This is a genomic window from Jiulongibacter sediminis, assembly GCF_001306455.1.
Classification (GTDB): domain Bacteria; phylum Bacteroidota; class Bacteroidia; order Cytophagales; family Spirosomataceae; genus Jiulongibacter; species Jiulongibacter sediminis.
In genome coordinates this window covers 806,644-921,986 of sequence record NZ_LGTQ01000006.1, presented here as the reverse complement: position 1 = coordinate 921,986, position 115,343 = coordinate 806,644, and the positions used below count along the sequence as shown (strand labels likewise).

89 protein-coding genes and 1 tRNA gene (2 of these 90 only partly in view) are annotated in these 115,343 nt (G+C 41.3%); 48 read left to right on the top strand and 42 right to left on the bottom strand.

Annotated elements, in window-relative coordinates; translation table 11 throughout:
* The 4 genes from AFM12_RS09870 to AFM12_RS09850 form a co-directional block, all read right to left on the bottom strand.
* Nucleotides 1-1,331, bottom strand: the 5' portion of a protein-coding gene (locus AFM12_RS09870; protein WP_055147367.1) for an HTTM domain-containing protein. 70 nt of this gene lie to the left of the window's left edge; 1,331 of the gene's 1,401 nt are visible here — the first part of the coding sequence; its start codon is at nt 1,329-1,331; its stop codon lies beyond the left edge, outside the window.
* A 3-nt stretch (nt 1,332-1,334) separates the two neighbouring features.
* Nucleotides 1,335-2,354 carry an imelysin family protein gene (locus AFM12_RS09865; RefSeq protein WP_055147364.1) on the bottom strand — a complete coding sequence of 340 codons (1,020 nt, stop codon included), beginning with the start codon at nt 2,352-2,354 and terminating at the stop codon, nt 1,335-1,337.
* A 34-nt stretch (nt 2,355-2,388) separates the two neighbouring features.
* The gene (locus AFM12_RS09860) at nt 2,389-3,465 is read right to left on the bottom strand and encodes a hypothetical protein (protein ID WP_055147351.1); all 1,077 of its coding nucleotides are present in this window, start codon (nt 3,463-3,465) and stop codon (nt 2,389-2,391) included.
* A gap of 425 nt (nt 3,466-3,890) precedes the next feature.
* Complete coding sequence (locus tag AFM12_RS09850) at nt 3,891-4,394, bottom strand: ferritin (RefSeq protein WP_055147345.1); 504 nt, start codon at nt 4,392-4,394, stop codon at nt 3,891-3,893.
* 216 nt (nt 4,395-4,610) lie between these two features.
* On the opposite strand from AFM12_RS09850, the gene AFM12_RS09845 reads away from it, so the two are divergent.
* The gene (locus AFM12_RS09845) at nt 4,611-4,925 is read left to right on the top strand and encodes a hypothetical protein (protein ID WP_055147342.1); all 315 of its coding nucleotides are present in this window, start codon (nt 4,611-4,613) and stop codon (nt 4,923-4,925) included.
* On the opposite strand, the gene AFM12_RS09840 is transcribed toward AFM12_RS09845, so the two are convergent.
* Nucleotides 4,922-6,598, bottom strand: a complete 1,677-nt coding sequence (locus AFM12_RS09840) for a capsule assembly Wzi family protein (RefSeq protein ID WP_055147339.1) — start codon at nt 6,596-6,598, stop codon at nt 4,922-4,924. The genes AFM12_RS09845 and AFM12_RS09840 overlap by 4 nt on opposite strands.
* Nucleotides 6,599-6,718: 120 nt before the next feature.
* Between AFM12_RS09840 and AFM12_RS09835 the strand changes: the two genes are divergently transcribed.
* On the top strand, nt 6,719-7,966 hold the full coding sequence (locus tag AFM12_RS09835) for a 4-hydroxy-3-methylbut-2-enyl diphosphate reductase (protein ID WP_055147336.1): 1,248 nt from the start codon (nt 6,719-6,721) through the stop codon (nt 7,964-7,966).
* A 333-nt stretch (nt 7,967-8,299) separates the two neighbouring features.
* On the opposite strand, the gene AFM12_RS09825 is transcribed toward AFM12_RS09835, so the two are convergent.
* The 3 genes from AFM12_RS09825 to AFM12_RS19990 form a co-directional block, all read right to left on the bottom strand.
* A complete protein-coding gene (locus tag AFM12_RS09825; protein WP_055147333.1) occupies nt 8,300-9,643 on the bottom strand; it encodes a dihydroorotase in 1,344 nt (447 codons plus the stop codon).
* Complete coding sequence (locus AFM12_RS09820; RefSeq protein ID WP_157687353.1) at nt 9,644-10,693, bottom strand: tetratricopeptide repeat protein; 1,050 nt, start codon at nt 10,691-10,693, stop codon at nt 9,644-9,646.
* A gap of 128 nt (nt 10,694-10,821) precedes the next feature.
* Complete coding sequence (locus AFM12_RS19990; protein WP_131458286.1) at nt 10,822-11,463, bottom strand: hypothetical protein; 642 nt, start codon at nt 11,461-11,463, stop codon at nt 10,822-10,824.
* A gap of 134 nt (nt 11,464-11,597) precedes the next feature.
* Between AFM12_RS19990 and AFM12_RS09810 the strand changes: the two genes are divergently transcribed.
* From AFM12_RS09810 to AFM12_RS09800, 3 genes are read left to right on the top strand one after another with little or no spacing between them, the layout of a single operon-like run.
* On the top strand, nt 11,598-12,065 hold the full coding sequence (locus AFM12_RS09810; RefSeq protein ID WP_055147324.1) for a pyrophosphohydrolase domain-containing protein: 468 nt from the start codon (nt 11,598-11,600) through the stop codon (nt 12,063-12,065).
* The gene (locus AFM12_RS09805; protein WP_055147321.1) at nt 12,062-12,721 is read left to right on the top strand and encodes a YggS family pyridoxal phosphate-dependent enzyme; all 660 of its coding nucleotides are present in this window, start codon (nt 12,062-12,064) and stop codon (nt 12,719-12,721) included. The genes AFM12_RS09810 and AFM12_RS09805 overlap by 4 nt, the downstream gene beginning before the upstream one ends.
* A complete protein-coding gene (locus AFM12_RS09800; RefSeq protein ID WP_310586864.1) occupies nt 12,718-13,095 on the top strand; it encodes a DUF423 domain-containing protein in 378 nt (125 codons plus the stop codon). The genes AFM12_RS09805 and AFM12_RS09800 overlap by 4 nt, the downstream gene beginning before the upstream one ends.
* On the opposite strand, the gene AFM12_RS09795 is transcribed toward AFM12_RS09800, so the two are convergent.
* Nucleotides 13,096-14,115 carry a hypothetical protein gene (locus AFM12_RS09795; RefSeq protein ID WP_055147315.1) on the bottom strand — a complete coding sequence of 340 codons (1,020 nt, stop codon included), beginning with the start codon at nt 14,113-14,115 and terminating at the stop codon, nt 13,096-13,098.
* A gap of 238 nt (nt 14,116-14,353) precedes the next feature.
* On the opposite strand from AFM12_RS09795, the gene AFM12_RS09790 reads away from it, so the two are divergent.
* Complete coding sequence (locus AFM12_RS09790; protein ID WP_055147312.1) at nt 14,354-15,304, top strand: DUF8428 domain-containing protein; 951 nt, start codon at nt 14,354-14,356, stop codon at nt 15,302-15,304.
* Nucleotides 15,305-15,384: 80 nt separating this feature from the next.
* Here the strand turns inward: AFM12_RS09790 and AFM12_RS09785 are convergent, their stop codons facing one another.
* Nucleotides 15,385-16,401 carry a M28 family peptidase gene (locus AFM12_RS09785; RefSeq protein WP_082391286.1) on the bottom strand — a complete coding sequence of 339 codons (1,017 nt, stop codon included), beginning with the start codon at nt 16,399-16,401 and terminating at the stop codon, nt 15,385-15,387.
* Between the two features lie 92 nt (nt 16,402-16,493).
* Between AFM12_RS09785 and AFM12_RS09780 the strand changes: the two genes are divergently transcribed.
* Both AFM12_RS09780 and AFM12_RS09775 read left to right on the top strand, forming a co-directional pair.
* The gene (locus AFM12_RS09780; RefSeq protein ID WP_082391264.1) at nt 16,494-17,318 is read left to right on the top strand and encodes an N-acetylmuramoyl-L-alanine amidase family protein; all 825 of its coding nucleotides are present in this window, start codon (nt 16,494-16,496) and stop codon (nt 17,316-17,318) included.
* A gap of 62 nt (nt 17,319-17,380) precedes the next feature.
* A complete protein-coding gene (locus tag AFM12_RS09775; protein ID WP_055147306.1) occupies nt 17,381-18,382 on the top strand; it encodes a hypothetical protein in 1,002 nt (333 codons plus the stop codon).
* Between the two features lie 2 nt (nt 18,383-18,384).
* Here AFM12_RS09775 and cysS read toward each other — a convergent pair whose 3' ends face one another.
* Complete coding sequence (gene cysS, locus AFM12_RS09770) at nt 18,385-19,872, bottom strand: cysteine--tRNA ligase (RefSeq protein WP_055147303.1); 1,488 nt, start codon at nt 19,870-19,872, stop codon at nt 18,385-18,387.
* Between the two features lie 204 nt (nt 19,873-20,076).
* Between cysS and AFM12_RS09765 the strand changes: the two genes are divergently transcribed.
* The 3 genes from AFM12_RS09765 (at nt 20,077) to porV (ending at nt 25,204) form a co-directional block, all read left to right on the top strand.
* Nucleotides 20,077-20,685: a SprT-like domain-containing protein gene (locus tag AFM12_RS09765; RefSeq protein ID WP_229308484.1), complete on the top strand. Its 609-nt coding sequence runs from the start codon at nt 20,077-20,079 to the stop codon at nt 20,683-20,685.
* 9 nt (nt 20,686-20,694) lie between these two features.
* Complete coding sequence (gene porU, locus AFM12_RS09760; protein WP_055147297.1) at nt 20,695-23,991, top strand: type IX secretion system sortase PorU; 3,297 nt, start codon at nt 20,695-20,697, stop codon at nt 23,989-23,991.
* 64 nt (nt 23,992-24,055) lie between these two features.
* The gene (gene porV, locus AFM12_RS09755) at nt 24,056-25,204 is read left to right on the top strand and encodes a type IX secretion system outer membrane channel protein PorV (RefSeq protein ID WP_055147918.1); all 1,149 of its coding nucleotides are present in this window, start codon (nt 24,056-24,058) and stop codon (nt 25,202-25,204) included.
* Nucleotides 25,205-25,251: 47 nt separating this feature from the next.
* Here porV and AFM12_RS09750 read toward each other — a convergent pair whose 3' ends face one another.
* Complete coding sequence (locus AFM12_RS09750; RefSeq protein ID WP_095533221.1) at nt 25,252-25,734, bottom strand: rhodanese-like domain-containing protein; 483 nt, start codon at nt 25,732-25,734, stop codon at nt 25,252-25,254.
* 119 nt (nt 25,735-25,853) lie between these two features.
* Between AFM12_RS09750 and AFM12_RS09745 the strand changes: the two genes are divergently transcribed.
* Together AFM12_RS09745 and AFM12_RS09740 are read left to right on the top strand one after the other, a co-directional pair.
* A complete protein-coding gene (locus tag AFM12_RS09745) occupies nt 25,854-28,280 on the top strand; it encodes a penicillin acylase family protein (protein WP_055147291.1) in 2,427 nt (808 codons plus the stop codon).
* Nucleotides 28,277-28,627: a hypothetical protein gene (locus AFM12_RS09740; protein ID WP_055147288.1), complete on the top strand. Its 351-nt coding sequence runs from the start codon at nt 28,277-28,279 to the stop codon at nt 28,625-28,627. Before AFM12_RS09745 ends, AFM12_RS09740 begins: the two co-directional genes overlap by 4 nt.
* Before the next feature lie 531 nt (nt 28,628-29,158).
* Here AFM12_RS09740 and AFM12_RS09735 read toward each other — a convergent pair.
* Nucleotides 29,159-29,749 (bottom strand): Crp/Fnr family transcriptional regulator, encoded by a 591-nt coding sequence (locus tag AFM12_RS09735; protein ID WP_131458282.1) that lies wholly within the window; start codon nt 29,747-29,749, stop codon nt 29,159-29,161.
* A 227-nt stretch (nt 29,750-29,976) separates the two neighbouring features.
* Here AFM12_RS09735 and AFM12_RS09730 point away from each other — a divergent pair, with 227 nt between their 5' ends.
* Nucleotides 29,977-30,573, top strand: coding sequence for an OmpH/Skp family outer membrane protein (locus AFM12_RS09730; RefSeq protein WP_055147282.1), 597 nt, complete (start codon nt 29,977-29,979; stop codon nt 30,571-30,573).
* Between the two features lie 179 nt (nt 30,574-30,752).
* Nucleotides 30,753-33,047, top strand: a complete 2,295-nt coding sequence (locus tag AFM12_RS09725; protein ID WP_055147279.1) for a glycoside hydrolase family 3 protein — start codon at nt 30,753-30,755, stop codon at nt 33,045-33,047.
* A gap of 52 nt (nt 33,048-33,099) precedes the next feature.
* On the opposite strand, the gene AFM12_RS09720 is transcribed toward AFM12_RS09725, so the two are convergent.
* On the bottom strand, nt 33,100-33,801 hold the full coding sequence (locus AFM12_RS09720) for an NUDIX hydrolase (RefSeq protein ID WP_082391285.1): 702 nt from the start codon (nt 33,799-33,801) through the stop codon (nt 33,100-33,102).
* An 87-nt stretch (nt 33,802-33,888) separates the two neighbouring features.
* On the opposite strand from AFM12_RS09720, the gene AFM12_RS09715 reads away from it, so the two are divergent.
* From AFM12_RS09715 to AFM12_RS09670, 10 genes are all read left to right on the top strand, one after another.
* The gene (locus AFM12_RS09715; RefSeq protein ID WP_055147276.1) at nt 33,889-35,532 is read left to right on the top strand and encodes a carboxylesterase/lipase family protein; all 1,644 of its coding nucleotides are present in this window, start codon (nt 33,889-33,891) and stop codon (nt 35,530-35,532) included.
* Between the two features lie 26 nt (nt 35,533-35,558).
* Nucleotides 35,559-37,172, top strand: a complete 1,614-nt coding sequence (locus AFM12_RS09710; RefSeq protein WP_055147273.1) for a carboxylesterase/lipase family protein — start codon at nt 35,559-35,561, stop codon at nt 37,170-37,172.
* Between the two features lie 207 nt (nt 37,173-37,379).
* A complete protein-coding gene (gene typA, locus AFM12_RS09705; RefSeq protein WP_055147270.1) occupies nt 37,380-39,194 on the top strand; it encodes a translational GTPase TypA in 1,815 nt (604 codons plus the stop codon).
* Nucleotides 39,195-39,341: 147 nt separating this feature from the next.
* Nucleotides 39,342-40,595: a glycosyltransferase family 4 protein gene (locus AFM12_RS09700; protein WP_055147267.1), complete on the top strand. Its 1,254-nt coding sequence runs from the start codon at nt 39,342-39,344 to the stop codon at nt 40,593-40,595.
* Nucleotides 40,588-41,475, top strand: coding sequence for a glycosyltransferase family 2 protein (locus tag AFM12_RS09695; protein WP_055147264.1), 888 nt, complete (start codon nt 40,588-40,590; stop codon nt 41,473-41,475). The genes AFM12_RS09700 and AFM12_RS09695 overlap by 8 nt, the downstream gene beginning before the upstream one ends.
* 11 nt (nt 41,476-41,486) lie before the next feature.
* Entirely contained in the window at nt 41,487-42,488 is a 1,002-nt protein-coding gene (locus tag AFM12_RS09690; protein ID WP_055147261.1) for a glycosyltransferase, read from the top strand.
* A gap of 1 nt (nt 42,489) precedes the next feature.
* Nucleotides 42,490-42,780, top strand: coding sequence for a YciI family protein (locus AFM12_RS09685; protein ID WP_055147258.1), 291 nt, complete (start codon nt 42,490-42,492; stop codon nt 42,778-42,780).
* Complete coding sequence (ribD, locus tag AFM12_RS09680; protein WP_055147255.1) at nt 42,781-43,812, top strand: bifunctional diaminohydroxyphosphoribosylaminopyrimidine deaminase/5-amino-6-(5-phosphoribosylamino)uracil reductase RibD; 1,032 nt, start codon at nt 42,781-42,783, stop codon at nt 43,810-43,812.
* 107 nt (nt 43,813-43,919) lie between these two features.
* Nucleotides 43,920-44,483: an RNA polymerase sigma factor gene (locus AFM12_RS09675; protein WP_055147252.1), complete on the top strand. Its 564-nt coding sequence runs from the start codon at nt 43,920-43,922 to the stop codon at nt 44,481-44,483.
* 9 nt (nt 44,484-44,492) lie between these two features.
* The gene (locus AFM12_RS09670) at nt 44,493-46,022 is read left to right on the top strand and encodes a hypothetical protein (protein WP_055147249.1); all 1,530 of its coding nucleotides are present in this window, start codon (nt 44,493-44,495) and stop codon (nt 46,020-46,022) included.
* Between the two features lie 107 nt (nt 46,023-46,129).
* Here the strand turns inward: AFM12_RS09670 and AFM12_RS09665 are convergent, their stop codons facing one another.
* The 3 genes from AFM12_RS09665 to gyrB all read right to left on the bottom strand — a co-directional run bounded on the left by AFM12_RS09665 (nt 46,130) and on the right by gyrB (nt 50,581).
* Nucleotides 46,130-47,827, bottom strand: a complete 1,698-nt coding sequence (locus AFM12_RS09665; protein WP_055147247.1) for an AMP-binding protein — start codon at nt 47,825-47,827, stop codon at nt 46,130-46,132.
* Between the two features lie 63 nt (nt 47,828-47,890).
* Nucleotides 47,891-48,499 carry a hypothetical protein gene (locus tag AFM12_RS09660; protein WP_055147244.1) on the bottom strand — a complete coding sequence of 203 codons (609 nt, stop codon included), beginning with the start codon at nt 48,497-48,499 and terminating at the stop codon, nt 47,891-47,893.
* A 126-nt stretch (nt 48,500-48,625) separates the two neighbouring features.
* Nucleotides 48,626-50,581: a DNA topoisomerase (ATP-hydrolyzing) subunit B gene (gene gyrB / locus AFM12_RS09655; protein ID WP_055147241.1), complete on the bottom strand. Its 1,956-nt coding sequence runs from the start codon at nt 50,579-50,581 to the stop codon at nt 48,626-48,628.
* Nucleotides 50,582-50,743: 162 nt separating this feature from the next.
* On the opposite strand from gyrB, the gene AFM12_RS09650 reads away from it, so the two are divergent.
* Complete coding sequence (locus AFM12_RS09650) at nt 50,744-51,919, top strand: acyltransferase family protein (RefSeq protein WP_310586863.1); 1,176 nt, start codon at nt 50,744-50,746, stop codon at nt 51,917-51,919.
* Nucleotides 51,920-51,922: 3 nt separating this feature from the next.
* Here the strand turns inward: AFM12_RS09650 and AFM12_RS09645 are convergent, their stop codons facing one another.
* The 10 genes from AFM12_RS09645 to sppA all read right to left on the bottom strand — a co-directional run bounded on the left by AFM12_RS09645 (nt 51,923) and on the right by sppA (nt 65,296).
* Complete coding sequence (locus AFM12_RS09645; RefSeq protein WP_165492340.1) at nt 51,923-54,115, bottom strand: metallophosphoesterase; 2,193 nt, start codon at nt 54,113-54,115, stop codon at nt 51,923-51,925.
* A 376-nt stretch (nt 54,116-54,491) separates the two neighbouring features.
* Nucleotides 54,492-57,752, bottom strand: a complete 3,261-nt coding sequence (locus AFM12_RS09640; protein ID WP_055147235.1) for a 3-coathanger stack domain-containing protein — start codon at nt 57,750-57,752, stop codon at nt 54,492-54,494.
* Between the two features lie 18 nt (nt 57,753-57,770).
* Entirely contained in the window at nt 57,771-58,148 is a 378-nt protein-coding gene (locus tag AFM12_RS09635) for a DUF6916 family protein (RefSeq protein WP_055147232.1), read from the bottom strand.
* Nucleotides 58,149-58,178: 30 nt separating this feature from the next.
* On the bottom strand, nt 58,179-58,448 hold the full coding sequence (locus AFM12_RS09630) for a DUF6916 family protein (protein ID WP_055147229.1): 270 nt from the start codon (nt 58,446-58,448) through the stop codon (nt 58,179-58,181).
* 6 nt (nt 58,449-58,454) lie between these two features.
* Nucleotides 58,455-58,931 (bottom strand): GNAT family N-acetyltransferase, encoded by a 477-nt coding sequence (locus AFM12_RS09625; protein ID WP_055147226.1) that lies wholly within the window; start codon nt 58,929-58,931, stop codon nt 58,455-58,457.
* Nucleotides 58,931-59,452, bottom strand: coding sequence for a phage tail protein (locus tag AFM12_RS09620; RefSeq protein ID WP_055147223.1), 522 nt, complete (start codon nt 59,450-59,452; stop codon nt 58,931-58,933). The genes AFM12_RS09625 and AFM12_RS09620 overlap by 1 nt, the downstream gene beginning before the upstream one ends.
* Nucleotides 59,453-59,463: 11 nt before the next feature.
* On the bottom strand, nt 59,464-59,988 hold the full coding sequence (locus tag AFM12_RS09615; RefSeq protein ID WP_055147220.1) for a phage tail protein: 525 nt from the start codon (nt 59,986-59,988) through the stop codon (nt 59,464-59,466).
* Between the two features lie 4 nt (nt 59,989-59,992).
* Nucleotides 59,993-60,493, bottom strand: a complete 501-nt coding sequence (locus tag AFM12_RS09610; protein ID WP_055147217.1) for a phage tail protein — start codon at nt 60,491-60,493, stop codon at nt 59,993-59,995.
* A gap of 10 nt (nt 60,494-60,503) precedes the next feature.
* On the bottom strand, nt 60,504-63,392 hold the full coding sequence (locus tag AFM12_RS09605; RefSeq protein WP_055147214.1) for an Ig-like domain-containing protein: 2,889 nt from the start codon (nt 63,390-63,392) through the stop codon (nt 60,504-60,506).
* A gap of 149 nt (nt 63,393-63,541) precedes the next feature.
* Nucleotides 63,542-65,296 (bottom strand): signal peptide peptidase SppA, encoded by a 1,755-nt coding sequence (gene sppA, locus AFM12_RS09600; RefSeq protein WP_055147211.1) that lies wholly within the window; start codon nt 65,294-65,296, stop codon nt 63,542-63,544.
* A 121-nt stretch (nt 65,297-65,417) separates the two neighbouring features.
* Here sppA and AFM12_RS09595 point away from each other — a divergent pair, with 121 nt between their 5' ends.
* A complete protein-coding gene (locus AFM12_RS09595) occupies nt 65,418-65,867 on the top strand; it encodes a regulatory protein RecX (protein WP_055147208.1) in 450 nt (149 codons plus the stop codon).
* Between the two features lie 88 nt (nt 65,868-65,955).
* Here the strand turns inward: AFM12_RS09595 and AFM12_RS09590 are convergent, their stop codons facing one another.
* The 5 genes from AFM12_RS09590 to AFM12_RS09570 all read right to left on the bottom strand — a co-directional run bounded on the left by AFM12_RS09590 (nt 65,956) and on the right by AFM12_RS09570 (nt 71,201).
* On the bottom strand, nt 65,956-66,831 hold the full coding sequence (locus AFM12_RS09590; protein ID WP_055147205.1) for an SUMF1/EgtB/PvdO family nonheme iron enzyme: 876 nt from the start codon (nt 66,829-66,831) through the stop codon (nt 65,956-65,958).
* Between the two features lie 76 nt (nt 66,832-66,907).
* Nucleotides 66,908-68,542: a sodium/sugar symporter gene (locus AFM12_RS09585; protein ID WP_055147202.1), complete on the bottom strand. Its 1,635-nt coding sequence runs from the start codon at nt 68,540-68,542 to the stop codon at nt 66,908-66,910.
* An 80-nt stretch (nt 68,543-68,622) separates the two neighbouring features.
* On the bottom strand, nt 68,623-69,357 hold the full coding sequence (gene madM, locus AFM12_RS09580) for a malonate transporter subunit MadM (protein ID WP_055147199.1): 735 nt from the start codon (nt 69,355-69,357) through the stop codon (nt 68,623-68,625).
* Nucleotides 69,354-69,722: a malonate transporter subunit MadL gene (gene madL / locus AFM12_RS09575; protein WP_055147196.1), complete on the bottom strand. Its 369-nt coding sequence runs from the start codon at nt 69,720-69,722 to the stop codon at nt 69,354-69,356. The genes madM and madL overlap by 4 nt, the downstream gene beginning before the upstream one ends.
* A 3-nt stretch (nt 69,723-69,725) precedes the next feature.
* Complete coding sequence (locus AFM12_RS09570; protein WP_055147193.1) at nt 69,726-71,201, bottom strand: acyl-CoA synthetase; 1,476 nt, start codon at nt 71,199-71,201, stop codon at nt 69,726-69,728.
* 163 nt (nt 71,202-71,364) lie between these two features.
* On the opposite strand from AFM12_RS09570, the gene AFM12_RS09565 reads away from it, so the two are divergent.
* The 5 genes from AFM12_RS09565 to der all read left to right on the top strand — a co-directional run bounded on the left by AFM12_RS09565 (nt 71,365) and on the right by der (nt 75,471).
* Nucleotides 71,365-71,437: transfer RNA gene (locus tag AFM12_RS09565), tRNA-Met, on the top strand.
* A gap of 232 nt (nt 71,438-71,669) precedes the next feature.
* Entirely contained in the window at nt 71,670-72,116 is a 447-nt protein-coding gene (locus AFM12_RS09560; RefSeq protein ID WP_055147190.1) for a cold-shock protein, read from the top strand.
* A 106-nt stretch (nt 72,117-72,222) separates the two neighbouring features.
* Nucleotides 72,223-73,113 (top strand): GTPase Era, encoded by an 891-nt coding sequence (gene era / locus AFM12_RS09555; RefSeq protein WP_055147187.1) that lies wholly within the window; start codon nt 72,223-72,225, stop codon nt 73,111-73,113.
* Between the two features lie 42 nt (nt 73,114-73,155).
* Nucleotides 73,156-74,049 carry a hypothetical protein gene (locus AFM12_RS09550; RefSeq protein ID WP_055147184.1) on the top strand — a complete coding sequence of 298 codons (894 nt, stop codon included), beginning with the start codon at nt 73,156-73,158 and terminating at the stop codon, nt 74,047-74,049.
* A 108-nt stretch (nt 74,050-74,157) separates the two neighbouring features.
* Nucleotides 74,158-75,471 carry a ribosome biogenesis GTPase Der gene (der, locus tag AFM12_RS09545; protein ID WP_055147180.1) on the top strand — a complete coding sequence of 438 codons (1,314 nt, stop codon included), beginning with the start codon at nt 74,158-74,160 and terminating at the stop codon, nt 75,469-75,471.
* 6 nt (nt 75,472-75,477) lie between these two features.
* On the opposite strand, the gene AFM12_RS09540 is transcribed toward der, so the two are convergent.
* The 4 genes from AFM12_RS09540 to AFM12_RS09525 form a co-directional block, all read right to left on the bottom strand.
* Nucleotides 75,478-77,553 carry a PQQ-dependent dehydrogenase, methanol/ethanol family gene (locus tag AFM12_RS09540; protein ID WP_055147177.1) on the bottom strand — a complete coding sequence of 692 codons (2,076 nt, stop codon included), beginning with the start codon at nt 77,551-77,553 and terminating at the stop codon, nt 75,478-75,480.
* Between the two features lie 53 nt (nt 77,554-77,606).
* On the bottom strand, nt 77,607-80,837 hold the full coding sequence (locus tag AFM12_RS09535; RefSeq protein ID WP_055147174.1) for a DUF8578 domain-containing protein: 3,231 nt from the start codon (nt 80,835-80,837) through the stop codon (nt 77,607-77,609).
* Between the two features lie 135 nt (nt 80,838-80,972).
* Complete coding sequence (locus AFM12_RS09530) at nt 80,973-83,708, bottom strand: glycoside hydrolase family 2 protein (protein WP_055147171.1); 2,736 nt, start codon at nt 83,706-83,708, stop codon at nt 80,973-80,975.
* Between the two features lie 117 nt (nt 83,709-83,825).
* Nucleotides 83,826-85,385 carry a sulfatase gene (locus AFM12_RS09525; RefSeq protein ID WP_055147168.1) on the bottom strand — a complete coding sequence of 520 codons (1,560 nt, stop codon included), beginning with the start codon at nt 85,383-85,385 and terminating at the stop codon, nt 83,826-83,828.
* 92 nt (nt 85,386-85,477) lie between these two features.
* On the opposite strand from AFM12_RS09525, the gene AFM12_RS09520 reads away from it, so the two are divergent.
* The 5 genes from AFM12_RS09520 to rlmF all read left to right on the top strand — a co-directional run bounded on the left by AFM12_RS09520 (nt 85,478) and on the right by rlmF (nt 90,727).
* Nucleotides 85,478-86,473, top strand: coding sequence for a nucleoside hydrolase (locus tag AFM12_RS09520; protein WP_055147165.1), 996 nt, complete (start codon nt 85,478-85,480; stop codon nt 86,471-86,473).
* Between the two features lie 19 nt (nt 86,474-86,492).
* Nucleotides 86,493-88,328: an ABC transporter ATP-binding protein gene (locus AFM12_RS09515; protein ID WP_055147162.1), complete on the top strand. Its 1,836-nt coding sequence runs from the start codon at nt 86,493-86,495 to the stop codon at nt 88,326-88,328.
* Between the two features lie 62 nt (nt 88,329-88,390).
* On the top strand, nt 88,391-88,879 hold the full coding sequence (locus tag AFM12_RS09510) for an META domain-containing protein (RefSeq protein WP_055147159.1): 489 nt from the start codon (nt 88,391-88,393) through the stop codon (nt 88,877-88,879).
* 110 nt (nt 88,880-88,989) lie between these two features.
* Nucleotides 88,990-89,814 (top strand): DUF2911 domain-containing protein, encoded by an 825-nt coding sequence (locus AFM12_RS09505; RefSeq protein WP_055147156.1) that lies wholly within the window; start codon nt 88,990-88,992, stop codon nt 89,812-89,814.
* A 64-nt stretch (nt 89,815-89,878) separates the two neighbouring features.
* The gene (gene rlmF, locus AFM12_RS09500) at nt 89,879-90,727 is read left to right on the top strand and encodes a 23S rRNA (adenine(1618)-N(6))-methyltransferase RlmF (protein WP_055147153.1); all 849 of its coding nucleotides are present in this window, start codon (nt 89,879-89,881) and stop codon (nt 90,725-90,727) included.
* A gap of 19 nt (nt 90,728-90,746) precedes the next feature.
* On the opposite strand, the gene AFM12_RS09495 is transcribed toward rlmF, so the two are convergent.
* Nucleotides 90,747-91,433, bottom strand: coding sequence for a response regulator transcription factor (locus AFM12_RS09495; RefSeq protein ID WP_055147150.1), 687 nt, complete (start codon nt 91,431-91,433; stop codon nt 90,747-90,749).
* Entirely contained in the window at nt 91,426-92,946 is a 1,521-nt protein-coding gene (locus tag AFM12_RS09490) for a sensor histidine kinase (protein ID WP_055147147.1), read from the bottom strand. Before AFM12_RS09490 ends, AFM12_RS09495 begins: the two co-directional genes overlap by 8 nt.
* Nucleotides 92,947-93,109: 163 nt before the next feature.
* Here AFM12_RS09490 and AFM12_RS09485 point away from each other — a divergent pair, with 163 nt between their 5' ends.
* Both AFM12_RS09485 and AFM12_RS09480 read left to right on the top strand, forming a co-directional pair.
* Nucleotides 93,110-93,850 (top strand): GLPGLI family protein, encoded by a 741-nt coding sequence (locus AFM12_RS09485; protein WP_055147144.1) that lies wholly within the window; start codon nt 93,110-93,112, stop codon nt 93,848-93,850.
* A 25-nt stretch (nt 93,851-93,875) separates the two neighbouring features.
* A complete protein-coding gene (locus tag AFM12_RS09480) occupies nt 93,876-96,608 on the top strand; it encodes an outer membrane beta-barrel protein (protein ID WP_165492339.1) in 2,733 nt (910 codons plus the stop codon).
* A gap of 42 nt (nt 96,609-96,650) precedes the next feature.
* Here the strand turns inward: AFM12_RS09480 and AFM12_RS09475 are convergent, their stop codons facing one another.
* Nucleotides 96,651-98,474: an ABC transporter ATP-binding protein gene (locus AFM12_RS09475; RefSeq protein ID WP_055147138.1), complete on the bottom strand. Its 1,824-nt coding sequence runs from the start codon at nt 98,472-98,474 to the stop codon at nt 96,651-96,653.
* A gap of 96 nt (nt 98,475-98,570) precedes the next feature.
* On the opposite strand from AFM12_RS09475, the gene AFM12_RS09470 reads away from it, so the two are divergent.
* From AFM12_RS09470 to AFM12_RS09450, 5 genes are all read left to right on the top strand, one after another.
* A complete protein-coding gene (locus AFM12_RS09470) occupies nt 98,571-99,590 on the top strand; it encodes a hypothetical protein (protein ID WP_055147135.1) in 1,020 nt (339 codons plus the stop codon).
* A 35-nt stretch (nt 99,591-99,625) separates the two neighbouring features.
* Entirely contained in the window at nt 99,626-101,965 is a 2,340-nt protein-coding gene (locus tag AFM12_RS09465) for a hypothetical protein (RefSeq protein WP_131458278.1), read from the top strand.
* Nucleotides 101,966-102,096: 131 nt separating this feature from the next.
* Complete coding sequence (locus tag AFM12_RS09460; RefSeq protein ID WP_082391262.1) at nt 102,097-103,908, top strand: 3-keto-alpha-glucoside-1,2-lyase-like domain-containing protein; 1,812 nt, start codon at nt 102,097-102,099, stop codon at nt 103,906-103,908.
* Nucleotides 103,909-103,910: 2 nt separating this feature from the next.
* Nucleotides 103,911-105,839: a hypothetical protein gene (locus AFM12_RS09455; protein ID WP_055147129.1), complete on the top strand. Its 1,929-nt coding sequence runs from the start codon at nt 103,911-103,913 to the stop codon at nt 105,837-105,839.
* Between the two features lie 16 nt (nt 105,840-105,855).
* Nucleotides 105,856-106,776: a hydroxypyruvate isomerase family protein gene (locus AFM12_RS09450; protein ID WP_055147126.1), complete on the top strand. Its 921-nt coding sequence runs from the start codon at nt 105,856-105,858 to the stop codon at nt 106,774-106,776.
* A 47-nt stretch (nt 106,777-106,823) separates the two neighbouring features.
* On the opposite strand, the gene AFM12_RS09445 is transcribed toward AFM12_RS09450, so the two are convergent.
* From AFM12_RS09445 to AFM12_RS09435, 3 genes are all read right to left on the bottom strand, one after another.
* The gene (locus AFM12_RS09445) at nt 106,824-108,041 is read right to left on the bottom strand and encodes an OmpA family protein (RefSeq protein ID WP_131458276.1); all 1,218 of its coding nucleotides are present in this window, start codon (nt 108,039-108,041) and stop codon (nt 106,824-106,826) included.
* A 38-nt stretch (nt 108,042-108,079) separates the two neighbouring features.
* Entirely contained in the window at nt 108,080-108,649 is a 570-nt protein-coding gene (locus AFM12_RS09440; protein WP_082391284.1) for a hypothetical protein, read from the bottom strand.
* A gap of 81 nt (nt 108,650-108,730) precedes the next feature.
* Complete coding sequence (locus AFM12_RS09435) at nt 108,731-109,576, bottom strand: cupin-like domain-containing protein (RefSeq protein WP_055147906.1); 846 nt, start codon at nt 109,574-109,576, stop codon at nt 108,731-108,733.
* A 176-nt stretch (nt 109,577-109,752) separates the two neighbouring features.
* Here AFM12_RS09435 and AFM12_RS09430 point away from each other — a divergent pair, with 176 nt between their 5' ends.
* The 4 genes from AFM12_RS09430 to AFM12_RS09415 form a co-directional block, all read left to right on the top strand.
* Complete coding sequence (locus AFM12_RS09430; RefSeq protein WP_055147118.1) at nt 109,753-110,337, top strand: DUF4230 domain-containing protein; 585 nt, start codon at nt 109,753-109,755, stop codon at nt 110,335-110,337.
* A 151-nt stretch (nt 110,338-110,488) separates the two neighbouring features.
* Nucleotides 110,489-113,803, top strand: coding sequence for a preprotein translocase subunit SecA (secA, locus tag AFM12_RS09425; RefSeq protein WP_055147115.1), 3,315 nt, complete (start codon nt 110,489-110,491; stop codon nt 113,801-113,803).
* Between the two features lies 1 nt (nt 113,804).
* Nucleotides 113,805-114,599, top strand: coding sequence for an SDR family oxidoreductase (locus AFM12_RS09420; protein WP_055147113.1), 795 nt, complete (start codon nt 113,805-113,807; stop codon nt 114,597-114,599).
* A gap of 179 nt (nt 114,600-114,778) precedes the next feature.
* Nucleotides 114,779-115,343, top strand: the 5' end (the start) of a protein-coding gene (locus AFM12_RS09415; RefSeq protein ID WP_131458274.1) for a SusC/RagA family TonB-linked outer membrane protein. Its footprint extends 2,636 nt past the window's final position; the window shows 565 of its 3,201 coding nt (coding positions 1-565); its start codon is at nt 114,779-114,781; its stop codon lies off the right edge, out of view.

The following is a 115,343-nucleotide window of genomic DNA, read 5'->3' as shown; positions in this document are numbered from 1 at the left end:
AAATCCACCGAAGGGTCAATCAGCAACTGACTAGGCTTGGCATTTAGAGTGACATAGGCCTCTACTCTTACCTCAGGATTCTCCACACCTTTTTGATGATAGTAATTACCGAGAAAATGAGCATATTGAAGTATCATATCGGGCTGAAATGCCATTTGCTTTTCCTGATGAGGATTCAGAAATTCCCGATTATCAACTACACCCTCTCTACCCGTTTTGCCGTCTTTAACAAAAAAAGTGGCTGTTCCGGCCTTTTCCATGAGCATCACACGCCAACTAAAGCGATAACCCTCTTCACGCCAGAACAAACTTCCGGGGTGCAATAGATAACGCCAAGGGAAAAGAAGCTGAAAAGCAATGTAGAAAAGTAGGAGTCCGGTGGCCAGCTTCCTTGATAGCGGAGAGATGGAAGATGGAAGATGGAAATGTTCTTTTGAGAAGTTCTCCTTACTATTCAATTTATCTTCTACTTCTACCTGACTTGAGCCAAAAGACCTTACCAAATTCTGCCATCGCAGATGCCAACTATCTGAAAAGAAGATCAGTGTTATGCCCATCATCACAACAGGAAATACACCGATTTGGAATAAAATCCCTACAACTGAATGAAAAACAATTACAGCGAAATAAGCAACCAACCGGGTTGGCCGATACATTAGAAAGAAAACAATAAACGTATCATATAACATACCTGTCCAGCTAAAGACATATGGAGTCATAGGATGGGCGAAAAAAGAACCAAGTAGCGGAATTTTATCACTGGCTGGTAACCAAATTTTTAGAGGTAATGCCTCAAGAAGCCAAGGTTCATTGATCTTCGCGAGACCAGCATAGCAGTAAAGGATGAGTATTTGAAATTTGAGGATATTGATATGCCATGCATTGGTGGTTTGTGATTTTACCTTGAGCCCTCGCAGAACATCCAAACTAAACCAGCGGTTTGCAGGAATAAACATCATCAACCCAGCCACCAGACTCATAAAATAGTAATGATTCAGATAATAGGTGCTGTCGATGAGCTCCAGGTAAGTAAAAACGAAAAAAAGAATTACAATAGCCACCCTGTAAAACAAGCCCAGAGCTACAAGAATAGCAGACACCAGAAGCACCCAATGCAAAAAATGCATCCAGAAGGGTGGCAAAAGCTTAACCCACTCAAAACCAAAGTATTTGAACTGAAATTTTGTGTCAACAAAATGAAGATCAATCCAACCCAGATACATAAACCGGGCCGTAGAGACCGCCATCAACAGGCCAAAAACAACCCTGAAAGTTGCTAAAGGATAAATGGCCTTTTCAGCCCAAAGAAACCTGTCGATAAAAGTCTTCATGTCTTAATCTCCATCACCACTACTGTAGGTAATGGCGATTCCAAGTAAAGAGGACATATCACTTTTAAAGAATCGTGTTAGTTTCTGAAGTTCAGTATGAAGAATAATCAGATTTGGATTCTGATCAAGATTTGACTCCGAAAAGTCTGATGAATCGCAAGCTTGAAAAGCTCCCTGCACAGCTTGAATTTGCTCCTCAGCAGAAAGAATTAAGGCCTCACCACCTTCTACAGAGTTTAAATAAGCCTTAAATCCTTTCTGCGGAGATCCATTCCAAATGGAGACAAGGGTTTCAAAATGTTGTTTTGCAAAATCCAAAGAATAACCCGAAAACCGAGCCTCTACATTCGATTGAACAGCCGAAGTCTGTCCCGGTCTTAATCCTAATGGCAATCCAATTTTAAAATTTTTCAAACCTTCAAAGCTTTTGACAAATTCATTGTATAAAGCTGATGTAGAGCTACCCGCTGAAGTGCCGTCATTGAGGATAAATTCATTCTTATAATTCTCCCAGCGGCTATCTACTTCAGATACTCGTTCAAGAATATCCTCAAGACACTTCTGAGCATATTCTTCACGGCCATTCAGATTCCAAGCTTCATCATTGAATAGCAAATATTCCAGGGTCAAAAGACCTCGAGAATCTCTCCTGAAATCCTCAAATTGAAAGTTATTCTTCTGTATCTTCTCCTGAATTAGTGTAATATCCACAGGGAAAGTAGCTATTTCCTCAGTTAGAGACTTCACCAGAACATCTTCCTCTGCCGGACCAAAATTATAGGGTGTCACCTTTAAAAAGGCAAAATAAACCTCTTTCCACTGAGCTTGGGCCTCCTTACGATTAGAAATAGCATTGCTGAGTTCAACCAACTCTTCTTTTAAGCTTTGATAAGCAGGCCTTATGAAATCATCAGCATACGATTGAAGAAAAACCGTACGGTCAAAGTCAACCTGATTCTCGGGAGTTTTATCAGGCTGACACGCCATTATAAAAATCAGAACAAGCGGTAATAACTTTTTCATAGTTTGCCGAAGAGTTTTTATTGCCACGATTTTCCTATCTGTTTTGCTCACTCACCCAGTTCTTTCTGAACTCCTCCATTTGCTGATCACTGAAGCCATATATTGTTTGAAGACGATCCAAAACCTGAACAATTTTGGCTAACTCGGTAGATGGAGATGAAAGAATATTCAAGGTGGTTGGTGTTTGACCTACAGGAACATTAAGAAGTTCCAGAATTTCATCAATTTCCGTATCCGTAATGATTTTTCGATCTACTGTTCTAAAACCATGAATAAAACCCAGAACCTCAGAGTAAGAGTGCAAGGCCGATGAAATGGCATCATCGTTTGGGTTCGTTGCTGAAAGTTTCGACAGAACAGAGTAGATATAATTGATCGCCGTAGCGGCACTACCCTTCTCCCAATTTTCAAAAATTTCTTGTATCGCTTCATCTCTCTCTTTCTCAAAATCACCCTCAGCCTTTTGAGCCGCCTGAAATTTAATCAAACCATTCTTGACACCAGAGTAGAAACCGTTACCATCATTTTTATCTCTACGGGCTATATAACCTGCAATAAACCTATCAGGGTTTGTATGTAAACTACCGTTATTACTGCTTGAAAAATCAGGATGTGCTCCAAAAAGTGCAAGAATCTGATCTGCAGTTTTCTCATCAGGGTTAGCAGCCAACTGCGAAGCTTTGTTGTAAAAAGCCGCCGCATAAAGCCCTTTTTCTATCAACTGCTCATTTTCAATTCCGTAATAAGTAAACAAATAGGAGCCGTACACACCACCTTGAGCACCAGGACTAAACTGCTGCCCGCCACTGTTGCTTATCAATGATCCAAGAAGATCATTAGTGATTAAACTGTTAAAATATGTTGTAGAAAAAGGCGAAACAATCCCTAAAAATGCATTGGCAACGTTTTGATCTACTTTCTCTCCTACTCTACCTCTTTTCATTTCGGTTGATAAACCACCCAAAGCTTCCAAAGCCGCCAACTCCGAGGAGGCATTCAGCTCAAAAGAAGAACCATCATAGTTTTCAGGAATTTCTAGCTGACGTTCCACATCTACTGTTTCACATGATAATATACCGAACGTCAGAGCCAACAGAATAACTAATCTCATACTATTTTTATTTAGAACAAATTTAAATTGGGTCGCAAACTTAGCCTGAAGAGGGCTATCAGGTCAAGTCTATTTAGAATTATTTTAAATTATATTAGGGAATTACTCTCACAACTTGAAAATCTTCAATTGGTAGTTTAAAGGGCAAGTGAGAGGTTTTGAAAACTTTAAGCTTTGGACAGCTTTTACAATGCTTCCCTTTCTTTTTGAATTTCTTGCAGCATTTTTTCAATACACCGCAGTGATTATCCCAAGGTTCTGAATAAAAAGGATTTCGACCTTGTTCTTCCTGCAAATCATCTATTGAAGTCACCTCTACAATCATCTTGAAGTCAATTTGATATGCAAAGTTAATTTTTATTTAGATTAATTATAAACAATGCCGAAAAAATTTGGAGAACGGCGTTCTCCAAAAAAGAAATTCTCTAAGCTGCCGGACCCAATTGACGTTTCAGCAGTTCGTCATTTAACAAATACAGAGCCGATGAGTTGTCTCCGATCATTTTGAGCTTCATTAGCAGATTCTTTACGGTGGCCTCTTCTTCTACCTGCTCCGTAACAAACCATTGCAAAAAGGTATGTGTGGCAAAATCCCCTTCATCCAGAGCCTGCTTTACGAGTGTATAAATGCTTTTGGTGACCAACTTCTCATGAGCCAGAGTCTGCTCAAAACAATCTTCTATAGAAGCAAATTCACTGGGGGGAGCGTCTATAGCCATCATGGTAATTTTGGCATCAACCTCATGAAGATAATCAAACTGTTTCTCGGCATGCTGAAGTTCTTCCTGAGCCTGAACCTTAAAATAATTGGCGAATCCATCAAGATCTCTGTCCAGAAAATACGAACACATTGAGAGGTATAAGTGAGCAGAATAAACTTCTTTGTTGTATTGCTCATTAAGCATTTGCTCCATTTTTTTGCTGATCATAGCTGACTGTTAGATTTACAAATCATCAGGTTGAAGTAGTGTCTTGACTGATAATTTGAAAGTATGGTTTATTTTATAAACAAAAAATCCTGCTTCAAGGGCAGGAGGCTTGTTGAAACGGTTCCCCGTAAATATTATGCTCTTAAAACGCCAAGACTTACCTTTTTGTTTCATCGTTGAAAAATAATTTAATTATTTTTCAATTTATTTGTCACAATGACGACATCTGAGATAATTAAGGTTGAAATCAATTTTAATGAGGAAAAACTTGCCTTTCGCGGAAGCTCCTCCTCCATCTCCTTATATACGAACTTAAGTCAGGCCTTTAAGGCTTTGGAAGCGGCTCTATTACTAAATCAATGGGAAGTAGAAAACTTCAATTACACTGCAATCTATCGGGAGTTAAGACTGAAAGAAAGTTACGTGAAGGTAGTTCGATTAAAAGGAACAAACTTCTTTGTGATTAAAATCTCGAAAGTCACCCTGAACCCGAAACTGAATAACTTTGATTTAATGCGAGCTCCAGATTAGAAAAGGTAATCCTCCTTCCAGGCATTATAACGTATACCAAACTTGAAAAGATTTTCATTTTGATCCCCGGAAATTCCAAAAAACCGTCTCTTCTGATAAGAAACATCAATCCAGAGGTTATGGTATAACATATATGAAGACGAAAGCCTTAAAAGTCTGATAGTTCCTTTGGCTCCCTGTCCTATCGAATTTCCAAATTCCAAAGGCCGGTTTACTCTGTAGTTTTTTGAGAGATCTCCACCCCAATTTAGCGTATCGCTATCGTACCCTTTTTGATTCCAGAGGTAAGTCAAAGTCATGTTCAATCGGTCAACGGGCTGATATCTACTCCTTAGAATAGTTTCTTTGAAATTGGCACCAAGCGGGTGAGCCATCGGCAAATTATAATTCAGCAGATTACTGTAGGTCGTAAAATGGCTGAAGGTATAAGGTCTGGCATAATTATATTCGAATTGGAAATCGAGATTACGAGCTCCCAGAAAATCAAAGTACTTCATCCCCAGCTGCCCGGCATTTTTTTGTCCATACCAGCCATCCTCGTCATTTTGAGATCGGTTAAACTCATCTAGAACTAACTGACCATAAAGAGAAACCCTTTTGGCCAGATTTAACTTAAAATCTGCCCCAACTAAAGCATTGTCTGAACTACCAATTAGACCTTCTACGAAACGGTAAAAGATAACAGGGTTAAGGTAATTCATGTCAAACTTACGATCACCAAACATTACCATTTCAAACAATCCCAAATTGAAATTTTTAGTAACATTGAGATTTAAATGATGAAAAACCATGAATTTGGGTGGAATCACCTCCAAGTCCGCCACGTCAAAATCCTCCTGAACATTATTCATTTTGGCGAGTAAGTTCTGATACTCTAATCGACCAAGTTTGACATTTGCGGCAAAATTGAAATATGGCGAACTGAAATCGCTGAGAATCATTGATCGAATACCCGAGCCAATGAAGTTTTTTGAATGCCCGAGTCGCAGCATAATGTTTTTACTCGGATAAAACATCAGATAGCCCTCCGCCTGAAAATAATCCCGTACCATATTCAGACTATCACCATTGACCACTTTGGTATAACCATTATAAGGGTATCCATCCGTATTGAGCACAAAGTCACGCACATAAAAAGGGGTGCCAGCCTGATTTTCACTGAAGTAAGTATAGAAACCCAACTTGTTATTTACTGAGCCTCTAATTCTAATCCCACGAGTGTTTATGAATGTATTTTGCTTTTCTCCTTCTAAACTGCTACTTCCTCCTCCAAAATGAAAAACAGGATTTACATGAATATCAAATTCATCATTCTTAAAATGATAGAAGTCTGATCTTTGCTGAAAAAACAGATTCCAAAGTCCTTTTTCTTGTTCAGGCTCATCGCTCAACCATTCCCAACTATCCTGCTTTAAATACCTAAGATTAAAAGAGTCAACTTTTGAGAGGCCCATGCTATCCGTTTCCATGGCCTCCAGATAGCTCGCAACCCGACGCCTTTCAAAAGGCTTCACATTCACGTGATATTCAATCGCTAATTGCCCGGATTTTACCTCATATCTCTCCAGCAAGTAATAATAATCTGTTGAATAAGGAATATTTCCACTCTGCCCAAAAAGAGAAAGGCTAATGAAGAAAAAAGCGATGAAGGTTCTCAGTGGCTGAAAAGGCATATTTTTCTAAAGCGAGGCCAAATTTAAGGAATAATCAAATGGGCTTCTCAGAGAAAACGTACTTTTGCAACCAACTCCGCCCGGCTCTTGTTTAGTTAGTGCTGCATCGTAAAAAACCGTATGAAGAAATTTAATATTCCTGAGTTTTACCGAAGCCCCATTATTGGTGGTATCAAAGAGCATAGAAGATCATTGGATAAACTCAAAAAAGACTTCAGCCCTACCATCCTTGATTTTGGAGACTCAACAATTCATCTGGCAAGGCATTTTGGTTTTTGCTATGGAGTAGAAAACGCGGTAGAAATAGCTTATCAAACACTGGATGAAAATCCGGACAAAAGGGTTTTTCTACTCAGCGAGATGATTCATAACCCTGAGGTAAATGCCGACTTACTTTCAAGGGGTGTTAAATTTCTTATGGACACTTCAGGCAATGATCTTATCGACTGGACAAAGTTAAAGCCTGGTGATATAGTGATAGTGCCCGCATTCGGCACCACTTTGGAGATTCAGGAAAAGCTCAATAAAATCGGCATTGATCCTTATAAATTTGATACCACCTGCCCTTTCGTAGAAAAAGTATGGAATAGAGCAGCTCAGATTGGTGAGAGAGGATATACAATTATTGTTCATGGTAAACCAAAGCATGAAGAAACCAGAGCTACCTTTTCTCATAGTAAAGAAAAAACACCAACTCTGGTCTTAAAAAACATTGAAGAGGCTCAAAAACTTTCAAAGTTTATCAAAGGCGAGAGTAGCAAGGAGTTATTCTTTGAAGAATTCAAAAATCAATTTTCAGAGGGTTTTGACCCTGAACTCCATTTAAAGAGAATTGGGGTGGTGAATCAAACAACGATGCTTGCCTCTGAAACTCAAGAGATCTCCGATTATTTAAAATCGGTAATCCAGCAACATTATCAGCTGAATGAAGATGATCTTCAAACACATTTTGCAAATACCAGAGATACACTTTGCTACGCAACTAATGACAATCAGGAAGCCACGTATGAGCTACTCAAAACGGATGCAGATCTGGCCATAGTGGTTGGAGGATATAACAGCTCAAACACCAGTCACCTTGTAGAGCTTTGTGAACAAAAGCTTCCTACTTACTTTATACGCTCTGCAGAAAGCCTGATTTCTGGTCAAACCATAAAACATTTTGACCTTCATAAAAAAGAGGAAATCACCACCCATAACTATCTCAAACCTCAAAAAAAGCTTAATATCCTTTTAACATGTGGAGCCTCTTGCCCCGATGCTATTATGGAGGGTGTTTTGGTGAAACTTCATTCATTTTTTCAAAATAATGTTTCGATAAAAGGCGTTATTGAAGGGATGAATATTGAGATAAGTCATATTGACTAAGCCCTCTTTATTTCATATATTTACAATACAGTTTATATTAATTATTGAGTTGTTCATTAAACCTTTAGTACTAATGAGTATGTCTATGCTTGAGTACGTGAAATTAATTTTGGAGAAGGTTAGTTTTGACAAAAAGTTGTTTGAAAAAGAATTAAAAAAAGGCCTGCTTACACTAGTGCCTGACGAGGTCAAACAACTAAAAGAATGGTGTTATACCAAGTTTGGTAATATCTATAGGACTATCCTGAACAAAATTTTCAACCGACCTCAATTCACTTGAATAAAAAAGCCTCCGTTTTAAGCGGAGGCTTTTTTATGTTTCAGAGGCCATTGTTATTTCCTATCAAAAAGAATTCTCTTTCCTTTTACAGACTCATCAAAACTGCCGTTACTGTATACATGATGCCCGGAAACTATGGTATCCGTCACCTGACTTCCAAAGGTATGCCCCTCAAAAGGTGACCAACCGCACTTAAATAAGACGTTCTCCTTTTCGACCGTAGTAGAATTGTTCAGATCCACTATTGCGATATCAGCCCAATAACCTTCTCTCAAATACCCTCTTTCTTTTATTTCAAAACAAATAGCCGGAGCATGAGCCATTTTCTCTACTATTCGTTCCAGACTGATTTTGCCTTGCTTATAAAAATCAAGCATAGCTAAAAGGCTATGTTGAATCAATGGAAGACCCGAAGGAGCCTCCCAATACGCCTTTTGCTTTTCTTCCCATTGGTGCGGAGCATGATCGGTAGCAATAACGTCAAAATGGTCATCAAGCAAGGCTTGAAACAGGTTTTCACGATGATCATGCTTAATGGCCGGATTACACTTGATCAAGTTGCCCTTTTCCCTATAATCCTCAGCATCAAACCAAAGGTGATGAACACAAACCTCAGCCGTAATCCTTTTTTGCTCCAGAGGCATTTTGTTATCAAAAAGGCTTATCTCTCCTGAAGAGGAAATATGCAAAATGTGCAGTCTGGCATTGTACTTCTTAGCCAGAGAAACAGCCATATCTGAAGAAATAAGGCAGCCTTCTTCGTTTCTAATAATGGCATGAATATCATAAGGAACATCCTTCCCATCATATATGGCTTTATATTTCTCAAAATTATTCCTCACTGTTGCCTCATCCTCACAATGCGTGGCAATAAGACCCGGGAAGGCTGAGAAAAGCTTTGACAAAACAGTTTCATTATCAACGAGCATATTCCCCGTAGAGCTTCCCATAAAGATTTTCAGACCACAGATCTTTGAAAGGTCAGTCTTCATGGCTTCTTCATAATTGTCATTAGAAGCTCCCATATAAAACGAATAGTTTGCTAATGCACTAGTAGCGGCTATATCATACTTGTCTTGCAGAAGCTCCTGAGTAAGTGCATTAGGTACTGTGTTCGGCATTTCCATAAAGGTAGTAGTACCTCCGGCCACACCCGCCCGGGCCTCTGTGTAAATATTTGCTTTGTGTGTTAAACCAGGCTCTCTGAAATGAACCTGATCATCAATTACTCCCGGCAGAACATGCTTACCTTCCGCGTTAATTTCCTTAACCTCAAAATCCACATTTATTGAGGGGGCAATTCGATCAATTCTTCCATTTCTAATAAGAATATCCGATACCTCAATTTTACCCTCATTGACAATCTGGCCACCTTTGATCAGTAAATCTTTACTCATTTATAATTCGTCTAGTAGTTTTTTTGCTTCACTTCTTACCCAGTTATACTCTGCCATAGCCAAGGCATCTTCTAAAAGCTCTTCAGCCTCTGATTTATTCCCGTTTGCCAACTTAATTCGACCTGAACCCAGTTTAGCCATACTCACAAAATCATCTGTATGGCCTCCGTTGGCCTTAAGTAACAAAACCTTTTCGTAAAAGCCTTCTGCCGTTTTAAAGTCTCCGCTTCTATCGGCAATAAGGCCTTTGAAAAGCAAATATCCCAATTTTTGATCAGTCCCAGAGAAGAGCCGTAGTTTTTCTACAGCTTTTTGAGCACCCGCCAACTCATTATTAGCCACTAAACTTTGGACATATCTCAAATAAAAATCAGGGTTTTTGGGGTACTTCTGAACAAGAGATTGATAAATCCGTAAGGCTTCAGCATTTCGGTTTTCATATTTCAGGTAAATCCCTCCAAGGTAATTCTTTGCCTCTACTTTAGAAAAAAGAGCTTTTTGACCAGCCTGATTCAAGGCTATTAACCCATTGGCTTTGCTACCACCTTTAAAGAAATAAATGATTGGCTTTATCTGAGGATGCGTTTCAGGATACTGTTCTCTGTAAAACAAATACATCCCGTTAGTAAATAAGAAATCAGGATTTTGTTCAACCAAATCAAAACCATCTTTTAAGAATGAATAAGCCACTTTTGCTTCCAGACCAGCTTTGATATAATCATGATTATGATGATGTACTCTGGCTATAAAACCATGGGAAGAAAGTAAATAAAAGGTAGCCTCCGCCTTATAATTCTCAATTTTAACCAGCTTTTGAGCCTCCCTTTTACATTGTTCTAATAAGCCTAGATATTCTTTAGCCTTTGCCGGATTGGCCTCTATAGGCTGGTACCTCCAAAAAAGGTTTGTTGCCTTTAACAAATAACTCACCGGATGCCCTGAATACTTTTCATAAACCGGTTGAAGAGTTTTTGAAGCTTTATCAAACTCCTGATTATAAATAGCATCTAATCCATCAATGACAAATTGATGGCTGTCTCTATCATTCAAAAATTGTGCTTTTGCACTACAGAAAAATGTTCCTAGAAAGAGAATTGAGAGAAATATTTTTGAAATCATGTATACAAAAAAAGCCCCTCCTTAAACGGAGAGGCTATTTATATTATTTTCAGAAGAAATTACAATTGCGTTGGCACTGTAACAGTTCTGTTCAGGTAATTTACAACTTGCTCATAGTCTGAAAGATCAACACCAGAAGATTTCAAAGCAGCCGCCTGAGTTTCTTCAATCACTACGAATTTGAAACTTAAGTCAGAACCTGGAGCATAAGATTTACTTCCGCCAAATAATTGAGTCTGACTCTTGTAATATAAATTGACAACACCTGTTCCATAAGAAAACTGCAAAGATTCAACAGATGAGTCGATTTCTTTAGATAATGAGATCGGAAGGCTGTACTTGAAATCTCCACTCACCAAGTAGGCCAAAACAGCCATGTCAGAGGTCACCATATCGTTACTAACCTGAGCAGCACCCCATTGACTTGTAGAACCTGTTCCAATTCCAGGAACTTCGGTGGTAACCCAGTCAGCTACAGCTACAGTGTGAGTAAAGCTATTTACGTTTGAGTTTCCGGTATCGCCTTTCTCACCGGCAGGACCAGTTGGACCAGTTGGACCAGTAGGACCGGCAGGGCCAGTAGGACCAGCAGGACCTTGAGGACCTGGATCACCCTGAGGACCAGTATCTCCTGTACATGATGTAAAAGCTACCGTGGATGCTAGGGCCAGCACGCTAAACAACCTAACTAATTTCTTCATAATTTTCAATTTAAGAATATTTGACTTGTAAGTTCTTAGCAATATTACTCGAATTATGAGAACTTTGCAAACCATCCAAAATGATAATTTATTTTACGGCAGGCTAATTTTGCCGACTATAAAAACCATAAAAAATGCAGTCACCAGATTCTCTTTCACAAGTAGCTGATTTTCACAGAACTTTCCATCATCCAATTCTTGAAAAGCCCGAAATACCTTCAAAACAAAGGTGCGATTTGCGGGTAGAATTGATATCAGAAGAGCTTAAAGAATTGCAGGAAGCAATCGATGACAAAGACATCGTGGAGATTGCAGATGCTCTTTGCGATATTCAATACGTTTTATCCGGTGCAATTCTGGAATTTGGGCTTGGTGATAAATTCAAAGAACTCTTTGATGAAGTACAACGCTCTAACATGAGTAAAGCCTGTAAAAACGAAGAAGAAGCTCAGGCCACAGTTAAGCATTATGAGGCAAAAGGCACCACCTGCTTCTACAAAAAAGATGGCGACAAATATCTGGTTTTCAGAGAAGGGGATCACAAAACCTTGAAAAGTGTGAATTACTCGCCTGCTAATCTTAAAGGTATTCTTGAAAAATGAGCATAGCCAAAAGCATTGCGGAGATTGAGGAGAAAATTGAGGGCAAAGCCAAGTTGATTGCAGTCTCAAAAAAGCAGCCAAATGAAAAATTGCTGGAGGCATACAAGGCCGGTTTTAAAAGACTGGGTGAAAATTATGTTCAGGAGCTTTGTGCCAAACAGGAGGAGTTACCAAAAGACATTGAGTGGCACATGATCGGGCATTTACAGAGCAATAAGGTCAAATACATTGCTCCATTTGTTCACATGATTCATTCTGTAGATTCATTCAAACTCCTCAAAGAGATTAATAAACAGGCACGGAAAAATGAGCGTACTATTGATTGCCTGTTACAAATTTTCATCGCCGAAGAAGACTCAAAAACAGGTATGGAAGAGCAGGAACTTTGGGATCTTTTGGCTAATCCCGCATTAAGAGATTTGGAAAATGTTCGAATCTGCGGGCTCATGGGTATGAGTACTTTCACAGAAAATACTGCCCAGGTTGAGAAGGAATTCAGAAACCTGAAAAGAATTTTTGACAAACTCAATGAAAAACACCCGGAACTACCAGCCACTGAAATTTCAATGGGCATGAGTGGCGACTGGCCGCTTGCAATCAACTGTGGCAGTACGATGATCAGAGTAGGAAGTGCAATTTTTGGAGCAAGACAATGATGATAAACAAGAATTTCTTAAAAACAGGAGCAATTTTCGGTCTTTTGGCCGTAGCTCTCGGGGCTTTCGGAGCTCACGCTTTAGAGCCGCATCTTATTGCGACAGGACACCTGGACACCTATGAAAAGGCTGTGAGTTATCAGTTTTATCATTCATTAGCCTTAATCCTTGTTGCCATGCTTTTTGAAGTATTGAAAAATAAGTGGATTAAATACTCCGGTATCGCATTTATCATAGGGGTAATCTTTTTTTCAGGATCGCTATATTTAATCTGCTTTACGGGTATCACCACTTTTGGTGCTGTAGCACCAGTGGGAGGTACAGCTTTTATTGCAGGTTGGCTGTTCCTGTTTTTGGCAACATTCAAATCCTGATTACTGGGTAAGGCGATTAAGATTTAACTCAAGTACTTCACCCATATTCTTGCATTTTGAAAAGGCCCTGGTTTTGTGATGATGATTAAGTTCTTTTTTAATTTCATCCAGATTCTCATCCAGATAAATTTTGTCTTCTTTCATGACCTCCATAAGGTCATGCAACCTCACTTTTTCAGATTGTATCCGATTGCCTATTAAAGCCCGTTCTTCTTTCTGATACTGTCGTACTGACTCTGAGGTCATATATTTCATCCCCATTTCAATAATGGCATTATTCTGCTTGAAATACTGAGGCATATAAACCGATTTACTGCCTTCATAACTCTGCTGATCAAAGTCAATGGCTCTGATGCGATAATGAAAGTCCTCAAAATCAGGTGTAATTATGACCACAAAATTTGAAGAGTGCATGTCACCCAATAGCCTCGCAAAGCATCTTTCGTTAAACTTCACAAATTCTTTGGCCAGTCTGATTGGGTTTAACTTTGGGTCACTTAAATGCTCTGCCATGAAAAGGTCTCCGGGAATTCCGGCGATGTGCTCCTCAACCAAAGTATCCTTATGCGTTTTGTAACTAATCACGTTTGGCGAAAGCAAGTGCTCTAACTCAAGTCCGTAAACTCGTGAAGCATCCGCATTTTTGATGTAGAAATAATCATAATTATCGTTTACCATATTGATAATTCTGATTCTGAACGGAGAAGTATTGGCGTAAGTACAAGTGTCTACCCGATCTACTACCAGGTGTTTGATCACTGATGCGTCTCCATCTGTTTTTAAATCGGCATAGATTTCTTTAAGGTTGTGATAAATCTCTGCCAGGTCTGATTGCGGATAGGTAACAGTTTCCCAAAGTGTGTCATTATTATTTTTATCCAATAGTGGCATACTATTGTCAAAACGTAACAAATCAGAGTATTTGAGGGGCAGATCCTCTTCCCTGCCATATTTGATGAGATATTTCCTTAGTTCTTCATTTATTTTAAATGGTATTTTTTTCTTGGAAATCAGTGCCATCGATAGACTTTGGATAAATTTCTTAAAATTTGCTTAAAAAAAGTATTTCGCCAATAATAAAGACTCTAAACTATAGTTAATCAATTGCATTTGCACGAAAAGAGTCAAAGAATCTGGATTGAATTACATCGAAATTGTCTGACTTTTAGTCGATAAAATACAATTTTACATCGATTAAAAAATAAAATCGTACCTTTGCACTTCTTTTCTCCTAAACAGAAAATAACAAGAATTTAAAATGGAACAATCAGAATCAAACAACAGCTCAGTATTAAAGGCCGGCCTTATACTAGCTGTGGCTATTGCCGCCGTCTTAGGATATTTATATTTCAAGGAGCGTCAGAAAGTAGCCGAAAAAGTAGTAGAAGTTAGCGAAGTCAACAGAGATTTAATGCTAACGAACACCAAACTTGACTCTATTAGCACTCAGCTTGATGCAAGAATCGCTGAGGTAACAGCTTTAGGCGGTCAGGTTGATGAACTTGAAGCATTAAAGGCTCAGCTAGAGAAAGACAAGAGAAATCTAATCTACTCTAAAAATGTAAGCCTGAAAGAATATCAGGATAAGATAGCTAACTATGAACTGGCCCTGACTGAAAAAGATAGTGAGATACGGAAGCTAAAAGAGGCCAATATGATTCTTACCAGCGAAAATGAAGTTCTCCTGACTGAAAAAACTCAACTGGAAGAGGTAAAAGCAGATCTTGAAAATACCACTGCAACGCTGAAAGACAGTGTTTTTGCAATCAACACTAAAAATGCTGAGCTAAGTGAGAAAGTATCATTAGCCGCTGCTCTAAGACCCATGAATTACGCTGTGTCAGCAATTAATTCAAGAGGCAAAGAGAGAGACGGTGAAGAATTTAAAGCCAGAAGAGTAGAAAAAATTAAAGTTGCCTTCAAACTGGCTGAAAACCCACTGACCAAAAAAGAGAACAAAACTGTTTATATGAGAATGCTTGACCCTACCGGTTCTGTAATCTCAGATATGGCTACAGGTTCTGGAACGTTCAGCTTCGGTGGTAAAGAAACCGTTTACACTGCTAAGCAAACTATCATGTTTACCAATAATGGCCAGACCGTTGACTTCATTTATGACAGAGGTGCAGATTACGAATCAGGTAGCTACACCATAGAATTATTCTCCGAAGGTTACCGCATTGGTCAAACGACCTTTGCCGTTAAATAAGACAAAGAATAAAGTTGAAGATTAAAAGGAAAGGCCCGTGCGATGCACGGGCCTTTCCTTTTAGAAGCCTTTGAGATTTCTCAGATCACCCCGTTTTCCTGATAAACCGTTTGCAACATAGTCTCACCAACAGCTTTCAAAGTATTCTCATCAATGGCCTCCATATTATCATCGTGGGTATGCCAATGGTCAAAGAATGTCTGATCTCCCATTTTCTGGTCTATAATATCTATCATCGGAATTTTTCGGTGAATTATGACCGGAATGTGATCATCAAGAATATCTCCTCCATTTTGAGAGATGAAATAACCGCTGTAGCCTTTTGCTGAAGCAATATTCCAGATTTTATTCACAACTGAAGGAGCCACCTGCATAGAAGCTTTATCTTTCATAAAAGTGGCTCCTTTAGCCCCAACCATATCCACCAAAATACCGTAAAAGGCCGAATAGCCTTCTTTATGAGGATTTTTAGCCCAGTGTTCTGAACCCATCAAATAGCCCCCGTAATCATTTCTGGATGAACTGGGTCCGTTTGCAGGATCACCACCATCTTCAAGATCGAAGAATATGAAATCTATACCAATATTAGGCTTAGTTTCAGATTTACTAATCTCCTCAGCCATTTGAAGTAAAACAGCCACACCACTACCGCCGTCGTTCGCACCCGGGATCGGTTCATTCATTCTTTCATCATCCTGATCCGCGATTTCACGGGTATCCCAGTGGGCCGCCAGCACTATCCTTTTGGAAGCCGAAGGATTATAGGAACCAATAATATTTCGCCCCGGCACACTCTTAAACTTTACAGAAACACCCTCAAAATTTTGTTCTGTAACCTCAAGACCACTTTCTTTCAATTGATTTACAATCCAGTCGCCACAGGCTGTATGAGCTGAAGTATTTGGTACTCGCGGCCCAAAATCAACTTGCGTTTTAACCTTTGAGTAAGCTCCAGCAGCATCAAAAGCCGGAGCTTTTACGGTAATAACCTCTTGTTTCGATTGAGTTATTTCTGAGCTTTCATTCGTTGTGTTTTTGCATTGCATCAGTAAAAAGGCACTGAACAGCAATGCAGAAATTTTGATACTTGACTTCATCTGTCTATTTTTGATATAATAATGGTCTGGCTGACCTTTCAGCGGCCAAAATAAAAAGGGTAAAACCTGCTTTTCTAATAAACCGTAAAAAAATGAGAAAATTGTTTTCAACTGCCGTTGTGGTATGTGGGCTATTTGTGCTGTCTGCCTTTAACGACGATCCGAAATCTCCTGAAGCTTTACGATACGTTAACTACTCGATTTTTGGCAAAGACTACGCCAAAACACCAATATATGACTCTCAACTCAAAGGACACGTCTACTATATTGTTAGTGGCCATGGTGGGCCTGACCCCGGAGCCATGTTCAACAAAGACGGCAACTGGCTATGCGAGGATGAATACGCTTACGACGTTAGCCTGAGAATGGCCCGCAACCTGATTACACATGGTGCTAAGGTTTACATGGTCACTCGTGACGAAAATGACGGAATCCGAGATGAAGAATACCTTTCACCCGATAAAGATGAAACGGTTTGGGGTGGCTCAGGAATGCCATTAAACCAGAGAGCCCGCTTGCACCAAAGAAGTGAGGCCATCAATAAGCTTTATCATGAAAATAAGGCCAAAGGGTATGAGGTGCAGCGTACTATTATTACCCATGTAGACTCCCGTTATGAGGACCATAAAATAGACGTTTTCTTCTATTATAATCCCAAAAGCACCTCAGGCCAAAGCCTGGCCAATACGATGTACACAACTATCAAAAGTGAATACGACGAACATCAGAAAGGCCGTGGATATACGGGTGTGGTTAAATCAAGAGACTTGTGGATGTTACGGGAAACTATTCCGACTTCCGTTTATATCGAACTCGGTAATATTTCAAATTCCTTTGATCAGCGAAGGCTGTTAATCCCGAATAACCGACAGGCTATTGCAAACTGGCTGGCAGATGGAATCATCAAAGAAAGCTAGCTCTATGGCATACGGCAAGGTTTCACTACTTTTGCCCCGCATTTTTGAGTGACAACACCCTTATGACTGTAGCTTTTACCATCTGCTCCAATAATTATATCTCACAGGCAAAATCCCTGGCAGACTCATTGAGCCTGACTAACCCTGAGGTCAAATTTTACATTGGTTTAGCAGATGATTTCAGCGGAATACCTGAGAAATACCGTGAAACTTACTCAAACTGTAACCTGATTGAGGTCAAAGAGGTCAACATCCCGAATTTCAAGTGGATGGAGGAGAACTATGACATTATTGAGTTCAACACCTCAGTAAAGCCATTCTACTTTTCGCATTTGATGCAAAAACATCCGGAGGTCGAGAACTTCGTTTTCTTTGACCCGGACATTTACGTCTATAAAAGCATCTCAAACATTGAGAAGGCACTTCAAAGCAATAATATTGTTTTAACACCCCACCTCACTTCCCCTATTAAGGATAGCCGAAACGACTATTTCATTCACGAACATGATATTCTGAATCATGGAGTTTTCAATCTCGGTTTCGTAGCTATCAATAACTCTGACGAATCAAAACGGTTTATCAAATGGTGGGAAGAACGTCTTGCCACGCAATGCATCCACGACCTTTGCAACGGGCTTTTTGTAGATCAGCTTTGGTGTAATCTGGTTCCTTCGTACTTTGATAAGGTTTTGATTGACAAAGACCCGGGGATGAATATGGCCTACTGGAATCTTCAGGAAAGAACTATTTCAAAAGAAAGCGGTCAATACATAGTAAACGGAACAAATCCGCTGACATTCTTCCATTTCAGCACTTTCAATCCTGACATCACGGATAATATTGCGACAAAGCAAAACCGTTATAAACTCTCAGATCGGCCTGATTTGCAGCAACTTTATGCTGATTACGAGCAGAAAGTCAAGGCCAATCATTTTCAGGAATTAAAGAATATACCTTGTGTTTACGGAAAGCTGCTGGCAAAGCCCAAAACACCCAGCAAACTTGCCGTAAGTGTAGGTTTCCCGTTCAAAGTGATGGTAAACCTAATTGAGAAATACCTCTGATTTTACTCCTCCCAGGCCCAGTCGATTCGGTGTTTCAGGTCTTTGATCACCATTCCGTTGTCTTTAAAATAGGCTCTGATCTGGTCAATCTTATCAAACTGACGATTGGCTTTGTACTCTTTGTAGATTTCAAGCATTCCGTTCAAAACAGCGACATCGCTTCCGTTTTGTTCTTCCTGAAGACCAAGAACATCCTCAAAAAACAGAACATACTTTTCTTTCAGAGCATTAAAAGTGGTTTCGCCCAAAGCTGCGGCAGGCAGCTGATTCATGTAAATCATGTTGATGTATTTCAACATGGTAAACAAGTGAGCTATACCAACGGCCGTATTGAGATCATCACCCAGAGCATCATAAAAACCTTCAATGGCTTTTACCACATCGGTTTTCTTCTTCTCTTCTATCTCGGTCTCTGAGGATACAAATTCAAGTGTTTTTACAATTCTCAAACCATTGAGCAATCTTCTGAAAGCTTTTTGTGATCCCTTCAAGGCATCGTTTGAGAAATCAAGCGTACTCCTGTATTGCGATTGCAACATAAAGAAGCGAACCGTCATCGGGCTATATGGCTGATCCAGCAACTCGTGATCTCCGGCAAAAAGCTGAGCAGGCAAAAAGCTATTTCCAAGTGATTTTGACATTTTCTGCCCATTTACGGTCAACATATTGGTGTGCATCCAATACCGAACAGGATCTTTTCCTGTCAAACTGGAACCCTGTGCTATTTCACACTCGTGATGCGGAAATTTAAGATCCATACCTCCGCCATGAATATCAAACTGATCACCCAAATACTTGGTGCTCATGCAGGTACACTCTAGGTGCCAGCCCGGGAAACCCATTCCCCACGGGCTTGGCCACTGCATAATATGCTCGGGCGAAGCGTTCTTCCAGATAGCAAAATCAAGCGGATTACGCTTTTCAGATTGACCGTCAAGTTCGCGGGTTTCATTGAGGAGGTCCTCCAGAATTCTGCCGGAGAGTTTACCGTACGAACCACCCTTTTCATTGTATTTTTCAATATCAAAATAGACCGAACCCTTTGATTCATAAGCTAGTCCTTTCTCAATTAAATCTTTTACAGCCTCGATCTGCTCAATCATGTGACCGGTGGCTGTAGGCTCCACACTCGGCGGCAGAAAATTAAACTGTTCAAGCACCTGATGAAAGTCATTGGTGTATCGCTGTACCACCTCCATAGGCTCCAATTTTTCCAGTTTGGCGATCTTCCCGATTTTATCTTCACCCTCATCTCCATCACCAACCAGGTGGCCTACATCGGTGATATTTCTGACATATCTGACCTTATAACCAATGGTTCTAAGGTATCTGAAGAGCACATCAAAAGTGAGAAAAGTACGAACATTCCCGAGGTGAGCATTACTATAAACCGTGGGGCCACAGACGTACATTCCTACATATCCTTCGGTAACAGGCTCAAAAACTTCCTTTTTTCTAGTTAGTGTATTGAAAATCTTAAGTTCTCTCATTCAATGTGCTTAAATTCGCCACAAATCTATTCATTTGCATGGAAAAGGCCGAGATAAAAAGCGTATTCGGCATTTTAAAGTCAGAAGAATAAAACCTGACGCTGCTTTTCTGATTGAAAACCAATGTTGCGACTCAAAAAAATACTTTCCCGGCCCTTAAAGACAGCGAAACCAAGAAGTTCGAGTAACGGAAATGCATCTGCAGTGAAACTCACAGAGGTTCTCAAAACTCAGGTTCCGGAAAACGCTTTGGAGTATTGCGTAAACCTTTGGCAAGAGCACCCATTTTCATTTAAAATTACCCGTAGCCGAAATAGCTGCCTTGGCAATTACCGGTTTCAGAACGGCCACCACACCATCACCGTGAATCATGATCTGAATGTCTACAATTTCCTGGTCACCTATATCCACGAAGTAGCCCATCAACGGGTATTTATTTTTGATCGGAAAAAGAAAACCTTGCCCCATGGTGAGGAGTGGAAAAGTCGTTTCAGAGAATTGATGTTGCCACTTCTCAATGAAAAGGTTTTCCCGCCGGAAATTCTGATGCCTTTAAGTCTGCATATGCGAAACCCAAAGGCCTCCTCTACCCGCGATGCCCAGCTTATGAGAGCTTTCAGGGCATTTGATGAAAACCGAAAAGCGGCGGCCATTCATCTGGAGGATATTGAGCTTGGGCAATCTTTTGTCTTCAAAAAACGTATTTTCAAAAAGCTCGAAGCCAAAAGAACCCGGGCAGTTTGCATGGAAATTGCTTCAAAAAGAAAATATACGATTCCTCTGCTCGCAGAAATCACTCCTGTTGATCGTTAGATAACCGGCATGTCTAAAACTTCATTTCTGACGTACTGTTTTTTGTTTTTTGCCCTGAGCAGTTTTGGGCAGAAAAGCTATTTCAAAATCGCGATTGAGAAAGACGGCGTGTACAAAATTGACCGAAGCGTTCTCAAAGATTTCGGACTTTCATGGCGGCAGATTAATCCTCAAAACCTCAAATTCTACCACTCACCTCAAAAAATATTGCCTCAGCAAAACACTGAGCAGATAAACGTAGATTGGACTGAAATCCCTGTTTTTACAAATGATAACGACGGCTCTTTTGATAAAAACGACTATATCTTTTTTTATGCGGAAGGACCTGATGCTATTTTCCCCGAAGGGGATCAATTGCAACATAAACAGCACCCCTACTCTAAATACAGTTATATTCTAGCTGAAATTAGCGACTCTCCTTCCAAAAAAATCGAGAATTCAAATTCACAAGTGTCCAATACCCAAAAAGTAGAATCACTACACCATTTTGAGTTTTATGAGCCCGAGTTTATCAATCTCCTGAACTCAGGCCGTGAGTGGCTGGGCGACTACTTTTTCTCTGAGATTGACAAGTCCTTCAGCATACCAGGCCTCGACCTGACTGAGGATTTAAATGCCAACTTCAAGATTGTTAGCCAAACCTATGAAGATACTGATCTGAGCTTGTTCCAGAACGGAGAAGCCTTGGGTCAAATGCCACTTAGCCTCATCAATTACCGAAGAAACGATTATTATAAACGTTATAACCGGGCCGGAGAAATCAGTGAGAAAGCGTTTCAATTCACACCCGATTCTGAAAATCTCACTTTCACTTTTCAGCTACCTCAGGAGATTGATATTTCCTCAGGAGCCTATATTGATTACATTGAAATAAACGGAAAACGTAAACCGGGCTTCTACCCTGAGCAGCATCAGGCATGGTATTTTGGTGAGGGAAATTTTCAATTCGGACTCAATCTTTCTCAAACACAGCACGTTTGGGATATTTCTGATCCGGGAAATGTGTCCTCATTAAAAAGTGAGAATGGTCTGGTTTCAGTTGCTGCCAGCAATTCGCTTACCAAACTGGCCTTTTTTGATCTGGAGAACGTTTTTCAACCAAAGTCTATTGAAGAGATCACTATTGAACCTATACCCAATTCGGCTCCGGAATTACTGATTGTTTATCCTCAATATTTCAAAAAAGAAGCTCAATTGCTGGCGGACTACCGTAGCTCAAATGATGGCCTTGAAGTAGCGACGGCAGAGTTAGAATTGATTTACCATCAATATTCAGGAGGCAAAACCGACCCTACAGCCATTCGAAATTATTGTCGTGATCTCTGGAAACAGAACCCTGAAAAATTCAAATACCTGCTGCTCTTTGGCGACACCAATTTTGACCTAAAAAACAATAATGGCCTGAGCTATATTTTCCCAGATCGCCTCATTCCAACTTACGAAAGCAAGGAGTCACTGGAGCCCATTTACAGCTATTCGTCCGATGATTATTTCGGCTTTCTGGAAGATCACGAAGGTGAATGGCCCGAGGGATATTCAGTGAACGGAAGGTGGATTTCAAGTCGGTCCGACGATCATAGTCTTGATATTGCGGTAGGTCGCCTGCCAGTTAAAACAAAACTGGAAGCACAGCGATTGGCTGAGAAGCTGATGCACTACGACCAATCACATTATGAAAGAGAAACCTGGAAACGCAAAGTCGCTTTCGTGGCTGATGATGCAGATTTGAACATTCACCAACGAGACGCAGAGCAATTTTCAGACCTGGTAAAAGAGAACTATCCCGCCCTGCAGCCTCAAAAAATTTACTTGGATGCCTTTGCTCAAACTTCAACCGAGCTGGGTGAGCGATCAAAAGAAGCCAATGAGGCTTTTGAGAAGGTGATGAATAGCGGTGCCTTGATTGTCAATTTTAATGGCCATGGCTCTGAGGATGGCTGGACAGATGAAAAGCTACTCACCATTTCAGAAATAACGCAATGGCGAAATCTGGATAATATGCCCATTCTGTTTACGGCTACCTGTGAATTCGGACGGTATGATAATCCGGCCGTGGTTTCAGGAGCGGAACTTGCCTTACTTAACCCAAATGGTGGTTCTCCTGCCCTTTTAACTACAACAAGACCTGTCTTTTCAAGTACAAACTTTAAAATAAACGAAGCCTTTTATAAACAGCTCTTTGAACACCAAAGGCTTGGAGATGTTTTCAGAGAGACCAAGAACAATTCTATTCAAGGTGAAGTCAACCGTAATTTTTCGCTTTTGGGTGACCCTTCTATGCGAATTAATTTTCCTTCAGAAAAGATTGAGGTTTACAGTATCAATGGTGAAGCACCTGAGGACTTTATTCTGAAATCAGGAGAGGTGTATTCACTTATGGGTGGCACAGGGGACAAGACATTTTTTGGAACAGCTCTGATTTCTATTTTTGATAAGGCCGTTCAAAAAAGCACACTCGGCAATTCCGGCAATAGCAAAATGGGGTACACTGAGATTTCGAACCTTCTCTTTCAGGGAAAAGCCGAGGTTGTTAACGGAGAATTTCAAATTGACATTCGTCTAACTCAAAACATCGCTGAGGGCATGGATTATGGTCAAATCTATTTATATGCAGTAAACAAAAGCAATGGTCATCAGGCTATTGGTGGTTTTGATAAGGTCCTAATTAGTGATGAGAGGGAGCAGAATATAACTGACCACACACCTCCTGAAGTTACGATGAATTACAATCAGGAAACCGGAATTTTGACAATTCTTACTTTTGACGAAAGTGGAGTTAATGTAAGCTCCTTAACACCAGAGCATAACATTTCCTTATTCGTCAATGACACTATAGAGTACATCCTTAATGACGACTTTCAGGCCATAAACCTGACAGATGGTAAAATTGAGTTTTTTCTACCAAAACTGACTTCAAATCGCCCGAATACCATACAATTAAAAATTTCTGACATCTATAATAACCAAACTACCGAGGCGTTTACCATTACACCGGAGTCGGAGGAGTTTGAAACTGAGCTAACGAGAATATATCCGAATATTTCTGAGGACATTTTGAATATTTTATTCTCACATAATAAAGCTGGTGAAGAGCTTAATATTCGAATTTCAGTTTACGACCTGAATGGCAAAGAGTTATATTACGAGTTAACCGACTGCCGTGATTGCCCTGAAGAGCTTCGGTTTGGTATGAATCTTGATGAATTTTTAACAGCAAACGGCAAATATTTCGTTAAGATTGTAACTGGTTTAAATGGTCAAAAAGGGGAGTCTGTCGTTTCGGCTCCATTGTTATTTTGGAAGTAGACTTAAAAAGATGGTAAATTTGAGCCGTTCTGACGCACATAAAAGAAAAACCTTAAAACTAAGCATGAGAAACCGTCTCATTACCCTAATTACACTAAGCCTCTTAAGTGGCTCAGCTTTCTCTCAATCAATCACGAATAATTATCGCATTGTTTCTTCGGCGGTACCGTTCCTGACGATTTCACCTGATTCAAGAGCAGCTGCAATGGGTGATGCCGGTGTAGCCAGCACTCCGGATGTGAACTCGGTCTACTGGAATACCGCAAAACTTGCGGAAATAGACAATAATGCCGGTATTAACTTCTCATATGCTCCATGGCTCAGAGACCTTGTTGGTGATATGGGCTTGTTAAATACCTCAATGTACAAAAAGGTGGGTGATGGCAAAGCCGTGACGTTAGGCTTCACTTACTTTAATCAAGGTTTGATAGAGTTCACGACCAATACTGGTGCTTTTGCAGGAGATTTTCAATCGAGAGAATTTGCCCTTGCCGGTGGTTATGCTATGAAACTTGGACCAGATTTTTCGGCCGGTATTAATTTGAAATTTATCAATTCAAACCTTATCGGAAATCAGGCGGTAAACGGCCAGGTGAGTAAACCGGCGAAATCAGCTGCAGGTGATCTGAGCTTTTATTATCATAAAGACAGACCAACCGATGAGCTCAAGAAAACTGACGTGGCCTTTGGTTTAACCCTTAGTAATATTGGCGGTAAAGTAAATTACGGATTAGATAAGGAGTATTTCTTACCAATGAATCTGAAGTTTGGAACAGCGATAACCGTTAGACCGGACGAGAGCAACCAATTCAACTTCCTACTGGATTTCAACAAGCTGTTGGTTCCAACACCACAGGAAGATGGTACGTTGCCAAGATATGGAACTGTTGAAGCGATTTTCAAATCTTTTGGCGATGCTCCTGATGGTTTCGGAGAAGAAATGAGAGAATTTACAAGCTCGGTAGGTGCCGAGTATTTGTATCAAAAATTATTGGCGATCAGAGCTGGTTATTTCTTTGAGCCCATCTCAAAAGGTGGTCGTAAATATGTCACCATGGGTGCAGGCCTTAAATTGAAAGACCTTTACGGCCTTGATATTGCCTACCTTATCCCAACGACCTCTGGAAACCCATTGGCCAATACCTGGAGAATTACATTGAACTATAACATTCCTACAAAGAATATTAGCACTACATCAGTGAACGATTTGTAGAAAAGAATTACAAACAATTAAAAGGTCAGGCTTCAGCCTGACCTTTTTTATTCATAGACCTTCTCACCCTTATTGAGCCAGATCCCCCATTTCTTATTGTAAGCATGTACTTTTTGGGTAGGTTTTCCATCTGGTCCATAAACAGTATTCCCGGCATTGACCCATTCAAAAATACTTCCATAGAGGTTTTTGACGTTTTTGAAGCCAGCTTCCTGAAGTTTCTCTCCTATTTTTTCACTTCGCACACCTATAGAGCAGTAAATTACCACCTCCTTACTTTTATCCAGACTTTTTACTCTGGACAAGTTAAAGTCATCGTAACCTACCCACGTTGCGTTTTTTAGGTGACTGACATCAAACTCTTCTTTAGTTCGTGCATCCAGCAACGTCATTTTATTCAAGTCTTTTTTGGCCAGCTCTTTCACCGAAATGACAGGAACCGTCTCCTTGAGCATGCTTTTAAGTAGAAGATTGAAAGCACCGCTTTCTACCTGTGCCTGACAGGAAAAGAAGCTCATTGATAATGCCATAAGTAAAAGGGGCCTGAAAAGCATATTTGATCGTTTGGATAAAAAACGAGTTCGGCCGCAAAAAAGATTCAAAAGCTGTCTTTTTTAGTATTTTGCATACTTTACACCTCAATAACCTAATGAAATTTATAAAAGCACTCTGGCCTACCCTGGTCATGGCCATTCTTCTGTATCTCCTTGGCAGTTCAATTGGCTCTATCCCCCCTTTAGGAAAGCTCTTCAGCCCTTACACTGGTTTTTGGCAAAACGGCATCAATGCTGAAGAAAAAGTAATTAATCTGCCGGGAATTAAAGGCCCTGTCACGATCAAAATCGACGACAATCAGGTTCCTCATATTTTCGCAGAAAACAACCACGACCTGTACTATGCTCAGGGCTATCTGGTGGCGTCTGACCGCCTGTGGCAAATGGAATTTTATACCATGGTTTCTTCGGGAAGGCTAACAGAAATAGTTGGTGAACAAGCACTCGAATATGATCGATATAACCGTCGATCTGGAATGGCCAAAGCTGCTGCAGAAACCGTAGACAGATTAAATGAGGTGCCCACAGTAAAAGCAGAACTTGAAGCTTATGCCGAAGGGGTGAATGCTTACATCAATTCACTTTCTGACAAAGACCTGCCCGTCGAATACAAAATTCTCAATTATACCCCGGAGCAATGGTCTCCACTAAAAACCATGCTGATGTTTATGAATATGAGAAATCAGCTCAATGGGGGTAGCAGCGATTTCAGAATGACCCGTATGGCTCAAAAATATGGACTCGACGTTGTTAATGACCTTTTTCCTGATTTCATCAAAAGAGCCGATCCTATTATTCCCGTGGGAACGAAATGGAATTTTGAACCGCTAAAAATTCCAGAAATGCCAGACGAGATCATGGCTAGCCTGAATGTGGAAAACAAAGAACTTAGTTGGCAGGCTTCCCGGTCAGAGATTGGCAGCAATAATTGGGCAGTAGGGGGTGAAAAGTCGGCTACGGGCCTTCCAATTTTAAGTAATGACCCTCATTTAGGATTAACTCTTCCATCCATCTGGTATCAGGCTCAGCTGGTTGGTCCTGACGTCAACGTTTATGGAGCCTGCTTGCCAGGCGTGCCGGGAGTCATCATCGGTTTTAATAAAGATATTGCCTGGGGTGTAACCAATACAGGCCCTGATGTCCTTGATTTCTACAAAATCAAATTTAAGGATGCTTCAAAAAAGGAGTATTTGCATGAAGGTCAATGGAAGCCTGTAACATTGAGAGTTGAAAGCTTTAAACTAAAAAATGGCGAGGTTATTACTGATACTGTGCATTACACTCACCATGGCCCGGTTATCTATGAAGAAGATCTTGAAGATAATTTCAATAAAAACGTACCACCAGGCTTCGCTATGAAATGGATTACTCACGAAAGCCAGCCGACTGATCTTCTTTGTTTCCGGTCATTAAACAGGTCAAAAAACTATGACGACTATCGCAAGGCTTTGACTTATTATAACGCTCCGGCTCAAAACTTCATTTTTGCGAGTAATCAAAATGATATTGCCATTACACCAAATGGCAAATTTCCACTGAAATGGAATGAGCAAGGCAAATTTTTGCTCGACGGCACCAGGGCAGATCATGACTGGCAGGGCTTTATTCCGGCAGATCAGAATCCAACAGTCAAAAACCCACCAAGAGGTTTTGTGAGTTCCGCGAATCAATCATTGACTGATGAAACCTATCCATATTACATCGATTACGAATATGCTGACCCGTACAGAGGCACCAGGATAAATGACCGACTGAATGCAATGACCGGAGCTACAATTGATAGTTTAAGGTCAGTACAAAATGACAATTACAGTCTTATGGCCGAATGGTTCTTACCCAAAATGCTGGCCGTTGCTGACTTCCCAAATGAGCAAGTCAAAAGCCTATTGGAGCATTGGAATTTTATGAATGACCCTGACCTGGTGGCTCCATCCGTTTTTGAGACCTGGCATAATACCATGATGAAAATGATCTGGGATGATGAATTCCCGGAGGCCGAACGAATGACTTACCCTACTGATGACCGGACTCTGACCTTAATAGAGGAAGATCCTGAATCGGTCTATTTTGATAACATCAATACAAAAGATAAGAAGGAAACTTTCGCTGAAATTGCGACTCTTAGTTTGGAGAAGACCCTGGACTCGCTTTCAAAAAACTTTGGGGATATGTCCAACTGGAATTGGTCAAAGGTCAAAAATACCGGAATTAGACATCTTGTGCCGGCCTTTGAAGCATTTTCAGTCTTGAATATCAATATGGGTGGCGGCAAAACAATTGTCAATGCTACACAAGAGAAATGGGGACCCAGTTGGCGAATGGTCGTTCAATTGGATAAAGATTGGCCGGTTGCACATGGCCTCTATCCAGGGGGGCAAAGCGGAAACCCGGCGAGTAAGTTTTACGCAAACATGGTTCCTGCCTGGAGCAAAGGAGAGCTATATCCTTTGATTTATCTCAAAAGCAAAGAAGAAAACCATCAACAGATTATCAAAACTTTTAAAATCGATCCAAAGCCATGATATACCTTATAATACTCCTTTTTGGTGCCATTTTGTCTTTTCTGGGCCCTTGGTGGATTACCGCCATAGTCGCCTGGATCGTATGCCGTTGGAGAGCCAAAAATGCAAAACAAGCCATACTTCAATCAGCGGCGGCACTACTTACCCTTTGGCTGGGCATGGCCCTTTATTCTCATTTCAACAGTTCTGTAGACATGACAGAAAAAATGGCGGGTATATTAACCGGCAGCCCAAACGGAATTTCTTCCGCCATGAATCCGGTTTTGATTTTTGGCGTAACCGCATTTCTAGCTTTACTCGTAGGAGCAGTTTCGGGTTTTGCTGGTTACAGGCTCAGAAAAGTTTAGAAAACCTCATCCATTTGTTTTATTACAGCTCTGTAGAAGAGTTTTTTCATCTACTAAAAAGAGTATTTTGTAAAATTAACGAGCATGAGTAAATGAGCGTCAATTGTACTCTTAAAACCGAAATACGTACCAATCATAGAATTAATTGTCCGTTATTGTTCTCATATGGTTTCCTATCATAACCTAGGTGTACAAGAAAAATAACCTTAAGCAATCCTAATTATTGACATAAGTCAATTTTTTATCAGTCTTATTGTCATTTTTTTTAACAAGTCTTTATCACCCCCAATTATTACTATTTGCTCGATAGATTTTAAGCGACAGGATTCATATTTGTAATGTTCAATTATGAAAAAGATTCTTCTGTATTAAGAGCGAAAACCTTTTGAATGAACGGTTTCTGAATGAGAAGAAGTTGAAATATTAAACGCTTTGGAAAGTCTTTTCAATGTAAAAGGATTTTTCATTTTACTTTTTGAAACGTTAGAAGATTTGGAAGTTTTCCAAATCTTCTTTTTTTATCACAGTATATTAGAACTTTGACTTAGATCGAATCCGACTTAATGTACTGGAATTGATCCCCAGATAAGAAGCAATAAGTTTATCAGAGAGGCGACTACTTAGCTCAGGATGTTCTTTTACAAAATTTTCATAGCGGTCAATTGACCTGCGACTTTTCATAAAAATACTGATTCTCTGGTTTTGCCGGATTAGACAATCCCGCAAAACGAAGTTGATGAATTGTCTAAAATAAATCGGACTTCGTTCAAGCTCTCTCTCAATAGTTTCACGCTCTATAATATACGCCTTTACCGGTTCAATAATTTGTGTGTAACACTGTGCAGGTTTATTCTCAAATAAGCTATCCATAGAAAAATAAAAATCCCCCTCTCTCAGAAACTGAGTAGTGTTTGACTCTTCTAAACTATCCTCTTCCTGTATATAATAATACTCCCTTGCCAGACCCCTGCTTATGTAAAAAAGACGATTAGACATATCATTACACTGAATCATAAAGGAATGCTTCGGGTAACTAACAGATATAAAAAGTTCTGCAATTTCTTCAGCCATTTCCATACCCATTTTATAGCGATAGGCTATAGTATTCTTTAAAAGTTCCATGAAGTAAACATCTTTGAAATAGTGAGTAGTATTCAAAGTTAGGCATTCTAAAGTGGGATCAAAAATTATCCCATCTATAGCCTTAAAGGCCTCTGACAGGATTTCTTCGGTGCCACAGAGGTAGACTAACCATAATAAAACCGGAAAGTAGGAGGCAGATGAAACCAAGTCTCGAAAAAAGAATATATTTGCACCTCATTTTTGAGAAACTAACTAAAACGCATTAAATGAAGCAGTTAATCATGATTCTTTTTGCAGCCGCGACGTTGGTTGCCTGCAATCAGGAAGTTAAAGAAGGAACAGGCGGTCAATCTTCAGGAAGAATAGTTTATGTCAATACTGATACGCTTTTAAACAATTATGACCTGTATAAAGAGGTTGTAAAAGAATTCCAAAATCGTCAGTTTGCTCTTGAAAACGAGCTTCAGAAGAAATCAGAGTCTTTCCAGAATGAAGTGGCTTTGTTTCAGAGAAGAATTCAGGCAGGTGGGATGACTCAGCAGCAGGCTGAAACTACCCAGCAGCAGCTTCAGAAAAAAGAGCAGGACATTTTGATGTACCGTGATAACGCCGCTCAGGGACTTGCTACTGACCAGGCTCAAAGAACCGATGAAATTTTGACCAAAATTCAGGACTATCTTGAAAAGTACAATGCTGATGACCGGTATGATATGGTAATTGGTTACTCTAAAGGTGGTGGTGTACTTTACGCCAAAAGCAACCTTGAAATTACTCAGGAAGTATTGAAAGGTCTTAACGAAGAATACGCTGACTCTAAAGATGGTGATGATACCGCCGAGGCCGACAGCACCTCAGCCGAGTAAATCCCAAACAATCAGTAGATACTAAGCGGGTAGGTCAAACATTTGACTTACCCGCTTTTTTTTACCTCATCTAACGATGATATAATGAGATTCGTCTAAAAAATATGAGTCTTGTCAATCTGCAAACCGCTTTTGATGAATCAAATGTAATTTTACACCAAACCTAAAATTCTTAACCTATGAAAAATCTCTTGTTAGCTGTTTACGCAGCCATTTTTCTAATGACCCAGAACCTTATGGGCCAGAATATTCTGGATTTCCAAAATCAGGGATCCTATAATCTGATAGCTCAAAGTGGAGGACCTACCCTAGGCCTTAGTCCTGAAAGCGGTGTAAAAATTATTTCAAAAGATAACCTCCTGTTTAAAGACCTCAATAAAAACGGCGAACTTGACACTTACGAAGACTGGCGTTTACCAGTGAATCAAAGAGCAGCAGACCTTGCCACTAAACTAAGCATTGAGCAAATTGCCGGCCTGATGCTCTACTCTTCGCATCAATCTATACCAGCAAGATCCGGAGGTTACTTTGCGGGAACCTATAATGGAAAGCCCTATGAAGAAGGCGTAACTGACCCTACTTTGTTAACTGATCAACAAAAGAAATTCATCAAAGATGACAATCTGAGACACGTTCTTTTGACCACAGTCCAAAGTCCGGAAGTTGCGGCAAAATGGAATAATAACATGCAAGCCTATTGCGAGTCACTGGGTCTTGGAATTCCTGCCAATAATAGTTCAGACCCCCGTCACGGCACCATCGCAAATATGGAATATAATGCAGCTGCCGGTGGAAAAATATCGATGTGGCCCAGTTCACTTGGAATGGCCGCTACGTTTAATCCCGAACTATTGCGAAAATTCGGGACTATCGCCTCTAAGGAATACCGAGCTCTGGGCATTGCAACTGCTCTTTCACCACAAATAGACATGGCAACCGAACCTCGCTGGGCCCGTTTTGATGGCACCTTCGGTGAAAGCTCAAAACTAGCTGCAGCAATGGCTGAGGCCTATTGCGATGGCTTTCAAAACTCTGAAAACGGCTGGGGAATGAACAGTGTAAACGCCATGGTGAAACATTGGCCGGGTGGTGGATCAGGCGAAGCCGGGCGTGATGCTCATTATGGTGCAGGAAAATTCGCTGTTTATCCCGGAGGCAATTTTGAGGAACACAAAATACCCTTTACTGAGGGAGCCTTTATGCTAAAAGGTGAAACGAAAAAAGCAGCTGCGGTCATGCCTTATTATACCATTTCATGGAATATGACTTCTGAAAATATCGGGAACGGCTATAATGCAGAGATAGTCGCCAATATGCTTAGAAAAGAGCAAAATTATGATGGCGTATTGTGCACAGACTGGTCTGTTACCCACGACCATAACGTTCTGGATAATTTTATTGACGGAAAACCATGGGGTGTTGAAAGCCTGACAGAAGCTGAACGTCATTACCTCTGCCTTAAAGCCGGAATTGACCAGTTTGGCGGCAATAATGATATGAAACCAATTTTGGAAGCCTACCAAATGGGAATTGAGGAAATGGGAGAAGCCAAAATGAGAGCCCGCATGGAGGAGTCTGCAAGAAGACTACTAAAGAACATCATTCAGGTGGGTCTTTTTGAGAATCCGTATGTAAATCCTGAGGAAACCAAAGAAGAAGTTGGCAATCCGACCTACATGCAGGAGGGTTTCGAGGCTCAGTTGAAATCTGTTGTGATGCTGAAGAATAGTGGAAACGTTTTACCTCTTAAAAACAAGCCTATGGTTTATATGCCCAAAAGGCTAATTCCGGCTAGCGTTAACTTTTTAGGAATGAGAACTCCTGAACGTGAAGAATACACCATTGCCCCAACCCTACTTAGCAAATACTTTGACTTTACCGAGAACCCTGATGAGGCTGATTTTGCTATCGTGGCCATTAACAATCCTTCAACGGGAATTGGCTATGACAAGAGTGATCTTGAAAAAGGTGGAAACGGTTATTTCCCGATAAGTCTTCAGTACGATGAATACAAAGCAAAGTATGCCCGTAAGAAAAGTATTGCCGGTGGCGATCCTCTGGAAGATTTTACGAACCGAAGCTACCGTAATAAAACAGTAAAAGCCTCAAATTATATGGACGCTGATCTGGTCAAGAACACAAAAGAGAAAATGGGAGATAAACCTGTTATTCTTTCAGTGAAGACCGGAAACCCACTGATATTCTCCGAAATTGAAAAATATGCGGATGCCATTTTGGTTGATTTTGGTGTACAGTATCAGGCCATTCTTGAGATATTAGCAGGTAATGCAGAGCCTTCCGCTATGTTACCAATGCAAATGCCGGCTGATATGAAGACGGTAGAACTGCAATTTGAGGATGTGCCTTTTGATATGAATTGTTATAAAGATTCAGAAGGAAACACCTATGATTTCGGTTTTGGTCTTAACTGGAGCGGCAAAATTACTGATGGAAGGGCAGGGCTGTATCGCTAAATCCTTTCTTACTCGTCTGAAAAGTATTTCTTAATACTTTTCAGACGGGTTTTTAACTTTTGAAACTGTAGAGATATGGAGCCTTATGTGCGGCACCTGAAAATTGTTTTTCGTGTCTTACCAGACTTCCAAGGCTAAGCATTTTCCTCTGAAAAGCTCCACGGTGCAGCTTTTCACCCATTATAGCCTCATATACTTTCTGAAGCTGGTTCATGGTAAACTTTTCAGGTAAAAGATTAACACCTTCCAGCTTTCTATCCAGATTCTGTTTTAAAACCTCCAAAGCCTTCTCAACAATTTGGGTATGATCCTGAATTAAGGGAGGCAGATTGTCAATTTCATACCAGGTGCAGGAATCAGAAAGAGAATCTGGTGCCGGTGTAACCTCCTCAATATTAATCAAAGCATAATAGGCAACAGAAACCATTCGGTCTAAAATCCAACGAAGCGTTTCAATCTCCATATGGTTAGCCTTTAGAATTGTCTCCATTTCACCCGTCCGGTTTCTTTTGGCATTACCAAATGTGTAAAACTGCTCCAGATATATATTCTCAAGTCCCGTCCTTTCTTTCAGCCCGCGTTTTACGGCCTTGTCAAGGTCTTCTTCCAGATTGATAAATCCACCGGGAAGGGCAAAAAGTCCTGTGTTGTGATATTCCATCACCAGAATCTTCAAGGAATCTCCCGAAAAGCCAAAAATGACCGAATCGTATGCCAGATTATTAAGAAAAGTTTGATCGCCTATTTGCCCCACCCTTTTGAATTTTTCTGCAAAATAATAGGATTTTTTTAGAGAACAATTTATTATTGTACCATATTGAGACAATAGATATTTTCCCAAATGAAATTACAAAAATTAAAAGTAACGGCTTTTATTCTTACCGCCTTTACTTCCGCCCTTATGGCACAGAATAAAAACGGCTTCCCGGTTCAGGTGAGCATTGAAAACGGAACCATTGAAGGTAATTATGACACCAAAACGGGTGTTCAAAAATATTTCGGAATTCCGTTTGCACAACCGCCTCTTGGAGAATTAAGATGGAAAGCTCCACAGCCGGTCAAAAACTGGACAGGTGTCAAAATCACTAAAGAGTTTGGCCCAAGACCTGTGCAAAGACTAGTTTTTGGTGACATGAACTCCAGATCAAATGGAGTAAGTGAAGACTGTCTTTACCTTAATGTGTGGACACCCGTGAAAAGAGACACCAAAGGCCTGCCCGTTCTCGTCTATTTTTATGGAGGAGGAAACGTAGCAGGTGATGCCTCCGAACCTCGTTATGATGGCGAGGCCATGGCTCAACAAGGCATTGTGGTGGTTACTACAAATTACCGTCTGAATCTTTTCGGCAATTTGGCACACCCCGATTTATCAAAAGAATCACCGCAAAAGGCCTCTGGCAACTACGGGTCTCTTGACCAATTAGAAGCATTAAAATGGGTTCAAAAGAATATTGAGAGTTTTGGTGGCGACCCTTCGAAAGTAACCATCGCCGGTGAATCAGCAGGTTCAATAGGCGTAAGTACTCAAATGGCATCTCCATTGACCAAAGGTTTAATCGCCGGGGCAATCGGAGAAAGTGGTGCGGCCATCCCTCCAACTATGGCACCGGTTACATTGGCTGAAGCCGAAAAAAATGGTCAGGAGTTTGTGGAAAAGGCTGGCTTAGGCAGCATCGCAGAAATGAGAAAAATGAGCACCGCAGAATTATATGAAGCCTATACTGGTTCCGGCCGCTTTGGTTTCCCGTTAGTCATTGATGGGCACTTTCTTCCTAAATCTTTGACCGAAATCTTTGAAAGTCAGGAGCAATCAATGGTTCCTTTATTGGCTGGATGGAATTCGGCGGAAATACCAGGGGTGGCCTACATGCAGGGTCAACCCTATACAACCGAGGCCTTCATTGCTAAAACAAAGCAAATTTATCCGAATGATTTTGAAGAGGTTCTTAAACTTCATCCTCACAGTACCCCTGAAGAAGTGGAGTATTCTGCCACCATGTTGGCTGCTGATAGATTCATTTCTTACAGCACCTGGAAATGGCTTGATCTTCATAAAAACAATAGCAATCAGCCTGTTTACCGCTATTTGTACAGCAAGCTTCGTCCTCCTTTGAAAGAGGCTGGCTTTGTGCCGGGCTTAGCTGGTGGAACAGTAAGAGCAGAAAACGCACCGCCGGCTCCAAAAGCGGTTGGAGCTCCTCATGCCTGTGAAATTGAATATGCTATGGGCAACCTTGATCTTGTAAAGGAATACGCCTGGGGAGCTGATGATTATAAAGTCTCTAAAACCATGTTTAATTTCTTCGCCAATTTCATCAAAAGCGGAAATCCGAATGGCGAGGGTGTACCACAGTGGAACGCCATGCAAAAAGGTGACAATACCCCTGAATACATGAACATCGATGTAGAAAGTAAACCAGAGGAATCTCAAGTAGAAGCGAGATACCATTTCCATGACAGAGCCTACGGAAACGCCTCAAAATAAAATTTAAATCAACCTATAGAAAAATAATGAACTTAAGACGAGTAACCTTAACCCTGACGATGCTCACTGCTTGTATTTGGGCCTCAGCCCAGATACAATCCGGTGAGAATGTAGCAGTAACCTCAACTTCAAAAGGTAAAGTTAGAGGGTATATTCATAATAATATAGTTACCTATAAAGGTATCCCTTACGCCCACGCCGACCGCTTTGAAACTCCAAAACCGGTAGAAGCCTGGGAGGGTGTAAGAAGCTCGCTTACTTATGGTCCGGTGGCACCATTGCTTAACCCTACTACCTCTGTCAATGATGAAATCGAGTTTTTCTTCAATCACGATTGGGGCTACCCGAACGAGCATAATCAGGTTTTAAACGTTTGGACTCCGGGAATCAATGATGGCAAAAAACGCCCCGTAATGTTCTGGATTCACGGAGGTGGTTTTACCGCGGGTTCTTCTCAGGAGCTCCCCTCGTATGATGGTGAAAACCTGGCCAAAACCGGAGACGTTGTTGTTGTTTCCATCAATCACCGTTTGAATATTCTTGGCTTTCTTGACCTTTCCGCCTACGGCGAAAAATATGCAACATCTGCGAATAATAGTATTCTGGATATGCAAATGGCTCTTAAATGGGTGCAAGATAATATAGGGAACTTCGGAGGTGACCCAGGCAACGTGACTATTTTCGGTCAGTCTGGAGGTGGTGCTAAGGTGAATACTTTGATGGCTATGCCGGCAGCTCATGGCATGTTTCATAAAGCGATCAACCAGTCCGGAGCCATGAGAAGTGGTATTCTAGAGCAAAAAGACACTCAAATGATAGGTGCCGAAGTCTTGAAGGAACTTGGCATTTCGCCTTCTGAAGTTGACAAGATTCAGAAAGTACCTTTTGACCAATTAGCTGCCGCCGGCCAAAAAGCTCTGAGAACTGTTTCTGATAAAATGAAAGAAGAAGGTAGAGCTCCTACCAGTGCTTTTGGCCTGAATTGGGGACCTAGTGTAGATGGCAATGTACTACCTTACCAAGTTAACTCTGAGGAGGCTTTACAACTTTCAAAAGACATCCCTCTCATGATTGGTACCGTTAAAAATGAGTTTATTCCAAGTATGAGAAACGGTCTGACTCTTGCATCTGAAGCAGAAATAATGGCTCATATCAAAAAAACTTATGGAGACAAAGCTGACGCCTATCTTTCCGCTGTAAAAAAAGCGTATCCTACTGTTAATATGCCATCTGACCTTATCGATGCTGACTTCACGTTTCGTCCCGGATCTGTGGCTCAAGCGAATAAGAAATCTTCTGTAAAGGGTGGAGCTGACACCTTTATGTACCTTTTCACCTGGCAGTCACCCTACATGAATGGTAAATACAAGGCCATGCACTGTATAGAGCTGCCTTTTGTTTTCAACAATATTGACAGATGTAAAGAAATGACCGGGGGCGGGTTTGGGGCCCATATTCTGGCCGATAAAGTGAGTAAAGCGTGGGTTCAGTTCGCTAAAACCGGCAATCCAAATCATAGCGGATTACCCCATTGGCCTTCTTATAATGAAAGCAATGGCAATACCATGATATTTGACAATCACTGTGAAATAAGACAACACCACGACAAAGAACTTTTGGAATTAATGAGCTTGAATTGATGATTCAAGGGTTTAAGTTAAATGGAAAGGCCGGCTATGCCGGTCTTTTTTTTATTTGATAATCAAACTTTTAGCATGAGCCGAAGGCTAAAATTGCACTCATCCAAGAAAAACCAATCGGATGTAGTGATAAACAAAATATTCTTAGGGGCAGGCAGCTGTTCATCTTAGAAATGTCTAATTTTGCGGACTTTTTAAAATGCCTTTATGCAAGACATCAGAAACATCGCTATTATAGCTCACGTTGACCACGGTAAAACAACATTGGTTGACAAAATTATTCATGCCTCAAAGATCTTCAGAGAGAATCAGGAATTTCAGGATTTGATTCTGGACAATAACGATCTGGAACGTGAGCGTGGAATTACCATTGTTTCTAAAAACGTATCTGTACGTTATGGAAATACTAAAATCAACATTATCGACACACCTGGTCACGCCGATTTTGGTGGTGAAGTAGAGCGTGTGCTGAAAATGGCTGACGGTGTTATTCTTTTGGTTGATGCCTTCGAAGGCCCTATGCCTCAGACCCGCTTCGTTTTGGGCAAAGCCCTTTCCTTAGGTCTGAAGCCTATCGTTGTGGTAAACAAGGTAGACAAAGAGAATTGTCGCCCTGACGAAGTACATGAGATGGTGTTTGATTTGATGTTTAACCTTGAAGCTAACGATGATCAGTTAGATTTTCCTACGCTTTATGGTTCATCAAAACAAGGCTGGATGAGCGAAGATTGGCAAAAGCCAACTGACAATATAACTCCTTTGCTGGATGCTATCATTGAGCACATTCCAGCCTCAAAAGTAGAGGAAGGGACTTCTCAAATGCAGATCACCTCGTTGGACTACTCTTCTTTTGTGGGTAGAATTGCCATCGGCCGTGTAAAAAGAGGTAGTCTGAAAGAAGGACAGTCGGTAATGCTCTGCAAAGCAGACGGCAGCTTTAAAAGAAACAGAATTAAAGAACTTCATGTTTTTGAAGGGCTGGGTAAAAATAAAGTGGCTGAAGTACACTCTGGTGAACTTTGTGCTGTAACAGGTATAGAAGACTTTGAAATTGGTGATACCATTGCTGATGCTGAAAAGCCTGAAGCCCTACCAAGAATCGCTATTGATGAGCCTACCATGAACATGCTCTTCACTATCAATAACTCTCCATTCTTTGGTCAGGAAGGCAAATTCGTTACATCTCGCCATGTTCGTGATCGCTTGATTAAGGAAACTGAGAAAAACCTGGCTTTGAAAGTAGAGCAGGGTGACTCTGAAGATAAATTCATTGTATTTGGTCGTGGTATCCTTCACCTTTCTGTATTGATAGAAACGATGCGTCGTGAGGGTTACGAGTTAATGGTAGGTCAGCCTCAAGTAATTTTCAAAGAAGGTGAAAATGGAGAAAAACTTGAGCCAATTGAATCACTTGTAGTAGATGTTCCTGAAGAAACTGCCGGTAAGGTAATTGAATTAGTTACTCAAAGAAAAGGTGAAATGTTGATTATGGAGCCCAAAGGCGACCTTCAACACCTTGAGTTTGAAATTCCATCAAGAGGTCTGATTGGCTTGAGAAACAACGTTTTAACAGCGACCCAAGGTGAAGCCATCATGAACCACCGTTTCAAAGAGTATAAGCCTTTCAAAGGTTCTATCCCGGGAAGAATCAATGGTTCATTAATCTCAATGGGTACAGGACCAGCAATTGCTTACTCACTTGATAAACTTCAGGACAGAGGTAAATTCTTTGTGGATCCGGGCGAAGAAATCTACACGGGTATGGTAGTGGGTGAGCATAATCGTCAGAATGATATTGTGGTAAACCTTCAAACCTCTAAGAAGCTGACAAACATGCGTGCTTCAGGTTCTGATGATAATACTAAGATTGCACCTAAAATTCAGTTCTCACTTGAAGAATGTATGGAGTATATCCAGAAAGATGAGTACCTGGAAATTACTCCAAAATCACTCAGAATGCGTAAAATTTACCTCGACGAAAACGAGCGTAAACGCATGAGTAAAACAGCCGAAATGGCTTAAAATACACTCTGGTAGATTTTGCCTGATCTCAAAAAAATGGAATTAGGCAAAATCTATCAGAAAATGTAACTTTGGGTGTTTTGAGTACGACTAAAGCGTGTTCTTCCTAAATATCCAACCTTTGTTTGAATCCCAAAGGACAGGCCTATGAAAATTGCGATTGTTTCTATTGTTTTTCCTTATCCAATTGATAGCGGCGGAAGTGCCGGAACTTTCAATCTGATAGAATATTCCAGAAAGTTTCATGAGATAACCTTTATCTGCCCGAACGTTTCTGAAGAAAGAAAACAAAAGTTACAGGAGCTATGGCCAAATGTCAAAATCTTAACGACTCCTGCCAACAAGCCGGAATCATTTGCACTTAAGTTTTTTAAAACGGGTCTTGCTCTGAAGCAACGATTTACCGGTACAACTCCTGATTATTTCTACCCGAAAACTCATTTGGCTATCAATGACCTAAGCCGCTGTCATTATCCGGGACTCATCGAAATGATCAATCAGGAACTTGAAGAAAATCAATACGATTTACTTCAGGTAGAGTTTATAGATTTCGCTGGATTGGTTAATACCATAAAAGCAGATATCCCCAAGATTTTTATCCATCATGAGATTCGGTATCGACGTCTTCAAATGGAATACGACACCTTACGTGAAAAGTCTGATCGTGATATTTACCACATAGAAGCCACTAAGGCTCTTGAAATTAGCCTGCTCAATAAGTACGATAAAGTAGTTACGGTTTCCGATCAGGATGTCACTTATCTGGAAGAAGCAGGTGTGAAGAAAAAATTACTGTACTCTTCACCGAGCCCCATCAGCATCAAAAATCATGAGCTTAACAGTCCGTTCAAGTTCAAAAACAAAATCGTTTTCTTAGGTCCTGAAAACCACTACCCCAACCTTGACGGAGTCAATTGGTTCCTGGAAACAGCTTGGGACAAAATTTCAGCAAGTCATCCTGAAGTACAATTTCAAGTAGTTTCAAAGTGGTCAGAACCCTTCAAAAAACTACATGCTACACGAAAAAATATTGAGTTCCTGGGTTTCGTTGATGACCTGTCTGATGTTTTTGATGGTGCTATCTTGATTGTACCCATCCGTATTGTCAGCGGAATGCGAATGAAAATTCTTGAAGGAATTTCATGGAAAGTACCGATTGTTAGCACCAGCGACGGAGCAGAAGGACTTCCAATGAAAGATAGCCAAAACTGTATGATCGCTGACACTCCTGAAGAGTTTATAAGTAAGGTCAATCAGCTTATTGAGAATGAAGACCTGGCCAACAAGCTTCTTGAAAATTCACAGGGTATCACCCTTCAGGAGTATAAGTTTGAAAATTGCGGAGATAGGAGAAATAAAGTCTACGAACAATTCAACAAGCAGAAGGTTTTAGATGCCTGAAGTCAGTGTCATACTTCCCAATTTTAATCACGCCCAATACCTCAAAAGCAGAATAGAGAGTATTCTTACTCAATCCTTTCAGGATTTTGAACTTCTTATTTTTGATGATGCTTCTACGGATGAGAGTCTTGAAGTAATCAAAAGTTTTTCTGATAGCCCGAAGATCAAGTTAGTTGAAAGCAACCGGGAAAATTCAGGAAGCACTTTTATTCAGTGGTCAAAAGGATTTGAAAAAGCCGATGGAAAATACATTTGGATTGCTGAAAGTGATGATCTTGCCGATCCGAGATTTCTTGAGACACATCTGAATGTTTTTAAAGAAAACCCGGAAGTGGGTTTATCTTTCTCTGCTTCATCCTGGATTGATGAGAACGGTGAAATCATTCATCAGCCAAAGCACGAAAACAGCTTCAAAAAACCGGGCTTCGAGCTATTAAAAAACGAACTTGGGAAAGGCACTTTTATCTACAACGCCAGCTCATGTCTATTTAAAAAGGAACTGATACCATGGGAGAAACTGGATCAGATGATGAAATACAAATATTGCGGTGATTGGCTGTTCTGGATTGGGTTCGCTGAAAAGACAGTTTTCGCCAGAGATTCAAAAAGGCTGAACATGTTCAGGAGGCACAATCAAAATGTATCGTTTAAGTCAGAAACTGAGGGACTACAATTTTCTGAAGGTTTTCAGGTTTTGGGTTATCTGTTAGAAAAACATGAATTCTCATTCACTGAAAAATTCAAGCTTCTGCTCCATTGGACTCTGAAACTCCAAAAGAGTCATTTAAACAATAAACGCCAATTTCTGGCAGCTCTCCCTTTTCCTGCCCGATGGGCCTATGCACTTAGCTCAGTTTTAGTACTTTTGAAGCTCAGATAAAATTCACTTGAATGGAGGGAATTAGCATTTTAATATGCTGTTATAATAGCGAAGACAAAATTGGTCTTACGCTGCAACATCTATCCTTACAGAAATCCGGAAATATTCCGTGGGAAATTATTCTGATCAATAATAACTCGACAGATAATACTGCAAAAGTGGCTCAAAAAGCCTGGAAAGGTCAAACCACTCCTTTTAGAATTATTGATGAACCTCGGGCCGGGCTGAGTTTTGCACGAACTACAGGAGTAGAAGCCGCACAATATGACATCATTTCGTTTGTAGATGACGACAACCTTGTTCCTGAAAACTGGATAGAATACCAATTCAATACGTTTCAAAAACCTCAAATTGATATTTTAGGCTGTACTTCGGTTGGCTATTTTAACTTTACTCCTCCAGATTGGTATAAAAAAGAGATTCATCAGTTAGCATTTGCCACGGGCCCTATTCACACTGATAAACTCAAAAACATTACACAAGATGGCCTTGTTTACGGAGCAGGAATGACCCTTAGGAAAAAGATTTATTCAAACCTTAAAGCACTAAACTGGCAACCGCTGCTTACCGGTAGAATTGGCAATAAGCAAGCCGGCGGAGAAGACTCTGAGCTCACACTGGCGGCCAGGCTTCTTGGTTATTCAGTTTACTACAGCAACGAAATAAAAACGCAACATAATATTTCTGAAAACCGATTGACCTGGGAGCGGCTGAAAAATGTTACCCGGGGCTTTGGCTCGGCTGATGTTTTTTTAACGCCGTATAACTATTATTATCTCGAGAAAAATAACCTTCTGAGTTTTTTTCAATCATTAAGAAAATTCTGGTGGTTCAACTACTTTGGCAAGAAAGGCTCATTGGCTCTGTGGACTATCCGACACCAATTGGGACAAATTGACAAAGAAGATTTTGAGATTTTAAGTATCAGACTACAGTCTTTTTGCGATACCATTCGCACTGAAAAATCAAGGTTCAAAGAATCGTTTCATCACGTTAAAGAATTAATAAAATAATATGCCGCAATACGTCATTACAGCACACGATTTTAAGGATAAAAATGCTTTAAAAAGAAGAACGGAGGCCAGACCCGATCACCTTGAAAAAGCAAAAGAACTTAAAGACAAGGGCAATTTTGTCAAATCTGCAGCCTTACTCGATGAAAATCAAAATATGAATGGCTCCGTGATGCTGATGGACTTTGAGAGCGAAGAAGAACTGCAACAGTGGCTCAAAAGCGAGCCTTATATACTTCAAAAAGTTTGGGATAAAGTCGATATTGCTGAAGCAAAAATCGCGACTTTATAAATGAATGATCTCCTGTACATGCAACGGGCTCTAGAACTGGCAGCTCTGGGAAAGGGTTCTGTGAGTCCAAATCCTATGGTCGGTTGTGTAATTGTCTACAATGATCAAATCATAGGGGAAGGCTGGCATAAAAAATATGGAGGTCCTCATGCAGAAGTCAATGCCATCCAAGACGTTAAAAACAAAGATTTATTGAGCGAATCCACGGCCTACGTCACTCTGGAACCTTGCTCGCACTTTGGCAAAACGCCACCCTGTGCCGATCTTCTGATCAGTCATAGAATCAAAAAAGTGGTCATTTGCAATACAGATCCTTTTCCTCAAGTCAATGGAAAAGGCATTCAGAAACTAAAAGATGCTGGCATTGAAGTTATTACGGGAGTTTTAGAGAAGAAAGGCCTCGAATTGAATAAGCGTTTTTTCACCTCTATTGAACAAAACAGACCTTATGTCATTCTTAAATGGGCAGAATCAGCAGATGGTTTCGTTGCAAATCCAGATGGAAGCCCTTTTCCTATAAGTGGTCAAATTAGCCAAATGCATTCCCATAAATGGCGAACCGAAGAAGACGCTATAATGGTGGGATCAAACACGGTTTTCAAAGATAATCCATCGTTGACGGCCCGTAAGTGGACTGGCAAAAATCCAGTTAGAGTTATCATTGAAGGTCATAGTTCAATACCAGATAACAGCCATATCTTCGACCTTTCGGTCAAAACTTTCGTATTTACTTTTAAGGTCAGGCCTGATAAAGAGAACCTGACTTTTATAAAAATTGAGGATGGAACTAACCTGATAGATTTTGTTCTTACTGAATTACATAAACTCAATATCAGATCGTTAATTGTCGAAGGCGGCCCAAGGCTTCACCAGCTTTTCTTTGAGAATGGAAACTATGATGAAGAGAGGGTCTTTAAAAGTAAAGCTCTGATGTTAAAGCATGGAATTCAGGCAGCTGTTTTACCGAAGCATTTGGTACTCAAAAATCAGTATGATTTGCGGGAAGACATATTGAATATTTTTTCGGCTTAATTCCAACCATTTTAGTAGTTTCGGTATCCTGATTAACGACCCTCCCTTGGAGACTTGGAAGCGTAATCAGTTTCATACCTGATCTCAAATCCGATTCTCCGGTCATAATGCCCATTGAAAAACAAATAATAGAAGCTTGTCTTGAGAACGACAGAGCGGCCCAAAAACAACTCTATGAGATGTTTTCAGGGAAATTATTTGTAGTAGCACTGCGGTATATGCATGACAGGGAGAAGGCCAAAGATGTGCTTCAAGACGCCTTTGTGAAGATATTCAGACATCTGGATTCTTTTCGTTTTGACAGTCCATTGGAGGCATGGTTGAGAAAAATAGTGGTAAATACCGCTTTGAAAGCTCTTAAAAAAGCTGGGAATCTTACACAATCACTGGAAGGTGATTTTATGATTGATGAGGAATTCCATTACGATAATAAAGGTCAGGAGAATCTTTCTTATCAACAGCTTTTAGAGGTGATTGGAGAACTGCCCGACGGCTGTAGAACCATTTTTAACCTGTATGCTATTGAAGGGTACAAACACCACGAAATTGCAAAAATGCTTGGTGTTTCTGAAGGTACTTCGAAGTCCCAGTACTCAAGAGCCAAAAGTTTGCTTCAGGAAAAATTAGCAATAGAGAAAGAGAGGTTAAATCCTCAGAAAGAATATAAGTAGAAGTAGAAAATGAATAAGAACTCTTTAGAAAACCAATGGAAAGCTACTCTGCAAAAGGCAGAAGAGCAACCTCCTATGGAGCTCTGGGAGAAAATCGAGCATAAGCTTGATGCTGATCTTTCTATTGACAAGACTTTTCAGGAAACTTTCAAGAACGCCTCAGAACAGCCCGAAGCTCAGGTTTGGGGTAATATTGCAGCAGCATTGGACAGAGAAGAAAGAAGAAAACCAGTCTTCTTTTTATGGTTTAATCGCTATTCAGCAGCTGGCCTGGCAGCACTTCTATTAATGGTTTTAGGCTTCTCTGTTTTGAATAAATCTGGTCTTTTTGATAAAACACCAACAGCAAAGAATTCCGGAGAAATTGGCTCTTCGCAACTGAGGTCAAAAAATGAATTATCAGGCACTGCTAAAGAAGGTTATGGACCTGAAAGTTTAGACTTTTCATCAAATAATGAGGCTTCTCGATCAGAAAGCCTATCCTCAATAGAAAAGGCTGAAGCTTCGTTTCTTAGCAACACAAAGGAGTTGGAATTAAGAAACAGACCGGAACCTGAGTCGGACTTTAATGAGATGACCAATACTGATTTTGAGGAATCAGGAATATTAAGAGAGGGAACTATTGCCGCCTTGTCGACATTGGCAAGAATCGAATTTTATGAATTTGCCAACAGCTTTACATTGGTACGTCCCAAACTTCCTTACAATACCCCGGATAGATTCGAAAATGATAATAACCAAACCTTCTTACAGCGTTCGTGGTTTGGGCTCATTTCAGGTTTGTCCCCATTCGATCCCAACTTCAAAATCAATAATTTCGAAAGAGCTCTGGCTTCAAATGATGTTCCCAGAAATGCTTTTGAGTTTAATAATCTTGGTGACATTCAGGAGCCAAATCCCATCAAAAGAGAAACATTTGCCATTCCTCTTTCTCAACCTTACAGTACAGTGAGATCAGGCAGTGGGGTAAATCTTGGTTTTGATTACGGAAAACGTATTGGCAAACATTTCTCATGGCAAGGAGGAGTTCGATATATGTCAGGAACATCGCTTGTAGAGAGTAATGTCTATTCTTATAATGAGCACACTGGTAAAGTCAGAACTTTCCTGGAGTCAAATTATATCAGACAAGACATTACCGCTTTTGATAATACCATTATTTCTTCAAGCGGTTTTGTAGATAATGACTATAAATACCTGATGCTGCCGATGCAAATGGCTATTCATGTCCCGGTAAGTCAAAAATTAGAATTAGCATTGAGCTCCGGCGTTTCGGCTGATTTCTTAGTCAACAATGTCCTGGACAATATCCCGGAAGGTGGAAGCAAGCTTACAGCAAAAAATTCTGCATACAAAGCTGTTAACGTCAGTGGAATAGGAAGTCTTAAAATGAATTATATGGTAGGTGAAAACTGGCAGGTCTCTGTCGGATCTAATGTTCAGCAAACATTGACCTCCGGTGTAGAAAAAACACAGGGCTTCACCTTTAGGCCAAGATATATAGGCATTAATACCGGTATCAATTACCGTTTTAATTAAAAGAGATATCAAACAATAAACCTTGATATAAACTGTACAAAAAAGAATACCCCGCGGAAGTTTCTGCGGGGTATTTATTTTGTTTAAGAGTCTTAAAGACTTCAATTCTATTTTGATTTAGCCTCCTCTTCTTCCTTAAGAGCTCTCCTAAGAATCTTCCCAACATTAGTCTTAGGAAGTTCATCTCTGAACTCAATATGCTTAGGACATTTATAAGCTGTAAGGTTCTCTTTGGCATAGGCTCTTAGTTCATCCTCAGTAAGACTTTGATCTTTCTTCACTACAAAAACTTTAACGGCTTCAGTGGAGCGTTCATCAGGCACGCCAATACAGGCTACCTCCAGTACACCAGGATGGTCCACAATGACATCCTCAATTTCATTTGGATACACATTGAAACCTGAAACAAGAATCATGTCTTTCTTGCGATCAACAATTTTAAAGAACCCATCGGGCAGCTGTAAACCAATATCACCGGTTTTGAAATACCTTTTACCAGTCTCGTCCTCAATAAACACCTTTTCGGTTTCCTCCGGGCGGTTATAGTAACCTCTCATTACCTGAGGACCGTTAGCACATATCTCTCCTATTTCACCTGGCTGAGCCCAGGTACCGTCTTCCTTGAGAATTTTCATCATGGTAGACGGAAAAGGAATACCGATGGTACCTATTTGCTGAGTTCCATCCACAGGATTCACAGATAGTACAGGAGATGTTTCAGAAAGACCATAGCCCTCTACAATCGGGCAACCGGTAAGTTTCTCCCAATTGTCAGCCACAAACTTTTGCAAAGCCATTCCTCCGGCAATGGTTATTTTCAGCTTTGAGAAATCTAAAGCCTGAAAATCAGGATTATTGGCCAATGCATTAAACAGTGTATTCAATCCGGGAAAAATTGTAACCGGATATTTTTTCAAATCCTTAATCAAAGAAGCCTGATCTCTCGGATTAGCAATCATGATGTTATGAAAGCCCATTTTAACACCTGAGAGTGCATTCACCGTCAGAGCAAAAATGTGATAAAAAGGCAAAGCTCCAAGTATAGAAAGGTCTGTGGTAACAGAGGTTTTTGGCTTGAACCATTGAGCTATTCCCTCTACGTTTGCTATGATATTTTTATGATTTAACTCTGCACCTTTAGAGACACCAGTGGTACCTCCAGTATATTGGATAAAAGCCAAATCAGTATTTTTAACAGTAGGTCTGGTGTACGTTAACGACGCCCCTTTAAGCAAAGCATCATTAAACTTTACATGACCTTGGAGGCTGTAAGATGGCACCATCTTTTTGACAGTTTTTACCACAAAGTTGACAATCTGTTTCTTTGGGAAACCAAGTCTGTCACCTAGTTGGGTTACAACAACGTGTTTAATGTCAGTATCGGCAATGACCTTATCAAGATTAAATGCAAAATTAGCTACAATGATAATAGCTTTGGCCCCTGAGTCTTTAAACTGGTGTTTCATCTCACGTGGCGTATACAGCGGATTGGTATTAACAACAACCAAACCTGCCCTTATCGCACCAAAAAGTGCAATTGGGTATTGCATACAGTTTGGCATTTGTAAAGCTACTTTATCGCCCTGCTGAAGGCCAAGCCCTTGCAAATACGCTGCAAAATGTTCGCTTTGCTCATTAAGCTCACTAAACGTAATGGTTTTATCCATAAAAGTGTAAGCCTCGGCGTCAGCATGCTCAGCAAAGCCTGTCTCTACCAAATCAATTAAACTAGCGTAAGCCTCAGGATTTATCTCATGATTGACACCCTCCGGATATTTATCTAACCAAGGTTTCTGATCACTCATTTCAATAGGTTTTTTAGTTTGTATTAATATAGGTAAAAATAGGCTTTTTTGCAGAAAAGCCTCCTATTTTAAGAAAAACTGTAGGCCCAAATTGAGTTGACCTGTTATCCCCTTCACAGGCCTCCCGTTAAATTCATGATTGAATGTCGGATATCTGCCTGAATTCTCGAGCAAATATGACAGTTCTAAAGCGGTGTTCCTTTTTTTACCCAGAATTGTTGACACGCCGGCACCAATAGCTACATGAGGAGAGAAGAGGCTGTTTGAAAGTGTAGTCTCTCCGTCATAAGATCCAGCCTGACGCCGGAACATACCACCTACCTCGGCCATTAGAAATGGCATAACCCTCCCTTCGGTGAGATAGTATTTTGAGTAGACAGAGACTTTGGTCTGGGAATTTCTGACAAAGTCAATGTTATTAATTTCTCCGGTTGACCCAAATTGGCCCATAACACTTAAAGATTTGTAACCACTGGTTGAGAATTCTGAACTAACACCAATGACTAAACCATCCGAAACAAATTTCCCGATATTAACACCTGAATGGCCCCGAAACCCATGAACGCCACCCCAATCCAATCCTCCGGTGAGACCAATATTAAGTTGTGATTTCGATTGAGCAAGTCCGATTACAGGCAGTAGTAAAAAAATAAGAAGTGTGATTCTGTTCATGAGTATTGCGTTTAATTTTCTCAAAGTTTGGAATCGATCTTCGTAATTTTTTTTAACAAAGCTTAATAAAACAAAAAGCCCTCGTCATGGTTGACAAGGGCTCCTTTAAGAAGAAAATAATAGTACTTAAACGTCTACTTTGGCGTATTTGGCATTTCTTTCAATAAAGTCACGGCGAGGAGCTACCTCATCGCCCATGAGCATTGAGAATAGGTGATCAGCCTCGGCAGCTGACTCGATCGTTACCTGCTTTAGTGTTCTTCCATCAGGATCCATAGTGGTTTCCCAAAGCTGTTCAGGGTTCATTTCACCCAAACCTTTATAACGTTGTACGTTAACAGAGTCAAGTTTACCATTACCTGCCAATCGTTGAACTGCTGCCTCACGTTGCTCTTCTGTCCAGCAATACTCAGATTTTGTTCCTTTCTTAACCAAATAGAACGGAGGCTGTGCAATATATAAATAGCCTAACTCTACCAATTCTCTCATAAATCGATAGAAGAAGGTAAGAATTAGAGTACGAATGTGGCTACCATCAATATCGGCATCAGTCATGATGATGATTTTGTGATAACGAAGTTTTTCAAGATCCAGAGCCTTTTCATCTCCATCTTTACCCATTCTTACACCCAGGGCGGTGATGATATTTTTTATTTCATCATTCTCATAGATCCTGTAGGTCTGAGCTTTTTCGACGTTCAAAATTTTACCTCTCAATGGAAGAATCGCCTGAAACGCTCTGTCTCTCCCCTGCTTTGCAGATCCACCAGCTGAGTCACCCTCAACAAGATAAATTTCACATTCTGCGGGATCCGAGTTGGCACAGTCGGCCAATTTACCCGGCAAACCAGTACCTGTAAGCACATTTTTACGCTGAACCATTTCACGGGCCTTGCGTGCCGCAATACGGGCCTTGGCTGCAAGGACCACTTTATCGACAATCGTTTTCGCCTCTTTCGGATTCTCTTCAAGGAAATTCTCAAGCATTTCCTGAACACAGCCACTTACAGCAGCGGTAACCTCTGAGTTACCCAGCTTAGTTTTGGTCTGACCCTCAAACTGAGGCTCAGCTACCTTCACCGAGATTACAGCAGTTAATCCTTCACGGAAGTCATCTCCTGAAATTTCAATTTTCTCTTTCGCCAGCATTCCCGACTTATCAGCATAAGACTTCAAGGTACGTGTCAAAGCCATTCTGAAACCCGAAACGTGCGTACCGCCTTCGTGGGTATTGATATTGTTTACAAATGACGACACGTTCTCAGCATAAGAGTCATTGTAAATCATTGAAACCTCAACAGGTACGCCATCTTTCTCACCTTCCATGTACATAGGTGCCGGGATGAGACGCTCACGAGCCTGATCGATATATTCAACAAACTCAACCAAACCGCCTTCTGACAAAAATTCATCCGTAATAGGATTACCATCATCGTCTTTGTTTCTCAGGTCAGTCAATATCAATTTGATTCCCTTATTCAGGAATGAAAGCTCTCTCAAACGATTTGCTACTGTTTCATACTTATATTCTGAAACAATAAAAATACTGGTATCAGGTTTGAAATGAATTATAGTTCCACGGTAATCCGTAGTACCAATTTCGCGTACCGGATAAAGTGGCTTTCCTATTGAATACTCCTGCTCGAAAATTTTCCCTTCACGGTGAACCTCGGCACGGAGCATGGTAGAAAGGGCATTCACACAAGAAACACCCACACCGTGTAACCCACCGGAAACTTTGTACGTGTCTTTATCAAATTTACCGCCGGCATGGAGAACGGTCATTACCACCTCCAGAGCAGACTTTTTCTCTTTATCGTGCATGGCAGTAGGGATACCACGGCCATTGTCTTTTACGGTGATTGAGTTATCTTCATTGATAGTAACATTGATAGTATCGCAGTGGCCAGCAAGTGCCTCATCAATGGAGTTATCGACTACCTCCCAAATCAGGTGATGAAGGCCTTTAACACCGACATCTCCGATATACATTGCGGGTCTTTTTCTTACCGCTTCTAAACCTTCAAGAACCTGAATATTATTAGCTCCGTAGTCTTTATTCTGTTGTGATCCGTCAGACATAAACGAAAAGGGGTTACTGTAGTATAAACTTGGTTTTGTTCAACAAAAAGCCCATCGAGTGGGCTTTATTTTAATGTGTAAAGATAGTCATTTTTTGGTGAACGGGCTCAAAATAAAACCGGCGAAAATTGACTAATTTTCCACAAAAACTAACCCTTAGAAATGATGAACTCAAAAACGCAGAGAATACAATCAATTGACGTTTACAGAGGTCTGGTGATGTTCCTGATGATGGCAGAAGTATGGCACCTATCAGGAGTAGCAGAGAAGTTGCCTCAAAATGGTTTCTGGGCCTCTCTGAGCTTTCATCAAAGTCATGTTCCATGGATTGGCTGTTCGCTCCATGATCTCATTCAACCCTCTTTCTCGTTTCTGGTAGGTGTGGCTCTTCCATTCTCAATGCTCAGCAGATCGTCAAAAGGGCAAAGCCGTAAAGAAATGTGGTATCATACCATCAGAAGGTCTTTAATTTTGATTTTACTTGGTGTTTTTTTGAGATCCATGCATCGGGAAATGACCTACTGGACTTTTGAAGATACACTTAGCCAGATTGGCCTCGGCTATCCTTTTCTTTTTTGGTTAGGCTTTAAAAATCGAAAGTGGCATTGGGCCGCCCTGGCCACCATTCTTGTTTTTTACTGGCTTGCTTTTGTTCTCTACCCTTTACCGTCAACTAACTTCGATTACACTGCAGTTGGTGTACCTGAGAACTGGCCACATCTGATGGAGGGCTTCTCAGCCCATTGGAATAAAAACAGCAATCTGGCATGGGCTTTTGACCGTTGGCTTCTCAATCTTTTTCCCAGAGAATCAGTGTTTGAGTATAATGGTGGCGGGTATGCAACTCTAAGTTTTGTACCAACACTGGGCACTATGATTTTAGGGCTAATCGCCGGAACCATGCTAAAACTTAAGGAAACCGAACTGCTAAAAAAATGGGGACTCTATGCTATTGTACTTGTTGTAATGGCATTAATCCTTCATTTGACCGGATTAAACCCTATTGTAAAACGAATCTGGACACCTGCATGGACACTATTCAGCGGAGCCTTTTGCTTTGGCTTCATGATACTATTTCATTGGTTATGCGATCTAAAAAGAATTGAGAAGCCTTTCTATTGGCTAAAAATAATTGGCATGAACAGTATTGCCGCTTACGTGCTCGCTCATGTTGGTAATGAATTCATTGACCAGACTTTTAAAATTCATCTTGGAGAAAACTATGCACACCTTCTGGGACCAACTTATAGTTCTCTAGTTTCCGGAAGTGTAATTTTATTCGTCTACTGGCTTTTACTTAGATGGATGTACCACAAGAAGATTTTTATCAAAATCTGAGCATTATTGCACCACGATCTTTTTAACGAACTTTTTTTCTTGAGATTGGAGACTGAGAATATAGACTCCGGAAGGAAGGTTTTCAATAGGTACTTTTTGACTTTGCCCTTGATTTATATTTCTATATTTAATTATTCCTTTGTTATCTGTCAATGTGATAAAAATGGGCCCCAAGGTTTCAGTATTCTCTATGAAAACAAACTCACTTCCGGGGTTAGGGTAAATGTTAAAGATAGCTGCGTCCATTTTACTTAATGGAGGTAAAACTGAGACTCCATTAACATCAAAACTTCCCTCTCCGCAAGAATTGGTTACTTGAGTAATCTCAAAATAATCTGGAAAAGGAGGATGAAAAATCAAGGTATTCAGGTTTTCAGTCAAGGTAAACGGCTGCTCATTTATAAATATCGTTGCAGGCAAAGACCCTGTTATTTCAATATCCAATTTCAATTCATCTGAATAAGGCATCAAGCCGGAGCTCTTAAAAGCGGCGTAGGCGTTTTCCTCAAGCCTAAATGTAGGAGTATTTACAAGGCTAATATATTCTAAATCAGATTTAAAACTTACGTAATACTCTTCGTTCAAAGCAAGATTTTCAGGCAGCATAAAATGGTGCTGATTAAAATCTCTATGAAATCTGAATTCTTCAATTACTTTTCCCGAACTACTCAATAGCTGTAAAAAATAACCACTGGTATCCTCCGGAAGATGAGCAAACTCATACCTAACAGTAAGAATCTGCCCTCTGCAAAAAGTCTGGTCTTCATTAAAATAAAGCTTAACCTCTGGCTGAGGAGCTACTTTTATCTCAAATCTGTCCATCAGATAGCCAAGAGAATCTGACACCACCAAAATAGTATCTTTTATAGGCTGCAAAGTTACCTCTCTGCCTCTTGAGCCATCAGACCAGCGATAGCTACCAGGCCATGAGGCAGCCAAGGTAACATTCTCAGAGTAACTAACATTTCTGGTTATAACCTTATTAACATTCTTAAATAGGGTAAAACGGTCTTTTATTTCTGTTCCGGCCGTAATCCAGGATCCATCCAGACGATTGTCATTGACCTTGATCATCAGAGACCCACCTTCAGTGTGATTAGTATAAGCATTACAAGGCAACGGAATATTAAGACCATTCCAGTCAATTCTACCCGCTGAGCCTGCCACGGCATAAATCGTACCTTCCGTTTTGTTAATATATGGTGCGTTTTCCGCCGTATAATTCCCATTCGTTTTTTGCACCTGATGGATATCCGGATTAAAAGTTAGCCCGGAACCCGTATGGTCTTTCATTAAAAAACTACGTTCATAAACATGACTATGGCCGTTTAAAACCAGGTCAACCTGATACTGATCAAAAACAGGAACCAGATTTCGCCGAATATCCAACAACTCCTGCTCGGCATCGGATACATGTGAGAGACTACTGTATGGCGGGTGGTGAAAGTAGACAATGACCCATGGCAATGTATTGGCCTTCAAATCTGCAATAAGCCATTGATACTGACGGCTACGGGAGTCAGATAGCCGATACATGCCGTCGTCCAGCCCAAAAGAATCAAGACTGATAAGATGCACATTTCCATAATTGTACGAGTAATAAGCCTCAGTTTTACTTGAAATTCCCCCTATTTCACCTTGAGTGGGTAATGAAAAAATATCAAAATAGGGAATCTTACGATCAGCCTGACCTGAGCCGGTGGCATAATATTCATGATTCCCCGGCGAAGGCATCACCGGAATGTTATTCATCAGTTTGGGTCCATAAGCATTGAAAACCTGACGGTCATATTGCTCTTCAGTGCCGCAGCAATAGGCATGATCACCGAGCCAAAGCCACAAGTCCGTTTTGCCCGGATTTACCGTCTTAAAAGCCTCACTTACCGCCTTCTGATTTTCAACGTAAACTGATTTGCCATGATCTCCAAAATCACCCATGGCCCAAAAGGTGATTTCCTGGGTAGTTTGACTATCGGGAGCCGTATAGAAGAATTGAGAAGAACTACCTGAAATAAGTTGATCACCTGTAAAAATGTGGTAAATGTATTTTGTATTTGGCAAAAGATTTTGAAGTCTTACTTCATGATAAACTCCAGCTTCTTGTTCCTCAATTTCTAAGCTCTGGCTTTTGTTATTGGCGTTATAATAAACAACTTTTGACTTCACCTGAACATCGGTTTTCCAGGATAAAGTCATTTCATTCATCCCGGGTTTTTGAAGAAAAACAGGACGCGTTATCTTTTGGCCAGAAGCCAAATAAAATTGAAATAATAATCCCAACAAGGGCAGGAATAACAATCGACTCAAAATCCGATACTATTTTTTATCCCGCTATTTAACCAATTCTTTTGGAATCTTCACACCTCAAATTGAGGCAGTTGGGTTGGACACGGATTTCGAATTTTGGCCATAATACGGCACAGGCATCTATATCAAAACCCGAACAGAACAGTATATCAAAAAAGGAGGTCTTCAGTGCCTGAAAACCTCCTTTAAAATTCATTATTCTATTGAATATCAAACCCAAAAGGCAACTTGCTTAATGTCGGCATAGCTTAAAATACAATAAATTTTAAGGACATGGATTTTCGATTTTAGCCTCGAAGACAGAAGACGAGTTCACTACAAAACCCGGAGTTAGTTCAATAAATTTAGATGCTTTATACTTTACATTTGAAAGGGACCCAGCTATTTTATTAGCTCCTTTTATCGCCCCTTTGGCAAGTCGTTCTACACTTTGATTATTGATATCATCATTAGGAGATATTAAAGTCAGATCATTGCCTATGATTTGAAGAGTAGTCATACTAATCTCTGAAGAAACTACCGGTTCAGTTGATGTGATCATAACCTTGTAGTTGGCACCAGATGGAATGTACTCAGGAATTTGACAATTAATTGAACCAATTGAACTTCCCGAACCTATAAGGGTTCTATCAATAAATTGTCCGTCGGCATCTGACATATAAACCTGAAAAAGATTTGAGGCCCCAAACTTTTGAAATGGCGTCTCAGTAGCTGTTGCTGAAACAGTTAAACCGCTTCCTGAACATATTTGAGAGCTACTTAGGCTAATGTTATTGATTTCTCTACCGTACCAAACCACGTCAAACGGTATAACATTAGGTCCAACTAAAACACTACCAGTCGCATTATCCATACTGTAACCGTTTCCAATCAGCGTATAGTGGTTAGGTATTAAAATATCCCCGGTACTCACGTTCATATTTTCATGTAGATTAAACGGCATTTCGTTGTCAACATAATACTGAAGGTTAGATGTACCCGAAAGTTGCAGCTTGACACTTTCTACCAATGGTACTTCACAGGCTGAAAAGGCTACAACAGACATCGGTCGGCTAGAATTAGCCTGCACTTGTAAATTTGAAACTAAGGGTGCAATAATCTCGGGATTACTACCACCATAGACCAAATAATAATTTAAGTTTTGCGAAGAACAAGAAACCAAAACTTCTGTTGTTAATGTAGCTTGACAATTCTCAATGGATGTTATTGATACTGAATATATGCCAGACTTACCAGAACTTAAGTCTGGAACAAAAGGACTTTGTAACGTACTGAAAAAACCGCCCGGACCGGACCAATTATATGTCACCCCTCCAGTGGCATTTAAATGGGCTGTTTCACCCTCTTCATAGGGGCCAGTATTAGAAACCGAAGGCACAAAAACAGGATCAGAAAGGATGATATCAGTTGCCGAATAACTCCCGGTACAATTGTTTACTATTACACTAAACTCCGTGTATGTACCTTCTTCCAATCCTACTAAAGTCAATATCCCTGAAGCAGCAGTTCCTGATTTGGTCTGCTGAACTGAATTCTTTTTGAATGTAACTTCATACGAATCATTAACCAATGAAGTGGTAAAACGAATAATACCATCCGCTCCATTACAAGTAGAAGGGTCTGTTGAACCATCAAGATTTAAAGTTGGAGTCGGTGGATCACTCAATGTCTGAGCTGCGGTTAAACTACCCTGACAGCCATTCACTGTTACCGAAAATGCCGAATAGCTCCCGGCTCCTAAGCCTGTCAACTCAAATGCATTACTGCTCACTGTGACGCTTTGGCTCGTAGCTGTTGTTCCTTTCGTATAATTTAAGGTATAACTGCCATCAGCCAGATTCGTACTCGTGAAGGCTATTTTACCATCTGTTCCCAAACAGGTACTTGGGTCAGTTAGTGTCCCCGCACTTAAGGTTGGAGTCGGTGGATCACTCAATGTCTGAGCTGTAGATAAACTACCCTGACAGCCATTCACTGTTACTGAAAATGCCGAATAGCTCTCGGCTCCCAAGCCCGTCAACTCAAATGCATTACTGCTCACTGTGACACTTTGACTTGTCGCTGTTGTTCCTTTCGTATAATTTAAGGTATAAGTACCATCGGCCAGATTCGTACTCGTGAAGGTTATTTTACCATCGGTTCCCAAACAGGTGCTTGGGTCGGTTAGGGTTCCCGCAGTTAAGGTTGGGGTCGGTGGATCACTCAATGTCTGAGCCGTAGCTAAACTACCCTGACAGCCATTCACTGTTACCGAAAATGCCGAATAGCTCCCTGCTCCCAAGCCTGTCAACTCAAATGCATTACTGCTCACTGTGACACTTTGACTTGTCGCTGTTGTTCCTTTCGTATAATTTAAGGTATAAGTACCATCGGCCAGATTCGTACTCGTGAAGGTTATTTTACCATCGGTTCCCAAACAGGTGCTTGGGTCGGTTAGGGTTCCCGCAGTTAAGGTTGGGGTCGGTGGATCACTCAATGTCTGAGCCGTAGCTAAACTACCCTGACAGCCATTCACTGTTACTGAAAATGCCGAATAGCTCCCGGCTCCTAAGCCCGTCAACTCAAATGCACTACTGCTCACTGTGACGCTTTGGCTAGTAGCCGTTGTTCCTTTCGTATAATTTAACGTATAAGTGCCATCACCCAGATTCGTACTCGTGAAGGCTATTTTACCATCGGTTCCCAAACAGGTACTTGGGTCAGTTAGTGTCGCCGCAGTTAAGGTTGGGGTCGGTGGATCACTCAATGTCTGAGTTGTAGATAAACTACCCTGACAGCCATTCACTGTTACTGAAAATGCCGAATAGCTCCCGGCTCCCAAGCCCGTCAACTCAAATGCATTACTGCTCACTGTGACGCTTTGACTCGTAGATGTTGTTCCTTTCGTGTAATTTAAGGTATAAGTGCCATCACCCAGATTCGTACTCGTGAAGGCTATTTTACCATCTGTTCCCAAACAGGTACTTGGGTCGGTTAATGTACCTGCAATTAATGTTTGAGTCGGTGGATCACTTAATATCTGAATACCAGAAATTTCAGATGTAAATCCTGAAATAGCAAAGTTCGAATATGTCCCTGAAGAAAGACCTGTTAACTCTAAAACGCCAGAGGCAACAGAAACTGTACTCGTTAATGTGCCACCTGAATTTTTTTGATAATTGAAACTATAATTTCCATCACTTACATTCGTGCTAAAAACTATTTTACCATCCGTACCTAAACAAATGCTTGGGTTTGACTTAGAAGAATAGGTTAAAGTAAAAGGAGATAGAGCATCTGTCACAGTTGCATCGCTTGCTGCAACCGTGGCGGGATCATCTGAAAGAACAGGCCCAAACCCATTACCAGAAACTTTTAGCTGACTTGATACAGTGTTCTTTGTTGGAGGAAAAGTAGAAACACCTACATCATAAATAATCGTAAGCGTATCTCCATCTTGTAGATTGCCCAAAGAAATTGGGAACTGTGCCACTCCGGAATTACTCACTAAAAGCAGTAAAATGAAACAAAATAAATTTCTTTTCATAGTATTCAGTCTTCACTTTTAGTTAAAAACAGCCTCTATTCTTTCAACACCACCTTGGAATCTCTTTTGTTCCAGATAAACCTCCATTTGTCTTCCGTCAGGAAAGGTCACCAAATATATGCCCTCATGAATCAAACAGTCCTTTGCTTCAAAACTCAATATAAAGGGAGTCTTAAAACTGTTTTCTTTACCTACAAAAACGTCCTTTAAATGGATGGAAACTTCCGTTTCGTCCAAGCCCAACTTAAACTCCTTTCCAATTAAATTTTGAAATTTTGAATGCTTCAATTCAGCAATTTCAACGATTGTCTTTTGCTTGCCATACGAGGAATTGACTCCAAAAGAGAATGCTCCTGAGACTAATCCGACTTGAGTAATAAATGTTCTTCTTTTCATGGTAGCTTAAGCTTTTTTGGTAATCTTCACTTAATTGAGAACCACTTCATATTTGGTACCTTGCTCATCTTGCGAAATTGGTACAATGAAGAGTTCTTCTGTAGCTGAGCCATCAGGCCATTTGAAACTATAAATCCTTTGCTCCTTAACTTCTAAATAATTTATTGTCTGAAAGATTAAAGAGTGAGTTTTCCCATCACTCAAACTTATAACTTCTCTAAGCCTGGCATCTTTCAAATCACCGTCAAAATCAATCTTAAAATCCTGATCTTTGTATTTCGTGAACCTTTCGATATTCATTACTTATCAACCTAACTCTTTAACCATAAACCAATAGACACCTTTATCTTCTTTTTCTTGAAAGCCCAACCTTTTGTATAGCTCTAAGGCGGGGTTATTTTTCTCCACATGGATTGATACTATTTTTCCTTTCTCAGCCGCACTACTTAAAATTTTTTCGAGAATTCTTTTTCCAATCCCCTTTCGTCTCCAAGCAATTAAAAGAGCTATATCAATAATTCTGAACTCATTCTCGTACTCTTTTAAATAAAGCCTTCCGATCGGATGTCCCTCTTTTTGAATAAGCCAAAATTTAGAACCTTGATAATTCTCTATGTAATATTTGTGCTGTGCTGAAAACTGATGGTCCACAAACTCCTCAATCTGTCTTTCGGTCCAGGTAGTTAACAAGTCCAGCTCTTCTTGACGACTTTCCTTATAGATCTGTCTTAAAGTCGGCAGATCTTCATTTGTAAAAACCTTAAACTCGAAACCATCTAACATTAACTTCTGGAAGGGTATAATCCTACTAAGGCTATTATAAAGTTTACAGCTAAGAAGGGTTGCATATTATTATGACCTTGACCGCCGCCAAATTGCTCACCATCGTTTTCGACATTCACAATATTCGTATCAGAACTTGAGTAAATATTAGCCTTGTTTTCGGTAGTCGCCGACACACCACTCAAAGGCGAAACTGAGTTTCCCTTCTCCGATGAAGCTGCTAAATCATGAGAATGAGAGGGTATTTGACTAGTAGTTAAGGTTACATTCTGTTCACCTCCCGACTCTCCAAGCCTTCTACTGGTTAAGCCTGGCCCTCTTCCCGGGTGCATAGGTACTCTACCTTGTAAATTAGGAAGTGCAGTAGTGCTACGTCCATCTCCGCCATAAGTAGTTCCTATTAAAGAGAACAAGGCCGTATTTTGAGAGACAGGCAATAATTGACCGTTACAAAATGCCCATCCTCTGGGAGCAAAATTCCCTGCAAACATTCGAATTTCGGCTATAAATGGTTCTGCCATAGTTGTCTATATTAATGTCTTGACGGATAAATTCCGAATAATGCTACGATAAAGTTGACACACAAAAAAGGCATAAGATTTGAGTGACTTCGAGAACCTCCTGTATTTGCAATACCATCCATTTCATTTAACGAACCTCCTGAAGAACCCTCTTTATAAAAAGCTGCTGTCTCAGCGTTAGAAGCCAAGACGCCTCCTTCAGGAAATGTTCTGGTCGCAATATCACCCGAGACCCGTACCGGATGCCGATGAGAGGGTAGCTGTGATTCAGTCAAAGTGACATTCTCTGAGCCACTTTTTGAACCTATATTCCGCGGAGAAAGACCTGGGCCAGATCCTGCATGAATTGGTATTCTTCCACGCATATCCGGAAGGCCGAAAGTAGTCCTACCATCTCCTCCATAAATGGTTCCGAACAAAGAAAACAGTGCATCATTTTGTGAAACGGCCAAAAGCTGACCGTCACAAAAAGCCCATCCTCTTGGGGCAAAATTGCCAGCAAACATTCTTATTTCTCCAACAAACGGTTCTGCCATAATTCTAATTTCTTGACGGAAATAAACCTTGTAATGCGATACAAAAATTCACAGCAATGAAAGGCTGCATATTATCATGTGCCTGACCTCCACCAGTATTTGAGGTAAAAAATGTCGTTAGACTATCAGTACTCTGAGGATTACGAAACCTTAATTGAGACGATTTAGCATATCGATTATTTACCGGATTTGACGTATTGCCATCTCCTGAGCTCACTTTAAGACCATGTTTATGTTCAGGCACCTCAACGGCACTCAGCGTATGAGTCTCCTCACCAGCCTTTTGCCCTAAGGTAAAAGAATTTCCAGGATGGAGTGGCGATCTTCCTCTTAAGTCGGGCAAAGCAAAACTTGTCCTGCCATCTCCGCCATAAGTAGTTCCTAAAAGACTGTAAAGAGATTGATTCTGATTTATGGGCAAAATTTGACCATCACAAAATGCCCAACCTCGTGGTGCGAAATTGAATCCAACTATTTTTATCTCGGCTAAAAATGGTTCTGACATACTCTAAATTTTATGGTAAAGTATTACAAGTACTATTTGTATAATTTACAATATAATTACCTCCTTCTGAAACCTCCACCGCCTTTCCTGTATCTAATGAGGTCAAATAGGTCTCCACGTTGGAGGCATTGGTCTCAGGAGAACCAGATAATCCTTCTATCGAAAAGGTAGAGTTATTGTATTGACCGATCATGTATTCGGGCACCAGATTATTTGAATGATTTATTTGATTTCCACTCAGGTTCAAACACAACGTGTTGGTCCCCGAAAGGCTGCCAGATTCTGCAACAAACACAGGCGATGGAAATAGATTCTCCTGAATTTCAGCTGTGTTATTAGATACTGTAGCATTTAGGTTTCCATTACCATTCCTGCTAGAAAGATGTATGCCCGCATTGGTTGTAATCACAGGAGAACCTCCATTACCAATTGTATTTCCATTGATTACTATTGTTCCCGCACCTGTACCCTCTGTTCTTGCATTAATACCTGTTCCCTGAGTTCCCGGTAATAATTGATTATTAGTGATAGACCCCGTGTAATTGCCATTAACGCCAAGTACACTTATCGCATTTCCTCCTGAACACGTTCCTGTATTTCCATCCACTGTAAAAGTTAGAGTGCCTGAAGAGGAAGAACTAAGTAAAACTCCACCCCTCTGTTGATAAGTAGCCGTAATGCCGGAATTAAAAGAATTTTGTGCAGCATTTACACTTAATATACCTGAATTTATGGCCTGAGCATTTAGCCCCATACCATAATTATCATTTATTGTATTACCTGATAATGTTAGTGACGCATTGGAACCTACTCCCGCTTCAAAGTATACGCCATTGGATCCATTAACTGCTTGTAAATTATTTATATGTGAATTTGTAATCGAAAGGGATTGACCAGAAGAGCTTGTATTTAGAACAATATTGATGTTATTCTCTCTGGAATTACTTATTTGAGAATTTGTTATTTCAGCATTTGATGAAGAACTAAAATTTAAAATATATATCCCGTGTTCATCTACCCCGTCACCATTATTCTCTACTCTTAGTCCTTTGAAGCTAAATCCTTGAAGACTTTCACCATAGATGCCACTTTTTAACGAACCAGAAACGTTCAGACTTGAAAGATCTACAGCAACTACATTAATAAGTTTGATACCTTCATTTTGAGAATTTTGAATCGAACCTCCACTTCCATTCCGAAGATTTGAGCCATCCCCTATCAATCTAAAATAACCCGTTGTAGTACTTAGGTTTATTCCTTCAGGGGCACCATTAGACGACACCGCTTCCAATTGAATTCCAAGGTTAGTATTATCAATTTTGACCGCATCACCTGTTGCAGAAGTAATACTGCCTCTTGACATATTGAAATTCCCTGAATTTGAAACTTCTAAGCCGGTGTATGAAGAAGATGTATTTATTGTTAATGCTGTTGCTTGAGCAAAACCCACCGTACCGTTAAGATTCGAAACAGAGCTAATACCTATATCAGACAAGCCAGTAAGTGTGATAGATGGATTATTAAAACTGATATTACTGAAACTATTGTTTGTAATTTTTATTCCCTTCGAGGCTGACGAAATATTTCCTGTATTAAAGATGAAGGTGCAGTTACTATTCTGATCAATCTCAATAAAGCTTGTGGCAGAAGAGGTAGAAATAACACCAGGGAACGTGAAATTCAAACCAGAGTTAGAAGAAAGACTTACAGACTTTGAATTCCCGTTTATTGAATTAGAACCACTTGCAGCTGTAGTAAAAGTACCTGAGCATTGAGTTAAGTTGATACCATCACTTCCACCGGAACATATGAATTTAGTAAAGTTTAAGTTCATCATACTACTGCTTCCGTGTGTTATAGATAACCCTCCTCCCGCAGCATTATTTAGTTCAACTGAAGAAATCTTTAAGGCTCCAACGTTTATTGCTGAGCTCTTAATTGCGATACCTGAACAATTACCGATTGTTAGTCCTCTAATGACATTATCACTGTTGAGAATTAAACCGTCGGTGGTACTATTCAAAATTGGGTTAGCACCTTGAGAAGGAATATTTTTAGAGTAAGGAGGAGCTGACAATCCAAATTCGGCCAGATTTAACTCTACTCCCTGCCCTATTAGCTTTTGACTACTTTCTAATGTAAATGCACTTACAGAATAACTACCAGAATATAGATATATGATGTCATTACTACCATCTGGATCTGAGCCTCCATTTAGTGGATTCAAAGTCTTAAATGGGGCGTAAAAACTACCGTCACCATTAGTATCATCCCCATCTGTGGCGTTTACAAACCAAACACTCGGACTCCCGGCACCTCCTACTGCTATGGAAACCTTAGCCCTTACATTCGGTGTTAGCGAGTCTCCATCTGATATTTCATAAAAAAATGAGTCTGTACCGTTATAACCTGCTGGTGGATGATATTCAAAGGACCCGTTACTCTCAATTTTCGCTAAACCGGAGAATGCTGTCTGAAAAAAAGCAGAGGTATCTTTATCCACCGAAAATGAAGAGCCAACCTTTACAATTTTTATGGGCTTTGACTTAGCATCAATGTCTACATCATTGGCTAATAACCCGGAGGAGGCGATTATCTCAATTCCTATATTAGAAAGAGATTGATAATTATCAGATCTGGCTAGCGGCCCAATATGAACAGAGTTAGCATCTACTATGAGTTCAGAGTCTAAAGCCTCAATATCCAGTGAGGTATTATTAGCAGTACCATTAACTATTACTTTGACTTTATATCGGATACTATCTCCCGGATTTGCCTTAGCATCATTAAACTGGTCTTTGGTTAAACTATCCGTTTGCTGAATAATTACCTGACAGTAAACCTTTGACGACAAAGCTAGGGCAAAAAATGCCAGAAGTATAAGTGATTTTGTTTTCAAGTTTCACAAGGCTAGTTACCCGAAGGTAATTATTTTTTCCTTAGACCCTACAATTTTAAAGGCCCGTACGACCAATTCTTGCTTGTTCTTCAATAAAAAAAGGCACCCGTTTTGAGTACCTTTCATAAAACTTTAATTATGGTTTAATTCTACTCCCAAATCACCTCATACGGCAACTTGGCTTGTAGATGGTCAGATTTTATCAGGCGGTTAAACTCATCAAGGTATGGAGCCAGGGCCCCTAGTTTTTTACTTAAACTCACCTGACTTTGCTCCGAGATTTTTTCCATGACAATTTCCAATTCAGATTTAGCCTTAGGATAATACCTCACCTGATAATCATCTTCAATTCCCGTACGTTTGGCTGCCAGTTCAACAGCGTCTTCAAGACCTCCCAACACATCAACCAAACCATTTTCTTTGGCCTGTAGGCCTGTCCAAACCCGGCCACCAGCCAGTGACTTCAGATGCTCTACTTCCATGTTTCTACCTTCAGCAGCTTTTGAGGTAAACCTTTCATAGCCCTGATTAACCATTCGCTGAATCATGTTTTTCTCAGCCTGTGGCATATCACTCACCATGGATGGAAAATTAGAATGCTCGTGAGTTTCAACCCCGTCGAAGGTGATTCCAAGCTTGTTATTCATCAGTTCCTGAGCATTGAAGAGCATACCAAAAATACCGATCGACCCTGTTACAGTCGTTGGGTTAGCCACTATGGTATCACATGGCATCGCCATATAATATCCGCCGGAGGCCGCGTAATCGCCCATGCTGGCATAAACGGGTTTCTCTTTTTTGGCAAGTTCTATCTCACGCCACATCATATCAGAAGCCAGTGCGGAACCTCCACCAGAGTTTATTCTTAGTACAATAGCTTTTACTTTTCTATCTTTTGCCGCTTTGCGAAGCTCCTCAATCCAGGAATCGGACCCAATGGACTCACTATCTCCTTCACCACTGTATATAGTTCCCTGACCTATGATGACCGCGATCCTGTTATTTCGGTCTCCGCTTTCAACATACTTCTTTGCTTTACCATAACTTTTGATGCCGACCATACTGATTTTGTCGCCCACACCTAATCCCAGCTTTTCTCTCAAAGCGTCCTCGAACTGATCGTAGTAACCAATATCTGTAATCAGTTTCTTTTCAAGAGCTTCTTCTGCCGAGCCTACCGGATTATTGAGTGTTTCATTGATTTCATCAACGGTTAAACCTCTTGACTCAGCCACCTGAGCATAAATATGATTACCGATGCTATTGACATAAGAGCTGATCTGTTCTTTATTTTCAGGACTCATATTTGTTCTCACATAGGGTTCCACGGCACTTTTGTATTCTCCCACTCTGAATATTACCGGCTCTACACCAATCTTATCGAAAAGACCTTTCATAAAACTGATTTGAGCACTGAGGCCGTTAAACTCAATATCCCCTACCTCAGGCAGAAAAATACGATCGGCCACTGAATTCAGATAAACAGCCGGCTCTGACATCACCTCTCCATAGGTATAGATGAACTTACCCGACTCTTTGAAATCAATAAGTGCATTACGCAACTCCTCCAAGGTACTGATACCGGCAACAGGGTATTCGGCTTTGAGATAAATACCCTCAATATTGGGGTCTAGCTTAGCATTGGCAATCGCTTCTTTCAAGTCTATCAACCCAACTTTGAGATTAGAGCTTTGAAACAGACCTTCAAAAGGGTCTTCTGATGGTGCGTTTTCAACAATTTGTCGATTCAGCTCAAGCTTCAATACCGAATTCTCTTTCACCTCAGTGACATTACTACCACTGGAAAAAGCAGACCCGATAGCCCCTAAAAGCATAATGGATAGTATAAAAAAGGCGAACAGACCTACGATAGTCGCCAAAACATATTTAAAGAATTGAAGCATTTTCGTCAGTTAAATTTGTCAAAAATAGGAATGTAAAATTATTTAGAAATTTGCAGGGCAAATCTTCTTATTGATTAAAGGCTATCTGCCCGACTTAAAAGGCGAAAAAGGCTGATCAGACATGGATAAAAACATTTTACTCAAAGCCTGTAATTACTGTGCTTATCAGGAAAGAACACACGACGAAGTACGCCAGCGGCTCAAAGACTGGAATATCTACGGAGATGAGGCGGAGGAGATCATATCAGAACTTATCACTGAAAATTTTCTAAACGAAGAACGCTTCGCCAAAATATATGCAGGCAGCAAATTCAGAGTTAAAAAATGGGGCCGTAACAAGATTTTACAAGAACTCAAAAGGCGAAAACTCTCCGATTATTGTATCAAAAAAGGTTTAGAAGAGATAGATGAAGAAGAATACTTTTTGGTGCTTCAAGCCCTGCTTCATAAAAAGCTTCACAGTCTAAGAGCCGAACCGAATGAATTCATCAGAAACAAGAAAGCGGCCGATTACGCGATGAGAAAAGGTTTTGAAGGAGATTTGGTCTGGGAGATTTTGAAGGGGATTTAATTATTTAGACCTCGAAGGTTTCAAAAATCTTCGAGGTCTAGACAAAAGAAGCAATACCCTACAGAATTAGAATCCAGTAGTACTATTATTATTCGTTCGATTTCCACTTTTTCCAACTACCTACACATCTGAAACCAGTCCATGCGTTTGGTTCTTTAAACTCTTGCATTTTTACTCTTTCAAATTCTTCCGAATTGTCTTTCCAGCTACCTCCCATGGCTACCGGAGCGTCAGAAACCATCTCAGCCACTCCACCTTTCAAACCATAGATTTTCAGGAAGCGTTTGAATTTCCTCTCAGAATCTACAACCGCTGCCAAAGGCACTTCCTCAACGTAATATTCACTTTGCTTATCTATTTCTAAATCTTTGAAATTATACGGACTCCATTTTTCCGCAAGTCTCTTAAACCTCTTGTATCTAGATTTATTCTCTTTGAGATCATTTTCAATGGTTTCGAAGCAGATATTCCATTCCTGACTAGTTGGAATTCGATATTCGAAATATGGATACTTCTTTACAATTTCGGAAAACTCTTCCGCAAACTCTTCCAAGGTTCTGTTTTCATACTCATCAACAGTATTTTGGGAAATTAACCTCTGCTTATGATACCAACGAAGACAAACCGCCAATGTCCTCCAACGAGCGTATTCTTTAGCCTGCTCCAGACTTAATCCAACAACTGGATGCAACCTAGTCTTTGGATGTCCCATATATGTGGGTAAGGGCTCATCACCAACCCAAACCTTTAAATATTCACTATAATGCCCAACCTTTGCCGAATCCTTGTTCTTCAGCATACTATATTGATAAAACAGGTAGTCCATATTTGCAACTTCCGTGATATCACAACCTAAAGTGTCATTCACAAAATAAATATTTGGAGGTATGATTTTTTCCTCTTGTGCGAATACTGAAGAGCAAAAAGTTGAAACAAACAGAAAAATACAAAAAACGTTTTTCATCGGTGAATTTAATTAAACAGCCCTCGAATGTTAGATTAACCTTCGAGGGCTGGAATTTACACGGCATTGGAGTTTCCTACCAAAACAATGCATACAAAACTGCCGTCAACAACGTAACCACAAAAGCAGGAATGGTAAACGAAGCTTCGGTTTTGAAAAGTTTCTTAGACAGCTGAATGGCTTTGCTGTCTTCGCCTTCTTTATTCTGAATATAACTTAAAATGATAATTACCAACAATGATCCAAGGAAGGTCAATCCCATCTGATGCATAAACGGTATATCTACAAAAATACTGGCATCGCTCCAGCCATTTGGAGCTACTTTGAAATACATGGCGATTGGAATAGACAGCAACACTCCCCAGATTGCCGCATTATTGGTTGCCTTTTTGATAAACAATCCGCTAATGAACACTGCCAGAATTCCCGGGCTTACCACACCGGTATATTCCTGAATAAACTGGAATGCCTGATCAATTCCTCCTAATAGAGGAGCCATAATACAAGCAATAATCAATGCCGCAACCGCCGAAAGTCGTCCTACATTCACAAGCTGGCTTTCCGACGCAGTTTTGTTGATATACTCCTTATAAATATCCATCGTGAAAATGGTAGACGTAGAGTTTAACATGGAGGCCAAAGAAGATACAATGGCTGCCGCGAGAGCTGCAAAAGCCACCCCTTTAAAGCCTGCAGGCAATAGTTGCAATAACCAGGGATAAGCCTTATCGGCCTGTTCCAGGCTTGGTAAGTTCTGCTGTGCAGCAGCCCCTAACCTTTCCATAATGGCCAGGTCATTGGTCATTACATAAGCCGCAATACCCGGAATAACCACGATAAACGGAATAATCAATTTCAAAAAGGCTGCCAGAGCAATACCCTTTTGAGCTTCAGGCAATGACTTTGCAGCAAGCGTACGCTGAATAATGTATTGATTGAAACCCCAATAATAAAGGTTAGCTACCCAAAGACCACCAATCAAGACCCAGATACCAGGAAGGTTCTGATATTCAGGATTTGATTCATCTAAAATCATATGGAAACGATCAGGAACAGCCTCGAGCAATTGATTAAAACCAGCGACGATTCCGGTATCTCCAGAGAGCGTATTCAGAGCCAGATAGGTTGTAAACAAACCGCCCAAAACCAGAAAGACTACCTGAATTACGTCTGTCCACGCCACGGCAGATAGTCCGCCATATATCGAATACGCCACCGCAAAAAGAGCCAAACCTATCACACCCGTCATCAACGGAATCCCCATAATGGTTTGTAAGGCTAAAGCTCCCAAATAAAGTACCGATGAAAGGTTGACAAAAATGTAAAGGGCAATCCAGAACACCGCTAAAATGGTTTTCAGCTGAGTACTGTAGCGTTTCTCCACAAACTCGGGTATGGTGTAAATGCCTTTCTCAATAAAAATGGGGAGGAAATACTTACCGACCAGAAGAAGCGTAATCGCCGCCATCCACTCATAAGAGGCAATAGCTAAACCACCAGCGAAACCGGAGCCGGACATTCCGATAAACTGCTCGGCAGAAATATTAGCCGCAATAAGGGAAGCACCAATGGCCCACCAGGGCAGAGACTTGGAAGCCAGAAAATAATCCTCGGAAGTTTTTTCACCTTTTCGGGAAACCCAGAGGCCAATACCCAAAATCATAACGGCATAAGCCGCAAAAATGACGTAATCAATGGTTGCAAAATGCATTTATCAATAGGTTAGAGGTTTTAAGATCAACAAATATATCAATATCATCCTGTTTTGATTATTCACCGCAGGATTGACTTCTAAAAGAATGCCTGTAAGACTAAATAAAACACCGAAGGACACAGCAAACAACCCAGCCCTGTATAGAAGGTGGCCGTCAACGCCCCGTAAGGCACAAGCTTCGGATCAGTAGCTGCCAGTCCGGCTGTAACGCCACTTGATGTACCCAGAAGCCCACCGAAAACTAAAGCTGAATTGGCATTTTTCAGTCCGATTTTTTGAGCGATCAAAGGTGTGGCAATAGTGGTGACCACCGTTTTGACTAGACCTATGGCCACGCTGATAGCAATGATATCTGTGCTGGCACCTAAGGCTGTACCCGTCACCGGTCCTACAATGTAAGTGCAAGCTCCTGCACCGATAGTTGTTAGTTCCACAGCATCACGATAACCCAAAGCCCAGGCTACTAATACTCCAAGAAAAAAGGAAACAAATACTCCTGCTACCAAAGCGATGACTCCCGCCAGACCTGCACTTTTAATTTTTGAAAGATCGGCCCCCATAGCTGTGGCTACAACGGTAAAATCCCGAAGCATTGAGCCGCCTAAAAATGCCATTCCGGCGAATAAAGGAATATCCGAAATTCCCTTTTTCCCACCTAAGGTAGCTAGTGCAAGACCAATAAGGATGGCGACCGCGACCCCTGGAATTCGCCCAAAAAGTACTCTTTTTGAAACCTGAAAGGAAATAAACATGATTAGCCCTACAAGTAGAAAAGCAAAAACAAAACCGTTTTTATCAATAAGCTCTATCATGCTTTCTTATTTTTTAACCCGACTTTAGAAATCACCGGAACAAGAGCAAAAGAGCCAAAAGTAACCACAACTCCTATGACTACTGCTGCCCAGCCACCTGAAAGGGCTCCTTTGACATTTAAAACCGAAGCCATTGCCACCACAACGGGGATGTACATCGAGCTCCAGAAAAGTAGCCCTTTCTCAGTTTCTTCTTCCAGAAAACCTTTTTTCTTTAGCCAGGCATTGAGTAAAATAAGAGATAACATGGCAAAACCTACTCCACCGACATCGGCATTGATACCCAATAAAGAGCCAAGCAAGCCACCGAGATATTTACCCAGCAAATAACAAAAAGCAAGAAGTGCTACTCCATAAATTTTCATGAATCAAAAGAGTGTTTTGAGTTCCTTTTTAGTCACCTTACCCATAACATTGCGGGGCAAATCTTCTAGGAAAATGTACTTTCGGGGAATCTTATAATTAGGAAGTTGCTCCCGAAGCCATGCATTCATTTGATTCATATCTAATGATTTTTCATCGGCAATAAGTCCTGCACCGATGATTTCGCCCCACTCATCATCAGGTAAACCAACGACTCCGCAATCCTTTATTCCAGCATATTTTCTCAAAACCTCCTCAATCTCCAAGGCCGAAATTTTATAGCCACCAGATTTTATTATATCCACCGAGTTTCGGCCCAAAATACGATAGTAGCCGTCCTCAATTACTGCTGTATCACCAGTTTTAAACCAACCGTCTTCTGTAAACGATTCAACGGTGGCCTCTGGTTTTTCCCAATATTCCTGAAATACAGTAGACCCTTTGATTTGAATTTCACCGGCAACACCCTCCTCCACTACTTCACCACTTTCATCAAATAGTCGAACACCCACACCTGGCAGAGGCTTTCCTATATAACCCGGTCTACGCTCTCCATCGTAGGGATTACTGATGGCCATGCCGATTTCTGTCATACCATAACGCTCCAGCAAGGTTTGTCCGCTTATGCCTCTCCATTCTTCAAGAACCGATACCGGCAATGCTGCAGAACCGGAAACCATAAATCGGAATTGAGAAAGTTTATCCAAAACCTCTTGCTTTTGAACCTCTGAATATTCTTTCCAGACATTGACAAGCTTGAAATAAATGGTTGGCACCGCCATAAAAATGCTGACATCGCCCTCAAGAAAAGCTTTGAATACCGCCTCCGGGTCAAATCGGTCTAAAAACTCTACACAGGCACCAACAGATAACGGGCAACAGGTGGCATTCAGAATTCCATGAATATGGTGCAGCGGTAAAACATTCAGAATCTGATCTTCAGCAGTCCATTGCCAGGCTTCCACTAATGAATTTACCTGAGCAGCCAGATTATCATGGGTTGTTACTACACCTTTTGGTTTTCCGGTGGTCCCGCTCGTATACAAAATCATGGCTCGTTGAGTCGAAGGAACCTCCGGTAATTGGCCGATTTCTGAACCGATTGAATGGTATTCTTTCAAATTAAGATTTTTGAAAGATTCAAATGGAGCGATAAGCTCCTGATATTCTTCGGTGAAAATAAGTTGCTCGGCCGCGGTATCTTCAATCACATATTGTAAAGACACAAATGGGTGTTTTACACAAAGCGGAACAGCCACGCCACCTGCTCGCCAAATACCCCATTGTGTAGCCACATACTCAAAACCCGGGTTCATGATAAAAGCAATGCGGGCTTCGTTCAGGTGTTGTCTTCCATTCAAAAGGTCAGACGCTATTTGTGAAGAGCGATCGAGCAAATCCTGATAAGTGTATTTTCCTGAAGCCGTTTTTACGGCAACATTACCAGCATGAGTTCTGGCATTGGCGATAGAATGAATCATAGGTTAGGCAGACTTAGCGTCTGAAAAAATTTGCCAAAGATATAAACTATGTCACTTTTTCAAGTGTAATTATACTTATTCCATTCAAGTGAGATTTTCTTCAATTATTTCTATTCTCAAAATTGATTTTTCACAAAGAATTCGTACTTTTGCAATCCAATATCGCGGGATGGAGCAGTTGGCAGCTCGTTGGGCTCATAACCCAAAGGTCGCAGGTTCGAGTCCTGCTCCCGCTACGAACGGGAACCGCAAGGTTCCCTTTTTTTTCATCCCGTCGGCTAATCTGCCTTCCGGATTTTTGTACCCACGTACACTTTCCTCGTCTGATCAGTACCACTCTGCCCTCAGAATCTAACTGAAAAAGCCAGGTCAGCCAATTTGGGGATATTGAAATTTATTTTTCATTGGCATTCTCTACTTCGCAAAAGTTTCAGGAATTTCCATTGATCTCACTCTAAACAAACGAAAATGGCAAAATCACAAGAAACCTACAGCAAAAAAGAAAAGGAAAAAAAGAAGCTAAGAAAACGTCAGGATAAGGCGGCCAAGCGTGAAGAGCGGAAGGCAAACGCTACTAGCGGAAGCCTTGATGACATGATCGCCTATGTTGACGAATTTGGAAACATTGTCGATACTCCACCGGATCCTACAAAAAAGAAAAAAGTAAAAGCCGAAAACATTGAAATAGGTATCCCCAAAAAAGAAGAGGTAGATACTGATGAGCTGAAAGGTCGGGTAGACTATTTTAATTACGATCGTGGATATGGTTTTATCAAAGAACTAAACGGAAATAATAAATACTTCTTCCATATCAATAATACCCTGGAAGAAGTTGATGAGGGCCACCTTGTTAGTTTTGAATTAGAGAAAAGTGATCGTGGACTAAACGCTATAAACGTAAAAAAAGCGATCTAATATCGATCCTGCAAAATCTTTTCAATGCCGAAACTTCTTCCGATGTTTCGGCTTTTTTGGTTTTAACCACAGAAACAATCAAATAGATTAAACTTACCTTTGCCCCATGAATAATATGCACAAAGCAGGCTTTATCAGCATCATTGGAAAACCCAACGTGGGAAAGAGCACTTTGATGAATCAATTGGTGGGTGAAAGGCTCTCTATCATTACTTCAAAGGCTCAGACTACCCGTCACCGAATCATGGGTATTGTGAACGGAAAGCTCAATGATCAGGAATTTCAATTGGTTTACTCAGATACGCCCGGCATCATAAAACCCATGTATGAGTTACATGAGAGCATGATGGAATTTGTACATGGTTCGCTGGAAGATGCTGATGTGGTGCTTTTTGTGACCGATATTTTTGAAAAGTATGACGAAGAGGATGTTATCAAAAAATTAGGCAAAAGTGATGCTCCGCTACTGCTTATTATCAACAAAATTGACCTGGCTACCGAAGAGCAGATTGAGGAAAAAATCAGTCATTGGAAAACTGTACTGAATCCTCGTGAAATTCTTACAATCTCGGCTTTAAATGGGGATGGTATAGAAGGACTATTTGAGAAAATCATTTTCCTGTTGCCTCAGCACCCACCCTATTTCCCTAAAGATGCTTTGACAGATAAACCCGAACGTTTCTTTGCGGCTGAAATCATTCGAGAAAAAATTCTTCAGAATTATAAAAAGGAGATTCCATACAGCTGTGAAGTGGTGGTTACAGAGTTTAAAGAAGAGGAAGACATTATAAGAATGTATGCTGAAATCTATGTAGAACGCTCAAGTCAAAGAGCTATTCTTCTTGGCCACAAAGGTGAACGAATCAAAAAAGTAGGCACTGAGGCCAGACTGGAAATGGAAGAATTTTTTCAGAAGAAAGTTTTTCTGAAGCAGTACATCAAAGTAGAACCTGACTGGCGACTGAAAAAAGATAAATTGAAGAAGTTTGGTTATTAATTTCAATTATTGATTTTCGTTTCAAATTGATTCTCCTCTGAAATGATCTACCTGATTCTAAGCATTTTTCTTTCGGTACTTCTTCTGATCAATTTCAGAATTTTTCCTCGGTTCGAGATTAACACAGCTCAGGCCATCAGCCTCAACTATATCGTTTGTTTTGCTTTGGGCTTTTCACTTATTCCGGCAGATCAGCACTTTACTTTTAACCTCAAAGCAGACTGGGCCTGGTACTGCCTTGCACTTGGAGTTGGGTTTATCATCACTTTTATTTTATCAGGCCTCTCCACCCAAAAAGCAGGAATGACGGCCACTTCACTGGCCAATAATCTCTCACTGGTAATTCCAGTACTTGCCAGTTTGATATTGTATAACACACATGCCAAAGATTTTGAACTGCTCAATTATGTAGGATTGGCTCTTGCTTTTATTGCCGTAGGATTGGCCACTTTCAAAGGCAAAGGACAAGATTTAAAGAAAGGAAGTTTATGGCTCCCTTTCGCTGTTTTTGCCATGTATGGCATCACCAATTCTGCCATAAATTATATCAATCTTCGCTTTATCCCCGATCCCTCATTGGTTATCCCGGTAACTTTAGTCATGGTTTTAGGAGCAATGGTCAGCGGAGTTTTGTTAGTAATTTACCGCTATTTCAAACATCAGGAGAAATTTGAACTCAAAAACGGCATCGCTGCCATAAGCCTCGGCATCCCTAATTTTCTCTCTTTCTATTTTTTGATTCTGACACTGACCTATTACGGAAACAGCGGAGCCTTTGTATACCCCATTTATAATATGGGAGTTATTTTGGTTTCGGCACTTGTGGGCATTTTCTTCTTCAAAGAATCACTTAGCAAAGTCAATATTGCCGGCCTGCTGCTGGGGCTTGTAGCTATTTTACTGATCTCCTATCAGGAGCTTGGGTTAAGTATGTGAGCTACAAATACTTATTTCTGAGCTTACTATGCAAAACGGATATGCTTTTCGTATCTTTGCAGCCCTTTTCAGAAAAGGATTTAATTTAGCAGAAATCAGCAAAGAGAAATGGCCAATATCGTCGCAATAGTAGGAAGACCAAACGTAGGAAAATCAACCCTGTTTAACAGGCTCATTGAAGAACGTGTGGCCATTACGGATAACGTTTCAGGTGTAACCCGCGATCGTCATTATGGGCAGTCGGTATGGACAGAGAAGTATTTCACCGTGATTGATACCGGTGGTTATGTCGTAGGTTCTGAAGATACTTTTGAGGGTGCCATCCGTGATCAGGTGGCTCTGGCCCTTGACGAAGCTACCGTTATTCTTTTTGTAGTAGATACCATCACTGGCCTTACCGATTTGGATAAAGAATTTGCAAACATTCTTCGCCGAATTGACAAACCTGTCCTCATTGTGGCCAATAAAGCTGAAACGTTTGAGCGTCAATCGCTTGTGGCCCCAGAGTTTTATGCATTAGGTCTTGATGCGGACGTTTACCCGATTTCTTCAACGGATGGTTCAGGAACAGGTGAACTGCTGGATGAAGTGGTCAAACATTTTGAAGATGAAGGTGTGGAAGACCCGGATGCCTGTATTCCGAAAATTGCCATTTTGGGCAGACCAAATGCCGGAAAATCTTCATTTCTCAATGCCTTATTGGGAAAAGATAGAAGTATTGTCACAGATATTGCCGGCACGACCCGCGACTCTATTGATACGCACTATAAGTTGTTTGGCAAAGACTTCATTCTGACCGACACTGCCGGAATCCGTAAAAAAGCGAAAGTTCATGAAGATATTGAGTTTTACTCAACCATTCGTTCGTTAAAAGCTCTCGAAAACTCAGAGGTTTGTATCATCATTCTTGATGCAGAAAGAGGACTGGAAGCTCAGGATATCCATATCATTGCTCAGGCTCATAATGCCAAAAAGGGTATTGTTTTGATGATCAACAAGTGGGATTTGATTGAAAAAGACTCAAAAACCGCTGATAAAATGGGAAAAGAGATTCTGGAGCGACTCGCCCCAATGAATTATATGCCGGTGATTTTTGCCTCCGCACTAAACAAGCAACGTATTTTTCAAGTGATTGAAAAGGCGATGGAAGTCTACGAAATGCGTCAGGAGAAAATCTCTACTTCCAAGCTCAATGCCACTTTACTACCTCTTATTGAGCGTACTCCACCACCAGCCATAAAAGGTAAGTATATCAAAATCAAGTACATCACACAGCTACCGACTCCGTCGCCAACATTTGTATTTTTCTGTAACCTGCCACAATATATCAAAGAAGCCTATGAGCGTTTTCTGATCAATAAAATCAGGGAGCATTTTGGCTTTGGAGGCGTAGCTATTACGGTTTTCTTCAGGAAAAAGTAAGTCGTTCTATTTAGAAACCATTCTCACTTGCTCAATAATATAAGTCTGAATGTCATGTGTTTCCTTTTCGGTAAGTCTATCACCGAAATTAGGCATTCCGTTTTCCAGCAATGCTCCTTTTAAGACCACGTCATTAAAGGCCGCATTGCCCACCATTGGGCTGTAAGCAAAATCAGGTGCAACTCCTCCACCACCGCCATTTACGACGTGGCATGGACCGCAGTATTGCCAAAAAAGCGTTTCACCTCTTGTCAACTCTCCTTCTGAACTCTCCCACTCCGGATTAATGAGCTGTTTTTCAACGATTTCAGGAGCTTTTGGCAAAGCTTTTTCCCCTCCGATTTTAAAGGTGTACAAATGGCCCGGCAATATTTCAGGAGTGTGTTTGTTTTTCATTCCGTAACCTCCACCCCAGCCTACAGCAATACTCACATACTGTTCACCGTCGACTCTATAACTCACGGGTGAGCCAAGAATGCCCGATTGTAAATTGGCCTGCCATAGCACCTTGCCGTTCTCAGGATTGAGAGCTTTTAGAAAACCATCCGGGGTACCGATAAAAACCAAATCGCCTGCCGTGCTGAGCATTCCTCCACTCCATGGAGTTTCCTGTTCAATTTTCCATCTTGCTTCTTGTTTAATAGGATCCCAAGCGATTAAAACACCTTTGAGTTTATCGAATTTATCATCTTTAATTGTCGGTTTTGACGGATCTTCACCGGTTGAGAGATTCCAACCTATTCCGGTTCCGAAACCTCTTTCATTATAAATCCAGGACTTATCCTGACCGTATACCGAAGCAGTTTCCCGAGCTGGCAAAAACACAAGATTTCGTTTCTTGTCAAAGGTCATAGGTTGCCAGTTGTGCCCGCCGTCGTAATTCGGGGCGATCAAGGCATTTACGTCCTTGTACCTCGCCCATTCTTCTTCAATCGGTCTGCTAGTTTCCGGGTCAATACTCTTCGCCCAGTTGACGTACGTGAATTTCTCCGCCGAAATCAATTCACCATTGGTGCGATCGAGCACATAAAAAAATCCATTTTTAGGAGCCTGCATCAGCACTTTTCTCGGTTGACCCTCAATTTCAAGATCAGCCAAAATCATATGTTGTGTCGCAGTGAAATCCCACGAATCTCCTGGTGTAGTCTGGTAATACCATTGTAGCTCGCCGTTATCAGGATTTATAGCCAAAATAGACGACAAAAAGAGGTTATCTCCTCCTTCAGGGCTTCTCTGATTTCTGTCCCATGGCGAACCATTTCCCGTGCCAACGTAAAGTAAGTTGAGGTCAGGATCATAGGCCATATTATCCCATACGGTACCCCCGCCACCATATTTCCACCATTCTCCGGTCCAGGTTTTAGCGGCCATTTCCATGGTTTCATTTTCAAAACCGTCAGAGGGGTTCCCCGGAACAGTATAAAATCTCCAGGCCTGCTCCCCGGTTTTTGCATCATAGGCGGTAAAGTACCCTCGAACACCAAATTCTGCTCCACCATTACCAATAATAACTTTCCCTTTCACTACCCTGGGGGCTCCGGTAATAGTATAAGGCTTGTCCGTGTCCACCGTCATCACTTCCCAGTTTGGCTTACCGGTTTCAGCATTGAGAGAAATTAATCGACCATCAAAAGCTCCTACGAAAACTGCTCCCTCATAGAAAGCCACGCCTCTGTTCACCACGTCACAGCAGCCTCTTTCACCGTAACTACCGGAAACTTGCGGGTCATACTCCCAAATTAGACTTCCATCTTTGGCATTAACCGCAAAAACTTTACTCCATGGTCCGGTCAGATACATTACACCATTAACTACAAGCGGTGTGGTTTCAATACCTCTTTTTGTCCCAAGATCAAGATCCCAGGCCAGACCCAGTTCATTGATATTTTCAGCACTAATTTGAGATAAAGGGCTATAGCGGGTTTCGGCGTAATCAAGTCCATGTGTCAGCCAATTGCCGTCTGAACCGTTTGCTGCACGAAGTGCAGCATCATCCACCGATAAGTTTTGAGAAGTGTCACAGGAAAAAAGGCCTGCTCCGCAAAGGAAAGCAAAGGCCAATGCTTTAATGCCGAAATTCATTTTTTAGGGTTTTATCGGCTAAAAGTAAAGATAAATTTGAAGTGGATTGTCCTCTACCTCACCAGAATGCGTTTTGTCCAGGTTTGAGATTCAGTTTTCACCTGAAGAAGGTAAAGGCCACTGTTTATATTCTTTAAATCCAGAACGGAGTCCCGGTTTTGACTTATCAATATTTTACCCGTCGCATCAAAAAGACTCAAATTCAGCACCTCCTCAGGTGTTTCGACTATTAGAAATCGACTGGTGGGATTAGGATAAACCAAAACAGAAGAATCCTTTTCAAGGCTGAGCACAGCCTCCTCTTCCTCAGTAAAGTTGACAAAAATATCGGTACCACCTTCGGCCTTCCCCTCCCGGCTACCATCCGCATTTCTAAAGACCATTCCTATGCGATACCAGGTTGCATTGGCCGGTACCGAGTTGAAATAGTTTTTTGGCGTTAAAGTAATTTGCCATTTATTCTCCTCTCCAGCCACTTTGGCCATTTTACCGATGCCGTCATCCTGTCCCCAGTTGCCTACGACGTACTGCCAATCGGATCCAGTTTCTGAGCTGGTGATAATGCCGGCATGCATGTAAACCTTATCGGCACCTACCAGACCGGCAGTGCCTTCGGTGGCATCAAATATGATGGTTATTTCGGTGTCTGGCTGAAAATCCTCCGGTGAAACTGTTACTACCGGGCCTATCACAATCAAAGTATCTCTAGCTTCAAAGAAAGTGATGAGACTATCCTCGACTTCGACCTGTTTTTGAGAAGTAAAAACATGGAATTCACCTGGCGAAAGTTCAAAATTCACAGCACCGGTCACCTCAATTGAATCCTTCTGAAAATAATTATACCACCATCCGTTTTGAGGGAAAGTGAAGGACTTTGACGCATTTTGAAGATCAAAATTTCCAATGATGGCGACATCCAGATCTTCATGCTCAAAAGTCAACGATTTCACCGAGCCAGTCATACTTTTGGTTAATTGACCTTCTTTAAAAGCAGCCTTATTTCGGTTAACCAAATCAATAATAGCGGCATGGGTTTTATACAATTTTTGACGCTCGGTATCCGAATAATAATTCAAACTTCCTTCTCCCCAAACCAGAGGCTTATTTCCCACCCGACCATTGAAATTGATATCAATATCGTAGCCCAACTCCTGAAACTGCCACATTAACTTTGGGCCGGGCTGGGTATAAAAGAAGGCTGTCATCATCTTCAAACGATTCAGGGCAACTTCTTCCTTTCTCGGATCATAAGTAGATTTCAAGGCCACTGATGCGTTTTTAGCCCAGTATATCTGCCGCTGCTCATCATGGCTTTCCATATAACTCACCCTGTTATCGTCGTCCACCGAACCGAGGCCAATGGAAGTGTTGCCTTTCATCAGCTCCGCAAAATCATGATTATTATTTCCCCAGGTCATCATTCCGTCGGCCTTTAAGACATTCTCTTCTGAAGCATCGGCAAAATGTTCTAAAATGATATAGGCATCAGGATCAGTTTCTCTAAGTTTGGCTGCCATTCTTTTCAGCAGAGTAATTCTGGTATCATCCCGGGCCGACCAACGGCCAACATCCGTATTCCGTTTTTGTGTGAATCCTTTGGAGAGATCAAAACGGTATCCATCAAAATGGTATTCTTTCAACCAATAGGCATTTACCGAATCTACAAAAGCTTGAGTGTAAGTACTCCCGTGATTGAAATCATACCCAACATTGAAAGGATGGGTAGCTTCAGTATTGAACCAGGGACTGTTGGCTGCCGGCCGGTTATTGACCTCATCCCAGTACATTTTCACCATCGCATTTTGTCCGAAAGCATGATTGAGCACCATGTCCAAAATAACCACAAAGCCTTGCTGATGAGCCGTTTGAATGAAGTTTTTCAAATCATTTTTGCTGCCGTAATATTTATCGGGAGCAAAGAAATAGGAAGGATTATAACCCCAGCTTTCATTACCCTCAAACTCCATGATGGGCATTAACTCAATGGCATTTACGCCTAAACGTTTCAGATACGAAAGCGTATCTGCCAAATCTTTATAATCGTGTGAGCCGATGAAATCGCGAACCAATAATTCATAAATGACCAAGTCATTTTTATCAGGCCGCTGAAAAGTTTCTTCAGAAGCCGACCATTCAAAATCAGCCTGAGCAGTTTGAAGAACAGTGGCTATCCCAAAATCCTGACGAGTGTATTGTGGAAGATTCTGGTAAACCGATTGCGGAATGAAAGAATCATTCCAGGGATCAGCCACCTTATCGGCATAAGGATCACCCACTTTGATGGTACCATCGACCCAATATTGAAAGACATATTCTTTGCCGGCAGTGAGTTGATCAATTTCTAACCAGAAAAGCTCACCATCAGCTGTTTTATTCATCAAAAATTCATCTTTGATTTCCCAGTTGGTGAAGTCGCCCACCACATAAACAAAATCCTTTCCCGGAGCCTCCAGGGCTAAAGTTACTTTCGAAGGGTCATCGAAGTAATTGATCCCCTTTTGAACTCCGACCGGAAGTGGTTTTGAAGCTGTTTGTTTTAAAAGATTGAATTTCAATTCCTGCTCTACCCGCTGCGTATCCGAGCCAAAAATAGCTTCAGCTCTCACAAGAATTTTTTGAGAAGCATTTATTTCAAGTGTTCCTGAAAGCTCCTGCTGATTTTGAGCTGAGCTCAACATTTCAAAACCTTTTCCGGCATTCACTGAAAGACTGATTTGATCCGCAACACCGGAAGCCACGGCCCTTATTTCCTGCATAAAACCGGCCTCCACGAACAATTCAGAGGCCTGAGGTTCCACAATTTGAACATAGTTGGAGACCTCAAGGTCAACGTAGATATCACCATTGCCTGCTACATTACCTCCTGCGAAGTTTCCTGGTGTTCCTTTGCCTTCTTTACTGCCATCGGCGTTTCTGAATACCATCGAAAGCCTGAAAACAGGCGAACCTTCAGAAAGGCCATAATAAGTTCTGCCTGATGGGCTTAGTGTAATCTGCCAAAGATTGTTTTCCCCCTCTACTTTCGTCATTTTACCTACACCGTCATCCTGCCCCCAGTTGCCCTGCACATTTTGCCAGGCTGTCCCGGATGGACTATCAGTCACCACCCCAGAATGGATGTAAACAGAAGAAGCTCCGACCAAGCCAGCGGTACCTTTGGTAGCATCAAAAGTGATGGTAATCTCCTCATTAATGGAAGCATTGGAAGGAGTGATTTTCACAATCTGGCACCAGCTGCTTACCGAAAAAAGGAGGAAAAAGAGGGTTAAAAGAAGATTCTTCATGTAAAGGTCAAAGTTTGTTCAAAGCTACCTTTACTTTTCTAAATCTTCGTTCCGGTTTTGGATAGTGGGACTAGTATAGTTATAAAAAAAGAATCAGCGATCTGAGTAAGACCGCTGATTCCTATATTGTAGAATTTATTTAACCAGAACCACCCCCGGATCAAAGGCATAACGTCCGAAATCCTTTCCGTAAACGGCCAGGCCATTTTCAGAATTGGTTTCCAGTTTAACCTCCATTTTCCCGGTTTTTTGAAGGCTTCTGATTTGAGCCTTTGTCAATGGTATTTTAACCAGATAACCATAGGTACCGGCCTCCTGAAGCTTACGATTTTCTTCCTGATTAAACCAGCTTAAAACTCCACGGTGATCTGCAGGGTCATCCGACAAAGTCATTCTCTTTGCAAGTTGACCGTTGATCCGAATAACCACGTCAGAAGGGTTTAAATCGGTATCCGTCATTGGATAAGCATTCGAGTTTCTGGCCGGGTCTGCCACCGCACCGAGCATGTAATCCATATCTTTCAGATTTCCTGACTCCTGATCTCTCTGATACAATGGTCTCGATGAAAGTTCTAAAAGCAAATAGCCGGTTTTCGCTTTGATTTTTTCATCTGAGGTTTTGAGCTCATAGGTAAAAGAACCCTTACCCATGCCGTTAGCTTTTTTTCCATTCAGAATAGTTTCTTCCTTCTTTGACCAGCTTGCAGAAGTATAGGCTGAAGGAGAGGTTGTTACCAATTGAACATTTTCCATAGAACCGCCTTCTACTACGAAAGACATGAAGTTATGATGTAGCTCTTCTCCGTTTTGTTTTTTTACAGCAAGCTCCAGCTGATAAATACCATTTTTTGAAGGGACTTGAACAGCCAAAGGATCCAGACGTTTCTGCATCCATGGTTGGTAATCAACGGAAAGATTTTTGGATTCGGAACCGAAGGAATTACCAATTTCGTCCGCACCACTCCATTTGTATTCGATCACCAATTGACCTCCCGGCATAGCCTCTCCCGTTTGGCAAGAAAGGTACATCGGCACCTGATAGGTGCTTCCTGCTTTTACTTTTTGAGTGATATCCTGCCCTGTGGTCAGATAAACCATGGAATGAAAATCCTTATCCATCATACCATTGGCGAGCTCTTCAAGACCGGTATACTTTGGCGAGCGGTCAAAACGCCAGTAACCGTTCCACTCGTTTATTACATCATGATGCTCGGTATACAACCAACCAGCCATTTGCGGATGCTGTCTGAAAACATTCATCATGCGGTGGTAATCGTAGCTCCAGTCTACATCACCGGTGCTGCCATCATAACCCCAAACGTTTCCACATTCTGAGTTTATCATCGGCTGACGGCCTTGAGTAAACCCTTTCTCGAAATCATAAGTGCTACCGGCGTAAGTCGTTGTATCCAGATTACGCATAAAGGCTTCCCACTCATAGCCCGGCAAGTATTGATGCCAGGAGTAAATATCTGTTTCGGTATGACCTGCACCGCAGCAGATCGAGTTATCTTCTACCAAACGTGTTTGGTCAAGTGACTTCGCCAGATAATACATACTGGCCACCCAGTATTGTGTTTCCGGCAGATAACGATTTTCTGATTTACCCTGCTCGTTGGTTACTTTAGTCCGCAAACCCCATGTTTCATTAAAGGTAATCCATGAGAAAATAGACGGGTGATTAAAATCACGATCAATCATCTGACGTAGGGTGTATTCAGACTCTTTTTGAGCATTTTGATCCGGTTCTCCCCAGCTGTTTGGCAGGTCAGCCATCACAAACAACCCGAGTTTATCTGCCCAGTATAATTTACGCGGTATATCAACTTTTATATGTGTGCGAATACCATTAAGACCAATGTTTTTCGCCAGCAGAATTTCATTTTTCATGAATTCGTCTGTCGGGAAAGTATAGAAGCCATCCGGATGGTACGACTGGTCAAGGGCCAGTTGAAGATAAACCGGTTCGTTATTGAGTGCGATGTATGGAATGTCGGTGCCCGGCAAATTGGTCACACTAATTTTTCGCATTCCGAAATACGTTTTCAATTCATCATCAGCAAAATTCGCCTCCACTTCATAGAGAAAAGGATCCTCTAATGTCCATAGATGCTGATTTTTAATCTCAATAGTAAACTCAGCACTTTTTTGACCCGCTGAGAAAACTGCCGAAAAGCTTTGCGAAGCATTCGTAAAATCAAGTTTCAGACTTTCATTGGCCGAAGCAGCTTTATTCAGTATCAACTTGGCCGTAACCTGAGACTTATCAATATTCGGCTCAAAATGAAGGCTCTCAATGAAATTCTGACCTCTGGCTTCCAGATAAGGTGTTTGCCAGATTCCACGGGCATTGCCATATCCCTGCTTGCCGTACAAGGTAAACAGACGACGGGCATCATCTACTTTAATGACCAGATTTTGCGGCTGCCCATATGTAAGATATTCCGTCAGTTCAAAAGAAAAGGGGGTATATCCGCCCTGATGTTTGCCTAAAAAATGACCATCAAGCCATACAGAAGTTTCCCAATCAGAAGCCCCGATGGTGATAAAAGTTCGTTGGTCTTGCCAATCATTCGGCACGTTGATTTCCTTTTTGTACCAGGCAATGTCAGCAAGGTCTTCAACTCCAGAGAGTTTTGAGCCCCATGGAAAAGGAACGTTAATTTGATGCGAAAAATCAGTCACACCAGCCTGCCAATGGTTTTTTTCGCCGGCATTTAGGCTGTCAAACTCAAAGTCCCACAGTCCGTTCAGATTTTGCCAGTTACTGCGTTCAAAATCAGGTCTTGGGTGCTCAGGCAAAGGAATTTTCTGAGCAAAAGTGGAAATAGAAAGAAGGAAAAGAAAAAGTAGGGTTTTTGTATTTTTCATAGGTTATTGGTTGAATTGCCCGAAAGTCGGGAATTCAATTGAAAAACCGTCAATCACAGGAAAGGTTTTGCTCAAAAGTCAACAAGAACCCCTTTTGTATAGACCTACTAAGCAAAACTAGTCCCTTGTAAGCTTACTGCCCCACCAGTTATCATTCGGGCTAAAATTATCAGAAAGCATTTCTTTTCTTTGTTTCTCAAGCCTCGGCCAAAGTTCATCACGGTACTTTTCCAATACCTTTTGTTCGGCCGCTGCCGAATACTGAGGATCTTTTTGAGGTAATGCCGCTTTTGTATCGGTCAACCAAGCTTTCAAATCACGCTTCATTTGTTCTGCAATTTTTACTTCAGACTCAATCAGGTTCGATTGCTCTGACGGGTCGTTTTGAAGATGATAAAGTTCATTTCGGCCATCTTCCCAATAGTGAATGAATTTCCAGTTGCCATCCCGAATAATCGACGATGGCTCTCCGCCCTGATTACCGTAATGCGGATAATGCCAGTACATTTTTCTGGGCTGAAGTTCTTTCCCCTCAAATAGTGGCTTTAAACTCACTCCGTCTACATATTGATCTTTAAATGGTTTTATTCCGACCAAATCCAGAAGTGTAGGGTAGAAATCCATTCCGACTACCGGCGTTTCGTTTCTTAGGCCAGAATCCGTCAATCCCGGAACTGAAATCAAATAAGGTTCTTTTATGCCACCTTCCCATTGATATCCTTTACCTCCACGTAATGGAGCATTTGAAGTAGAAAAAGCATCCCCGGAAGCCACCCCGCCATTATCTGATGTAAAGACAATTATGGTGTTCTCAGCAAGCCCTTGATCTTGCAAAGTTTGCATTACATTCCCAATGGCCTCATCCATAGTTTCTACCAGACCCGCATAAACCGGATTATCCTGATATTTACGAATGGGTAAAACCCGCTCCATCTCAAAACCCTCTTTTTCAGAATGGCCTTCAGGTAGTTTTTGCTGATATTTTCTCCAACGCTCCTCCGTAGTTTGAATCGGCCCATGCACTGCATAAAAAGAAAGGAATGCAAAGAAGGGTTTGTCTTTATGAGCAGCAATGAATTGAGAAGTCTCACGTGCCAGTCTCAGTGAAAGATTTTGACCGTCTTCCTCATTTTCTAGGTTCGGATTGTCAAAAGGAGAAAAATATCCACCCATTGGACTTCCGGCATGAAAGCCTCCCTTATTGATCTCGAAACCATGGTCTTCGGGCCAGGAACCCTTACCACCAAGGTGCCATTTGCCAGCGAAAAATGTAGTGTACCCATCATTTTTAAAAGCTTCTGCCATGGTAATTTCTTCTTCGGGTAAGGCATGCAAATATTCTGCAGGCATGAGTTTATTGGCCCGACCGACAGACCGCCAATCTTCACCCGTTTTTGCTCCAATCCAATCGGTGATATGCACCCTGGCCGGCGATTTGCCCGTCATAATGGCAGCCCGGGATGGACTGCAAACCCGGCTGGCGGCATAGCCATTCACAAAATTCATGCTTTTGGCTGCTAATGCGTCAATGTTCGGAGTTTCGTAATAGGAACTTCCGGTGTACCCCAGATCATGATAGCCCAGGTCGTCAGCCAGAATGAAAACAATATTTGGTCGCTTTTGAGCAGAAGCCGAAAAACCAATCATGAGGAAAAGGAGGAGAGTCAATCGAAACATTTCAACAGGTTTTATTCCGTTAAATTACCAATTGCCAATCAAAGTATCATCTAATAATTAATTAACTTAAAGCATCTCAAACCTTATTCAATATGCCTTTCAGAATCATTGCTTCTCTCCTATTACTAAGCTTTATCGCATGCACAGCCCCCGAGCAAGAACATTCAAAACTCACTGTCATTTTTGATACAGATGCCAATAACGAACTGGATGATCAGCATGCATTGGCCTATTTGCTGAGCAATGGCGATGTTTTTGACCTCAAAGGAGTTACAGTCAATGCCACCAAAAGCGGTGGAAATATTGATGAGCAATATAAAGAAGCAGAACGCATTCTAACACTCTATAACCTGAGCGGAAAAGTACCTCTTCTGAAAGGAGCAAATGCCAGTTTACCAGAAATTGATTCACTACCTCAAGATGGCTATGAAGCCATTGATTTCATGATTGAAAAGGCCAATGAAGGTCCTTTGACCATTGTCGCTGTAGGGAAACTCACCACGGTGGCCCTCGCAGTGAAAAAGGATTCTTCCTTTGCAAAAAAAGTAAAACTGGTTTGGCTGGGCTCCAATTATCCCGAGCCGGGCGAGTACAATCAGGACAACGACACTACCGCTTTAAATTATCTCTTGAACAGCTCTATTCCTTTTGAAATGGTAACCGTACGCTACGGCAAACCCAGTGGTTCTGCTGCCGTGTTGGCCTACCAATCCGAGATTAATTCAAAAATGCAGGGTCTTGGGCCAAAGGCCGATCAATCTATCACTGGGCGACATGGAGGTACTTTTAATTCCTTTGGAGATTACTCGATTAATTTATTTGAGCATATCCATTACGATGGAACGCCGAAAGCCCGATCTCTTTTTGACATGGTGGCGGTAGCCGTTTTGAAAAACAATGCCTGGGGGGAGCAAAAGCAAATTCCTGCTCCGATTCTGATGGATAACCAATGGCAGGAAAGACCTGAGAATAACCGAAAAATCACCATTTGGGGAAACTTCAAAAGAGATGAAATCATGGCTGACTTCTTTGATTCTATGGAGAACTATGAGTTGGTAAGTACTCAAAAAATGGAACCAAATCATTGAGTAATTCCTTAATTAGCTCATGCCGCCACCCCCATTAAAATCACTGAAACCCGAGAAAATAAAGCTCAAAGAGAGTTTTGCTTCCCTAAAATACATCCCCCGATTCTTTCATAAAATCTGGGAAGTAAATCAATGGCTCTTTCTGGCCAATATTTTGGGGAGACTTTTAGCTGCTCTGCTACCCATTGCCATGTTATGGGTGGGGAAAATGATCATTGACGAAGCCATTCTTCAAATCAATGCTGAAACCAAAGATTTACAGCAGCTCTGGCTTTACGTGGGACTGGAGTTTGGTATGGCTATCCTCTCTGATCTTTTGACGCGATTGAGCAGCCTCACCGACGGCCTTCTGGGTGATCAGTACGCTAATGTTTCTTCCATCGAGCTTATTCAGAAGACTTCAGAGCTTAACCTGGCTCAGCTTGAAGATTCTGAATTTTACGATAAACTGGAAAGAGCCCGGCAGCAAACCACCCGTCGGGTGGGACTGATGTCAAACGTGCTAAATCAGGGGCAGGATGTCATCGTCATTATTTCCCTGATTAGCGGTTTGGCCTTTTTTGAGCCTTGGTTGCTTGTCCTGCTGGTCATTTCTATCCTGCCTACTTTTGTCAATGAACTCAAATTCAGTGGCACCAGCTATTCGCTCGCCAGAAGCTGGACACCGGAACGCCGCGAACTCGACTACCTTCGATATGCCGGAGCCAGCGATGTCACAGCTAAAGAAGTCAAACTTTTCGGCCTGGCAGGTTACATTTCTGACCGTTTTAAAGTACTCTCTGACCGCTATTATGAGGCCAACAAAAAGCTGAGTTTGCAGAGAGCGGCTTGGGGGTCGTTTTTCAATATTATTGGTACCTCAGCCTATTACGGTGCCTATATTTTGATTTTACTCAGAACAGTAGCCGGCATTCTTTCCATCGGTGATCTCACCTTCCTTTCGGGTTCATTTAAAGGTTTGAGAAACCGACTTCAGGGCTTTTTTGTGCGGTTTACCCAAATCACCGAAAGTGCACTTTACCTTCAAGACTATTTCGAGTTTTTGGATCTTGAAAATCAAGAAGAAGTACAATCTGGAAATGCTCAGTTACCGGAAAAACCTCAAATCGGTTTTGAGTTCAAAAACGTAGGTTTCAAATACCCCAACACAAATAAGTGGGTAGTAAGAAATATTCATTTTACGCTTAAAGCGGGAGAAAAACTGGCTTTTGTAGGTGAAAACGGGGCAGGCAAAACCACGTTAATTAAACTTTTGCTCCGCTTTTATGATCCTGATGAGGGTGAGATTCTGCTCGACGGCATCAACATCAAAAACTTCAATCGCTCAGCTTATCAACAATACTTTGGTGTCATTTTTCAGGACTTTGTGAAGTTTGAGCTGACGGTGAAGGAGAATATTGCCGTGGGCAAAATTGAGGATATTGAAAACAAAGAGCGATTAGCAGAAGCTGCTCAAAAGAGTTTAGCCGAGCAGGTAATTGCCGAGCTTCCGGCCGGACTAGAACATCAACTCGGTCGCCGTTTCAAAAAGGGAGTTGACCTCTCAGGTGGTCAATGGCAGAAAATAGCTTTAGCCCGAGCTTATATGAAAGACGCCGAAGTTCTTATTCTTGATGAACCCACTTCAGCCTTGGACGCCCGGGCTGAATATGAAGCCTTCCAACGATTCATTGGATTAACTCAGGGTAAAACAGCGGTAATCATTTCCCATCGTTTCAGCACCGTCCGCATGGCTGACCGTATCTTAGTCTTAAAAGATGGTAAAGTTGCTGAGATAGGAACACATGAAGAACTAATGGAAAACCCTCAGCTTTATGCCGAACTTTTTGAGCTGCAGGCGGCGGGGTATCAGTAAGAACTGATGCAACCGAAAACAGCTACGAAACATTTATGGGTCAAATAAATTAATGAAAAGAAATGTCAAAAATCCTATTCCTCTTTGGTCTTCTCTTCTTAACTCAAACCTGCGATAACGTGACTGCCAATAAATTAAATGATATTGAAGGCGAATGGGTACTTCAGAAGGTTTTTTTGAGTGATGCCTATGATTCACCCTGTGGCTGGGAGGCAGGTGATCATGAGTCCATAACACTAAACATTAGCTCGGAAGGTGGTAAATTCAGCTTCAACGGAAACTCAGCTGTGAATAGCTATTTCGGTAGTTTTGAGGTTTTGTCTTTTGACTCTGAAAGCAACAACGGCACCCTTAAGGTTGGTCCCATCGGTAGTACTAAAAAAGCAGGCTCGGAACCCTTAATGAACTGTGAAAGTCGTTACTTCAGCTATCTGGAAACCGCCGGAGACATTGGCCTTTTTGAAGAAAATGAATTGAGAATAGGCAACTTCAAAACACCAGATAGTCACCCAAGAGACGGAGGCACTTATTTGATTTTTGAGCGGAAATAGGCTGAAGGCCCCTTTTTTTGAGGAGCCTAATATTTTTTTGCTACAGCATGCAGCATTGATACCCTATGCTTTTGTCTATCTTTGAGAATCAATAAACCTTATTCAGACAAATGAAAAAATTACTTTTCGGATTAGCTCTTATTTTCAGCATTCAGGTGAGTGCACAAAACCTGAGAACTCCAGCTCCAAGTCCTTCTCAAACCATTAAGCAGGATTTTGCTCTTTCGAGCATTGAAGTCAACTACTCCCGTCCTTCTATGAAGGGTCGTAATATTTTTGGCAGCCTGGTGCCTTATGGTGAAAAATGGAGAACAGGAGCTAACGGACCTACTACTTTCACTTTCGGTCAGGATGTAAGCATCTCTGGCAAAGCTATCAAAGCCGGAACCTACTCTGTTATCACTATCCCAGGCAAAGACTCATGGGAAGTATTGCTTTGTGAAGAAGGTACCAGTGTTTTCAATTTCAAAGACGAAAATGTGATCACAACGGTAACTGCTGACGTAATCACAATGCCTATGGAAATGGAAACTTTCACCATTGTGATCGACAACATGAGTAATAACTCGGCTGATATTAGTTTCCTTTGGGATGAAACCATCGCCGTTTTAACCGTTACTGCTGATATTGACAGCCAGATCATGTCTCAGATTGACAACGTGATGAATAAGGACAATAAGCCTTATTTTGCGGCAGCCAGCTACTATTTCGAAAATGGAAAAGATACTGCTAAAGCTCTTGAATGGGCTAGAAAAGCGGCTGACGCTCAACCAGAAGCATACTGGGTACGTCACCTGCTAGCGAAAGTAGAAGCTAAAGCTGGTAATAAAGCTCAGGCCATAGCTGCTGCAAAAGCATCTCTTGATCTTGCTCAAAAAGGCGGTAATATGGATTATGTTCGTCTTAACGAAGCTTTGATCAAGTCTTTAAACTAATTCCATCAGGCATCTGATACGAAACACCCGGGTCAAATGGCCGGGTGTTTTTAATTTCGGGGATATGCATTCAGCCAACAAACATCGAGGGACTTATAATTTCAAGGAATTGAAGAAGGTTTCTCCATCACTAACGCCCTATGTTCGTCAAAAAACAGGTGGAGGATTGACTATTGATTTCGCTGACCCAAAGGCTGTGAAGGAGTTAAACAAATCTCTTCTCAAGAGCTATTATGGTCTAAGGTTTTGGGATATCCCTGAAAACTACCTTTGCCCACCCATCCCGGGCCGAGCCGAGTATATTCATATCATGGCCGATTTGCTGGAGGTAAAACAAGATCAGAAAATCCACTGTCTGGACATCGGAACCGGGGCTAACCTCATTTATCCTATCATCGGGGTAATGGAATATGACTGGCAATTCGTTGCTGCCGATATTGACCAAAAAGCCATTGAAAACACCCGGAAAATTGTGAAGGAAAATCCACAACTTCAAAACAAAATTGACCTCCGAAAACAGTCAAATCCTCGTGATATTTTCAGAGGAATCGTCAAAGAGGGTGAATATTTTGACCTAATGTTTTGTAATCCGCCCTTCTATGAATCTGCTAAAGAAGCTGAAGATGCTGCACAACAAAAATCCTCAAACCTAAAGACCAAAAATACCCGAAATTTCGGTGGACGAGGTCATGAACTCTGGTGCCCGGGAGGCGAGAAAAAATTCATCAACGATATAGCCTTTCAAAGTAAATTCTTCAAAGATCAGATCAAATGGTTCTCCTCTCTGGTTTCTAAAAAAGAAAACCTCAAAGACCTCTACAAAACACTCAAAAAGAACGGAGTCGCCGAAATCAAAACCCTCCCGTTGGATTTAGGCAATAAGAAAAGCAGGGTAGTGGTGTGGGGGTATTGAAACTCTGGCTTTTCAAATTTCAATCAGTACATAACCTATACCCTACACCTTTCAGTGTAATAATCTGAACTGAATCTGAAGACTTGAAGTACCCTCTAAGCCGGGTGATATAAACATCGAGATTTCGTGAATTAAAGAAATGATCATCTCCCCAGATGGTGTCTAAAATGTCTTTTCTTGAGACTATTTCTCCCTTTTTTGAAGCCAGCATGAGCAGAAGCTGTGTTTCTCTGAAAGACAGGCTTTGTACCTTTTCAGGGCCTTGAATTATCTGTTTCTTGGGGTCAAAGGTGAAATCCCCCAGTTTGATTTCGGGAGGCCTTTTAAATGCTTCCTCTTCTCTGGAATGAAGATGGTGCAGGTTTTCTATACGCACTATGAGTTCCTCAAGGCTAAATGGTTTTTTGAGATAATCGTTTCCGCCTGATTTAAAGCCTTTTAGTACGTCTTCCGTCAGACTTTTGGCGGTTAGAAAAAGAATTGGAGTCTCTACACCTGCCCCTCTGAACTGTACGCCGGTTTCAAAACCATCCTTTCCCGGTAACATGACATCGAAAACGCAAACGTCAGGGTGAAAAACCTGAACTGTTTCAAGAGCCCTTTCGCCCGTTTTGAGATGTAAAATTTCCATCCCTCTGCTCTGAAGCGTTTCGACCACTATTTTGGCCAGTGATGGTTCATCTTCCAGATACAATACTTTAAGCATAAGGCAGTGAGACGATAAAGTTGTTCGATGAATCAGTGACTTTTAGCCTGACTTTGCCACCGAGCTGTTTTGAGAGTTCTTTCACCAAATAAAGTCCAAGCCCATGTCCCTTGACCCTGTACGTTTCACCCGCTGAAGGAATGCGATAGAATTTTTGAAAAATCAATTCCCGCTGGTTTACCGGAATAGGACTACCATTATCTGAAACAGTGATTTCAACCTCTTTTGAGGACTTATCGAAATCAATTTTGACCTCAGGGTTTGCAGCATCACAGTATTTTAATGCATTGTCAATGAGGTTGACCAAAATACTTTTCAAAACCTCTGGCTGAGTTTTAATTTTAACCTCAGATTCTGCTTCCAGAAGAATTACTGAATTAGACTCTTTCGCCAATAACTTTATTGGGTTGAGAATTTCGGTCAACCAACTTTTGAGCTCAATTTGCTCCGTTTCTTCATTAATGTTTTGACCACTCATTTTTGATACCGAAAGGGCTTTATCTACCAGTCCTCCAAGTTTTTGAGCTTCCGTTCTGGCTATTTGAAGATATTCGCTTCGCTGCTCCTCTTTCTCTATCCCAAAGTTTTGCAGAGCCTCCAGAGCTACATTCATCGTGGCCATTGGTGTTTTAAGTTCATGGGTCATATTACTGATGAAGTCATTTTGAAATACCAGTAGCTCACGACTTTTACGGTATTGACGATTCATCAAAAAATAAGACAAACCAACAAAACAAAACAGGGCCAGAGTGGTCAAAATCTGTGGCAGAATGTTCTTGCAGATTTGCCAGAAATTCCCTGCCATTTCCAGCTCCATTCGTTCTCCTGAACCTATATCCCTATACGACGCAATGATATGATTTGAATTGGAGCTTAGGGAATCGGTTAATAATTGAAAGGTGAGTTTTAGACTATCTTTTGAAAGCTCTTCTTTCATTTTTGACACAATAAGAGGCCTGTATTTCTCCAGACTAAAGGTAGAATCTCCTGAATTTGTTATCCTACCCGAAGAATCAGATGACATTCCCTCCCACCAGGAGAGCATTCCTGTAATTTCTTTGGCAGACGTGGTAAAATTTATTTCCTCTACCTCGTCTCCCACCTTTTTCTTTACAAACAGCTGGTGCTCATCCTTCGAAATAGTATCACGTCGTATATCCACATATTTGAAATCGTTAACCTCCATTTCGATATGTCTGGGCAGACTGTCACCGATAATCTCTTCTCTTATTTTTACTCTACCAGGAGCTGAACCGACAGGTCCCCTTAGGTTGACTGTCTGAAGACTAGATTTGTCCTTCCCATCAGAAAGAAAAACCAAATGCTTAATTAAGCCATCTTCCACCTGCCTAACGGCGTCCGAAAATATGTAGCTCATTTCACGTTCCACACGCTTTTTCTCAGTCTGGAAGCTTGCATAGAGATAATAGCCCAAAAACGTGCCCAGTAAAAGCAGACTGAGAAGGGCGGGCCATTGCCCTAAAAACCAGGAAGTTGATTTATTCTTTTTCATGTTGACTTCAGGTCAAAAGTACACGTTCTCTCCGGCAAGATTGCAGGGCTTTAACCTTAATTAACCTTATATCAAGGTTCATTAACCTGATCTGTAATGTGTCAAAAATACTTTTGCATCGAGGGTTTTGACATACCTGAAACCAATTTAACAATTACAGACAATGAAAAAATTATTGATTTTGCTGCTCTGCAGCTCTGCTCTTTTTGCACAAAAAACCGGTGCGATCTATTATACCGAAACCATGAAATTACAGCTACCTGATGGACCTGATAATGAGGCATTCAGGCAGCTCATGCCAACTTCACGGGATATGTTCAAGGTACTCTACTATAACGAAAACGAAAGTCTTTTCAGGAATGAGCAAGGAAAAAATGAAGATTTAGAAATAAGGCATGAAGAAGACGGAAATGACTTTGAGATGATTTTTGGAGTGCCGGAAACCAATGTCTACACCAATTTGAAAAACAATCAACTGCTTCAATATCAGGAATTCATGGGCAAAGAATTTCTCATCGTTGACAAACTGAACACCCGAAAATGGAAATTGGATGCCAAACAAAAAAAGGTGCTAGGCTTTGATTGTCAGAAAGCAACCCTCATCGATACTACCCAGCAGGTAATCGCCTGGTTTACCCCTCAGATTCCAATTAGTGTAGGGCCAAATGGCTACTCCGGGCTACCGGGAATGGTACTGGCGATAGAAGTAGATAACGGACAGCGGATGCTTACTGCCACAAAGATGGAAGACTTGCCTGCTGGTTTCGCATTTGAAAAGCCATCTGAAGGTAAAAAGGTGAACCGAAACGAATTTGAGAAAATCAGGGACGAAAAAATGAAAGAGATGGGAGCCAAACGCGGGGCCGGCGGTAACGTGATGATGATTATTGAGGAACGCGATTAAGTCCAAAAACACAAATCGAAAACCATTGAAAAAGCTATTACTCTTTTTATTTATTTCCTTTTCGGGCTGGTCTCAGCAGATCACAGGAACTGTGAAAGATCAGTCCGAAAAGCCACTTCTTTCTGCATCTGTGGTACTTTTGACAGAGAGAGATTCCACCTTGACCTCCTTTGCCACAACGGATAGTGAAGGGCAGTTTATGCTAAATCCTCCCGGTAACGGAAGCTTTATTCTACAGGCTTCATTTCTGGGCTATGAAAACGAATATACCTTGGTTAAATACACCGGTCGAGGTATAGATTTAGGCACTATTATCCTAAAAGAGCGAAGCATCGCTTTGGAAGATCTTGTAGTTAAAGGCGAACTGAGCCCAATGATTGTTGACGGAGATACAGTAAACTACAATACCAAAGCTTTTAAAACAAAAGAAGGCGATGTGGTGGAAGACCTTCTCAAAAAGCTTCCAGGCCTCGAAGTTCAGCGAGACGGTTCGGTGAAAGCTTTTGGCGAAGACGTGGACAGGGTGCTGGTGGACGGCAAGGAGTTTTTTGGCACAGATACCCGTATTGCGACTAAAAATCTGGATGCAGATGCCGTGGACGAGGTACAGGTTTTTGACAAGAAGTCTGACATGGCTGAGTTTACCGGTATTGCAGATGGTCTGGATGAACGCACCATTAATCTAAAACTGAAAGAGGGCAAAAAAGCCGGGTATTTTGGTACGGCAGAGCTGGCCAGTGGCTCCGGTGAAAGGTTCAAAGGCAGAGCCAATATTAATCGTTTTTCACCGAATAATAGGCTATCATTCATTGGTTTAGCGAACAACATCAATGAGCAAGGATTCTCAATGGATGAGTATTTCCAGTTTATGGGTGGACTGGGAGCAGTCATGTCGGGTGGTTTGAATCTCAATCTTAACGATGGCAACCTACCTGTAGGAATGGATCAAAATCAAGGGATACAAAAGACTTGGGCAGGGGGAATGAACACTTCCAATTCCATAGGAAAAAAAACTACAATAGATGCCAGTGCCTTTTATAACTCTTTTGAAACTAACCTGATAAGTAATAGTTCCAGAGAGAATTTTCTGAAGAATGGAAGTTATCTAACCTCGTCAGAAGCAGAGCAGCTTTCAGGCACCGGGGGCGTCAATTTCAACGTCAGACTCAAAACTAAATTCAACCCATTCCACCAACTCATTTTCAGGTTAAACGGAGCTGTAGGTAACAACCGCCTGACCAATACATTCTCAAATAGCAGCCGATATTCAGAGGAACGACTGATCAATGAAAGTCGGGGAGAAAATGAAATCAAAGCCAGCCGATACAGCATTAATCCATATTTGACCTATATGCGAAAATTCTCAAAAAGTGGCCGATCCCTGGTTTTTGACAGCAATCTTAGACTGAACGATAATACTTCTGAAGCAGGCATTGATAGTAAAAACACACTTTTTGAAATGCCGCCGATTGTTCAGGTTTTACTTCAGAACCAACAAATGACAAATCGCGGAAATAGCTACTCCGTACGAACCGCCTTTGTGGAACCCATTGCCAGCAAAAAGTTTATAGAATTCTCGGCCGCAATAACAGATGAAAACAACGACAGCCAAAATGACTACTATGATATTATCAATAATCAACTGATCAGCAACTCTGACCTATCAAACTGGTTTAGAAGAGATTATATAAGCAAGACGGGTGGACTGAAGTACAGTCAAAATAATAAAAAGACCCGACTTACACTCGCCATGAACTATGAAAGTGCGTTGCAAAAAGGAAAGATAAATGCAGAAAATAGTGACTTCAGGAATACCTTTCAGGCCTTACTACCCAGCGGAGTTCTGGAACATAGGTCAGAGAATAATGGCAACCTCATTCTGCGTTATTTTACAGACATGCGGGAACCTTCTTTACTGCAGCTTCAGCCTGCTGTTAATAATGCAAATCCATTAAATATTTATGTGGGAAACCCGAATCTAAGGCCAGAATACGAGCATAGTTTCTATAGTTCTTTCATGCGGTATGATGCTTTTAATTTCAGGATGTTTTATATCAACCTGAGAGCCAGGCATACGTTTCAAAAAATCAATAATGCTATTAGTATCAATGACCAACTGGTACGAACCATGAGCCCGGTTAATACACCATCTGAAAGTAGCCTTAATGCCCGAACAGAATTTAGCAGCCCGCTTAAACCCCTGAAAATCAAATATAAAATAACGCTTAGAGGTAACTACTCGCAAGGGAAAAGCCCTGTCAACAATCTGGTAAACCAGACTAACGTATTCGGGAAAGGTCTCAATTTGAGCATTGAGAATCGTAAGAAAGAAATTGTGGACCTTCTGGCTGGTTTTCAGTTTTACAGAAGTGATAGCCGTTTCTCGGCGAATACCGAACTAAACCAATTCTATAAAGAGCAAACTATTTACGCAGAAGGTGGTCTCTCTCTGGGCGAACGATTCACTTTGAAAACCAATTTTGACTATCAATTTTTGAGTCAATCCTTTTCAGAAAGCACTTACAAAGTGCCCCTTTGGCAGGCATCAGCCTCCTTCTTTTTAGACAAAACCCGCAAATTCAGATTAACTGCCACGGCCTTTGACTTGCTGAACAAAAATCAGGACATTAACCGAACAAGTAGCCTGAATTTTAATGAAGTAAACCAAACCAACGTCCTCGGCAGATACTTCATGCTGGGCCTGAGCTACAGCATTAAAGGCTTTAAAGAGCAGCCTGTAAATGTGATCAGGATATAAAAAGGTGATCATTTCAAGATACTTTATGGGCTCTGAAGGTTTTTAAACCTCCTGCAATTCCACAAGCTTCCTGTAAACCCCTCTCTCATTCTCCAGAAGTGTGGAGTGCGTGCCTCTTTCAATGATTTGTCCGTTTTGGATAACCAGAATTTCATTGGCAGCCTGGATGGTGCTTAGGCGATGGGCGATGACAAGGGTAGTTCTATTTTCCATCAGCTGAGTTAGAGCATCTTGAACCAGTTTCTCAGATTCGGTATCGAGTGCTGAGGTAGCTTCGTCAAGGATTAAAATCGGTGGATTTTGAAGAATAGCCCGGGCAATGGAGATTCGCTGTCTTTGTCCGCCTGAGAGCTTTGTTCCACGGTCACCGATTATTGTTTCATAACCGTTCGGCTGTTCTTTTATGAACTCATGAGCATTCGCAATTCGGGCCGCATGTTCTATTTCTTCTTGTGTGGCTTCAATCCCAAAGGTGATATTATGAGCAATGGTATCATTGAAAAGAATTGCCTCCTGAGTCACAATCCCCATTAGTTTACGAAGCGATTCTTGAGAAACATTTTTAAGGTTATTCCCGTCGATTTCAATGATACCCGATGTAGGGTCAAAAAAGCGAGGCACTAAATCGGCTAAGGTTGATTTCCCACCACCGGATGGGCCTACCAAAGCTATGGTCTTGCCTTTTGAAAGTTGAAAATTGATATCTTTTAAAACAGGAGTTCCGGTTTCATACTCAAAATTGACATTTTTGAAGTTGATCTCTTTTGAGAAATCATTGAGGTCGATTGAGTCTTTATTTTCTGAAATAGCTGCCTTTTGACCGAGTAAACTCAAAATACGTTCGCCGGCGGCAATTCCACGTTGCGAAGTAGAAAAAGCCTGTGCGATTTCTTTGGCCGGCCTTACCACCTGAGAGAACAAAGCGATATAGGCGAGAAAAGTGGAGGCGTCCATACCGCCCTCTTCTCTTAAAACAAGGCTACCACCAAACAGAAGCAAGGAAGCCACCATAGTTACACCGATAACTTCCGAAACTGGATTTGCTAGCTCACGTCGAACGGCGTAGGAAAAGATTGATCTTTTATATCCTTGGTTTTCCGCTTTGAAGCGATCGCCTACAAACTTCTCAGCCACAAACGCCTTCACGACCCGCATTCCGCCATAGGCCTCATCCATCACCGAAATGAGGTTGGCCAGCCGATTTTGACCTTCTCCGGCATCTTGTCTGAGCCTTTTAACGATAAAACCCAGAAAACCACCGGTAATCGGAATCACGATAAGTGAAAAGAGTGTCAATTTGACTGATAGATAGAAGAGAGCGACCAAATAGCCAACCAGGAGAAGAAGTTCTTTGATACCTGCCGAAAAGGTATTTCCAATGCTATTTTCCACCTCCTGAACATCGGTGGTAATTCTGGAAATCAGGTTTCCTTTGCGTTCGTTATTGAAAAAACCAAGATGAAGACTGAGCGACTTATCAAAAATGGCCTGTCGCAAATTTGCCACCATATTGACCTTAAAACCTTCTAATAACCTGTTGCTCAGGTAACGAAACAAATTGGTCAGAAAAATACCGATTACCAAAAAGGCACAAACGAACTGCAAAGCAGCAAACTTGCCTCCTTCTACAAAGTAGGAAGCGAAATAGAAGTTAAACCAATCGATAGGGTTGATTCCGTCGGGACGAACAAGCATGGCTTGTAATGTTTCCTCAGCCACCTGCCCAAAGAGAATATCAAGCATAGGTTTAATCAAAACCAGATTCAGAACACCCGCCAAAGCCGAAATAGCCGAAGTGAACAGAAATGGAATGACAAAATTGCGTAACCGGCCGGCGTAGGAAAGAAGTTTGAAGTAAGTGTTCATGTAAACTGGAAGCCTGAAAACTTCAGGTCAAAGGGTTTCCCCGTCTTTTCAATTTGTAGTCTCGCAAATTTGAGAAAAAGCTTTTACTTTGAATCCATGATCTCCAGATTGTTCGCTTTTCTTTTACTGTTTTTCATTTTCTCCTGCGGGCAAAAAGATCAGGTCACAAAAAACGTCACCGGAGCCATATACCATTGGAAATCGATCTATAACCCGGAGGCAAAAGACCTCAAAAAACTGGATGACCTTCAAATTTGTAAACAGTACATTCGCTTCTTTGACATTGATCGTAAAGGTACTGAACCCGCCTCTCCCAAAAGTGTGATTAGGTTTCGGACCTTGCCTCTGGCTGAGGTTATACCCGTCGTTTATATTACTAATCGTACTTTTCAGGGTTTAAGCGAAACAGAAATAGACACTCTTGCAACTCGAACGCTCACAAAAATCCGGTCGATTGCCGATGAAAATGAAATCTCATTCAACAGTATTCAGCTCGATTGCGATTGGTCAAAAAGTACTCAAAAGGCCTATTTCAGGCTATTAAGGAAGATTGAAGAGCAATTGGACAATGCCACGGAGCTAACCTCCACATTACGATTACATCAGGTCAAATTCATGGAGCAAACGGGTATTCCCCCTGCAAGTAGAGTTTCTCTAATGCTTTATAATGTGGGCGACTGGACAAATCCTTTGACGCCAAACTCGCTTTTTGACCCTAAAATCATTGATCAATACATTTACAGAATTCCTGAATACCCTTTGCCAATTGATATCGCCTTGCCCATTTATCAACAAACGTTGGTTTACCGAAATAATAAGCTCTTCACTTTCATGAAGAGTCAAAGCTATGAAGACGTTTCAAAGGCCTTAAGACTGAAGAAAATAGAGACAAGTCGAAATTATGTTTGTCTGGAAAACGGGGAATTTCTCAACAAATCTTTCAGAAAAGGAGATATTTTTCGTTTTGAATCTGTGGACTATGAGCAGTTAAAACTAGTCAATAAGGCCGTAAAAAGTCGGATTCAAAACCAAAACACTGACCTCATTTTTTACCACCTTGACCAAAACGCCGTGAGTCAGTTCAGTAAAAAAGAATTTCGCCGTCTGCTTCAGTAAGAATGCCTAAATTTGATGAGTATCACAGTCATTTCATGAAACACCTTCGTCCAAAACGACTTCTCTCCTGGTTCATCCTTTTCTCTTTTGCCTGTGGCCCGGGTCCTCTGGATTTCGAAGAGTTTTTTACACTTTTTGATCCGGCCGTAGCTGAACGCCCAGCAGCAACTGACGAATACTTTTTCACTCATAATTACCTTAACTTCTATGGCGAGGGCCCAAATAGCCAGCAGCTGTCAGATAGCCTAAATCTGGAATCATGGTATCAGTATGCCGATCAAAAAATTAGCAAAGATGAATTCAGAAAAGGCCTTTATGACACTGGAAATGGTCTGAAACTGGCCAATAAGCTCCGGGCAATGGGTAAAACCGAGGCTGCCGATTATGTTTTGCTTGCACAGGAAATTGATAAGGAAACTCAAAAGTTTGGAAATTACTGGGAGCCTGCACCCTTGGTGAATGAACAATTACTTGCCGACCTCCGCGATTATGTCATGATGAACATTCTCGCTGCCAGAGAGGATTTTATAAAAGAGCGATATACCTTTCAGGCTATGAAAATCGATGCCAAACTAAATGACCATGTGGGGCTAATTGACGATTACAATACGCTGGATGGCGAATATAAAACTAAAACCTTCATCAGTGATTGGATTGAAAGTCGTGTGGCGGGAGCTCATTTAGGAATGGGTGACACTGCAAAAGCTGTTCTTGAATTTGCCAAGATCTTTGAGAAGTCACCAACCCGACGAAATCAGGCAGATTTGAGCGTTCGCAGGTTGGAGTTGAAAAATTTTGACGCCGCTCTTAATCTGGCCAAAAATGACCAAGAAAAAGCGGCCGTTTTAACGCTGCAAGCCATTCAACCTTTTCAGGATGGCCTTCCGCTAATGAAAGAAATAGCGAGTTTAGACCTTAATCATACGATGCTTCCCCTCATTATGAGTCGGGAAATCAACAAAAATGAAGTTGGGTTTTATGCCAAGCAAAATGCCGGAATGTATGCCTATCAACTTGATGTTTACGATGACAATTATAAGATTGACTCCGCAAAAGTCGCTCAAAGAAACAAGGAGGCAGAAAGCTATTTTGAAGAGCTTTTGAGTTTCAATCAAACGCTGTTGAAAAATGATAAACTGCAGCAAAGGTCTTTTTGGCTGGCTTCCGCCGCCTATTTAAACTTCATTGCCGGGCAATTTGACACCGCCGAAAAGCAAGTCAAAGAAGCTTTACAGCAAAACCCGACTATTGACTTACAAAGTCAACTCCTGTTCCTTGAAACTGTTATTTCTCTCAAAACAGATGGTCTTGAAAAAGAAGGTGAACTTCTTATCCAAATTGAGAAACTTCAAACGGTTGAGAATTTCAGAGATAATAACCGATTGGCTTTCGTAACAGAACAATTGGCCCAAAAATATCTGGAAGCTGAAGATCAGAAGAATGATTCCGGTGGCTTTTTAAGCTCTTGCAGTAAGAAAGAAGCCCCCTTTCCAAGGGCTAAAGTCAAGGCATTTTTAGCTAAAATTTCCGGCGGTTCTGACTACGAATATCAATACCAAACCGGATACCACAAAACTGGTCTACTGTACCAGCAAAACGCTGAAACCCTTTCTAATTTGCTAGAATTTATCACAGAGAAGGCAGAAACGTCTGAAGATCAAAAGCTCATAGAGTTGGCAAATCTGAAAATGGATGACTTACGTCTGGCTCTGGGAAGAAAACTGGTGCGTGAACAGAAATACCCTGAAGCTCTCGCTCAATTTCAAGCCTGTGACCCTTCAATATTTAATCAGGAGGCCTTCTCTCAATATTTTTCAGCATATCCGAGACAATATGTCGGAAGTCGCGATTTGGAAGAAGACCCGCTTCAGCCATTGGAATATTTTAAAAAAGTTGCCACTTATCAGCAAGAAACCACTGAAAACCCGGATGATGCCTGGGCCTGGTATAATCTGGGGCTTGCCGCTTATAATATGAGTTATTGGGGCGAGGGCTGGCTTTTTTCTGATCGGATGTGGGGTGCAATGGAAATAGAATACGGCGACCCAACTGATGAAGATTATTTTACAAACGACTATGCCAAGGCTTGTTTTGAAAAGGCACTAGCCGCAAATCCCGAGCCCGAGCTTGGAGCTCAAATTTGTTATATGGGTGCCCTTTGCGAACGCAATCAATACTACATAGCCTACACCAACGGCAGACCTGATACATATAAACAAGAAGAACTCGACTACTATCGTATTAAAATGGAAACGAGCGTAAAACCAACTTTTCAAAGCTTCTTCAAACGGCTGAAAAATCAATACGATGAAACCGAATTTGAGAGTCAGGTTATTAAGGAGTGTATAACTTACGTCAACTACAAGCTTCAGTAAAGGACTCACTATCAAATAATTGATTAACTTACTATAGAAGAAAGCCCAGTTCATTACGCTCATTAAGCGTAAATTAAAGTTTTATTAATGGGTGCGGAATACCTTTGACCTTCCTATAAAATAGACGAATAATGAATCTTAACCTCAAAAGCCTGTTGTTGGCTTTTTTGCCCGTGGCAACACTGGCACAAACTCAGATTTTAGCTGAGAACCTGAACCATTTTAAAAACCCCGCCGGGAATTGGAGTATCGTCGGAGAGGCTTCTGCCAATCCTTTCGTTGACAATGACCTTAAATCCACCCCGGGCACAGGTGTTTTGGTCAACATCCACGAGCATGGCACTTATGGCGGAGACTACGAACTGGTTTCTGATTTCACTCATGGTGATGCTGATATTGAATTTGATTTCATGATGGCCAAAGGCTCAAATAGCGGAGTTTATTTACAAGGCAATTATGAGATTCAATTGCTGGACAGCTGGGGTAAAAAAACAGCGAAATATGGAGACTGCGGTGGTATTTATGAAAGATGGGATGAATCACAGCCTGATGGCATGAAAGGTTATGAGGGCTCAGCACCCCGGGTAAACGCGTGTAAGGCTCCCGGTCTCTGGCAACATATGAAAATCTCTTTTCAAGCTCCGCGTTTTGATGAAAAGGGTCAAAAAACCGAAAATGCCAAAATTTTGTCGGTAACGCTTAATGGACAATTGCTTCACGAAAATGTTGAGCTTTCAGGAGTAACACGAGGAGCACTGACAGAAAAAGAGGTAGCTCAGGGACCCTTGCGTTTTCAGGGTGACCACGGATCATTGGCTTTCCGAAATATTGTTTTAACCTCTTTTGATCAGCCTGCGGCAGAATTACAAAACCTTTCATATGAGGTTAATTATGACCCCTATAATCCCGAAGCTAATCCTAAAGATTTGCCCGTTCAGGATAAAGGTGAACTCAATGAATTGACATGGGAATTTCTCAAGCAACCCAATGAATATGTATATACCATTTCAGGCGACTTTATTGCTCCAAACGATGGCAAATACACTTTTACCCAATACTCCTCCTCCAATAATTCATTGAAAATTGATGGTGAAATGGTTATTGAAAACCGATACACCGGTGCCAATGACGGACGATCAGCGAGTATTGAACTCAAGGCAGGAAAACATACTCTAGAGTTTTATAATGCCAAATACGACGGCTGGATGAGGCCTGCCCTGGGCCTCTTTGTCTCTGGACCGGGTTTTAGAGAGAAAGCTCTCAATTCTCCCTCATCGATGTTGGGTAATAAGCCGGCAGACCCTATCCTGATTCTCAAAGATGACTATGACAACCTCCGTAGTTTTATGGATTTTACAGAAGATGGAGAACGAAAAAGAGTCACTCATGCCATTTCTGTAAGCACACCTGCTGGTATTCATTTTACCTATGATTTGGACAAAGGTGCACTTCTACAGGCATGGAGAGGTCAGTTTCTCAATGCTACTCCCATGTGGGATAGCCGTGGAGATGGCAGCTCCAGACCGCTAGGTGCCATAACGCCTTTCAATGATGATTTGACAATCTCCGATAAGCTGCCTGCTATTTGGCCGTCAGACACTGCGGGCTCCGGATACCGCCCGCTAGGTTATAGTTTGGACGATGAAAATATTCCGACTTTCCGATACCAGATTTATGGTAACAAGGTGTCTGACCGCATAGAGGTAGCGGAAAAACAGAAATTAAAAAGATCAATCTCTGTCGATAGCAATGCACCTTTTGCTGCCCGTCTGGCTGAAGGATACAGCATAGAAAAAATTGAAGAAGGGCTTTATGCCATCAATGACAAATCATGGTTTGTGGAAATCCCAGATGCTGAAGGCATCACCCAGCGATCATCTGATGGTAAAAGTGAATTGATCGTAATCGCTAAAGGAAAACTTACGTATAACATCCTGTTTTAATTATGAAGAAGCTAATTAACTATATAATCTGTTTACTGATTTCAGCCAGCGTCTGGGCTCAGGAATCACCAAAGGAAGAAGACTTTTACCGCATTGTAACGCCTCCTGTACCTGAGGGAGTTTTACTGGAAGTTGGTGGTCTGTGTACTTTGCCTAATGGCTTATTAGGTATTTCAACCCGCCGAGGCGATGTGTATATTATGGAAAACCCAACCAGCCGTCAGCCTTATTTCAGAAAGTTTGCGTCTGGTCTTCATGAAGTTTTAGGCTTGGAGTACCGTGATGGCTCACTCTACTGTGCTCAGCGTGGGGAGTTAACCAAATTGACGGACACAAACGGCGACGGCAAAGCCGACCTTTACGAGACCGTTCATGCCTGGCCGGTCTCAGGTCATTATCATGAATACTCTTTCGGACCAAAATTCGCACCGGATGGCAGCTTCTTTGTGAGTGGCAATGTGGCTTTTGGTGATGAAGAGTGGTGGCGTGGAGAAGCCCGCGTGCCTACACGAGGTACCATTTTCAAAGTTTTCCCGGACGGTCACCGCGAAGACTGGGCTGCTGGGGTCCGTTCTCCGGCCGGGCTCGGTATGATTGACAATGAACTCTTTTATACCGATAACCAGGGCGACTGGGTGGGTTCAGGCGGCCTTTGGCATGTTAAAAAAGGGGCCTTTATGCATCACCCGGCAAGTTTAAAATGGGTAAATGAAAATTCTCCTGTTAAAATGACAGAAGAAAAGTTCTTTGCTGAACGTGATAATCGTAAAGTAAGGAATGAAGCCGGAGCTTATATCAAACCAGAGAATGTGATTGAGGAAACTCCTCAAATGGTATATGAACTCAAAGAAAAATACGCCTCGGTACAACCGCCAGCGGTTTGGCTTCCTCATGGTATTTTGGGAATCTCAAACTCGGAATTGATTAAAGATCAAACGCAGGGCTCTTTTGGACCATTTACAGGTCAGATCTTTATTGGTGATCAGGGTCAGTCAAAAATCATGAGAGTTTTTCTTGAAAAAATTAACGGCGAATATCAGGGAGCAGCCTGGGATTTCAGAAGTGGTTTTCAATCCGGTGTCATGAGGTTGGACTGGGCCAAAGACGGCTCATTGTTTGTTGGTGAAACTAACCGCGGCTGGGGCTCTGCCGGAGATGCCAATCAAGGTCTTCAAAGATTAGTTTGGAACGGCAAAATGCCTTTTGAGATGCTGACAGTCAAAGCCAAACCAGATGGTTTTGAAATTCAGTTTACGCAGCCCGTTGACAAAAAATCAGCAGAAGACTTAGCCTCTTATTCCGCCTCAAGCTTTATTTACAAGCATCATCCTGTGTATGGCTCTCCGCCGGTACTTAGAGAAGACTTGCCTGTAAAAGGCGTAAAAGTTTCTCCGGACGGCAAAACGGTTCGTATTGTTATTGACAACCTTAGAGAATACTTTATTCACGAATTAAACCTTGAGGGTATCAGAGCTGCCGGTACTTTTTATTCATTGGTTCATCCAACCGTTTATTATACACTGAATAATATTCCTGAGGGAGAAAAATTGAGTATTAGTGAACTCAAGACTTTTTCATCAGGCAAAGCAAAACCGGCTTCCGCCTCAGCAAAAACCAAGGAACTGGTGTCACCAGATGGAAAGGGCAAATCAGTCACGGCACAGGCCAATGCCGCCCCTGATTTTGATGAAATCAAACCCCTTCTTCAAAAATATACCTGTACGGCCTGCCATGCCGAAGGTAAAAAAGTGGTAGGCCCGGCCTTCAAAGACGTTGCCAAAAGAAAGTATAGTAATCAGAAGATTGTGGATCTTATTTACAATCCTCAGCCACAAAACTGGCCTGACTACGCTACTCCAATGGCACCAATGCCACATGTGCCTAAGGATGCTGCTTTAAAAATTGCATCGTATATTAACGGCCTGAAATAAGACAAACCCTTACGAAATGAAGAATACGTCAAGAAGAAATGCTCTGAAAGCCATTGGAACTGTGGCTGCTACAGGTACATTTTCGGCCAGTGCAATGGCAAAAGAGGCCATGAGCCCAAAAGCAAAATTGAAAAATAACATCAAACATTCAGCTTGTCGTTGGTGTTATGGATCTATTGATTTTGAAGAATTGGTAATCGCTGCCAAAGAAATCGGACTTCAGTCTATTGAGCTTACCGGCCCGAAAGAATGGCCTATTTTGAAGAAACATGGTATGACTTCAGCAATTGGCTGGGGAGATTGGCCTGAAGTAACTCTTCCGAACGGAAGCAAAAGAGGCTCTAACCTATCATGGTTTTTTGCTGATCCTGCCACTCATGACACGCTTGTAGCTTTCTACGAAGATCTGATCCCGCAAGCTGCCGAGGCCGGCATAACCCAATTGATCTGCTTCTCTGGAAACCGAAATGGAATGAACGACTACGTGGGTATGCAAAACTGTGCTCAGGTGATCAGAAGGTTGATTCCTACTTGCGAAAAACACAATGTTATTCTTTCCATGGAGCTGTTGAGTTCCAGAGATAGTCACCGCGACTACATGTGTGACCATATCGACTGGGGTGTTTCGCTTTGCGAGATGGTGAACTCTGATTACTTCAAGCTGCTTTATGATATTTTCCACATGCAGAGTATGCATGGTGATCATATCAGAAATATCAGAAGATACGGCAAATACATCAGTCACTACCATACAGGTGGTATGCCTGGCCGAAAAGAAATAGACGAAACTCAGGAGATTTATTACCCGGCTGTTATTCAGGCGTTAGTTGACTCCGGTTATAAAGGCTTTTTAGGTCAGGAGTTTATTCCTTCGGCGAGAGACAAAGAAGGAATGCTGGCTTCCCTTGAAAGATGCGTTCGAATTTGTGATGTTTAGAGCTCAGAGAAATATCTAGATAACGGGAGGCGATAGCTTCCCGTTTTTTATTTCTCAACACTTAAAACCTGTAGCTCTACACGACGGTTAAGCTCCTGATTGTCTTCAGAAATAGGTTTGTCAGGCCCATAACCAACCGTTCTGATTCGCCTTCTGTCAATTCCCTTGCTAACCAGATAATCTTTACAGGCCTCTGCTCTTTTTTCCGAAAGGTCAATATTCTGACGTCTTGAGCCCTCCTGAGATGTATGTCCACTCAGCTGAATCCGTGTTCCGGGATATTTGACCAATAAATCATAAACCTCATCAAGATCACCCATAGCCTCAAGGCTCAAGACCGCCTTTGATTGTTCAAATTGAATATGCTCAAGAACCAGATTTTCACCGATTGAAATATTTTGCTGACCTATCTCAAATTCTTCTGTTTCAAAAGGTGCAATGGTTCCTTTTTGTTGTTTTTTCGAGGGTCTATCTCTTTTCTTGAAATACAAGGGTTGACTAAGTGTCACAAAAACCGCATTAGTTCTATGATTAAGTTTGACGTTGCCAATACCAGAACCTCCATTGTAAAAATCAATATTCTCGGCGTATAGAATGGTTGGCGAGAGGTTTACCCCAACTTCCAGAAAAGCGGGACCATTCATAAAGTCTATTTCCTGACCAAGACCCAGATAAAAGCTCAGTCGCTGCTGTTGTTCTACTGAAGATGAAAACGTAAGCCCCGTACCTGAAGAATTGATATAATTCCCGGGATCAGTCACCCGTTCCTCACGGCTGGCTCTCCGATTTCTTGGCCCAAAAATATTGGGTTGAAAATTGACAGAACCCGTAAAAAATAAATTATAGGTACGAAACCTAAAACCTGACCCAAAACTGTAATAATTGAAATTATCAAAGAAGCCTCCTACTCTACTTCCCCGAAAATCATATGTCAAAGAAGATTGATAGGCTGTTATTAAGTTAATTCGTTCAGCCCTTCCGAAAATGTCGAGTTTATCAAACAAGCGATAATCCAGGTTGAGTCCTATTCTATTGGTGGAGTTCAGACTCACCTGCGATTCCCCGTTAGAGTTAAACGTATTTCCGAAATTATAGAACTTCCAGAGGTAAAGCATCTGTTCTGAGCCACTCAAAACCTGTTGCTTTCCCGGCAATTTCATTCCCAGCCCCAAATATGGACTCAAACTAAACCTGGAATATTCCGGCTGTGCCAAGCTTTGAAAAGCCGTAAAGAATAAAAACAGAAAAGAGATTTTCTTATGCAATTCGCCAATTTTGGAAAGACCAAAGTTAGTCAAAAAGCTTATTGCTGCCGTACACACGATATTTTCCAGGTCGGGAAACTAAAAGTCTCCGGCTTATTGACCCATTCCCCCAGCCATTCAAAACCATCATGACCTATATCTGAAAAAGTTATGCGATAGAAACCGGGGGTTCCATTGGGAGCGGCCTGATCACGATAAAGAATGATATCACCATTTTCGTTATCATTTCCATACCAGGACCCTAAGGTTTTTGGGAAAGCCGTATTTGAGTAGTAATGCACCCGCCATGTAAGGCTGTCAGTGTCATAAACTCTGATGCTACCAGAATGTGAACCATCCGGCTTCAGCGTTTCATCCTGCACACCCATGCCGTTCATAATGAACTTCCATCGCCAAATAATCTCCTCAGGTTCTTTCCATTCCTGTTGGGCATTTCTAGCTGTTGATTGACAAGAGTATTGACCTGCCAATTGGCCAAAATCTTTCAACTGCTCCGGTGCTTCCGGATTCTGAGCACCGAAAGGTAACTTTTCAGAAACTTCGTAGGGGTATTGCTGTGCCCAAATCTGAGCACTACTTAGCAAACAAACAATAAAAAATAAACGCATAGTTTTTTCTGACAATTCTACGAAATGCAGCATTGAAAAAACTCGCTATAATTGGGGGAAATTAGAGTATGTCGATTGTTCTTAAGCCGGTTCTAAAGCACGCTCTGCGGCCTTTGTCTCCTTCCAATCTCTCCATTTCGCACCGAGCATCTTAGTCATACCGCGATCTACCAACTGGTGTCTTACCAGGTTGTAACCTCCTTTCACAAAAGTGAAAATAGAATCATTTGCTCTAAGTGCAAGACTGTATCCACCATCTACATAACGGATATGATGCCACCATAATGAAGGTATAAAGACCGTTTCACCATGACCGATAACTCCCTCAACACCAACAAGGTCTTTGGCTGCAGGAAACTTATCATAATCCGGATTCTCAGGGTCAAAATGACTCATTACGGTATACGGATGATGGTATAGCTGACGACTTTGATCAGGGCCGAAAAGAATAACTTTTTTCCGTGTCTGAAACTGCGTCAAAAATACATTTGAGCAGTCCATGTCGTAGTGAAGGTTGGTAATGGAATCTTTGCCTCCAAAAAACATAAACTTGTAGCTTTTGATGAAGCCATCCATGATATCAGGATAAATGATATCATCGGCGAGCTCAGGCACTTTTTTAAAAATATCAAAAAGGAAGATTCTCAGGTCTATGGGTTCGTTTTTCTCAACCAAATCCAGATAGTCTCCAAATCGCATAGTTTTAGCAATTTTGAAGTATTTATCAGGGTCATGATAATGCTTATCAATAAGAGGAACCTCAATATCACCATGGGTATTTCTTAACCAGTCAAAAGTCCATTTATCACGGGCAGGCCAGTCTTTTACAAGATCTGTAAAAATGACAGGTTTTTTGGGCTTCAGATAGTTTTCAATAAACTCTTCCCTGCTTAAATTACTTCTGCGATCAATTGGTAATAATTCCATAGCTTCACAATCTGTTTCTGTTTTGTATAAAACATTCAATTGCTTATGTCCTTAAAACTGATATTTCCCGAAAAAGTTTAATTTCTTCTCTGTTTTATTTTCGGTTGTACTGCAATTGAAAGACAAAATAAGCGTATTTTATATTGACAAAGATTAGACAAACTGAAAATTTTTAAATGATCAAAATCATAAATCGCATTTTGCTGCTCATTGTTTCTACTTTGGCCGTATTTGCCTTCATATTTTACCTGAAAGGTGGCTTTAAGAACCTTTTCGGAGTAAAGACAATTGAAACAACGCATTCCCTCATGCTTGAAGAGACCAAGGCTCTTGGAAATCTTGAGCTCGCAAGCTTCACTTTCAAAGATATCGTGGACCAAAAAATCACCCGCGATTATCTGCCTGACCCGAGAGCATTATTAATTATTCATGGCGAAGCTACCGGATGCATCAATCTTTCTAAAATACAAGATCAGGATATCAGCGTTTCAGAAGATTCTGTCATTGTCAGATTGCCTCCGCCTATCCTTTGTCATCACAAAATTGACCACTCTAAATCAACGGTCTATGATACTCAATACGCCTTTATGAACGAAGGCCTATTATTTGAGGAAGCATTCAAATCGGCCGAGTTAAAACTAAAAGAGTCAGCGATAAAAGCTGGAATACTCAAAATGACAAAAGAGAATGCGGAAAACATGCTAGTACCTATTTTTGAAAACATAAGTGGCAAAAAAGTCAGGCTTCTCTTTGACGATTAAAGCCTGTTTCTCCGGCCAAAACAAAAAATTCTGGTGAAAACTAGCCATTTTGACCGCTTTTCAATTACAGCATTATTGTTGTAAGGTTACCAGTTGAAATAAGTAAATTTGCAGCCTTACATTAAGTACAGAATTAGGATCAAATAATATAATGTTAGATTTTATAACTAAAGGAATTTCTAAGGTTTTTGGCACAAAGTCAGACAGAGATGTCAAAGAACTGATGCCGTATGTTAAAACCACCAACGAAGAGTTTGAAAAACTTCAGTCCCTATCCAATGACGATTTCAGGGCAAAAACCATTGAGTTAAAAGACTACATCACTTCTTCGCTGAGCTCAATTACAACACAAATTGAAGAACTCAAAGAAAAAGCAGAAAGCGACGAAACTCTTTCTATAGATGATAAGGAAGCTATCTTCAAGCAAATTGATGATCTCACTGAGCAGGAAGATGAGGAGCTGGAAAATGTTTTGATGGAGATTTTGCCAAAGGCATTTGCCATTGTTAAAGAAACCGCCAGAAGATTTAAGGAAAATGATTCATTGACAGTAACCGCTACTCATCTTGACCGGGAGCTGGCCATGAAAAAAGGTCATATCACCATTGAAGGTGAAAAAGCAACCTGGAACAGCGAGTGGGAAGCGGCCGGAAACATGATCAAGTGGGACATGCTTCATTATGATGTTCAGATTATCGGTGGTGCTGCTCTACACAGTGGAAAAATTGCCGAAATGCAAACGGGTGAGGGTAAAACCTTGGTTGCAACACTCCCAGCATTCCTGAATGCATTGGCCGGCAAAGGTGTTCACTTGGTAACTGTAAACGACTACCTGGCTCGCCGTGACTCCGAGTGGATGGCTCCGATTTTTGAATTCCACGGTATCACTTGTGACTGTATTGATAAATACCCGGCAAACTCAGCCGCCAGAAGAGCCGCTTATAATGCCGATATCTGTTACGGTACCAATAACGAATACGGTTTTGATTATCTGAGAGATAATATGGTAACCAACCCGAAAGAGTTGGTACAGCGGAAGCATCACTTCGCAATGATTGATGAGGTAGACTCCGTTTTAATTGACGATGCCCGTACCCCATTGATTATCAGTGGCCCAATGGCCAAAAAGGGTGATGAAGCTCTTTTCAACTCTTTGAAGCCTAGGGTTGCTCAAATTGTTGAGGTTCAGAAAACCCTAACAAATAACTACCTGAACGAGGCGAAGAAACTGATCAATTCAGGTGACACCAAAGAGGGTGGTCTTGCCCTTTTCAGGGCCTACAGAGGTATGCCGAAAGCCAAACCTTTGATTAAATACCTTTCAGAAACTGGCATAAAAAAGACCTTACTTGATACAGAGGCTGTTTATATCGCTGAGAACAATAAACTGATGCCTCAGGCTGATGAACCCCTTTTTTATACAATTGATGAGAAAAACAACTCAATTGAGTTAACTGATAAAGGAATTGACTTCTTAACCGGTCAGGACGAAGATCCAAATTTCTTCATCATGCCTGACTTGTCAATTGACATTGATCAGATTGAGAAATCAACTGAGCTTTCAGAGCAGGATAAAATTCTTAAAAAAGATGAGCTTATCAGAGATTATGCTACTAAAGCTGAGCGTATTCATGCTGTAAACCAATTGCTCAAATCTTATTGCTTATTTGAGAAAGATGTTGACTACGTTTTGATGGACGGCAAGGTCAAAATCGTTGATGAGCAAACAGGCCGTGTAATGGATGGCCGCCGCTGGTCTGATGGACTTCACCAGGCCGTTGAAGCGAAGGAGAATGTGAAAATTGAGGACTCAACTCAAACCTACGCTACCATTACGCTTCAGAATTATTTCAGAATGTACCATAAACTGGCTGGTATGACCGGTACCGCTGAAACAGAAGCTGGTGAATTCTGGAAAATCTACAAGCTTGATGTGATGACCATACCGACGAACAAGCCGGTAATTCGTGATGACATGGAAGACATGGTTTATAAAACCGTGCGTGAAAAATACAATGCCGTAGCCGACGAGGTTAATAACCTGACATCGGCTGGCAGACCCGTACTAGTGGGTACTACTTCAGTAGAAAACTCTGAGATTATCAGTAAAATGCTGAGTATTCGTAAAGTTCCACATCAGGTACTTAACGCTAAGCAGCATGCCCGCGAGGCAGATATTGTTGCAGAGGCCGGCAAGCCTGGAGCCGTGACCATTGCCACGAACATGGCGGGTAGAGGTACTGACATTAAACTTTCTCCTGAAAGTAAAACCGCCGGAGGTTTGGCCATTATTGGTACCGAGCGTCATGAATCTCGCCGTGTAGACCGCCAGTTGCGTGGTCGTGCAGGTCGTCAGGGTGATCCTGGTTCTTCGCAGTTCTTTGTGAGTTTGGAGGATAGCCTGATGCGTCTTTTCTTCTCTGACCGTACGGCCAAAATCATGGATAAACTTGGCATGGAAGAAGGCGAAGTAATTCAGCACTCCATGATTACCAACTCTATTGAGCGTGCTCAGCGTAAAGTTGAAGAAAACAACTTCGGTATGCGTAAGCGTTTGATCGAGTATGATGATGTAATGAATGTTCAGCGTGATACCATTTATAAACGTCGTAAAAATGCTTTATATGGTGATCGACTTTCATTAGATATCGCAAATGTACTTTACGATACCTGTCACTCTATCCTGGCGAACGCTGGCAGCAATTACGACGAGTTTGAACTACGAGCTCTTCAAAATTTAGGTTTTAAACCAGAAATTACTGCCGAAGAGTTTGGCAAGGGTGGTGCTCATTTGGAGTCGAGATTCTATGATCTTGCTCAGGCTCATTATGAAGAGAAAAACAAAGCATTGGTCAGCAAGACTATTCCGGTTCTGAATAAGGTTCTGGCTGACCGAAATGCATTGAAAAATGAACCTTTCATGGCCATAGTGGGTGATGGCACTAAAAACATTGCTGTTTTCTGCGACATGCAAAAAACGGTTGACACTAACGGTCGCGAGCTGATTAAAGAAATGGAGAAATCAATCTCTCTGGGCGTAATTGACCAACAATGGAAAGAGCACCTGAGAGACATGGATGATCTGAAGCAGTCCGTTCAAAATGCTTCCTACGAGCAGAAAGATCCGCTTTTGATTTACAAGTTTGAAGCCGTAGAGCTTTTCCAAAACTTCCTGACTAAGGTAAACGCTGAGATGGTTTCGTTCCTGATGAAGGCAGGAATCGTTGAAATGCGTTTTCAACAGGTAGCTCCACCAAAGGAAGACAAACCTAAACTTTCAACCAATAGAAAAGACGGCGACTCTGAAGGTGGATCAGCTCCGGTAACGCCGGCAAAATCTCAGAAAGTTGCTAACCGTAATCAAAGGGTTAGTGTACAATACCGCGATGGTTCCGTAAAACGTGACGTGAAATACAAACATGTCGAGGAGGATGTAGCCAGCGGCAATGCTGTACTTGTAGATTAACATGGATTTAGAGAATAAAGTCATCTGGATTACCGGGGCTTCGTCGGGTATTGGCGAAGCCACCGTTTATCAATTTGCCAAACACCCGGTAAAACTAATACTCTCGGCAAGAAGAGAAGCAGAATTACAACGTGTGGCAACACAGTCCGGATTACCTTCTGAAAACATTCTCATACTACCAATGGATGTGGAACAGTATGAGCTTTTCCCTCAAATGGTTCAAAAAGCTATTAACCACTTCGGGCAAATCGACATCCTATATAATAATGCGGGAATTTCTCAACGTAGTTTTGTGGCCGAAACAGACCTCTCTGTGTACGAGAGAATTCTAAAAATTGACCTTCTAAGTGTTATTGCTCTTACAAAAGAGGTTCTACCGTATATGATCCAACGTAAAAGTGGTCAAATCGCTGTAACAAGTAGCGTGGCGGGTAAAGTGGCCACTCCGGGACGGTCAGGATACGCAGCGGCAAAATTCGGACTTCATGGCTTTTTTGATGCTTTGAGAGCGGAAGTATATCATGATAATATTGGAGTAACAGTTGTTTGCCCGGGCTATATAAACACTGACATTTCTAAGAATGCCCTCTCTTCTGATGGTACTCAATATGGCAAAATGGATGAGAACCAACTCAAAGGAATGAGTGCTGAAAAATGTTCTGAAAAAATTTTCAAAGCTATCACTGAAAATAAGGCCGAAGTCTACATTGGCGGCAAAGAAGTAATGGGCGTTTACCTCAAACGTTTTCTACCTCGGCTTCTTAACAAAATAATCCTTAAGCAGGCCCCAAAATAGCAGCTCAATATTCTGTAATTTCTGAGAAGAAGTATGCATGCATACTCTTTTGCTTTTTCAATAAAGCATTGCACTATTTTAAGTTAGATAGAACTTTTTTAAGATATCCCCACCTATCTTATTTAACATTTTTTAATTTGGTCGCTTCAAAACAATTAAAAACCTTAAAAGCAAACTGTATGAAGAAATTTTTATTTACCATGAGTTTGGTATGCTTAAGTGTGCTCACTTTTGCCCAATCCATGGAAATTTCGGGAAAGGTTACCTCAGCAGATGACGGCATTGGGCTTCCTGGTGTTTCTGTTTCTGTTCAGGGAACAACCAAAGGTACAACAACAGACGTCGACGGTAATTACACCATCGAAGCCACGAGAGGGGCTACTTTAGTTTACTCCTTTGTAGGTATGGTTTCTCAATCGATCACAGTTGGGAACCAAAGTGTAATCAACGTTTCTCTTCAGAGCGATGCAAATCAATTGAGTGAAATCGTTGTAACTTCAACAGGTCTTAACAGAAACGCCAAAAATGTGGTGTATGCTAACCAGACTGTAAAGTCTGAAGACCTTCTTTCTACTCCTGGTAAAAACGCTCTTGAATCATTGAGAGGTAAGGCTGCCGGTGTAAGAATTAACACAAGTTCAGGTTCGGTAGGTGCTTCTACACGTATCGTACTAAGAGGTGAAGGTTCATTGACTGGTGATAACAACGCTCTTATTGTTGTTGATGGTATTCCAATCGATAACA

What these genes read in the sequence shown, in the direction of transcription:
- AFM12_RS09865 (WP_055147364.1), bottom strand. Translation starts at nt 2,354, where the DNA reads ATGAAAAAGTTATTACCGCTTGTTCTGATTTTTATAATGGCGTGTCAG.
- AFM12_RS09860 (WP_055147351.1), bottom strand. Translation starts at nt 3,465, where the DNA reads ATGAGATTAGTTATTCTGTTGGCTCTGACGTTCGGTATATTATCATGT.
- AFM12_RS09850 (WP_055147345.1), bottom strand. Translation starts at nt 4,394, where the DNA reads ATGATCAGCAAAAAAATGGAGCAAATGCTTAATGAGCAATACAACAAA.
- AFM12_RS09845 (WP_055147342.1), top strand. Translation starts at nt 4,611, where the DNA reads ATGACGACATCTGAGATAATTAAGGTTGAAATCAATTTTAATGAGGAA.
- AFM12_RS09840 (WP_055147339.1), bottom strand. Translation starts at nt 6,598, where the DNA reads ATGCCTTTTCAGCCACTGAGAACCTTCATCGCTTTTTTCTTCATTAGC.
- AFM12_RS09835 (WP_055147336.1), top strand. Translation starts at nt 6,719, where the DNA reads ATGAAGAAATTTAATATTCCTGAGTTTTACCGAAGCCCCATTATTGGT.
- AFM12_RS09825 (WP_055147333.1), bottom strand. Translation starts at nt 9,643, where the DNA reads ATGAGTAAAGATTTACTGATCAAAGGTGGCCAGATTGTCAATGAGGGT.
- AFM12_RS19990 (WP_131458286.1), bottom strand. Translation starts at nt 11,463, where the DNA reads ATGAAGAAATTAGTTAGGTTGTTTAGCGTGCTGGCCCTAGCATCCACG.
- AFM12_RS09810 (WP_055147324.1), top strand. Translation starts at nt 11,598, where the DNA reads ATGCAGTCACCAGATTCTCTTTCACAAGTAGCTGATTTTCACAGAACT.
- AFM12_RS09805 (WP_055147321.1), top strand. Translation starts at nt 12,062, where the DNA reads ATGAGCATAGCCAAAAGCATTGCGGAGATTGAGGAGAAAATTGAGGGC.
- AFM12_RS09800 (WP_310586864.1), top strand. Translation starts at nt 12,718, where the DNA reads ATGATGATAAACAAGAATTTCTTAAAAACAGGAGCAATTTTCGGTCTT.
- AFM12_RS09795 (WP_055147315.1), bottom strand. Translation starts at nt 14,115, where the DNA reads ATGGCACTGATTTCCAAGAAAAAAATACCATTTAAAATAAATGAAGAA.
- AFM12_RS09790 (WP_055147312.1), top strand. Translation starts at nt 14,354, where the DNA reads ATGGAACAATCAGAATCAAACAACAGCTCAGTATTAAAGGCCGGCCTT.
- AFM12_RS09785 (WP_082391286.1), bottom strand. Translation starts at nt 16,401, where the DNA reads ATGAAGTCAAGTATCAAAATTTCTGCATTGCTGTTCAGTGCCTTTTTA.
- AFM12_RS09780 (WP_082391264.1), top strand. Translation starts at nt 16,494, where the DNA reads ATGAGAAAATTGTTTTCAACTGCCGTTGTGGTATGTGGGCTATTTGTG.
- AFM12_RS09775 (WP_055147306.1), top strand. Translation starts at nt 17,381, where the DNA reads ATGACTGTAGCTTTTACCATCTGCTCCAATAATTATATCTCACAGGCA.
- cysS (WP_055147303.1), bottom strand. Translation starts at nt 19,872, where the DNA reads ATGAGAGAACTTAAGATTTTCAATACACTAACTAGAAAAAAGGAAGTT.
- porU (WP_055147297.1), top strand. Translation starts at nt 20,695, where the DNA reads ATGTCTAAAACTTCATTTCTGACGTACTGTTTTTTGTTTTTTGCCCTG.
- porV (WP_055147918.1), top strand. Translation starts at nt 24,056, where the DNA reads ATGAGAAACCGTCTCATTACCCTAATTACACTAAGCCTCTTAAGTGGC.
- AFM12_RS09750 (WP_095533221.1), bottom strand. Translation starts at nt 25,734, where the DNA reads ATGGCATTATCAATGAGCTTCTTTTCCTGTCAGGCACAGGTAGAAAGC.
- AFM12_RS09745 (WP_055147291.1), top strand. Translation starts at nt 25,854, where the DNA reads ATGAAATTTATAAAAGCACTCTGGCCTACCCTGGTCATGGCCATTCTT.
- AFM12_RS09740 (WP_055147288.1), top strand. Translation starts at nt 28,277, where the DNA reads ATGATATACCTTATAATACTCCTTTTTGGTGCCATTTTGTCTTTTCTG.
- AFM12_RS09735 (WP_131458282.1), bottom strand. Translation starts at nt 29,749, where the DNA reads ATGGAACTTTTAAAGAATACTATAGCCTATCGCTATAAAATGGGTATG.
- AFM12_RS09730 (WP_055147282.1), top strand. Translation starts at nt 29,977, where the DNA reads ATGAAGCAGTTAATCATGATTCTTTTTGCAGCCGCGACGTTGGTTGCC.
- AFM12_RS09725 (WP_055147279.1), top strand. Translation starts at nt 30,753, where the DNA reads ATGAAAAATCTCTTGTTAGCTGTTTACGCAGCCATTTTTCTAATGACC.
- AFM12_RS09715 (WP_055147276.1), top strand. Translation starts at nt 33,889, where the DNA reads ATGAAATTACAAAAATTAAAAGTAACGGCTTTTATTCTTACCGCCTTT.
- AFM12_RS09710 (WP_055147273.1), top strand. Translation starts at nt 35,559, where the DNA reads ATGAACTTAAGACGAGTAACCTTAACCCTGACGATGCTCACTGCTTGT.
- typA (WP_055147270.1), top strand. Translation starts at nt 37,380, where the DNA reads ATGCAAGACATCAGAAACATCGCTATTATAGCTCACGTTGACCACGGT.
- AFM12_RS09700 (WP_055147267.1), top strand. Translation starts at nt 39,342, where the DNA reads ATGAAAATTGCGATTGTTTCTATTGTTTTTCCTTATCCAATTGATAGC.
- AFM12_RS09695 (WP_055147264.1), top strand. Translation starts at nt 40,588, where the DNA reads ATGCCTGAAGTCAGTGTCATACTTCCCAATTTTAATCACGCCCAATAC.
- AFM12_RS09690 (WP_055147261.1), top strand. Translation starts at nt 41,487, where the DNA reads ATGGAGGGAATTAGCATTTTAATATGCTGTTATAATAGCGAAGACAAA.
- AFM12_RS09685 (WP_055147258.1), top strand. Translation starts at nt 42,490, where the DNA reads ATGCCGCAATACGTCATTACAGCACACGATTTTAAGGATAAAAATGCT.
- ribD (WP_055147255.1), top strand. Translation starts at nt 42,781, where the DNA reads ATGAATGATCTCCTGTACATGCAACGGGCTCTAGAACTGGCAGCTCTG.
- AFM12_RS09675 (WP_055147252.1), top strand. Translation starts at nt 43,920, where the DNA reads ATGCCCATTGAAAAACAAATAATAGAAGCTTGTCTTGAGAACGACAGA.
- AFM12_RS09670 (WP_055147249.1), top strand. Translation starts at nt 44,493, where the DNA reads ATGAATAAGAACTCTTTAGAAAACCAATGGAAAGCTACTCTGCAAAAG.
- AFM12_RS09665 (WP_055147247.1), bottom strand. Translation starts at nt 47,827, where the DNA reads ATGAGTGATCAGAAACCTTGGTTAGATAAATATCCGGAGGGTGTCAAT.
- AFM12_RS09660 (WP_055147244.1), bottom strand. Translation starts at nt 48,499, where the DNA reads ATGAACAGAATCACACTTCTTATTTTTTTACTACTGCCTGTAATCGGA.
- gyrB (WP_055147241.1), bottom strand. Translation starts at nt 50,581, where the DNA reads ATGTCTGACGGATCACAACAGAATAAAGACTACGGAGCTAATAATATT.
- AFM12_RS09650 (WP_310586863.1), top strand. Translation starts at nt 50,744, where the DNA reads ATGATGAACTCAAAAACGCAGAGAATACAATCAATTGACGTTTACAGA.
- AFM12_RS09645 (WP_165492340.1), bottom strand. Translation starts at nt 54,115, where the DNA reads ATGACTTTATCCTGGAAAACCGATGTTCAGGTGAAGTCAAAAGTTGTT.
- AFM12_RS09640 (WP_055147235.1), bottom strand. Translation starts at nt 57,752, where the DNA reads ATGAAAAGAAATTTATTTTGTTTCATTTTACTGCTTTTAGTGAGTAAT.
- AFM12_RS09635 (WP_055147232.1), bottom strand. Translation starts at nt 58,148, where the DNA reads ATGAAAAGAAGAACATTTATTACTCAAGTCGGATTAGTCTCAGGAGCA.
- AFM12_RS09630 (WP_055147229.1), bottom strand. Translation starts at nt 58,448, where the DNA reads ATGAATATCGAAAGGTTCACGAAATACAAAGATCAGGATTTTAAGATT.
- AFM12_RS09625 (WP_055147226.1), bottom strand. Translation starts at nt 58,931, where the DNA reads ATGTTAGATGGTTTCGAGTTTAAGGTTTTTACAAATGAAGATCTGCCG.
- AFM12_RS09620 (WP_055147223.1), bottom strand. Translation starts at nt 59,452, where the DNA reads ATGGCAGAACCATTTATAGCCGAAATTCGAATGTTTGCAGGGAATTTT.
- AFM12_RS09615 (WP_055147220.1), bottom strand. Translation starts at nt 59,988, where the DNA reads ATGGCAGAACCGTTTGTTGGAGAAATAAGAATGTTTGCTGGCAATTTT.
- AFM12_RS09610 (WP_055147217.1), bottom strand. Translation starts at nt 60,493, where the DNA reads ATGTCAGAACCATTTTTAGCCGAGATAAAAATAGTTGGATTCAATTTC.
- sppA (WP_055147211.1), bottom strand. Translation starts at nt 65,296, where the DNA reads ATGCTTCAATTCTTTAAATATGTTTTGGCGACTATCGTAGGTCTGTTC.
- AFM12_RS09595 (WP_055147208.1), top strand. Translation starts at nt 65,418, where the DNA reads ATGGATAAAAACATTTTACTCAAAGCCTGTAATTACTGTGCTTATCAG.
- AFM12_RS09590 (WP_055147205.1), bottom strand. Translation starts at nt 66,831, where the DNA reads ATGAAAAACGTTTTTTGTATTTTTCTGTTTGTTTCAACTTTTTGCTCT.
- AFM12_RS09585 (WP_055147202.1), bottom strand. Translation starts at nt 68,542, where the DNA reads ATGCATTTTGCAACCATTGATTACGTCATTTTTGCGGCTTATGCCGTT.
- madM (WP_055147199.1), bottom strand. Translation starts at nt 69,357, where the DNA reads ATGATAGAGCTTATTGATAAAAACGGTTTTGTTTTTGCTTTTCTACTT.
- madL (WP_055147196.1), bottom strand. Translation starts at nt 69,722, where the DNA reads ATGAAAATTTATGGAGTAGCACTTCTTGCTTTTTGTTATTTGCTGGGT.
- AFM12_RS09570 (WP_055147193.1), bottom strand. Translation starts at nt 71,201, where the DNA reads ATGATTCATTCTATCGCCAATGCCAGAACTCATGCTGGTAATGTTGCC.
- AFM12_RS09560 (WP_055147190.1), top strand. Translation starts at nt 71,670, where the DNA reads ATGGCAAAATCACAAGAAACCTACAGCAAAAAAGAAAAGGAAAAAAAG.
- era (WP_055147187.1), top strand. Translation starts at nt 72,223, where the DNA reads ATGAATAATATGCACAAAGCAGGCTTTATCAGCATCATTGGAAAACCC.
- AFM12_RS09550 (WP_055147184.1), top strand. Translation starts at nt 73,156, where the DNA reads ATGATCTACCTGATTCTAAGCATTTTTCTTTCGGTACTTCTTCTGATC.
- der (WP_055147180.1), top strand. Translation starts at nt 74,158, where the DNA reads ATGGCCAATATCGTCGCAATAGTAGGAAGACCAAACGTAGGAAAATCA.
- AFM12_RS09540 (WP_055147177.1), bottom strand. Translation starts at nt 77,553, where the DNA reads ATGAATTTCGGCATTAAAGCATTGGCCTTTGCTTTCCTTTGCGGAGCA.
- AFM12_RS09535 (WP_055147174.1), bottom strand. Translation starts at nt 80,837, where the DNA reads ATGAAGAATCTTCTTTTAACCCTCTTTTTCCTCCTTTTTTCGGTAAGC.
- AFM12_RS09530 (WP_055147171.1), bottom strand. Translation starts at nt 83,708, where the DNA reads ATGAAAAATACAAAAACCCTACTTTTTCTTTTCCTTCTTTCTATTTCC.
- AFM12_RS09525 (WP_055147168.1), bottom strand. Translation starts at nt 85,385, where the DNA reads ATGTTTCGATTGACTCTCCTCCTTTTCCTCATGATTGGTTTTTCGGCT.
- AFM12_RS09520 (WP_055147165.1), top strand. Translation starts at nt 85,478, where the DNA reads ATGCCTTTCAGAATCATTGCTTCTCTCCTATTACTAAGCTTTATCGCA.
- AFM12_RS09515 (WP_055147162.1), top strand. Translation starts at nt 86,493, where the DNA reads ATGCCGCCACCCCCATTAAAATCACTGAAACCCGAGAAAATAAAGCTC.
- AFM12_RS09510 (WP_055147159.1), top strand. Translation starts at nt 88,391, where the DNA reads ATGTCAAAAATCCTATTCCTCTTTGGTCTTCTCTTCTTAACTCAAACC.
- AFM12_RS09505 (WP_055147156.1), top strand. Translation starts at nt 88,990, where the DNA reads ATGAAAAAATTACTTTTCGGATTAGCTCTTATTTTCAGCATTCAGGTG.
- rlmF (WP_055147153.1), top strand. Translation starts at nt 89,879, where the DNA reads ATGCATTCAGCCAACAAACATCGAGGGACTTATAATTTCAAGGAATTG.
- AFM12_RS09495 (WP_055147150.1), bottom strand. Translation starts at nt 91,433, where the DNA reads ATGCTTAAAGTATTGTATCTGGAAGATGAACCATCACTGGCCAAAATA.
- AFM12_RS09490 (WP_055147147.1), bottom strand. Translation starts at nt 92,946, where the DNA reads ATGAAAAAGAATAAATCAACTTCCTGGTTTTTAGGGCAATGGCCCGCC.
- AFM12_RS09485 (WP_055147144.1), top strand. Translation starts at nt 93,110, where the DNA reads ATGAAAAAATTATTGATTTTGCTGCTCTGCAGCTCTGCTCTTTTTGCA.
- AFM12_RS09475 (WP_055147138.1), bottom strand. Translation starts at nt 98,474, where the DNA reads ATGAACACTTACTTCAAACTTCTTTCCTACGCCGGCCGGTTACGCAAT.
- AFM12_RS09470 (WP_055147135.1), top strand. Translation starts at nt 98,571, where the DNA reads ATGATCTCCAGATTGTTCGCTTTTCTTTTACTGTTTTTCATTTTCTCC.
- AFM12_RS09465 (WP_131458278.1), top strand. Translation starts at nt 99,626, where the DNA reads ATGAAACACCTTCGTCCAAAACGACTTCTCTCCTGGTTCATCCTTTTC.
- AFM12_RS09460 (WP_082391262.1), top strand. Translation starts at nt 102,097, where the DNA reads ATGAATCTTAACCTCAAAAGCCTGTTGTTGGCTTTTTTGCCCGTGGCA.
- AFM12_RS09455 (WP_055147129.1), top strand. Translation starts at nt 103,911, where the DNA reads ATGAAGAAGCTAATTAACTATATAATCTGTTTACTGATTTCAGCCAGC.
- AFM12_RS09450 (WP_055147126.1), top strand. Translation starts at nt 105,856, where the DNA reads ATGAAGAATACGTCAAGAAGAAATGCTCTGAAAGCCATTGGAACTGTG.
- AFM12_RS09440 (WP_082391284.1), bottom strand. Translation starts at nt 108,649, where the DNA reads ATGCGTTTATTTTTTATTGTTTGTTTGCTAAGTAGTGCTCAGATTTGG.
- AFM12_RS09435 (WP_055147906.1), bottom strand. Translation starts at nt 109,576, where the DNA reads ATGGAATTATTACCAATTGATCGCAGAAGTAATTTAAGCAGGGAAGAG.
- AFM12_RS09430 (WP_055147118.1), top strand. Translation starts at nt 109,753, where the DNA reads ATGATCAAAATCATAAATCGCATTTTGCTGCTCATTGTTTCTACTTTG.
- secA (WP_055147115.1), top strand. Translation starts at nt 110,489, where the DNA reads ATGTTAGATTTTATAACTAAAGGAATTTCTAAGGTTTTTGGCACAAAG.
- AFM12_RS09420 (WP_055147113.1), top strand. Translation starts at nt 113,805, where the DNA reads ATGGATTTAGAGAATAAAGTCATCTGGATTACCGGGGCTTCGTCGGGT.